This window comes from Sinorhizobium garamanticum (assembly GCF_029892065.1).
Taxonomy (GTDB): Bacteria; Pseudomonadota; Alphaproteobacteria; order Rhizobiales; family Rhizobiaceae; genus Sinorhizobium; species Sinorhizobium garamanticum.
This window is the reverse complement of the sequence record NZ_CP120374.1, coordinates 630,487-745,829: the sequence shown is the minus strand read 5'-3', so window position 1 is coordinate 745,829 and position 115,343 is coordinate 630,487. Positions and strand designations below refer to the sequence as shown.

The 115,343-nt window shown below is 59.2% G+C and carries 91 protein-coding genes and 12 pseudogenes (2 of these 103 only partly in view); 54 read left to right on the top strand and 49 right to left on the bottom strand.

All coding sequences use genetic code 11. The annotated features are described in order from the left end of the window. Positions 1-177: the final stretch of a sulfatase-like hydrolase/transferase gene (locus tag PZN02_RS23465; RefSeq protein ID WP_280663046.1), read on the top strand. The gene continues 1,317 nt to the left of window position 1, outside the view; the window shows 177 of its 1,494 coding nt (coding positions 1,318-1,494); its start codon lies off the left edge, out of view; the stop codon is at positions 175-177. Positions 178-326: 149 nt separating this feature from the next. Further along, positions 327-499: pseudogene (purU, locus tag PZN02_RS23460) on the top strand (formyltetrahydrofolate deformylase); the annotation flags it as partial. 348 nt (positions 500-847) lie between these two features. Here the strand turns inward: purU and PZN02_RS23455 are convergent. Beyond that, on the bottom strand, positions 848-1,621 hold the full coding sequence (locus PZN02_RS23455) for an ABC transporter permease (RefSeq protein WP_280663045.1): 774 nt from the start codon (positions 1,619-1,621) through the stop codon (positions 848-850). A 172-nt stretch (positions 1,622-1,793) separates the two neighbouring features. Between PZN02_RS23455 and PZN02_RS23450 the strand changes: the two are divergent. Continuing rightward, positions 1,794-1,997 (top strand): annotated as a pseudogene (locus PZN02_RS23450) (transposase); the annotation flags it as partial. A gap of 3 nt (positions 1,998-2,000) precedes the next feature. Here PZN02_RS23450 and PZN02_RS23445 read toward each other — a convergent pair. The 15 genes and pseudogenes from PZN02_RS23445 to PZN02_RS23375 form a co-directional block, all read right to left on the bottom strand. Next, the gene (locus PZN02_RS23445) at positions 2,001-2,843 is read right to left on the bottom strand and encodes a hypothetical protein (RefSeq protein WP_280663044.1); all 843 of its coding nucleotides are present in this window, start codon (positions 2,841-2,843) and stop codon (positions 2,001-2,003) included. A 200-nt stretch (positions 2,844-3,043) separates the two neighbouring features. Beyond that, positions 3,044-3,997, bottom strand: coding sequence for a class I SAM-dependent methyltransferase (locus PZN02_RS23440; protein ID WP_280663043.1), 954 nt, complete (start codon positions 3,995-3,997; stop codon positions 3,044-3,046). Between the two features lie 9 nt (positions 3,998-4,006). Beyond that, positions 4,007-4,387, bottom strand: a complete 381-nt coding sequence (locus tag PZN02_RS23435; RefSeq protein WP_280663042.1) for a hypothetical protein — start codon at positions 4,385-4,387, stop codon at positions 4,007-4,009. Positions 4,388-4,593: 206 nt separating this feature from the next. Further along, the gene (locus PZN02_RS23430) at positions 4,594-5,238 is read right to left on the bottom strand and encodes a class I SAM-dependent methyltransferase (protein ID WP_280663041.1); all 645 of its coding nucleotides are present in this window, start codon (positions 5,236-5,238) and stop codon (positions 4,594-4,596) included. Between the two features lie 82 nt (positions 5,239-5,320). Beyond that, a complete protein-coding gene (locus PZN02_RS23425; protein ID WP_280663040.1) occupies positions 5,321-6,046 on the bottom strand; it encodes a DUF6270 domain-containing protein in 726 nt (241 codons plus the stop codon). 1,046 nt (positions 6,047-7,092) lie between these two features. Continuing rightward, entirely contained in the window at positions 7,093-8,169 is a 1,077-nt protein-coding gene (locus tag PZN02_RS23420) for a capsular polysaccharide export protein, LipB/KpsS family (RefSeq protein ID WP_280663038.1), read from the bottom strand. A 77-nt stretch (positions 8,170-8,246) separates the two neighbouring features. Further along, on the bottom strand, positions 8,247-9,242 hold the full coding sequence (locus PZN02_RS23415; RefSeq protein ID WP_280663037.1) for a CgeB family protein: 996 nt from the start codon (positions 9,240-9,242) through the stop codon (positions 8,247-8,249). 122 nt (positions 9,243-9,364) lie between these two features. Further along, complete coding sequence (locus tag PZN02_RS23410; RefSeq protein ID WP_280663036.1) at positions 9,365-13,825, bottom strand: methyltransferase domain-containing protein; 4,461 nt, start codon at positions 13,823-13,825, stop codon at positions 9,365-9,367. 4 nt (positions 13,826-13,829) lie between these two features. After that, positions 13,830-15,107: a UDP-N-acetyl-D-mannosamine dehydrogenase gene (gene wecC / locus PZN02_RS23405; RefSeq protein ID WP_280663035.1), complete on the bottom strand. Its 1,278-nt coding sequence runs from the start codon at positions 15,105-15,107 to the stop codon at positions 13,830-13,832. 12 nt (positions 15,108-15,119) lie between these two features. Next, a complete protein-coding gene (gene wecB / locus PZN02_RS23400) occupies positions 15,120-16,244 on the bottom strand; it encodes a non-hydrolyzing UDP-N-acetylglucosamine 2-epimerase (RefSeq protein ID WP_280663034.1) in 1,125 nt (374 codons plus the stop codon). Positions 16,245-16,564: 320 nt separating this feature from the next. Continuing rightward, positions 16,565-17,899 (bottom strand): KpsE/RkpR family capsule polysaccharide export protein, encoded by a 1,335-nt coding sequence (locus tag PZN02_RS23395; RefSeq protein ID WP_280663033.1) that lies wholly within the window; start codon positions 17,897-17,899, stop codon positions 16,565-16,567. Further along, positions 17,900-18,559 carry an ABC transporter ATP-binding protein gene (locus PZN02_RS23390; protein ID WP_280663032.1) on the bottom strand — a complete coding sequence of 220 codons (660 nt, stop codon included), beginning with the start codon at positions 18,557-18,559 and terminating at the stop codon, positions 17,900-17,902. It abuts the gene before it with no gap. Further along, positions 18,556-18,753: pseudogene (locus PZN02_RS23385) on the bottom strand (ABC transporter permease); the annotation flags it as partial. The gene PZN02_RS23390 and the pseudogene PZN02_RS23385, both read right to left, overlap by 4 nt. A gap of 47 nt (positions 18,754-18,800) precedes the next feature. Then, positions 18,801-20,027, bottom strand: a complete 1,227-nt coding sequence (locus PZN02_RS23380) for a capsular polysaccharide export protein, LipB/KpsS family (RefSeq protein ID WP_280663244.1) — start codon at positions 20,025-20,027, stop codon at positions 18,801-18,803. A 319-nt stretch (positions 20,028-20,346) separates the two neighbouring features. Then, positions 20,347-21,525: a NosD domain-containing protein gene (locus PZN02_RS23375; protein ID WP_280663031.1), complete on the bottom strand. Its 1,179-nt coding sequence runs from the start codon at positions 21,523-21,525 to the stop codon at positions 20,347-20,349. A 556-nt stretch (positions 21,526-22,081) separates the two neighbouring features. Between PZN02_RS23375 and PZN02_RS23370 the strand changes: the two are divergent. Continuing rightward, positions 22,082-22,300, top strand: a pseudogene (locus PZN02_RS23370) (adenylyl-sulfate kinase); the annotation flags it as partial. Beyond that, positions 22,297-22,422, top strand: a pseudogene (locus tag PZN02_RS23365) (3'(2'),5'-bisphosphate nucleotidase CysQ); the annotation flags it as partial. The pseudogenes PZN02_RS23370 and PZN02_RS23365, both read left to right, overlap by 4 nt. Positions 22,423-22,500: 78 nt before the next feature. Here PZN02_RS23365 and PZN02_RS23360 read toward each other — a convergent pair. Continuing rightward, the gene (locus tag PZN02_RS23360; protein ID WP_280663030.1) at positions 22,501-23,412 is read right to left on the bottom strand and encodes a nucleotidyltransferase and HEPN domain-containing protein; all 912 of its coding nucleotides are present in this window, start codon (positions 23,410-23,412) and stop codon (positions 22,501-22,503) included. A gap of 386 nt (positions 23,413-23,798) precedes the next feature. Between PZN02_RS23360 and pyrF the strand changes: the two genes are divergently transcribed. Continuing rightward, a complete protein-coding gene (pyrF, locus tag PZN02_RS23355; RefSeq protein ID WP_280663029.1) occupies positions 23,799-24,695 on the top strand; it encodes an orotidine-5'-phosphate decarboxylase in 897 nt (298 codons plus the stop codon). 370 nt (positions 24,696-25,065) lie between these two features. On the opposite strand, the gene PZN02_RS23350 is transcribed toward pyrF, so the two are convergent. Both PZN02_RS23350 and PZN02_RS23345 read right to left on the bottom strand, forming a co-directional pair. Beyond that, positions 25,066-25,203: a transposase gene (locus PZN02_RS23350; RefSeq protein ID WP_425336361.1), complete on the bottom strand. Its 138-nt coding sequence runs from the start codon at positions 25,201-25,203 to the stop codon at positions 25,066-25,068. A 698-nt stretch (positions 25,204-25,901) separates the two neighbouring features. After that, positions 25,902-26,351, bottom strand: a complete 450-nt coding sequence (locus PZN02_RS23345) for a cyclophilin-like fold protein (RefSeq protein ID WP_280663028.1) — start codon at positions 26,349-26,351, stop codon at positions 25,902-25,904. Between the two features lie 662 nt (positions 26,352-27,013). Between PZN02_RS23345 and PZN02_RS23340 the strand changes: the two genes are divergently transcribed. Beyond that, positions 27,014-28,378 carry an adenylate/guanylate cyclase domain-containing protein gene (locus PZN02_RS23340; protein WP_280663027.1) on the top strand — a complete coding sequence of 455 codons (1,365 nt, stop codon included), beginning with the start codon at positions 27,014-27,016 and terminating at the stop codon, positions 28,376-28,378. Here PZN02_RS23340 and PZN02_RS23335 read toward each other — a convergent pair. After that, a complete protein-coding gene (locus PZN02_RS23335; protein ID WP_280663026.1) occupies positions 28,338-29,234 on the bottom strand; it encodes a LysR family transcriptional regulator in 897 nt (298 codons plus the stop codon). The two genes, PZN02_RS23340 and PZN02_RS23335, sit on opposite strands and share 41 nt — an antisense overlap. Positions 29,235-29,392: 158 nt before the next feature. Here PZN02_RS23335 and PZN02_RS23330 point away from each other — a divergent pair, with 158 nt between their 5' ends. The 8 genes from PZN02_RS23330 to moaA all read left to right on the top strand — a co-directional run bounded on the left by PZN02_RS23330 (position 29,393) and on the right by moaA (position 37,455). Continuing rightward, positions 29,393-29,839: a (2Fe-2S)-binding protein gene (locus PZN02_RS23330; protein WP_280663025.1), complete on the top strand. Its 447-nt coding sequence runs from the start codon at positions 29,393-29,395 to the stop codon at positions 29,837-29,839. Positions 29,840-29,851: 12 nt separating this feature from the next. Beyond that, the gene (locus tag PZN02_RS23325) at positions 29,852-32,098 is read left to right on the top strand and encodes a xanthine dehydrogenase family protein molybdopterin-binding subunit (protein ID WP_280663024.1); all 2,247 of its coding nucleotides are present in this window, start codon (positions 29,852-29,854) and stop codon (positions 32,096-32,098) included. Beyond that, complete coding sequence (locus PZN02_RS23320) at positions 32,095-32,469, top strand: c-type cytochrome (protein ID WP_280663023.1); 375 nt, start codon at positions 32,095-32,097, stop codon at positions 32,467-32,469. The genes PZN02_RS23325 and PZN02_RS23320 overlap by 4 nt, the downstream gene beginning before the upstream one ends. 188 nt (positions 32,470-32,657) lie before the next feature. Next, entirely contained in the window at positions 32,658-33,848 is a 1,191-nt protein-coding gene (locus tag PZN02_RS23315; protein ID WP_280663022.1) for an MFS transporter, read from the top strand. Then, positions 33,845-34,294 (top strand): cyclophilin-like fold protein, encoded by a 450-nt coding sequence (locus PZN02_RS23310; protein ID WP_280663021.1) that lies wholly within the window; start codon positions 33,845-33,847, stop codon positions 34,292-34,294. Before PZN02_RS23315 ends, PZN02_RS23310 begins: the two co-directional genes overlap by 4 nt. 22 nt (positions 34,295-34,316) lie before the next feature. After that, the gene (locus tag PZN02_RS23305) at positions 34,317-35,333 is read left to right on the top strand and encodes a zinc-dependent alcohol dehydrogenase family protein (protein ID WP_280663020.1); all 1,017 of its coding nucleotides are present in this window, start codon (positions 34,317-34,319) and stop codon (positions 35,331-35,333) included. A 135-nt stretch (positions 35,334-35,468) separates the two neighbouring features. After that, entirely contained in the window at positions 35,469-36,398 is a 930-nt protein-coding gene (locus tag PZN02_RS23300) for an XdhC family protein (RefSeq protein ID WP_280663019.1), read from the top strand. Positions 36,399-36,411: 13 nt separating this feature from the next. Continuing rightward, positions 36,412-37,455, top strand: a complete 1,044-nt coding sequence (gene moaA, locus PZN02_RS23295) for a GTP 3',8-cyclase MoaA (protein WP_280663018.1) — start codon at positions 36,412-36,414, stop codon at positions 37,453-37,455. Between the two features lie 59 nt (positions 37,456-37,514). Here moaA and PZN02_RS23290 read toward each other — a convergent pair whose 3' ends face one another. Then, positions 37,515-38,315, bottom strand: a complete 801-nt coding sequence (locus tag PZN02_RS23290) for an MBL fold metallo-hydrolase (protein ID WP_280663017.1) — start codon at positions 38,313-38,315, stop codon at positions 37,515-37,517. Between the two features lie 513 nt (positions 38,316-38,828). Here PZN02_RS23290 and PZN02_RS23285 point away from each other — a divergent pair. From PZN02_RS23285 to PZN02_RS23260, 6 genes are all read left to right on the top strand, one after another. Next, a complete protein-coding gene (locus PZN02_RS23285) occupies positions 38,829-39,584 on the top strand; it encodes an SDR family NAD(P)-dependent oxidoreductase (protein ID WP_280663016.1) in 756 nt (251 codons plus the stop codon). 199 nt (positions 39,585-39,783) lie between these two features. After that, positions 39,784-42,261 carry an ATP-binding cassette domain-containing protein gene (locus tag PZN02_RS23280; protein WP_280663015.1) on the top strand — a complete coding sequence of 826 codons (2,478 nt, stop codon included), beginning with the start codon at positions 39,784-39,786 and terminating at the stop codon, positions 42,259-42,261. Next, positions 42,258-43,262: an ABC transporter permease gene (locus tag PZN02_RS23275; RefSeq protein ID WP_280663014.1), complete on the top strand. Its 1,005-nt coding sequence runs from the start codon at positions 42,258-42,260 to the stop codon at positions 43,260-43,262. Before PZN02_RS23280 ends, PZN02_RS23275 begins: the two co-directional genes overlap by 4 nt. A 37-nt stretch (positions 43,263-43,299) precedes the next feature. Continuing rightward, the gene (locus PZN02_RS23270; protein ID WP_280663013.1) at positions 43,300-44,328 is read left to right on the top strand and encodes a substrate-binding domain-containing protein; all 1,029 of its coding nucleotides are present in this window, start codon (positions 43,300-43,302) and stop codon (positions 44,326-44,328) included. Positions 44,329-44,419: 91 nt separating this feature from the next. Next, positions 44,420-45,328, top strand: coding sequence for an SMP-30/gluconolactonase/LRE family protein (locus tag PZN02_RS23265; RefSeq protein ID WP_280663012.1), 909 nt, complete (start codon positions 44,420-44,422; stop codon positions 45,326-45,328). A gap of 95 nt (positions 45,329-45,423) precedes the next feature. Continuing rightward, on the top strand, positions 45,424-46,404 hold the full coding sequence (locus PZN02_RS23260) for a LysR family transcriptional regulator (RefSeq protein WP_280663011.1): 981 nt from the start codon (positions 45,424-45,426) through the stop codon (positions 46,402-46,404). 67 nt (positions 46,405-46,471) lie between these two features. Here the strand turns inward: PZN02_RS23260 and PZN02_RS23255 are convergent, their stop codons facing one another. The 3 genes from PZN02_RS23255 to PZN02_RS23245 all read right to left on the bottom strand — a co-directional run bounded on the left by PZN02_RS23255 (position 46,472) and on the right by PZN02_RS23245 (position 49,482). Beyond that, positions 46,472-47,458 (bottom strand): Bug family tripartite tricarboxylate transporter substrate binding protein, encoded by a 987-nt coding sequence (locus PZN02_RS23255; protein ID WP_280663010.1) that lies wholly within the window; start codon positions 47,456-47,458, stop codon positions 46,472-46,474. Between the two features lie 292 nt (positions 47,459-47,750). After that, positions 47,751-48,614 (bottom strand): fumarylacetoacetate hydrolase family protein, encoded by an 864-nt coding sequence (locus tag PZN02_RS23250; RefSeq protein WP_280663009.1) that lies wholly within the window; start codon positions 48,612-48,614, stop codon positions 47,751-47,753. 76 nt (positions 48,615-48,690) lie between these two features. Continuing rightward, positions 48,691-49,482: a hypothetical protein gene (locus PZN02_RS23245; protein WP_280663008.1), complete on the bottom strand. Its 792-nt coding sequence runs from the start codon at positions 49,480-49,482 to the stop codon at positions 48,691-48,693. A 313-nt stretch (positions 49,483-49,795) separates the two neighbouring features. Here PZN02_RS23245 and PZN02_RS23240 point away from each other — a divergent pair, with 313 nt between their 5' ends. From PZN02_RS23240 to PZN02_RS23230, 3 genes are read left to right on the top strand one after another with little or no spacing between them, the layout of a single operon-like run. Next, positions 49,796-50,584, top strand: a complete 789-nt coding sequence (locus PZN02_RS23240; RefSeq protein WP_280663007.1) for an HpcH/HpaI aldolase family protein — start codon at positions 49,796-49,798, stop codon at positions 50,582-50,584. Continuing rightward, the gene (locus tag PZN02_RS23235) at positions 50,581-51,456 is read left to right on the top strand and encodes an SDR family NAD(P)-dependent oxidoreductase (protein ID WP_280663006.1); all 876 of its coding nucleotides are present in this window, start codon (positions 50,581-50,583) and stop codon (positions 51,454-51,456) included. The genes PZN02_RS23240 and PZN02_RS23235 overlap by 4 nt, the downstream gene beginning before the upstream one ends. A 13-nt stretch (positions 51,457-51,469) precedes the next feature. Next, entirely contained in the window at positions 51,470-52,921 is a 1,452-nt protein-coding gene (locus PZN02_RS23230; RefSeq protein WP_280663005.1) for an aldehyde dehydrogenase family protein, read from the top strand. Here PZN02_RS23230 and PZN02_RS23225 read toward each other — a convergent pair. Then, complete coding sequence (locus tag PZN02_RS23225; protein ID WP_342394727.1) at positions 52,881-53,891, bottom strand: LysR family transcriptional regulator; 1,011 nt, start codon at positions 53,889-53,891, stop codon at positions 52,881-52,883. The genes PZN02_RS23230 and PZN02_RS23225 overlap by 41 nt on opposite strands. 228 nt (positions 53,892-54,119) lie before the next feature. Here PZN02_RS23225 and PZN02_RS23220 point away from each other — a divergent pair, with 228 nt between their 5' ends. From PZN02_RS23220 to PZN02_RS23200, 5 genes are all read left to right on the top strand, one after another. Continuing rightward, positions 54,120-55,103: a Bug family tripartite tricarboxylate transporter substrate binding protein gene (locus PZN02_RS23220; RefSeq protein ID WP_280663004.1), complete on the top strand. Its 984-nt coding sequence runs from the start codon at positions 54,120-54,122 to the stop codon at positions 55,101-55,103. 93 nt (positions 55,104-55,196) lie between these two features. Further along, positions 55,197-56,678: an aldehyde dehydrogenase gene (locus tag PZN02_RS23215; protein ID WP_280663003.1), complete on the top strand. Its 1,482-nt coding sequence runs from the start codon at positions 55,197-55,199 to the stop codon at positions 56,676-56,678. 56 nt (positions 56,679-56,734) lie between these two features. Beyond that, a complete protein-coding gene (locus PZN02_RS23210) occupies positions 56,735-57,475 on the top strand; it encodes an SDR family NAD(P)-dependent oxidoreductase (RefSeq protein WP_280663002.1) in 741 nt (246 codons plus the stop codon). A gap of 28 nt (positions 57,476-57,503) precedes the next feature. Beyond that, entirely contained in the window at positions 57,504-57,965 is a 462-nt protein-coding gene (locus PZN02_RS23205; RefSeq protein ID WP_280663001.1) for a tripartite tricarboxylate transporter TctB family protein, read from the top strand. Between the two features lie 11 nt (positions 57,966-57,976). Then, on the top strand, positions 57,977-59,470 hold the full coding sequence (locus PZN02_RS23200; RefSeq protein WP_280663000.1) for a tripartite tricarboxylate transporter permease: 1,494 nt from the start codon (positions 57,977-57,979) through the stop codon (positions 59,468-59,470). A gap of 959 nt (positions 59,471-60,429) precedes the next feature. On the opposite strand, the gene PZN02_RS23195 is transcribed toward PZN02_RS23200, so the two are convergent. Together PZN02_RS23195 and PZN02_RS23190 are read right to left on the bottom strand one after the other, a co-directional pair. Further along, positions 60,430-60,729, bottom strand: a complete 300-nt coding sequence (locus PZN02_RS23195) for a YciI family protein (RefSeq protein WP_280662999.1) — start codon at positions 60,727-60,729, stop codon at positions 60,430-60,432. 177 nt (positions 60,730-60,906) lie between these two features. Next, on the bottom strand, positions 60,907-61,191 hold the full coding sequence (locus PZN02_RS23190) for a hypothetical protein (protein WP_280662997.1): 285 nt from the start codon (positions 61,189-61,191) through the stop codon (positions 60,907-60,909). 99 nt (positions 61,192-61,290) lie between these two features. On the opposite strand from PZN02_RS23190, the gene PZN02_RS23185 reads away from it, so the two are divergent. Beyond that, positions 61,291-61,524 carry a DUF6429 family protein gene (locus PZN02_RS23185; protein ID WP_280662996.1) on the top strand — a complete coding sequence of 78 codons (234 nt, stop codon included), beginning with the start codon at positions 61,291-61,293 and terminating at the stop codon, positions 61,522-61,524. On the opposite strand, the pseudogene PZN02_RS23180 reads toward PZN02_RS23185, so the two are convergent. Continuing rightward, positions 61,505-61,948 (bottom strand): annotated as a pseudogene (locus PZN02_RS23180) (IS66 family transposase); the annotation flags it as partial. The gene PZN02_RS23185 and the pseudogene PZN02_RS23180 overlap by 20 nt on opposite strands. Positions 61,949-62,655: 707 nt before the next feature. Between PZN02_RS23180 and PZN02_RS23175 the strand changes: the two are divergent. Together PZN02_RS23175 and PZN02_RS23170 are read left to right on the top strand one after the other, a co-directional pair. Continuing rightward, a pseudogene (locus tag PZN02_RS23175) lies at positions 62,656-64,412 on the top strand (monovalent cation:proton antiporter-2 (CPA2) family protein). Between the two features lie 51 nt (positions 64,413-64,463). Further along, on the top strand, positions 64,464-65,420 hold the full coding sequence (locus PZN02_RS23170; RefSeq protein WP_280662995.1) for a quinone oxidoreductase family protein: 957 nt from the start codon (positions 64,464-64,466) through the stop codon (positions 65,418-65,420). An 86-nt stretch (positions 65,421-65,506) separates the two neighbouring features. Here the strand turns inward: PZN02_RS23170 and PZN02_RS23165 are convergent, their stop codons facing one another. After that, entirely contained in the window at positions 65,507-66,403 is an 897-nt protein-coding gene (locus tag PZN02_RS23165) for a LysR family transcriptional regulator (RefSeq protein WP_194730420.1), read from the bottom strand. Between the two features lie 153 nt (positions 66,404-66,556). Between PZN02_RS23165 and PZN02_RS23160 the strand changes: the two genes are divergently transcribed. The 6 genes from PZN02_RS23160 to PZN02_RS23135 all read left to right on the top strand — a co-directional run bounded on the left by PZN02_RS23160 (position 66,557) and on the right by PZN02_RS23135 (position 72,221). Continuing rightward, positions 66,557-67,216: a hydrolase gene (locus PZN02_RS23160; RefSeq protein ID WP_280662994.1), complete on the top strand. Its 660-nt coding sequence runs from the start codon at positions 66,557-66,559 to the stop codon at positions 67,214-67,216. 177 nt (positions 67,217-67,393) lie between these two features. Further along, complete coding sequence (locus tag PZN02_RS23155) at positions 67,394-68,425, top strand: LLM class flavin-dependent oxidoreductase (protein WP_280662993.1); 1,032 nt, start codon at positions 67,394-67,396, stop codon at positions 68,423-68,425. 40 nt (positions 68,426-68,465) lie between these two features. Then, positions 68,466-69,341 (top strand): LysR family transcriptional regulator, encoded by an 876-nt coding sequence (locus PZN02_RS23150; protein WP_280662992.1) that lies wholly within the window; start codon positions 68,466-68,468, stop codon positions 69,339-69,341. A 166-nt stretch (positions 69,342-69,507) separates the two neighbouring features. Further along, complete coding sequence (locus tag PZN02_RS23145) at positions 69,508-70,443, top strand: pirin family protein (RefSeq protein ID WP_280662991.1); 936 nt, start codon at positions 69,508-69,510, stop codon at positions 70,441-70,443. Between the two features lie 24 nt (positions 70,444-70,467). Next, positions 70,468-71,475 (top strand): AAA family ATPase, encoded by a 1,008-nt coding sequence (locus PZN02_RS23140; protein WP_280662990.1) that lies wholly within the window; start codon positions 70,468-70,470, stop codon positions 71,473-71,475. Beyond that, the gene (locus tag PZN02_RS23135) at positions 71,472-72,221 is read left to right on the top strand and encodes an ATP-dependent metallopeptidase FtsH/Yme1/Tma family protein (protein WP_280662989.1); all 750 of its coding nucleotides are present in this window, start codon (positions 71,472-71,474) and stop codon (positions 72,219-72,221) included. The genes PZN02_RS23140 and PZN02_RS23135 overlap by 4 nt, the downstream gene beginning before the upstream one ends. 506 nt (positions 72,222-72,727) lie before the next feature. Here the strand turns inward: PZN02_RS23135 and PZN02_RS23130 are convergent. The 4 genes from PZN02_RS23130 to PZN02_RS23115 all read right to left on the bottom strand — a co-directional run bounded on the left by PZN02_RS23130 (position 72,728) and on the right by PZN02_RS23115 (position 77,953). Then, on the bottom strand, positions 72,728-73,243 hold the full coding sequence (locus tag PZN02_RS23130) for a CYTH domain-containing protein (RefSeq protein ID WP_280662988.1): 516 nt from the start codon (positions 73,241-73,243) through the stop codon (positions 72,728-72,730). 104 nt (positions 73,244-73,347) lie between these two features. After that, positions 73,348-75,453: a mechanosensitive ion channel family protein gene (locus tag PZN02_RS23125; RefSeq protein ID WP_280662987.1), complete on the bottom strand. Its 2,106-nt coding sequence runs from the start codon at positions 75,451-75,453 to the stop codon at positions 73,348-73,350. A gap of 140 nt (positions 75,454-75,593) precedes the next feature. Continuing rightward, positions 75,594-76,562, bottom strand: a complete 969-nt coding sequence (locus tag PZN02_RS23120) for a DUF2950 domain-containing protein (RefSeq protein ID WP_280662986.1) — start codon at positions 76,560-76,562, stop codon at positions 75,594-75,596. A gap of 17 nt (positions 76,563-76,579) precedes the next feature. Next, a complete protein-coding gene (locus PZN02_RS23115) occupies positions 76,580-77,953 on the bottom strand; it encodes a DUF3300 domain-containing protein (protein ID WP_425336360.1) in 1,374 nt (457 codons plus the stop codon). A gap of 854 nt (positions 77,954-78,807) precedes the next feature. Here PZN02_RS23115 and PZN02_RS23110 point away from each other — a divergent pair. Then, complete coding sequence (locus PZN02_RS23110) at positions 78,808-79,278, top strand: histidine kinase (protein ID WP_280662984.1); 471 nt, start codon at positions 78,808-78,810, stop codon at positions 79,276-79,278. 122 nt (positions 79,279-79,400) lie between these two features. On the opposite strand, the gene ppk2 is transcribed toward PZN02_RS23110, so the two are convergent. The 5 genes from ppk2 to PZN02_RS23085 form a co-directional block, all read right to left on the bottom strand. Further along, complete coding sequence (gene ppk2 / locus PZN02_RS23105) at positions 79,401-80,279, bottom strand: polyphosphate kinase 2 (RefSeq protein WP_280662983.1); 879 nt, start codon at positions 80,277-80,279, stop codon at positions 79,401-79,403. A gap of 63 nt (positions 80,280-80,342) precedes the next feature. Continuing rightward, on the bottom strand, positions 80,343-82,043 hold the full coding sequence (locus tag PZN02_RS23100; protein WP_280662982.1) for a SulP family inorganic anion transporter: 1,701 nt from the start codon (positions 82,041-82,043) through the stop codon (positions 80,343-80,345). Positions 82,044-82,059: 16 nt separating this feature from the next. Next, positions 82,060-83,289, bottom strand: a complete 1,230-nt coding sequence (locus PZN02_RS23095; protein WP_280662981.1) for an HlyD family secretion protein — start codon at positions 83,287-83,289, stop codon at positions 82,060-82,062. Positions 83,290-83,292: 3 nt separating this feature from the next. Beyond that, the gene (locus PZN02_RS23090) at positions 83,293-83,790 is read right to left on the bottom strand and encodes a hypothetical protein (protein ID WP_280662980.1); all 498 of its coding nucleotides are present in this window, start codon (positions 83,788-83,790) and stop codon (positions 83,293-83,295) included. Positions 83,791-84,228: 438 nt separating this feature from the next. Beyond that, positions 84,229-85,980 (bottom strand): hypothetical protein, encoded by a 1,752-nt coding sequence (locus PZN02_RS23085; RefSeq protein ID WP_280662979.1) that lies wholly within the window; start codon positions 85,978-85,980, stop codon positions 84,229-84,231. Positions 85,981-86,125: 145 nt separating this feature from the next. Here PZN02_RS23085 and PZN02_RS23080 point away from each other — a divergent pair, with 145 nt between their 5' ends. From PZN02_RS23080 to PZN02_RS23070, 3 genes are all read left to right on the top strand, one after another. After that, positions 86,126-86,401 (top strand): hypothetical protein, encoded by a 276-nt coding sequence (locus PZN02_RS23080; protein WP_280662978.1) that lies wholly within the window; start codon positions 86,126-86,128, stop codon positions 86,399-86,401. 139 nt (positions 86,402-86,540) lie between these two features. Continuing rightward, a complete protein-coding gene (locus PZN02_RS23075) occupies positions 86,541-87,185 on the top strand; it encodes a helix-turn-helix domain-containing protein (RefSeq protein WP_425336346.1) in 645 nt (214 codons plus the stop codon). A gap of 171 nt (positions 87,186-87,356) precedes the next feature. Continuing rightward, complete coding sequence (locus tag PZN02_RS23070; protein WP_280662975.1) at positions 87,357-87,788, top strand: potassium channel family protein; 432 nt, start codon at positions 87,357-87,359, stop codon at positions 87,786-87,788. 134 nt (positions 87,789-87,922) lie between these two features. Here PZN02_RS23070 and cax read toward each other — a convergent pair whose 3' ends face one another. Both cax and PZN02_RS32275 read right to left on the bottom strand, forming a co-directional pair. After that, positions 87,923-89,071, bottom strand: coding sequence for a calcium/proton exchanger (gene cax / locus PZN02_RS23065; RefSeq protein ID WP_280663241.1), 1,149 nt, complete (start codon positions 89,069-89,071; stop codon positions 87,923-87,925). A 133-nt stretch (positions 89,072-89,204) separates the two neighbouring features. Next, positions 89,205-89,282, bottom strand: a pseudogene (locus PZN02_RS32275) (DUF2950 family protein); the annotation flags it as partial. A 435-nt stretch (positions 89,283-89,717) separates the two neighbouring features. Between PZN02_RS32275 and PZN02_RS23055 the strand changes: the two are divergent. From PZN02_RS23055 to fabI, 4 genes are read left to right on the top strand one after another with little or no spacing between them, the layout of a single operon-like run. Then, positions 89,718-91,922, top strand: a complete 2,205-nt coding sequence (locus tag PZN02_RS23055) for a DUF3141 domain-containing protein (RefSeq protein WP_280662973.1) — start codon at positions 89,718-89,720, stop codon at positions 91,920-91,922. Between the two features lie 20 nt (positions 91,923-91,942). Continuing rightward, a complete protein-coding gene (locus tag PZN02_RS23050; RefSeq protein ID WP_280662972.1) occupies positions 91,943-92,896 on the top strand; it encodes a phosphate acetyltransferase in 954 nt (317 codons plus the stop codon). Positions 92,897-92,899: 3 nt separating this feature from the next. Continuing rightward, a complete protein-coding gene (locus PZN02_RS23045) occupies positions 92,900-94,084 on the top strand; it encodes an acetate/propionate family kinase (protein WP_280662971.1) in 1,185 nt (394 codons plus the stop codon). Positions 94,085-94,102: 18 nt separating this feature from the next. Further along, a complete protein-coding gene (fabI, locus tag PZN02_RS23040) occupies positions 94,103-94,888 on the top strand; it encodes an enoyl-ACP reductase FabI (RefSeq protein ID WP_280662970.1) in 786 nt (261 codons plus the stop codon). Between the two features lie 41 nt (positions 94,889-94,929). On the opposite strand, the gene PZN02_RS23035 is transcribed toward fabI, so the two are convergent. Next, the gene (locus PZN02_RS23035; RefSeq protein ID WP_280662969.1) at positions 94,930-95,514 is read right to left on the bottom strand and encodes a lactate/malate family dehydrogenase; all 585 of its coding nucleotides are present in this window, start codon (positions 95,512-95,514) and stop codon (positions 94,930-94,932) included. Between the two features lie 294 nt (positions 95,515-95,808). Here PZN02_RS23035 and PZN02_RS23030 point away from each other — a divergent pair, with 294 nt between their 5' ends. Both PZN02_RS23030 and PZN02_RS23025 read left to right on the top strand, forming a co-directional pair. Beyond that, positions 95,809-96,477, top strand: coding sequence for a CBS domain-containing protein (locus PZN02_RS23030; protein ID WP_280662968.1), 669 nt, complete (start codon positions 95,809-95,811; stop codon positions 96,475-96,477). 183 nt (positions 96,478-96,660) lie between these two features. Beyond that, on the top strand, positions 96,661-99,171 hold the full coding sequence (locus tag PZN02_RS23025; RefSeq protein WP_280662967.1) for a glycogen/starch/alpha-glucan phosphorylase: 2,511 nt from the start codon (positions 96,661-96,663) through the stop codon (positions 99,169-99,171). Between the two features lie 138 nt (positions 99,172-99,309). Here PZN02_RS23025 and PZN02_RS23020 read toward each other — a convergent pair. The 4 genes and pseudogenes from PZN02_RS23020 to PZN02_RS23005 form a co-directional block, all read right to left on the bottom strand. Then, positions 99,310-99,714 (bottom strand): annotated as a pseudogene (locus PZN02_RS23020) (transposase); the annotation flags it as partial. Beyond that, positions 99,715-100,074: pseudogene (locus PZN02_RS23015) on the bottom strand (ABC transporter ATP-binding protein/permease); the annotation flags it as partial. Between the two features lie 151 nt (positions 100,075-100,225). Then, positions 100,226-101,545, bottom strand: a complete 1,320-nt coding sequence (locus PZN02_RS23010; protein ID WP_280662966.1) for a glucoamylase family protein — start codon at positions 101,543-101,545, stop codon at positions 100,226-100,228. A gap of 104 nt (positions 101,546-101,649) precedes the next feature. Then, the gene (locus tag PZN02_RS23005; protein WP_280662965.1) at positions 101,650-104,115 is read right to left on the bottom strand and encodes a phosphoketolase family protein; all 2,466 of its coding nucleotides are present in this window, start codon (positions 104,113-104,115) and stop codon (positions 101,650-101,652) included. A 446-nt stretch (positions 104,116-104,561) separates the two neighbouring features. On the opposite strand from PZN02_RS23005, the gene PZN02_RS23000 reads away from it, so the two are divergent. The 6 genes and pseudogenes from PZN02_RS23000 to PZN02_RS22975 all read left to right on the top strand — a co-directional run. Continuing rightward, positions 104,562-105,584 (top strand): class I fructose-bisphosphate aldolase, encoded by a 1,023-nt coding sequence (locus PZN02_RS23000; RefSeq protein WP_280662964.1) that lies wholly within the window; start codon positions 104,562-104,564, stop codon positions 105,582-105,584. A 104-nt stretch (positions 105,585-105,688) separates the two neighbouring features. Beyond that, complete coding sequence (locus tag PZN02_RS22995; protein WP_280662963.1) at positions 105,689-106,258, top strand: histidine phosphatase family protein; 570 nt, start codon at positions 105,689-105,691, stop codon at positions 106,256-106,258. Positions 106,259-106,341: 83 nt separating this feature from the next. Then, positions 106,342-110,247 carry a GH36-type glycosyl hydrolase domain-containing protein gene (locus PZN02_RS22990; RefSeq protein ID WP_425336345.1) on the top strand — a complete coding sequence of 1,302 codons (3,906 nt, stop codon included), beginning with the start codon at positions 106,342-106,344 and terminating at the stop codon, positions 110,245-110,247. Between the two features lie 283 nt (positions 110,248-110,530). Further along, positions 110,531-110,764 (top strand): annotated as a pseudogene (locus PZN02_RS22985) (MarC family protein); the annotation flags it as partial. A gap of 91 nt (positions 110,765-110,855) precedes the next feature. Beyond that, a complete protein-coding gene (locus tag PZN02_RS22980; RefSeq protein WP_280663336.1) occupies positions 110,856-111,101 on the top strand; it encodes a hypothetical protein in 246 nt (81 codons plus the stop codon). Between the two features lie 551 nt (positions 111,102-111,652). Further along, positions 111,653-111,888: pseudogene (locus PZN02_RS22975) on the top strand (SMC-Scp complex subunit ScpB); the annotation flags it as partial. Positions 111,889-111,900: 12 nt separating this feature from the next. Here the strand turns inward: PZN02_RS22975 and PZN02_RS22970 are convergent. From PZN02_RS22970 to PZN02_RS22955, 4 genes are all read right to left on the bottom strand, one after another. Further along, on the bottom strand, positions 111,901-113,835 hold the full coding sequence (locus tag PZN02_RS22970) for a DUF3732 domain-containing protein (RefSeq protein WP_280662962.1): 1,935 nt from the start codon (positions 113,833-113,835) through the stop codon (positions 111,901-111,903). Next, positions 113,832-114,341, bottom strand: coding sequence for a three component ABC system middle component (locus PZN02_RS22965; protein ID WP_280662961.1), 510 nt, complete (start codon positions 114,339-114,341; stop codon positions 113,832-113,834). Before PZN02_RS22965 ends, PZN02_RS22970 begins: the two co-directional genes overlap by 4 nt. Continuing rightward, positions 114,328-114,714: an ABC-three component system protein gene (locus PZN02_RS22960; protein ID WP_280662960.1), complete on the bottom strand. Its 387-nt coding sequence runs from the start codon at positions 114,712-114,714 to the stop codon at positions 114,328-114,330. Before PZN02_RS22960 ends, PZN02_RS22965 begins: the two co-directional genes overlap by 14 nt. A gap of 182 nt (positions 114,715-114,896) precedes the next feature. Continuing rightward, a protein-coding gene (locus PZN02_RS22955) for a hypothetical protein (protein ID WP_280662959.1) crosses the window boundary here: on the bottom strand, positions 114,897-115,343 show its 3' portion. The gene runs 228 nt beyond the window's last position; the window shows 447 of its 675 coding nt (coding positions 229-675); the start codon falls outside the window, past its right edge — the gene reads right to left on this strand; it ends in the stop codon at positions 114,897-114,899.

Genomic DNA, 115,343 nt, shown 5'->3' with positions numbered 1-115,343 from the left:
CTCTCACGCATGCGATCCGCATTGATCGACGAGACGGCCAGGTACCTGGACCCGCTCCGCGATTGCGTCGCGAAATTCAATGGCCAATGGCGGACGCATTCGGGCCAGTTCGATGTCACCAGCGCCTATCTGACCGAGGCCGCTCCCCGCGGCGGGCAACGGACCTGCCCGGATTGAGGTGACCAGAGAGATGGCCGGGTACACGCCTTCGCGTTAAGAAAATACCGGCGAGGAAATCCGCACGTCCGGCGGAAACTTCCGTGCAAAACGCTGCCGGAATGGTTCTCATCCCTGCAGACCCGTTCCGCTTGGGCCACGACAAGGCCGGCGCCAACCCTTATAGGCAGGCCTGCGAGCGCGGCGTGAAGCGGATCGCCGCGACGACGCATCATGTTATGTCGCCGCCAATCCCGACGAGGGTCCGATCATCGAGCAGGACATCGCCGGCATCACCCTTGCGGAAACCGCCGAGGACCATGTCTCGAACGGCTGCGACGTCGGAAATGGGCGTGCATGGCGCGGGCCAGCACGTGGTTTTTGAAAATCACAACAAGGCGGCGGGTATCCGGTTTGTTCTTCAACCGCAGAAAGAGATGCGCGCGACCGGCCGGTATGGCAGACACGCCCTCCGGAGTACGCTTCGACAAGAAATCCGCCAGGTGCGCAAAGATAGTGCATGTGCCCCGTTTGGTGACAATTCGCATTTTTCCTTGATGTCCATGCTTACATTCATCCGCGGCAGTTGAGCTGCCTCTATCATTCTAAGGCTGGAGATGGGTGAGACACTCTCGTGACCCACCAGCCACCAAGGGGTCCCAGCCCCTCAACATATTCGACGCGGCCTGCCCTACGTTTCGTTTCGCAGCGTCCTTCGGGAAATCGTGAAGACAGTCATGCCGCCGAAGAAGACCAGGGCAGAGCACACGGCGAGGTAGGGGAGGTCCAGACCTATCGCTCTATACTCTGGGTAGAAGCCAGTGCGGAAAAGCATAATCACGTGGCAAAGGGGATTGCTCAGAAGAACGTCCCTGTACGGATGAGGCATGTCGTCTGGTAGGAAGAACACACCACACAAGAGGAACATTGGTCTCGTGAGAATACCGTATATTTGCTCATAAAGGGCGTATTTTACGAACATGACGCTGTTGAACAATCCGACGCCAAGCGCCAGTGATCCTGCGTATAGTTCAGCTTCGAGCAATCTCGGCCAATTGAGTTCAGGGCTATGCGGTAATGTTAAAAATATCGCGGCAAATACAATTACTGAGACAAGTGTCGTCGTCAGCGTCTGCAAGATGTATCGCGCAGTGATCGCATCGATCGGCGCCACGTTCGGGTAGCTGAGTAGAGGCTTGTTGGCCCGCACGGCTGAGCTCAGATACATGACCTTTGCCTGATACATCTGGTATCCAAGATAGCCTGTAGCGAAGAAAAGAACAAAACTGGTGCCTAGTGCGGGGGTATGCGCAATGGCACCGAAGATGACCGTCATCATCGCGATGTAGCCAATAGGCTCCAGCAGGGCCCAGAGATATCCGCCAGGCTTGCTGCCGAACTTTGTAGACATTTCGCGAACGATCATCGCGGAGACTACGCGAAGATGGGTCTTGGCCACTGTCATCGTCTTTGCACTCCGGATGGTTTCGCGCCTGTTTACCCTTAACATCCCGCTGCGTGCAAGCCTCGGCATTATCCTCGGCAATAAAGGTGATCTATGAACAAAACTGCGTCCGTCGGCGCGGCGGTCCTGCTTCAAATCCGGGCGGAAAGTCGAGCAAGGCGAACTCGTGTCGACGGTCGAACTGCGCATTCCAAAGCTCAGGAAGGGCTCCTACTTCCCGTCGTTCCTGGAGCCGTGGCGGGATGGCCGAGAAGGCGTTGACCGCGGTCATCCAGGAAGCCTACGTGCGGTGCATCTCGACCCGCTCGGCCGACGACCTGGTGAAGGCCATGGGCAGAGCGGTATCCCCAAGAGCCAGGTCAGCCGGCTGTGCGAGGGGCTAAGCAGGCTGTGCCCCGAGACTTTTGCTCATGGCCTCCGAAACTCCCTCAACTCCGTGCGATAGGATGTGGTTCAGGCAGTCGGCAAAGACGGCGGGGGGCATCGGCGCATGTCCTTCGCCCCAACGCCTGAAATAGAAGTCAATGCCGTGATGGCTGGCATCTCGCGGGCCTCCCCATCCGCCTAGCGCCTTCAGAAGCGGGTAGGCGTGCCGCTCAAGGTGGTGGGTGTCGTCGTTGTTCTGGAAGTAGACCGCGCGCCTGAGAGGGTTTATTGCCAAGTGCGGTGGAAGCGACACGATCCGATCGCCGAGGGGCGAGCGCATGTCTTCACCTTCGGACCAGCCGAAGCAGCTTGAAAGATAGGTCTGAACGTGCCGGATGTAGTATCGCAGGACGTCAGTCTGCGGGTTCACCACCATGACCGTGCTCGGGATCACGGAGCCGTAGTAGAGGGCAGCAAATCCGCCAGCGCTGCCACCGGCCAGGACAATGTCTGTAGCGTCTAGCTGCGAGGCTACATGGTTGATGATCTGCGGCATAATTTGCTGCGTGTTGATGTCTCGTGTCCCGACATGCCAGCCTATGCTAACATCCTCGCCGAATTGATGGGCGATATCATCGATCAGCAGAACGTTAGAATTCAGCACATCGGATATTTTGACGCCATGAAAGAATGGTGCGCGCCTATCTGGCGCGCGTGTCGCCGCGGCGCTGAAGATAACGACCAGCCTGTGTGTTTCTGTCTTTCTTTTAACGCGCAGGTAGAGGTTAGCTTCGCCGTAGGGGATGAAGGAAACTCCATCGGGTACGGGTGAGGTCAGGAAGTCTGCAAGGCTCATTCTCCGCCGCTCTCCGGGGCCGTGGTCAAGGTGACCTCAATCCAGTTGTATCCGTCTTCGAATCCATCATGGCTGCGGACTGATATTTGACTGGGGCCATGCTGCTCGATCACCTTGAGGCTGCTTCTTTCGAAATCGCATCGCTCTCGGCGAGGTCGTCAATGAATTCAACGTGCTTGCCATGCCGATTTCTCCAAAGACTATCGTTTCGTGATTATGCCTTCCCAGAAGGTCGTCCGATACTTGCGCTTCAGCGTGGTCCAGTCTGCAGACTTGACGTCCTGTCGAAGCTCGAAGAAATATGCCTGAAGGGCGCGATCGATAAAGAGCGCCTGATGGCCTTCGTACCTCTGCTTCTCTCGTTCTGCCGTTATCTCTCTTATCCCCTGGCCGAGCTTGCGGCGGGTCCAGGCATCATCCACATCTTGGATGGCGTCGAACAACTCGACATTGAACCCGTATTTCTCGAAGAGGGCGGCGAAATACTCCCAGCGTCGGTAGTAGACGTGGAAGGGGGTTTTTACGAAGTGAGACCAGTAGTCCGGCGCCAGAAGGGAGATACCGAAAACCTTCTTGTGGCCCTCTGATAGCACGAAGCGAGGTGCCAAACCGTTCGGCACAGCAAAGAACAGCTTGCCGCCCGGGGCCATCAGGGAGGAGATGTTTTCCAGAAGGCCAGCGGTGTCAAAAATGTGCTCGAACACATCGTTGACGATCACAAGGTCAAACGGGCCGTGTGGCTGGAGACGACTGCGCGCTGCGCGCGTCGAGGCGTCGCAGAGATACAGTGTTGGGGAGCATTCTCCTCTCGCGTTTTCCTCTGCAAGCTTCAGCCACTTTTCGTCAATGTCGATGCCGACAGCCGTAGCGCCGGCATGCATCATCTCGATCGTGTTGCCGCCGTAGGCGCAGCCGACATCGAGAACCTTTGCGCCTTTGATCTTGATGCCGTGGTTTGATAGGCGCTCGACCAAGGATCGGCCGCGTTCCCGGTTGGTGATCGCGAACTTGTACCGCTCTCTATGATCCGCCAGCAGGATTTCCTTGTTTGGCAACCCCACCTTGGCGGCATAACCGTCTAGAAATTGCTCGTAACTCATACGCTCTACCTCCGCAGTGTGTCGGTGTTTAATGAACGACAACTGTGAAGGCAATCCCGCCCATTAAGTGTCTAAGTCAGCAGCCGCCTTGATCGTCGCCAGGCAGAGCGCCGTCGCAGCGTTGAATGCTTTTGCAGGCTCACCGTCTCCAACCTGTGCCTGTGCGTATCCATTATGAAAGCTGAACCCACCAGCGCCGTTGGGGAATGCGATATCAAAAAGAGATTTGGCGGCATCAAGGTTTGATGTGAATGGTGGGACGATCCCGACCGCTTCGCCGTTTCGATCATACCAAGTAACCTTGATTTGCGCCGGCGTTGCGCCTCCAGCCGGGAGCGTTACCGTCTCTCGACGATACTTGAACAACAAGGCAATGGCCTGATCGATAGGCCGACTCGGCTCTTTCAGCGCTGCCAACTCTTCAATGATTTCCTGCCGCGTCATCTATCCTGACCGTTCGTCAATCTCAGGGGCGGCGACCCTAGCCCATCGCAGACTTCAAACACAACAACAAGGTGAAACACATGGTCCAGGAAACTCTTCACATCGCCTTCGAACAATGAAAATTTTGGACGTCGGGGGCCAGCGTTTTCCCAAAGTGATTGACATCGCAGAATACAGGTGACCCGCCCAGTAGCTGTCGCTCCGGCTCATCTGGTGAGCGTGTAAAGTCGATAGAACCGGCCCAAGTTCGACTGCAACGCGTAGGGCTCATCTTCGATTTGCCAACCTGGGAGATGCTGACGGGTGAGTCGATGATAGTCCCATGAATAGGAGTATGGCGTTGTGTCGATCAGTTCGCCAGTGGTGATGTTGACGTTTCGCTCCACTTTGCCTTCTTCGCCGAGCCATGGCTCGAGGAGCAAAAGCTTTCGCCGAGTGATCCGTGCGAGTTCCGTTAGTATCTCGCCTGGCGTGGCCACGTGGTCGATAACAGATACGGTGAAGGTGACGTCGAATGTCAGATCTGGAAAGATCTTCAGCAATCTCTCATCACCCGCTGCCAGTCGCAGCCCAGATTGCTCACCGTGACGTACTGCGGCTGCATTGACGTCTACTCCACAGGCGAACACAGACGAGTTTCTTTCTCGAATGGCAGCAAGATTTTTGCCGGCGTTACAACCGAACTCAAAAACGCTGCTCGGTGAAAAGGAGAGAATGCGGCTCGCCATGAAGGTCGACCAAGGTTTCGGCCGTGCATAACCCGCGAAATTATCAAGGCCCGACCAATAATCGCGCGCAGCTTCTTGCTCCGGCAGCGGATCTTGAACTTTGCTGATCTCGAAATCGGCCACTCATATCTCCTTCATTGGGTCGCAACGCTATGGTTTGCCCGGAATCGGGCGCGCAATACAAATTTCATTCGGCGCTTCTGTCTTAAGCGCATTGTTCCTTGCCTAATTCGACGATCTTTCTGGCGATATATTGATAGTAGGGCGCAGTGTAGTGGAAAGGCGACTCGCCCCATATATGCTTTGGATCTCCTAACAATTGACCGTCATATCGAATGAAATTTTCCTTCGGAAGGAACCTCCTCAAACTGTTGTAATATTGGCTGAGTCGTTCGTTATTCCGGCGGATATTCACTAGGTCGTCGTACAACTTTGTCCCGTCGTCCGCGGCGTGGCGTTCAGCCCAGTATGCTTCATTGACGAGGACTCTGGTTTTCCCTCCACAAAGTCGACCGAGAATAAGTTCAGCACACTGCGAGAAATACTTGCCGAAGTCCTCGTCGCGCCTGAAAAGCCTACCTTTCCGCCTGATCTCGGCCCCCAGGCGTTCCTTGGCGATTCGTGCGGAAAGAGTCACAAGCGTGCCGGAATACTCATAAACTTGGAATCGTTCGTCGATTAGATCGATGACGACAATGTCGGGGTTGCTTTGGATCAGGCTCTCAATACCCGTCTTTTCCAGATCATGCCTGATCATCCGTCGTTCAAACGCTCCGATAGAATCGGGAAGTTCTTCCTCAATCCGATATGGCTTTTTTTGTGCCGCACTTACGACGGAGGAACGAGCGATATACGATACGAGTTCAATTGATGGCGGCAGATGCGCGACAACGTCGCGCGTAACGCAACTTCCAAAAATGGCTAGCTTCAAGGCGGACCTCACAACGCAACAGCGAGCTAATCAAGATGATGCCGGCGTGTTGTCGCCATAGCTCATGCATGCACCTCAGCAATCTGAAGGTGTTTAATCATTGGAAGATTTGGAACGCAATCCTTCGTTCCTCGTGCGTTTCGCCTGATCCACAAAACCCGCCACCGCGGGAATCACGTGTCGGAGCCTATTAGGTGTGGCTGACAGTTGTTATTCGAGGCTGCGCTGACGTCTTGCTCCAGGCTCGACGCTCAGCCGTCACTGTCCTCAGAAGATTGGATTCTTAAGGCTGCAATGCACAGCGCAATGGCTGGGTTGGCGCCAGAGCAATACGGCCCGTCGCCAAGTTTTGCGTAGCCTCCGCTATCGTCCCAACTGACACCGCCAGCATTTCCAGGCGCAGTAGTCTGAGCAAATGAGTGTGCGTCTTCAAGCGAGGCAGTGTACAGTGGTACGCGACCGGGATCTTGGCCACCGGGGAGTAGCCAGAGAACGCGCCTAGTTTGTTCCCCAGAATTTGGGTCCCTGACGTTTTCGACCTTCCGCTTGTAGCCAAGCAAGATCGCCAAAGCTAGGTCTAACGCGCGGCTTGGTTCCTTCGCCTCCTCAAGGTCCTTGATAAGATCGACAATGGCCATCAGTTTTTCTTTTGCAGTTCGGCTTGGCGCTCGCGCTGAGTGGACAGGATGCCAACATAGGCAATTAGCTGCTCGTCCAACAAGAGGGAAAACACATGCCCCAATGATGAAACCGAGCCGGACCACCCAGAGAGGAGAAAACATTCGACACTTGGGAGGACCACTTTCGCCGCGGCTATGCCCCCCAGCAAGGAATTCGAGTACTAAGTCATTCTACTTCAGACGGAATCGGAAAGGTCTTTCACCACGTCACCACGAAACCTCAATGGAGGATGAATATTTGGTCGTCGGGCGCCACGTTCAGGCGAACGACGGTTCAGCAAACAAGTTCTCCTTAGGTTTCGGCTTGCGCCGAAGACGGCGGCGCTGCGGGTAGATCCGGCAGAATCCGCTTTAGCGCATGCTGCCTTAGGCCGCTATTTTCTCCGCGCGCATTCTGGCAAGGACTTCTAACGCGTGCTCGAGCTCGATCGGCTTCTTGGTGACCGGGTCGAGATATTTGGCGTAGAGGATATAGGCTGCCGCAAAGACCTCATCGATGGAGAGCTTCCGGTTGCGGCGTGGGCTCGGCTGGCGATCGTCTGTAAGCCCCCAACCGGAATAGAAAGGGCATCCGACTGTCGTCACTTTGATTCCGCGCAATAGAGCCTCGAAACCCGAGAGCGAGGTGATGGTATAGACGTGATCGACGGTTTCAAGCGAGTCAGCGAGACTGATATCCTGTGTAAGGATCATCGCGATGTCGCGAACAAGCTCGGGGTTGGACTTCGCTTTGGCCGTGCCCCTCAATACTTCTGGATGCGGCTTGTATATGATCTGAGCGTCGGGATTTTCGGACGACGCCAGCCGAACGATATCGTTGTTCGTCACTCTTCTTGCGCAGCCATAGGTGATCGATGCATCGCGCTCCACCTGGCCGATAACGAGCACGCGCTGTCGGGTCTTCTTACCGTAAACCGAGGCGATATCGAGTGAATTACCGGAATTGTACTTGCTGAGCCGGCTCGCGAGCAGCTGCTCCCGGGCAGCCCTTGCTCGGTTCATTAACGCTCGATCGCCCTCGAAATCGTAGGTCTTTAGAATGTCTTCGAGGTCGGTCGGGCCGTTGGCGTTGAAATACATGTCCTGCGCGTCAAAGGCCAGCGAAAGCGGCGGCACCTTCAACGCGCCGAGCGCTATAGATCGGAGAAAGCCGTCCTCGACATAGCCGAAGGGGATGCTGTGGCGGGCGCAGAATTCCTTCAGCCTTGGCGGCCCGTTATATTGCCAGGCCAATACCCCGGCGCGTGGATCGCGAAGGAGCCGACGCTTCCAATAGAGATCGAATTCGAATGGCAAAAGACGGGGACGCGAAGGAATCACGTGCGCATCTGGAAACCAGTCACGTATGTAGGCTTTCCATCGACTGAAGCCGAACAGGAAAAGCGGAGGTCGTTCAGCATTCTGAGCGTAAACGATCCTCGGCTTCCGGTGGTTCAAAGCCATTTCCATGCTCCAATCCCGGGCCTTTCTCAGATCGCTTCCTTCTTGCGCGGATTAACTGTCACAGGATCATCCATTTTCTAAAGCCCAACCACTTTTCTTACGTCGTCCAACCGTTGGGACCAGGTGTGTTCTGCGAGCACATAACGTGCTCCTGCCTCCGCACGCTCCAAGTCCCGGGGCGAGGGGCCTCCCTTCAATCTGGCGAACAAATCTGTGGCCTCGGCAAAATCTCTGACAACGTGGCAGTATTCCGAGAAGTATCGATCGACAGCTACAGTTGGATTTGTCACTGCAATTCCACCACAAGCGAGAATCTCGACCAAGCGGCGTGAATACATTGACGGGGAGTCCTCAATTGTGTTCACGTTAAGTGAAATTAGATGGTCTCTGTATACCTGAGCTGTCTCTGAATGCGGAATTGACGCTCGAACCTCTATTCCTTCAAACTCAGGATATCGATAGTTCGCGGAATTGCGCTCGGAGTTCCGATCATAGACGACGGTCTTAACCCCGGCTGCTGCGCAAGCGGAAAACATTAGGTCCTGCCAATTGCGCCTGGCCTCGTGTATTTTTCGACTGTAGCTTCCGACGAAATTTGCCTTGTTGAATTTGAAGTCAAATCCGCGAAAATAATGGGTAGCTGTCTGTACGGGAAACATTAATGTGTTTACCGTAGTCCCGTTGCGGATTACTTTTTTGTATCTGGCTATGCAGTTCTCATCCACAGTAAATATGTGGTCAAACAATTGTGCGCTATCGATAAATCTATCAAAATGGACGCCATCTTCTTTGTTCCAGAAGACAGTCGGTATTCCGCGATCGCGGGCATACGACACGACCTTCTCTAGCTTTTTGTTGTTACTGTGCCCCCCTGGATACGATGCAACCTTATATTTCCACCGGCGTCTATGTCCCTCCCAAGCGGATTCAACGAACAACAAGTCCGGCTTCTGCAGGCGGAGCACCCATTTATAGTTCAGCGGCGTTAACGTCAGTGTGCGGCACTCCTTTGATAAGCATGCCGCTGTAAGGCTGTCAGAGATTAGCGCAATGGTTAACTCACTTGTTCGCATTCACGGATTCCGATTTCTTACGCATTTCGGACCAGGTGGGCTGACCTGTCGACAAGGTCTGCCCGCCTAGAGGTGCCGGTACGAGGCTGGGGCGAAGCGGGCACTCAAAAGAGTGGAGAGCATTAAACTCTCTGTATCAGCGCAATCTCACGCTTCACAGTCATCTCATAACCCGATTGGGATCGAACGCGAAGCGAAGCCGCATTGGAGAGCTTGGTGAACTCGGCGGGATTCGAGTACAGCCGCTCGATAGCATCGGCCATTGCGACATAGTCTTCCGCTGGTACCACGACCCCGCAGCTTTCATCAACGAACTCTGGGATGCATGCCACATTGGTTGTGATTGGCACCAGGCCTGAGGACATTGCTTCATCGCGTGACACGCCTTGGGCATCCATCCGTGTCGGGGTTAAAAAGATCCCGAAATCCTTGTGAATCTCTGCAATCTCCGCCTGTGTTAGGAATCGGCGCTCGATCCTTACATTTCCGAACGATTTTAGTGGAGCCGTCGTCTGTTCGAACAAGTCGCCGTCGCCATAGAGACAGAAAGTAAGGTTGTCAAATATGTCACGCTTTGAAAGCTCGAGTATGGCAGATACGGTCAGATCATTTGCGTATTTCCTACTCGCATATGGTCTGATTGATAAGATCTTCCCTCTATCGGCCTCATCTTTCTGTTCATATTCGAACATATCTGAGTCGATGAAATTGTGTACGATATGATATCTTGATTTATCCAGCTGCACCCCAATATCTGATTGGACCTCGTTCAGAAAATACTCTGAAACAAACACAAAATTTACATTGTGACTTGATTCGGAAAATACTCGCTGCCACAGCGCTTTGCGCTTGTCGCTCAATCGTTTCTGTCGTGCGACCTCTTGATCATCCATCCGCTCGAATTCGAAGGTCCGCCGCTGCCATACCTGAATTTCGGCGCCGTGGACCCATATGGTGATCTTTATGCGATCAAGGTAGTCTTTCAGAATACTCCACATGTGTTCGTCCAACAAATGTACCAGCACGTGCTTGACCTGCCCTGCCGCCAAAGTGGATCGAAGCAGTCCTGCGTCTCCTGTTGCGACGTCGATACCTTCGAACTCACAATAGCCAAAGGCCTCTTTGCTGATGCGAAATACTTCAGAAACCAACCCGTCTTTTTTGTAAGCGCGAAGGCGGCTGTGGAGGAAGCCGTAGCGATATAGGTCGTCATAGGCAGGATACTGCTTGGACAGGACTAGGTACGGCGAGCGAACGGCAAGTGCTGCAGGCCGTTCTATCTGGTTCCCGAGCACGACCGCCTCGATCTTTGCCTCACCCGCTGCCTGCACCCGCAAGCCAAATCGAACTGCCGTACAATTCTCTGGAATAGCGAGTGAATGGCGACCGCCGGCCTTATTTATCTGATGTGAAATTTTCGCGCCATTTTCGTCCCTAAACTCGAAAACGGTCCTCAAATCGAGATCGCCCCTGAAAACCAGTTCAAACTGGCTGTTCAGCACGAGGTTTAGCTCGTGTCTGTCAAATTCTCGGCCGCAGTAAAGATAGACGTGTTTGTCATTTGCGAGCTTGGAGCGCAAATGGAGTTGGCCGCCTTCCAGTCGCAAGTCTACTCCACTTGTAGCCTTAAGCATGCCATGCAGTTGCACAGCGCTTAGCTGCGGCAGCTCGTTAGATTTTGGTGAAGTTGAACTGCCGGCCACCGACGGATTCTCCGCGATTGGCATTATTTGATCCGCTAATGAGGCGCCCTTGTCGGCAATCGTCAGGTCTTCAACGTCCGACCTGATGGATTCAGGTAAGCGAGCGCCACCTTCAATGTAATGGAATTCATCAGTCGCTAGCATTTCCTGAAGCTGAACCATCGCGCCGCCGGGATCAGCAACCGCTGAACCAATCCAGTCTTCAGTGATGGCGGACGCTCGAACCAGCGCAGATCGAACAAACAATCTGTCTGTCTTACGATATTGGCGTTCGTCTTCGTGAAGGGTCAGGCCGCCATTTTTCGCTTGATAGCGGCTCACTTTCCCAAATGCCTTCGCGGAAGAATATCTTTGAGCTAATTGCAGATCTGTGAGGTATTCAGTGCCATAATAATCTTCAGGATGGAGGAAGCCGACAAGATCATCGCTGTTTGTGGCTTGAATATATTCAATGCAGGCTGCCTCGTTCGTGCATTCGACAACGCCGTCTACGTGGTCCGGCACACCGCCAGAATAGCGCTTCAATAGGACCAAGCGCTTATTGGGGTATCGCTGACGATTGAAGCTCTGCACCAACGATGCATATTCTTCCGGCGTCTCAGCAACTGAGAACAGGACAATCAGTGGTCGCGCCGACGATTGCGTGTCTCCGCTTAGCTTTGACCTTATATAGAACAACCGGTCGGCATATGTGTGCTCGGTCATGACCTTGCGCAGGCCGAGCAAGCGGAACTTGCGGTACCCAACTTCATCTTCGCAGATCGATTCGAGGCGTCGATGGAGTTCGGCGGCATCATCCGACGAAACTACCAGATCGCCGAACAGTAGTCTTACGCCGCGAGAAAAATTGGACGCAACAACAGTATTTGATGCGAGCAGCTCAAAAACACGTCGGGCAAACATGGTTTGCGACTGCTTTATAGTGTTCATATTGATGCCGTATCGATAGCCCTTATAGGCCTTATCAATCTCGGCAAAGGGCAACTTTCCCAATATCATTGGGGCGTATTGCTCAGGGAATGCATAATGTGGATGGGGATTGTCGAAGTTTCTGTCATAGATTTCGACAGGGCGCAGCGACCCGACAGCATCAATCAGGGCTGCGAAATCGCGTTGCCGCTCGGGATATCTTAAATAATAGGAGCCAGCGAAATTAAAAGCGTCTTTGCGATCGTATAACTCTATTGGGTTGTGAATCAAAGGCTGTGCCGCGAACGGAAGCAAATACACTCGTTCATGACCAACAGCCTCTTTGTATTTTGGAATGCAGTCAATGTCCGTTGTGAAGACATAGTCAACGCATTTTGCGATAAATACAAAGGTACTGAAGTGAACTGGATCTTCCTTGTTCCAGAAGAGGGACGGTATTTTTCTTTGTCTGCACCAGTCAATAAGTTCCAGCACCTCAGGGTCGGCGTTACTGATCTTCCCCTGCCAAAGACCATCCAGGCCCTTCCAGGCGGACTCGATGAACAGCAAATCGGCATCAAATTCTGTAAGCTGTTGCCGCCAGTTTTGCGGATCAAGCTGCAGCAGCGTGCATTCCGGCTCGTAGGAATGGACTGTAAATTCATCCATAATGCCGGCAACCCGCAACCTGCGCTTGTTGTCGACATTTAGCTTACAGGGAGGCGTCGCTAGCGCGCTAACTAGAACCCGCTCTTTTTTTTTTGCCCCTGTCTCCACTTCTTTCAACTTGGCCGCACGACGACGTTTTCCCTCTTTGTGAATACGTACAGCCTCCTTCGGAAACTGTACCAAACCCGACCACGAGTTTGTTGCGCGTATTAGGGCTGCGCCAAGTTGGTACGACAGCGTGTTTTTGGAGTTGGTTGCACGGGTCTCTGCAGCCAATCTTTGTTGTTCTGAACGGGTCAACAATTGCTGAGAACGTCGCAGGTCGGCCTCCAACTTGCCGATTCTCTCCTTGTCTGATTTATTTTCGGCAATGGTGCCTCGAAGTCGGGCAAGCTCGTTCGCCAGCTTCTCCTGCTCGGACAAAAGCTCTCGTTCTCGTCCTTCTTTCTTCTTGATGTTCTCTTCAAGCTTCAGCTTTTCAGCGGAGACAATTTTCATTGTCTCCGTGGTCTTCCTGATGCTCTCTTCAAGCTTGAGCTTTTCAGCGGTGACAACTTTCACCGTCTCTGTGGTCTTCTTTACTCTGTCTTCTAAGCGCGACACTTCATCTTTTTTGCCGGCCAATTCGTCACGAATAGCCCGCTCTACAAGAAAGAACGACTGTTCAAGTTGCTTCACCTCCTCGCTTGGAACGGAATCTCGGCCATTCTGAAGCGACCTATTTTCCGGTTTGACTGCAACCAGTCCGATCCAAGTACCAAGAAACTCCAACGCAATAACGTTAAAGTTGCGCGTTAAAAGATCGTGTATTTCCGTGAGATAGAACGTGCGCTTGTGATCGATAAAGTCATTTATCCCGAACGGTACCGTGACAATAATGTGACCGTTTGGCTTGAGGAACTTTGTCGCGGCATCAAGCATATCTTGCGGCCGAACTAAGTGCTCAAGCACCTCTGAAATCACAACCGTATCGAAAGGTTGATGTTCCTTCGGATCGACAGTGAGAAAATCAGCTTCAATAAATTTGACTCTCTCCCGTGTTGTTTCTGATTCGTTTGAGAGGTGTTCTTGAGCTTGTTCGATCACCTTTTTAGAGCTGTCGATACCCAGTACCACTCTTCCTTCTCGCCCGAGAAGGATGGGTACAATTCCGGAGCTGCAACCGATATCAAGGATCCTTTTTCCCTCGACCACACTACAGATCCAATGGATTCTCTTTTGCGTGCTGCGCATGAAATTGCGCCCAAGCTCTCCGTAGTATGCTTCCCACACCCGATCATGAGTAAGATCCTTGATCGACATGCGGTTACCTCCAGATCCCGCGAGTATCAACTAGCAACGCACCATCCCGCAGTACTGGCACTCGTTCTTTGAATCCCTTATGGTCAACAAGCATTACAACAACGTCCGCAATTTCGAGAGCTTCAGTTTGGGTCGAAAGCCGCGCCCCGCGCTTGGCAAGTTCCGCCGGTAGAGCGTCGATATTGGGTTCAACCACGTATATCTGCTCAGGATACTTATCCGCGAGGCGAAGCGCGATTTCGAGTGCGGGACTTTCACGAAGATCGTCGATATCTGGCTTGAACGACAGGCCCATGCACGCGATTTTGACCGAACTGGGGTGACGTCCGGTCTTGGCGACGACGGCGGCCACTGCAGTGTCAACCTTTGCCTCAACCCAATGGGGTTTGCTATCGTTCACTAACCTGGCGGTTCGGATCAGCCGAGATTCCTCGGGCGTCTTATTGACAATGAACCACGGATCCACCGCGATGCAATGACCGCCAACGCCGGGTCCCGGCTGCAGTATGTTTACGCGCGGGTGCCTGTTTGCAAGCTTGATTAGTTCCCAGACGTCAATATCTAATTTGTCGCAAATGAGAGACAGCTCGTTAGCAAACGCTATTGACACGTCGCGCGACGCGTTTTCGGTCAGCTTGCACATTTCCGCTGTGCGCGCGTCGGTCACGATGCATTCGCCTTGGACGAATACTTTATAGAGTGCTACCGCGGCTTCGGAGCATTTTCCTGTAAGGCCGCCAATTACCCGGTCATTTTCAACAAGCTCGCGGAGGACATGGCCGGGCAGGACTCTTTCCGGACAATGGGCGATACGTATATCTGACTCTTCACCCATGTCTTGCGGGAAACTAAGATCGGGCCGCTCCGCGGCCAGCCAAGCCGCCATCTGTTCAGTTGCGCCAACTGGAGAAGTTGACTCCAAAATTACAAGATCCCCCTTTTTCAAGACAGGGGCGATGGATTTAGAAGCGGCTTCGATGAAGCTTAGATCCGGTTCGTGACCGTCCCGAAACGGTGTAGGAACGGCAAGAAGGAAAGCCTCTGCGGGTTCTGGGATTGTTGTTGCCCGTAGGTAGCCTTCGGTGACGGCGGCATGTACCACCATATCCAACTCCGGCTCGACAATGTGGATTTTCCCCTGGTTAATTATGTCGACGGTTTCTTGGTTGACGTCAACGCCAATGACTTTAACGCCTCGTGCGGCAAATGCTGCGGCCGATGGTAACCCAATGTAGCCGAGGCCAATAATGGATATAGTTTTATTGATGAAGTGCTGCGGCATTATATTCCCTCTTTACTTGCAGAACGCGTCCTGAATCGCAGAAAGTATGCGAATGCAGGCCTGCCCATCGCCATAAGGATTGTGAGCAAACGCCATCTGATCGTAGGCCGATTTATCGTTCATCAATTGGCTCACGCCGGCCGCGATTTGAGCCGCGTCGGTTCCTACGAGCTTTACCGTCCCTGCCTTCACTGCTTCCGGACGCTCGGTCGTTTCGCGCATGACAAGTACCGGCTTGCCTAGGGAAGGCGCCTCCTCCTGAATACCCCCGGAATCTGTGAGAATGATGTGCGCTCGCGTCATCAGATACACAAATGGCAGATATTCCAGAGGTTCGATTAAGTGAACATTTGGAAGCCCGTTGAGGATGCGCCCCACTGGCTCACGAACATTTGGATTGAGGTGCACGGGGTATACAAAGTCGTCAGAAGGAAATTCTTTGCTTAGTTGCTGTATGGCAGAACAGATGCGCTCGAAGCCTCCTCCGAAATTCTCGCGGCGATGGCCGGTGATCAGCACAAGTCGGTCGCCGCGTAGGAAAGAGAAACGTTCTGCTAGATCGGATGCCAGTCGCGTGTCGGTCTCCAGCCTGCGTCGAACCTGAAGTAGCGCGTCGATGACCGTATTGCCGGTAACGTGTATTTCGTCGTTGGAAACTCCTTCTCGTAATAGGTTCAAACGCGATTCTTCCGTCGGAGCAAAGTGCAGTTTCGTCAACGCGCCCGTCAATTTCCTATTAGCTTCCTCCGGCCAAGGGGAATAGATATTTCCTGTCCGCAGCCCCGCTTCCACATGGCCCACTGGAATTTGGTGGTAGTAAGAGGCCAAAGTGGTCGCTAGTGTCGTCGATGTGTCCCCGTGGACCAGTACCATATCCGGTGAAAAACCCTTGAGAATTGGCTCAATACGCACCAGAATCTCGCTGGTGATCCCCGAAAGGGTTTGACCAGGCTTCATGATATCCAGATCATAGTTGGGCTCGATCTCGAACAGTTCCAAAACTTGGTCGAGCATCTGGCGGTGTTGAGCGGTCACGCAGACCCGAGCGTCTATTGTGTGCTGTTCCCTCAGCACTCTAACCAAAGGAGCCATTTTGATGGCTTCAGGCCGAGTTCCAAAGACTGTCAAAATTTTCATGCCGGCTATCTCGCAATCACTTCGTTGCTTAAATCGATGATACCCATGAGGGAACGCGTCGGGCGCATCAGTATCCAAATGAATTAGCCTGGGCAACAGCTAGTGGTGCAGAGTCACGGAAATTGAGCTTCTCCGAGGTCCAAGATGTGCCGCCCTTTCACCGAAGGAGGCCGTGGAATAGCCTGCGCAGGGCATCGCAACTCCTACGCGTTTGCAAGACAGAATGCTCGGGCTAAGCGCCGACGCGGCGTTGACATGTCTGCAGCGCGTCCTGACAAAGGCGACAACTAATGGCGAAGCCTAGAGTCGCCGACTGGTCGTCATGCCCGATCTCTGATGTTGTAATAGCTCATCACGCCGATCCCCCAAGCAAAGAGCAATCCAAGGGTCACCAGAAACGCATTCAGCAGACGGCTCGGATATTGCGCCAGTTCTGAAAGCGTCGGCTCGATGAAGAGTGCGAGATAGCGCTGACGGTTGTTTGCCTCGATTCGTGCCTTCTCAAGAGATGCAAGTGCGGCCGTGTAAGCACGCTCGGCGAATTCGCGCTCGGTCTCCAGTTCTTCGAACTGGGCGATGCGGCCGGCGACGTCCGGGGAGTTGTGGTCCCCCGTGGCAGATGTCCTTTCGCCAGTCCCCAGTCTCTGGCGTTCGACGGTGAGCTGCTGCTCAAGGCTTTCTATGCGCGTTTTCAGCACACGAATTCGCGGCGTGTCCTCGCTCATCTGGCTTTTCGCGGTGGCAAGATCGGCGTTAAGTTGCGTCAATTGCTGTTCCAGCGAGCCAATCAGCTGCACTGCGAGCTTCGCCCCTTCTTCCGGGCTGATCTCTTGTGATTTATCGCGATATTCACGGAGCGCCACGCGCGCCTTTGAAAGCCGCGCCTCTCCCGCCAACACCTCGTCCTGTGCGGCGCGCAGCACGTCGTTGCGCGCCGAAAGTGAGAGACTGTTCACGAGACTATCGCTCTGATCGACAATGAACTGAGCGATCTCCTGAGATTGGCGCGGATCGAAAGCCTTGACGGTCACCTCCATGATGCTGGAAGCGTGGTCGAAGTTGACGTTCACCATGCTGCGCCAATAGGCCAGCTTATCTTCGATCGGCAGATCGGAGCCGATGCCATAGAAATAGTCGAGCCCACGGGTGGCATAGACATCCTCGAGCTTGAACTTCCGATCGGCGGCAGCGACCATGCGTTCGCTCAGGATGTAATCCATGAGAATGTAGCTGTCCGAGACTGTACTGCCGCCCGAGGCTTGTGTGAACATGCCGAGAATATCGCTCGAAACACCACCCTCAATGCTGCGCACGGCAAAGGACGTTGAGCTATGATACTGGTCGGCGGCGATGAAGGCCATGTAGAGTGAAGCGAGCGTTGCAGGCAGGGCGACGAGGCCAAGAAAAGAGGCCCCGATAACCGTGTGGCGTAGTGCTCTCTTCTTCAGCCAGCCCGGTTTCCTATCAGGCTCTCCGGCCGGTGCGATTTTATCTTGGCGCTCCCTAAACGGAATGACAGGCGCGCTCTCACGCCCCAACAACCCCTCGAGAATGGCGATCCCCTTTCTTTTCGCATCGCCTTTGGCGGTCGGGGTATTCTCGTCGGCGTGCGCGGTTTTTAGCCTGTTCACCGCCGCGTCCTTGCTGACCGCCATTTAATTCCCTTTCATATTTTGGTCGTGTGCGCGGATCGCGTCCTCGACATCTTCATAATAGGTAAGCTTGCCTTTTTCCAGCACGACGCCGCAATCGCAATAATCGCGGATCGTGCCGGTGCTGTGCGAAACCATAATCAGGTCGGAATCCTGAAGTTTCGTCTGGAAAACAGCCTGGCACTTTTTCTTAAAATTTGAGTCACCAACAGCGGTGATCTCATCCACGAGATAATAATCGAAGTTGACGCCCATGCTCAAGCCGAAGGCGAGTCGCGCCTTCATGCCGGAGGAATAGGTGCCAACCGGCGCCTTGAAGAAGGGGCCGAGTTCGGCGAAATCCTCTACATAGTCGATGAGCTGCTCGGTATCGACGCCATAGATACGCGCGACGAAGCGCACATTCTGCTCGCCAGTCATCGCGCCCTGGAAGCTGCCTGCGAAGCCCAGCGGCCAGGAGATCTTGCCGCGGCGAATGATTCGACCCTTGTCAAGCTTGATGACGCCGGCGATGAGCCGGAGCAGGGTTGATTTTCCGGCGCCATTGCGGCCGAGTAGGCCGACACTCCTGCCCCGGTTGAGGGTCAGCGAGGCGTCCTCGATGATCGGCTTCTTGATGCCCTTCGTGCGGGCATATTTGGTCGCCTGCTCGAACCGGATCATTCGTTTCTCAGCGTCTTTCTAGAAAGGGTGAACACAAGCATTCCGGCAAACAATGTCAGAAATGCGAATCCAGAGAGGTATTCCATATCGAGACCGATTGCTCGGTACTGCAAACAAAAGCCTTGGCGGAAGCCCATGTGCATCAGAGGGTTGAGCAGCACGAGATCATGGTAGGGCGCGGGGATCGAATCAGGCGGGGCGCCGACAACACGCAAGTGGGTGGAAACATAGCTCACGTCAGTCACCCGAGCGGATAAAGAAGGCGGCCGACCATGCGGAGCCTTCGGTCCGACAGGCTCCGGAAGAAACGGATGGGATCGGCCCTAAAATCTTCGACATCGCGGTCATTGCCGACGCGGCGGATGACGGGCGCAATGACAGCGGTCAACAGGTGGCGCCATCCGAGAACGCCATACGGTCCCCAAGGGCGCCATTCCGGGCCCGAGGACGCCATTTCCCCTTCTGCGAGTTCCGCCATGATCGCCGCAACCGTTGTTTCGAATGACGTCTGCTTTCCCGTTTCCGGATCGGAGTAACGAGGATAAATGAGATAGGCGCCGGCGAAAAGCGCCTCGACGCTCAAGGCCCTCCTGCGGCGTGCGTTCGGCTGTCGGTCATCAGTCAGCCCCCAGCCTGAATAGAAGGGGCAGCCGAGCGTGGTGACCTTGATTCCGCGCAACAGCGCCTCGAAGCCGGCAAGCGACGTGATCGTGTAGACATGGTCGACTGTGCGCAGCGCCTCCGCCAGAGGCAGCTTTTCGGTCACGATCTGGCAGAGATGCGCGACTTCGGCCGGGTCGGACTGCGCCGGGCGTACTCGGCTCAAGACGTCCGGGTGCGGCTTGTAAAGGATTTGCGCGTCCGGCTGCTCGCGCGCGGCCACGCGCACGAGGTCGTTGTTGTTGAGACGCGCGAGGCAGCCATAGCGAATCGACGCATCATCCTCGACCTGGCCTACCACGAGCACACGCTTGCGAGTTTTCGTGCCGTAGACCTGCTCGGCGCTCCGCCGCGATCCGTCGTTATATTTGCTGATGCCCCGGTCCAGGAGAAACTGGATGCCTGCCTTGGCGCGCGCCATCAGCGACGCGTCCCCGTCGAAATCATAAGTCTTTAGGATCAGTTCGAGGTCGGAGGCCTGCCGGCAATCGAAATAGGGCGCGCGCCGATCCAAGGCCAGCGAGAACGGCGCGGTTCGGCTAGCGCTTGGGCGGGTCGAACGGATGAAACCGTCCTCGACGAACCACAAGGGAATGTCATGGGCCTTTGCGACATTGATCAGACGGTCGGGCGCGTCCCCCCAGACAAGAAATTCGCAAGCCTTCGTCGCCAAAATGCGTGGCGTCCATACGTGTTCAAAATCCCGATCGCTGACGCTGGGCGGCACAAACTGAAAAAGTCGCTCGGGAAAGTAGCTTCGCAGAATCGGTCGTTTCCACTCGCTAACCTGGAACGCGAACGTCGCGATCCGATGTGCGTTCGACGCGGCGTCGCCCTGCTGCGGGTCCTCGGTGAAGAAAGAGTACGCCAAGTCGTCACACGCCCATTTGGTTAACGGATAGGGACACGTTGTGGTTGACTGAGGCACGACACGCCGTCCCGTTCGGCAGTGCCCCACCGCTTGCTGACGCGGAGCCCCTCAGACCGGCCTCGAGACGTTCTGCAAGGTTTTTGTTCGCGCGTGCAAGCATTGAACGGTTAGGCAAATACATCATTGTCGGCCTAGCGCCAAGCCTCAGTGCACTGGCGGCTGTTCTTAGCCGCGACCGCCTCCGCGCAAATGATCATCATCCGCCCGTCACCGCATTCGCCCCGATATCGTTCGTGAAATCGTCGTTGCGGATGAGGGCTTCAGAGCCGCCCTCGAGCTTGTTGTTGCGGACTATGTTGCGCTGGGCGAAGTCAAGATTGCTGGCGCTGCTGCCGAAGGGGGAAGCCGGCTCGTCGGAGCAGTAGCTGCGGTTGCCGTTGCGGGAGTTCAGCCAGACAGCCGGCTGGGTTAGGAAAGCCGGTCCATAGCGGAATGTGTTGCCGGTGATCTGATTGAACTGGGGTTTCTGATGGCGGATGACACCACCTTCTCCGCAGTTGCGATAGACGAATATTCCGCCGTTTTCGGGGCGTTCGAAAGTGTTGTTGGCAATCCTGTTGTTCGCCGAGCCGTCGATCGCGATCAGTTCCCGGTTTTCGGTGGTGATTGCGAAGACATTGTTGCTGATCGTGTTGTTGGCGGATTCCGCGTCGAGATAAACGGCGACGGACGTCGACTTACCGTCAATTCGTGAGTCGACGAGGGCTGCCCCGGTCACCCCGGGTCCGATGTAGAGGGGTATGCCTTCAGGCGCATTGAAAGTCACATTTTCCAGCCGAACGTTCTTCGGGGCCGAGGCTTGTGCGAAGGCCGTGTGGTTGGCGTTCAGCGACGACGCTTTCATGATCTCGCCATTGGCGTTTTCGCCGAGCCCATAAATGCGGGCGAAGCCGTTGATCCTGCAGTTGCGGATCGTGACGTTGGATGGCGCGGACCAGGCTCCGGAGCCGTTTTTGCTGGACCGGACGGCGACCGCTGTTTTCTGCTTCCGGGATGTGCCTGCGCTGACATCGATGGTCCCTCCACCGCAATCCAGTACCGATCCAGAGGCGGCAGCGCCTTCGAAGACGAGGGGATGCGTGATGACGTCTGCTGATGAAAGGCGGATGCTGCAGTCGAGCGAAACGGCATTCGTGCCGGGGGCCTTCAGCTTGGCATGCACGTCAGCGCCGCAGGCGGGCCTTGGATCCGTCTTATCCGTGGCCGGCGCAGGAGCGGGTGGAACGGCCGGCTGCTCGGAGACGGGCTGCTGCTCGATCGGAGGTCTGGGCGGCTCGCTGAAGGCAGCGTCCGCCACCATCGCCAGATCGCTTTGGCAACTCGCCAGGATGAGGCTTGCCAGGAATAGGCTTATGGTCTTTGTGGGATACATCATCAGCTCCAGTCGTGGGTCCGTGTGAAACGGAATCAGCGTTTTCGCCTGGCCGGTCCGAATCGCGCGATCATGTGTGCCCTTTTCTGCCATCTTCGGAAGACAATTGGCAACGATCCGCGATGAAAGCCAAGGGCGGCCGAGCCGTGATGATGGGGAGGGTTGGGTTCCCGAGCGCGAGATAATCGGCGCTGAGGTGCGCCTAATCGAAACTCAGTGAAGAGGGTAGATCCTGCGATCGCAGGACGACAGAGAGATTGGACACGCGACGCACACGGTTGAATACCGACCTGCACAGGCATTGCCGAGTTCGATGGGCGGGACCTGCTGAGATACTTGTCAACGAGGGTAGGGCGCCGATTGCACTGGGCCTCTAATGAGACTGACCAGGAGGCGAGCCCACTACCTGTGAGAGCGGGCAGGGCGACCGGAAGGAGTCGATCTCAAGCACTAATTCCAGGTGGCGGAGGTAACTCAGCCAAACAATGCAACTGAGCCGGAGGTACTGAGGAATGCGTCGGTGCCTAGCGAATCTGACGCAGCGGCAGGCGGCGGTACGATATTCGTCGATACGCCCCTGGAAGAATGCGCACGCCGCGGTCCGAAAGGCCTTTATGAAAAGGCGCTCGCCGGCAAGATTGCGAATTTCACCGGCATTTCGTCACCCTATGAGGCGCCCGAACATCCCGAACTGCATCTTCACACGGTCGGCCACGAGCCAATCTCGCTGGCGCTCAAGATCGAGGAATATCTCGACCAGATGACGGAGGAGAAATGACGTCCTTGTGCGAGGTGCTTGAACGCATCGCGGTCGATGCCGGCGAGGCGATCCTTGGCGTCTACGACGCCGGTCCCAATGTTTGCTACAAGGACGATCAGTCGCCCGTCACCGAGGCGGACTTCGCAGATCCGCATTTCATCGCTTGGGCGGACATGTCTTCGCTTATCCCGTACTGAGGCAATCGAGGAGCCCAGCGCTTAATTGATCCTGCTCGCCTGCGCTAATTCAGCCAACCGCTCCTTACAGGCCGCCTCAACGGCACGGTGCAGATGTTCGGCGCGCTCTAACAGCCAGACAAGCGCTTCCTCTGTGATCTCGAAGTGCTTGGAGTAGCGCGCTTTCACATACGCCTCGTTGAGGATGTTGTACCAAGCGGTATAGCGGTGCTGATCGCGCGGCCATGCTTCGACCAGCCGGCGGTCCTGGTCTTCGGCGAGTCCGCGCAGGAATTTCAGATTGTGCGATGGCGGGCTGTAGTTGGCAATGGTGAGCAGCAGGCAGGAATAGGCCGTCTCAACCGCTTGGTGTAGCACAAACGCTGCCAGAGGCAGATTAGCCTTGTTCAAATAGAAGCGGCTGCCATCAGCGAAATCCTTCGCATTTGCAAAATGTCTCTCGAAATGCTCACTCGCCACCCGGAGGGCATCGGTGGGAGACAGCCGCTTCGGCTCGGCTAGCGGCCGGTCGTCGAGTTCGTAGAGGATGACGCCTTCGCGCAGGATATCGACGAAGAAATACTGCCCGTCGGCAAGGAAGTTGTTCACTTCCCGGGCGCCATGGACTATCAACCCCACCGGCGTCGAGACGCCCTTGTCCCACATTAGCCGGTCGGTCGCCTTGTCCCAGTATTGCGGTTCGGCAAGCTTCTTCGAATTGACGATGACGAGGATATCGTAGTCCGAGCGATAGCCTTTCATCGTATGCGGCTCGTCGACGAAGGTGCCGCGGGCATAGGAGCCGAACAGGATGATTTTCAGGATCCGTCCGCGCTTCTTGAAGCCCGCTGAGGTTCCTTCGAGCGCATCGGCGAACTCCTCGTGAATGATCTCCACGACGCGGGCAAGTTCGCGCTGCTTTTTCTCCGGTAGATGTTCCAGGCTCGATCTCATGCTCCAACCGATAGGGCAAAGATGACTCGTCGTCTACTGCCGGAGTTCATGGGTTTCGGCATCGATTTCGTTTGCCGCAAGGGCCCGCACTCGGCTCAACAATGCTTTCGATAGGGCGATCGCAGTCCCGAGGGCGAGGAGAGAAGAGGGCACGACAGGAGGCGCAGAGTTTTCCGAGCGGAGCACCTTGCCGGGGGCAGTTCTCTAATTGCGGGGCCTCGATCAACTGGTTTCTTCCAGCGCGCGCTCGCCGCTCGATGCTTCTGAGGTGACATGGCGTCCCTGACACACGGCGAAGTTGATATTCTGGCTGAGGGTCTATTATGCTTGCGCGTCACGGTGATTGCCACCGCTGCAACGATCTTCGCGACAATAGGAATCAAGCAATGTCATCGATTTCATGGGTAGAAATAGTTCAGCACAATACCGCTCATTACAGCGAGCTCGTTGCTGGCATTGATCCTTCGCTGTTGGATATTCCTTCCTTCTTCGAGCAAGACAACGGCATTCCGTGGATTAGCCGCTTCGTCGATTTCGTCTTAGATACCATCGAGGGACAGGTTGGATTCGTAAAGTTTCAAAGCGCTTATTTCGAAGCGTGCGGTCTTTTGGGTCTCACGGCGCTCTCCATGGGTATGAAGCGCGCCAAGGCCGCCGGTATCGGAGTGATCCTGGATGCCAAAAGGGGCGATATCGGAGCAACCGCTGCCGCGTATGCTCACGCCTATCTGACACCGACCTCCGAGGGCGGAAACGGAGACTTCGAAGCGGACTGCCTGACAGTAAACCCGCTAATGGGTCCAGATACGCTCGAACCCTTTGTTTCAACCGCAAAGCGCTACGGCAAAGGCCTTTTTGTTCTCTGCCGGACATCCAATCCCGGCGCAGGCTGGCTTCAGGACAAGATGACGGGGAACCGACTGATCTCCGATCATGTTGCCGATCTCATCGGGGGGCTTGCCCGAGGCGAAGAAGGTTTGAACCCGATTGGGGCCGTTATCGGAGCAACGGTTCCGCACGAAGGAAGACGGCTGCGGATGCTGCTCCCGCGCTCCATCATCCTTGCTCCGGGCCTTGGTGCGCAAGGCGGTGACGCCAGCAGCATACATGCCCTTCGTGGAACACAGCAGGGCGACCTTTTAATTCCGGTCTCGCGCGGTCTCACTCGCGTCGAAGATCGAGGAATTTCTGCCGCAGCCTATCGCGATCTTGTCTTGGAACGGATCTCTGCTTTCAAGGGTGCGATCGCCCATTCCCCGACTTCTCCGGCCGCAGTTGGCTAACAGCGGTCTACCTGCTTCTCACGATCTGCCCCTGCCGGCTTCACTGTTCTCTCCGTGGTCGAGACGGGTGCTCGCCACACCATGGCATCGGATGCTGTGGTTCCCAATGTCGGTCGCGCGGTCCTGTTTCAGAAGGCTCGCAACTGCCCCCGCGGGATTACCACGGCTTCGTCCCGGCAAGGGACAGGGCTACCATAAGGTGACGGATCTGGTGATCGATCGAGACGTCCCTAATGAGACCTGTGCGCGGGTATGTCTTCCAATTGAATTTGCAGTAATTTTCTCCGGATGGAAGGAAAATGTTCGGTTGCGGGCATCGCCACGTCCGCCTTGAGAAGGCGGCCGGTCGGATGACGTGTTGTTTCGCGGCCTATCCGGCGGCAACGATCTTCAAACTTCGGTTCATGTTGTAGGCGATGGCGGTGAGGCGGATCTGCATGGCGGCCTTGGCAAGCCCGCGCCATCGCATGCGTCGAAGACCATAGCTTCGCTTCCAGGTGCCGAAGATCTTCTCGATCCGGCCACGGATGCGATGGATAGGCGGCTTTAATCTGCTGGCGACAATCGCATCAGACGGCCAGTTACTTCGATCGTTGGTTGTTTCGTCACCTATGTCGCCTGCGGAGTGCGCTCGGCGTGACTAGCGTCAATCAAGATAGGTGGCTTGCACGCTTGGATTAGAGCCCGCTATCCGATTGCCGCTATCGTTCTGCTGCATGAATCGAGGCAATGGCTGCACGGCACGACGGGTCAGTGGCTCTCTTCAAAGTGATGATCCGGTTTCTTGCGAGAAGGGTCGAACATTGCGACCAAGGCGACCAAGACGAACCAAAATATTTCGAGGCAGTCTTTGAAACTGTGCAAAGAATCCTCCTAGGTCCAGGTATTCGACCGCATCCCAGTATTGTTGCTCTGACCGATGCTGGCTGCTGGCGTCTCTTAATGCAGTTCATTCGATGCATGATCACGAACGTGGAGCTATCCATCGTCTTTTCCTTCTCTTGGGTCGGCTGCGCTACGTCTGACGCACAGGTTCTTGCCCGGATGTGACGCGGAGGTGATTACGGATCGCAGTTTTTCGGTCGAAGATCCTGAGCCGCGCAGCGAATATCGCACTTGTTGAGCCGACCTCTGATCGAGCCCGCCCTCAGGGCACGCTTCTGCCGGTCCGATCCCTGGGCGCTTCTGGCCTCTACCAATTCAAAATTATTGAAGGATCTCGACGGTAACGGGCTGGTTAGCAAGCTTCTCGAGTGTCCCGAGCGACGCCTTATAGGTCCCGATATGAAGCGTCTGATCTGAGTAGCCGATCCCGGCCGTATTGTAGTAGAAGCCGAGATTTCCCCACGGAACGAAATAGATGAGATCCCCGTCTTCGGGGTCAGATCCGGGCGAGCCCCTGTGCTTGAGTTTTCGGGGAAGATAGCTGATCTTTTCCCGACCGGCGAATTCTTCGAGCTTCAGCGTGAGCGGGAGCATTGAAAGAAAGTCGCGGACTGCTGGGTTGTCTTCGCCCACTGTTACGTCGACCGATGTTGCGCCGCCGGTAAACCTCAACACCGTACCGACGACAGTGGACGTACTCCGATCCCTTGTTTGGGCAAGGGAGACGGGAGCCAAAGCAGCGAAAAAGGCCGCGAATAGGAGCGCAGTCATTTGACGATGGAGGCTCGGCATTCTTTCTTGCTCTCAACTCTTGGTGCCGGGCGTTCTTCCCGGTGCGACGTGTTCGGGCCTCAGCGGGCACTTTGTTTCCTGCTCAAGCCGTTCGATGCCGACCAGTATAGATGGTCGAAAGACATCTGATTACCTCTGATAGTTCGCTTGCCGTCATGGGTCTATTTCATAAGTGCCTTGCGGTAGTGGCCAGAAGGGAAAGCGGGGCCGAGACTACTGCCGTCCGAACCATCCATCCAAACTCCGGCAAGGCTGTTTTGAGGCGCGCCAGTTCGTACGTCGGAGCGGGCGACTGATCGATCCACTCCATAAGCGCATACGCTTTTCCGGCTCTAATCGAGCGATCAAATCGAAGGTAAAGTCTCCTCCAGCTTGGTCGTTGACCGCCAACAACCTCCACCAAACCGCACAATCGCACGAGAGGATCGATGAGAACGCTTTTTGAGCCAGCGCTGCAGCTTCGGAGAACAACGTTGCGAAGTGTGGCACTTCTCTCTGGTCGCGTCCGACGGCACCTGGCAGGTGAAAAGGTCGGCCCTTCTGGCTCATCGGAGGCGCTCGGCGATGCTATCGACCGGGAAGAAAAAGAGGGGCTCGCCTACATGTTCTGGGGCCGGCTGGTTGCGCTCGGAACGCTCGCCGTGGGCGCGCTTCTTGCCGTGCCGCTCGATCGTTCAGGCCTGTATGTGATTGCCATCGTGGCTTTCGGGCTGCTCAATGCACTCTCCTTTGGCCTGGCGCGCAGCAGCCGCTATGCGACAGTGGCGACATGGTTGTTCGTCGTCATCGATGCTGCGGTCTTGACTTACATTTTTGTGACGCCGTCGCCGTTTGCCGTCGAAGGCTGGACCTCCCAGCTCAATCTTCGCCTGCCGAATTTCCTGTATCTCGGGGTGTTCCTCGTGAGCATGGCGCTCAGCTACTCGCCAGCACTGGTTGTTTGGAGCGGAGCGGTCACCATCGTCGTCTGGAACATCGCCTACTGCTGGGTCGCCACGCGGCCCAGTTCGATCGCATATGGAAGCGATCTGCTGAATGGGGGGGTGAGTGACGCAGACATCATTGCGCTGGTGCTCGATCCGCGCTCAGTCAGTCTGATCAATCTCTCCTATCAGACCATGTTCCTGGTGCTCGTCACGGTAATCCTTGCGATTTCCGTTTGGCGCTCGCGCAGGCTGGTGCGCAGGCAGGTTGCAGCAGAAGCGCAGCGCAGTGCCTTGTCACGCTACTTTTCGCCAAACATCGTGCGCGAGCTGTCGAGCGTGTCGAGCGGCTTCGGGGAGCCCTCGCTCCAGACTGCCGCAATCCTGTTTGCCGACATGGTGGACTTCACCAAGATATCGGAGCAGCTTCCACCAGAGGATCTCGTGAAACTGCTGAAGGAGTTCCACGCGCGCCTCGCGACGGTTGCATTCGCCCATGGCGGGACCGTGGACAAATATATCGGCGACGAGATCATGGTGCACTTCGGCACCCCACGTCCCCGGCCGGATGACGCCGCGCGAGCGCTTTCATGCGCCCGCGAGATGCTGGAGCAGATCCGGCTCTGGAACGAGCAGCGCGTCACCACCGGCGAATCTGCGATTGAGGTTGGCATCGGCGTTCACTACGGCGAGGTAATCGTCGGAAACATCGGGGACGAGCGCCGTCTGGAATACACGGTGTTGGGCGACACCGTGAACGTTGCAAGCCGGCTCGAACGGCTGACGCGCAAGATCGGCACGTCACTCGCAGTCAGCGAAGATCTGCTCGCCGCGGCACGAGCTCAAAGCTCGAACCCTGCGTCCGTTGTCGAGGGACTGCAGCCAGATCAGGTACGCTGGGTGCGCGGGCGCCGCCGCCCGATCGCCGTCTGGTATCTTCCTCGGACCGAGCAGCAGGCAAGGCGAAAGGGGACGAAGCGGCGTCAGCCCCCAGTCCCTGGCAAGATGGAGCAAGTGGGTCGAAACACACTTGTGACCGCAACTACGATCTTTGATGTCGCAATGCGTCCACCACCACCTTGAATGCCGGCGAGTTCTGATGCCGGCTTGGATAGTAGATATAGTAACCAGGAAACGGCGGAGACCAGTCAGAAAGAAGCGCGACCAGACGTCCGGCCTCGATATGCTCGGAAGCCAGATCTTCCGGCAAATAGGCTATGCCGTGACCTGCCAGGGCGGCGTCTACCATGGGATAAGAAGTGTTGAACGTGAGTTGCCCGTCCACCCTGACGCGAAGTTCCTGCCCGTTCTTCTCAAATTCCCAGGTATAGAGCCCCCCGCCGGTTGCCTGGCGCATATTGATGCAGTCGTGCTGCATTAAATCTTGCGGATGCTGGGGAGCCGACCGACCGGCAAGATACTCTCGCGAGGCCACCGCCAACATTCGCCAGTCTGGTCCAATTCTGACCGCGATCATGTCTTTCTCGATGCTCTCGCCCAGCCGAACGCCGGCGTCGAAGCCATCCTCGACGATGTTGCGCAGGCCATTGTCCCGGCTCAGCTCGATCTTGATGTCGGGATATTTCGACAGTATCGGCTTTAGCTTAGGCCAAACGATGGTTTCCAAAGCATGATCAGACAGCGTGATCCTGATTGTGCCCGACGGCATGTCCCGCAAGGCCGTAAGCGCTGCCAGATCGCTCCTGATGGCGGATATCCTCGGCGACAACGAATGAAACACGCGATCACCGGCTTCGGTCAGCGCAACGCTTCGAGTGGTCCGCGTCAGCAGTCTCAGCCCCATTCGGGTTTCGAGCCGCTTGATCGTGTGACTTAGCGTCGACTGGGTTATACCAAGTTTGGCGGCCGCTTTCGTGAAGTTGCGCTCCTCGGCAACTGCGAGGAACCATAAGAGGTCGTTGAAGTCTTCTCTGGCCATCGATGCTCACTTGGTCCGCATTAGCTGATTTATGGTTTACATCGATAAATGTAAGTGAAACACGGCAACTAATCCATAGCCGTGTCCTTTGGTAGCGTGTGCGGTGAGACAGTTCGGCTCTGTTTTGAGGCCGTCACGCGCAACCCGAGGAGACCACTATGGAACTCACCATCAATGGGACAAAACATCAGGTCGACATCGAGCCCGATACGCCGCTGCTTTGGGTTCTCCGAGACGAGCTCGGAATGACGGGCACGAAATATGGTTGCGGGCTCGCCCAATGCGGCGCCTGCACGGTGCTTGTCGATGGGCAGGCGACGCGGTCTTGCGTCACACCTGTAGAAAGCGTCGCCGGCACCGAGATCATGACGATCGAAGCAGTTGCCGATGATCCGGTCGGTCAAAAGGTCGTCGAGGCCTGGGTCTCCAACCAGGTTGCCCAATGCGGCTACTGCCAGTCCGGCCAGGTCATGGCGGCAACCGCTCTCCTGAAGCAAACGCCCAAACCCAATGACGAGGACATTGCAGGCGCGATGGTCAACCTCTGTCGCTGTGGCACCTACAATTCGATCGCCGCGGCCGTCCGCGACGCCGCTCAAGCTTAATCGGAGTGCACCGTGAACGACATGACACCAATTGCTCCCGAAGTTTTGGCCAGCGAGAACGGCAAGCCTTTCAAGGTATCCCGTCGCGGCTTTCTTGGCGCATCGCTGGGCGCGCTTGTTCTTGGGGTTACGCTTCCGGCGGGCCGGACCCGCGCGCTAGCGGCCGCCCCAGAATCTGTCACACCAGGCTCCCGCGTTGCCGCATTCCTGGAGATCCGGCCCGATAGCAGCGTTTTTTTCCGCAGTGCCTTCATCGAAGGGGGGCAGGGGATCTTTACTGCCATGGCGCAGATCGTCGGCGAGGAGCTTGACGTTGATCCTACGAATTTCGTCGTGGAGGGAGCGCCTCCCGGTCCCGATTATCTCCTGACCGGGGGTGGACGTTTCACGGGCGGCAGCATGTCCGTCCGCATGAGCTACGACACAATGCGTAAGCTCGGTGCTTCCGCACGTCATATGCTGCTGCAGGCGGCGGCGGAAAAGTTTGGCGTGCCAGTATCCGAGCTTTCGACCGAACCGGGTAAAGTCATCCACGCGGCCTCAAGTCGCACTATCCCTTACGGCGAGATAGCCGACGCCGCCGCCGGACTGCCATTGCCCGCGGATGTCCCCCTGCGTGATCGGGCGAACTTCCGATGGATCGGCAAGCCGTTCGCACGGCTTGACGCGCGTGACAAATCGACGGGCAAAGCGAAATACTCGATCGATCAGAAGATCGACGGGATGCTCTACGCAGCCGTCCAGCACAGCCCGCGGCTTGGCGGCGAGCCAGAGTCAATGCAGAACGAAGCTGACGTACGTGGCATGCCCGGCTTCCACTCCATCCACAGACTTCCGGGCGCAGTTGCCGTGGTCGCGACCAGTTGGTGGCGCGCTCGACGCGCTGTCGAGACCTTGCAGGTCACCTGGACCGACACCGCTTCCACGGCTTCGCACCCGATGCCGGCCGATTTCTCGTCAGAAGCCCATATGGCAAAGTTGAAGGCCACGTCGGGCGACGGTGTAGCCTTTGAAACAGAAGGAGATGCGACCGGCGCACTTGCAGGTGCAACGCGTGTGGTCGAGGCGGTCTACGATGCCCCCTATCTGGTGCACGGACAGCTCGAACCGCCATCGGCGCTCGCACGCTGGAACGAGGATGAGTCACTCGAGCTCTGGCTTCCCAACCAGGCTCCGGAGATGTTCCAGGGCGATGCCGCGAAGGTCGCAGGCATTCCTCCGGAAAAAGTCATCATTCACTCGCCGATGCTGGGGGGCTTCTTCGGGCGGCATTTTCTCTATCAGACAGCGAATCCGTATCCGCAGGCTATCCAGCTTGCGAAGGCGGTAGGGCGTCCGATCAAGCTCCTTTGGAGCCGTGAGGAGGAATTCCTGCGTGACGCGCTTAGGCCGATGGCGGCGGTCCGTTTCCGTGGCGGACTTGATGCCAGCGGCACGCCGGTGGCACTCTCAGCGGTCGCGGTCGGAGAAGGACCCACGGGCCGCTGGTTTGGTCGCCAGCCCGATAAAGTCGACAGCTCCGCCGTCGAGGGTATCGCCGGCAAAGTCTATGCGATCCCGAACCGGCGTGTCGGCCAGATCCACGTGGATGATCCCGCCATCATCGGCTTCTGGCGTTCCGTCGGTCACTCGATGAACGACTTCTTCTACGAGACGTTCCTCGATGAGTTGGCAGATGCAGGCCAGCAGGACCCTTACGAGTTGCGCCATCGTCTCCTGGCCGGCAGTCCGCGTCACAGGACGCTTCTGGAGGCTGTCGCCGATCTCGCCGGCGGGTGGAAGCGCGGCCCGTTTGTTGCCGAAGACGGCACCCGGCGGGCGAGAGGGGTTGCCATGGCTTCACCCTTTGGCAGCGAGGTTGCGACGATCGCCGAAGTATCGCTGCGGGAAGGTGACATTGCCGTTCACGATGTGTGGGTGGCGATCGATCCGGGCAGCATCGTCAATCCCGCAATCATCGAAGCTCAGATGAATTCGGCCGTCGCTCTCGGGCTTTCGTCGGCCCTCCTTGAGGAAGTGGTCTACGTCGACGGCATGCCGCAAGCGCGTAACTACGACGGCTATCAGATCCTGACGCCGGATCGCATGCCGCGTGTCCATGTCCGGATCGTAGAAAGCGGTGCGCCCATGGGCGGTATCGGCGAACCGGGCCTGCCCGGTGTTCCACCGGCGGTGGCCAACGCTCTGTCCGTGCTCGCCGGCAAGCGCATCCGCAGCCTGCCCCTGTCCAAACTCGAACTCAAGGAAGTCGACGGTTGAAGACGCTCATCCTTGCCTCATTGGCTTCTCTCATAGTGACAGCCATCGCTGCGCCTGCCCATTCCCAAGCAACGGATGCCGCGCCAGGCGAGCGGCTATTTCAGCAGCGCTGCGGCGCCTGCCATCAACTTGCCACCACTCGAAACGGCGTTGGACCTCATCTGCAGGGTGTGATCGGCCGGTCGGCAGGAAGTATCGAGGGCTTCAAGTATTCTCCCGCCCTCAAAGGAGCCGGCGTGACCTGGACGCCGGAAACCTTGGAGACGTTCCTGACAAGCCCGGGCGCGATGGTGCGCGGAACGCGCATGACGCAGCGCTTCAACAACGCGGAGGAGCGGCGCGCGATTATCGAGTTCCTCGGCTCGCACTAGGGCTTGGAAAACGAACTGGCGTGGTGGCGACGTCGTTGCGCGATGTCGCCACCTGCCGACTTCGATCTGTCTCAGATTTATGCGCCACTTCGATTAATGCAAGCGAACCGCGGCGGGTAATTCGATTGCCTCCAGAGTGCTAGTCAGTTGGGACGGGAGAAAACCCCCTGAGCTGAAGGGCGAACATCATGACACAGGTGACCTACGAGAAAAGTTTGACGAGCCCGGTCGCTGCCTGGGGTGCCGTTTTTTCGATGGCGCTGTGCGTCGCGGTTCTAATCGCCTCCGAGTTCATGCCGGTCAGCCTTCTGACGCCGATCGCACGCGATCTGGTAATGACCGAGGGTCAGGCCGGACAGGCAATTTCGATCTCGGGACTGTTCGCCGTGACAACGAGCCTGTTCATCGCAGGGATCACACGGAGCGTTGATCGCAAGATTGTCCTTTCATCGTTTTCGTTTCTGCTGGTCGCCTCGGGCCTGATCGTAGCGTTTGCCCCCAACTACACGATCCTGATGATCGGTCGTGCGCTGCTTGGTGTCGCGATTGGGGGCTTCTGGTCGATGTCTACCGCAATTGTCATGCGCCTCCTGCCGCAAAGCGCCGTGCCGAAGGGCCTTGCGATGCTGAATGCCGGAAACGCGATTGCGGCGACAATATCCGCGCCGCTGGGCAGCTTTCTGGGTGACTACATCGGATGGCGCGGCGCGTTCTTTTTCGTGGTGCCTTTGGCGCTGATAGCGCTTGTCTGGCAATGGCTGAGCATGCCCTCGCTACCGCCGCGCCAGAGAACCGCATCCGGCAATGTTTTCCGCCTGCTCAAGCGCAGGCAGGTCGCAATGGGCATGACCGCAATCCTGTTGCTGTTCATGGGGCAGTTCGCCCTCTTCACCTATCTCAGACCCTTTCTCGAGTCTGTCTCAGGCTACTCGGTTTCCGCCTTGTCGATGGTGCTTCTCCTGATGGGGCTCGCCGGTGTCGCCGGGACTTGGACCATCAGTTCACTGCTTGCCACGCGTCTTTACTCGATCGTGGTTGTCATTCCCCTTGTCATGGCGGCGATAGCTGCAGTGCTCGTGGCATTCGCTTCGACGAAGATCGCCGTCGCTGGCCTTCTAATAGCATGGGGCTTTTTTGGCACGGCCGCGCCTGTCGGATGGAGAACCTGGCTGAGCAGAGTTCTGCACGATGACGCAGAAGCGGGCGGGGGCCTCCAGGTGGCTGTCATCCAGTTTGCCATTACCGCTGGAGCGGCGGCTGGTGGTTTCTTGTTCGACTGGAGCGGGTGGTGGAGCTCGTTCGCCTTGGCCGCCGTTCTTCTGGTCGGATCGTCGGCGGCCGCCTGGACGGCGTGGATTGATTGGCACCGTTCGAAATGAAGCGGCCGGCCCCCTCGATTACGCGCCGAACTTTGCTCGACGGAAGCGTCGTCGCCGCAGCTCTGCCGGTTCTCGCGTGGGCCAATAAGGAGACGAGTATGAAGGTACGCCTCGGTTTCGCCGGTCACAACGTGACGGCCACACTCTATGACAATCCGTCTGCCCGCGACTTCGCCTCGATGCTGCCACTGGATCTGACGTTCTCGGACTTCCCGAACGAAAAGATTGCTTACTTGCCGCGCAAGCTCAATCTGGAAGCAAGAGGGCCGTTTCCCAACGAGGCCCCAGGCGACCTCTGCTACTACATCCCATGGGGCAATCTCGCCTTCTTCTACGGAAATTACGTCTCCACCAGAGACCTCATTCGGCTCGGTCGCATTGATGGCGGCGTCGAGCCGCTGCTGACGCGCGGCGAATTTCCGCTTCACATAGAGCGTCTGTCCTGACACCATCGAAAGGGAGTGAAACATGCTGGCTACGGTTCTGCACGGCAAAGGCGATATCCGTTGCGAGGAGGTCGCCGAACCAAGAATTCAAAAACCCACCGACGCCATCATCAAGTTGGCGGCGTCTTGCGTTTGCGGCTCCGATCTCTGGCCCTACCGTGGGCTCCAGCCGATGAGTGGGCCGGCCCATATGGGGCATGAGTATTGCGGCGTCGTCGTCGAAGTCGGCGACGAGGTCAAGACTGTGAAACCTGGCCAGTTCGTCGTGGGATCATTCTGCATCTCCGACAATACCTGCCCGCATTGCCGCTTCGGTTTCCCGTCTTCCTGCGAACAGCGGGAGTTTATGTCCGGTGCGCAGGCGCCGTTTGCCCGAATTCCACTTGCTGACGGTACTCTGGTCGCAACTCCGGAGATGCCGTCCGATGACCTCATTCCGAGCCTTCTGGCCGTTTCGGATGTCCTTGGTACCGGCTGGTATGCGGCTGATGCGGCACGAGTCCAGCCTGGCTCGACGGCGGTCGTCGTCGGTGACGGTGCGGTCGGCCTGATGGGCGTGCTTTCCGCCAAGCAAATGGGAGCCGAGAAGATCATCGCCATGAGCCGCCACAAAAGCCGCCAGGATCTCGCGCTTGAATTCGGAGCCACACATATCGTCTCGGAACGAGGCGACGAAGGCGTGGCCCGGATCAAGGAACTGACGGGCGGAGTGGGCGCCGAATCCGTTCTTGAATGCGTAGGAACGCAAGAAGCCATGACGCAGGCGATGAACTGCGCTCGTCCCGGCGGGCATATCGGCTTTGTCGGGGTTCCGCATGGCGTTCAGATCGACGGACAGAACTTGTTCTTTGCCCAGAAGAGCCTGATGGGCGGACCAGCTCCCGTCCGCCGCTACCTCCCCTACCTCATGGATCTGGTGCTGAACCGTGAGATCAATCCGGGAAAGGTCTTCGATCTCGAGGTTCCCCTCGCTGACGTCGCCGAAGGTTATCGCGCGATGGACGAGCGCCGCGCGATCAAGACACTGCTGAGGGTTTAATGTCGTCTAGCGATGCGCGGTGGCCTCGTTGCCGCGTATCGCCTTAGCCGGCCCGATCCAGAGCGGCGGAACCCAGAGACGTCCAATGAGGCAATCGCGTGAACGACCGCGACAGCAACAATCAGGGGATTGGCCTTGAAGAATGAGTTTGGACTCGAAGTCTTGCCCGCTCCAACAAGGGCGTTTGACGCCGATGACCCGGCGGAACTCCTTGCATTCGCTGTCGAGAGCTTCAGGCGTGGCCCTGTGGCCATCGGGACACTTGTCGGCATCCGGGGCGGGGCAGCACGCGCGCTCGGCTCACACGTCATCATCGCGGACGACGGCCGCTTCGCTGGCTATGTATCCGGAGGGTGCGTTGAAGCAGCGGTGGCCTTTGAAGCTCTGCAGGCGATGAGGGAAGGACGCGACCGCACCGTCAGCTTTGGCGACGGGTCGCCATTCATGGATATCGTTTTGCCCTGCGGGGGTGGGATAACCGTCGCCATTCACATTCTGCGGGAGATCGACAACCTCGAACTGGTGCTCGATCACCTGAAACGACGCCAGCGAGCGGCTCTGCGCTATTCGCCGAGTAAGCAATCCTTGGTTCCTGTGGTGGCTCCTCGACGGGCGGGCTGGCTCGGAGAAGACTTCATATCGGTTTATCGACCGCAAACCCGGGTAGTCATTTCGGGACAGACCCTTGAGGCGCAAAGCGTCGCCAGACTGGCAGAAGTTGCCGGCTATGACGTCGTGCTCTTGCCGATCAATAGGGCAGACAGGATCGCCAGACAGGAGATAGACGCGTTTTCAGCCGTCGTCGTATTGCATCACGACCTTGAGAAGGAAATGCTGGTTCTGCCAATCGCCATGGAGAGCCCGGCTTTCTACATAGGCGCGCTCGGAAGCACCAGAACTCACGGTAGACGGATCGAACGATTGGCGGCGCTCGGTCACCGAGTGACCGGCTTTTCTCGGCTCAAGGCGCCGATCGGCATGTTTGGCCCCGCGCGGGATTCCTCCTCGCTGGCGCTTTCGGTCCTTGCCGACATTGCGGCGACACGCCTGGCAACGTTTGAATGAGACGGAAATCTCGATGAATGATCGTTTGAACGGCCAGCAGAGTAGTTACGTCAAGGATGCCAGGCCCACACCCTTGGTAGACCCGTTTGGTCGGCCAGTTACCTACTTGCGAGTGTCGGTCACGGATCGATGCGATTTCCGCTGCACCTACTGCATGGCGGAAAACATGACCTTTCTGCCGAAGAAGGATCTGCTGACCCTTGAGGCACTCGCCCGTCTTTGCTCGGCTTTCATTGCGAAGGGTGTGACAAAAATTCGCCTGACCGGTGGGGAGCCGCTGGTACGCAAGAACATCATGTCGCTCGTGCGAGAACTCGGGAAGCAGGTGGGAACCGGGCTCGAAGAACTGACCCTGACGACGAATGGCTCTCAGCTTGTCCGCTTTGCCTCCGAACTCTATGAGTGCGGCGTTCGTCGCATCAATGTTTCTCTCGATACCCTCGATCCGGACACGTTTCGCAGGATTACGCGCTGGGGCGACTACTCCAGGGTAATGGAGGGGCTCGACGCCGCACAAGAGGCAGGCCTGAAGGTCAAGCTGAACACGGTCGCGCTAAAGGGCGTGAACGATCTTGAGATCCCCGATATCCTCCGGTTCGCCCATGGTCGAGGCATGGATCTGACGCTGATAGAGACGATGCCGCTGGGCGACATCGATGAGGATCGTACTGATCGCTATCTGCCGCTGACACAAGTCCGTGCCGCGCTGGAAAATCAATTTACACTGAGGGACATCCCGTACGAAACGGGCGGACCGGCGCGCTACATCGAAGTCGCCGAAACCAAAGGCCGTCTGGGTCTGATTACCCCGCTGACCCACAATTTCTGCGAAAGCTGCAACCGCGTGCGAGTTACGTGTACCGGCACGCTGTACATGTGCCTCGGACAGAACGATGCCGCCGAGTTGGGTGCGGTTCTCCGTGCCGAGGACGACGCGATCCTCAATGCTGCGATCGACGACGCGATCGCACGCAAACCGAAGGGACATGACTTCGTCATTGATCGCAGTCGCAGTGTGCTGACGGTTCCCCGCCACATGAATGTCACGGGCGGTTGACGGTTCTTCGCAGGAAGGCTGGCAGCAGACTGGCGTTCTGATCGCGCGCCCGTCAGCCTTCAGCCCCATTTGCGATCTGACAGCGGAGAAAAGCGATAGCCATCACCGACGCGTTCGACATAGCCGAGACCTGGAAACGGGAAGTGGTAGAAGAATGCCGGCATTGAGCGCAACGCTAGATACTCCAGCATTCTAACGCGCGTTTCGACGCCCGCGTCAGGATCCGTATCGAATAGCATTTTCATGCGAGGGTGGGCGAGCTGACACTGGTGATGAACGATATCGCCAACGACAAAGAGAAAGTCATTACCAGAACCAATCACAAAGCTCGTATGTCCAACCGTGTGGCCCGGTGTGTGCATTGCAGTGACGTTTGGAAACGTCTCCTGGTCGTCGACGTGAAACTCCAATCGATCGAGGTTGGGCACGAGATTGCGACGAGCCACCAGTGCCGAATGCTCCCCGCGCGTGCCAAGCCGTTCGTCGGCAAGCCAAAATTCAACGTCGGACGCATGAAGATGAATTGCGGCATTGCGGAAGTTTCTGTGCCCGGCCGGGGCCATTATTCCCCCAACATGATCGAGATGAGCATGCGTAGGAATAATTGCGTCGATCCGATCCAGCTCAAAACCCGCGGAAACGAGCCCCGCATGCAGCGGATTCGAACCGGTATCTCGAAACGGCGCGCCGGTTTCAAAAATGGCGACCCGGCCTTGGCTCCTTACCGCGAGAACGTTCTGTTCGACGACAATCCTGCCCTCGCTGCTGAGTTCGTAAACCTCTCCATGATCGCAATGCGCCGCGTCAAAAGCCTTATCCGGCTCACCGATGTCGAGCGGACCGGCCGAAACGACATACAATTCCACGTCTCCAACCTTGCCGGTGTCCCGCGACACCATGAGGGGAGGGGGCATCTCAGTCGCAGTCTGCCGATGACGCACTTGACCTCCTGTTCAAGTTCGAGAATCCCACAAACTTCCATGCTCCCAGAAGAAGTGCTCGAAAACCATGCTCGAGGCAAATCGAGCATATAAGCTCGTCTTATCGCCTGATGTCGGCGCACACAGGAAAGGCGACCGGCGCTGAATGCGCGCACCCGGATATAATATTATGCTATATAGTTGGAATGGCAGAAACTTTTACACAAGCGCTTGATAAGTAACAGTCTTTTCCGCGGCACAATTTTCATTCTCATTGCACATGCCGGCGACCACTCGAAACCCTGCGTTGACAAAGGCTGGCCTCAACCGAATACCCTTCGTCCTGGCGAGCGCATCGGGAGACGCTCCGCAAGAAAGATCGCCGGCCGATTTGGTCGGTCATACACGGAGCCGACCCCAAGCGACGCTCCAGCATGCAGTGGAGGAAATGGAATGAAACGATTTGAAGGCCGTACTGTGATCGTGACCGGTGCAGGCAGCGGTATCGGTGCTGCATGTGTTCGGCGTCTGCACGTCGAGGGGGCAGACGTGGTGGCAGTCGACGTCACCCAGGAAGCGGTCGACAAGATCGTGTCTGAATTTGGCGGCAGCGATCGCATCTCAGGTGCCGTGCTCGATGTCCGCGATCAGGCTGCAGCCCAAACTCTGGCAACCGACACGCGCGCGCGGCTCGGCAGGCTGAATGGGTTGATCAATTGTGCCGGGATCACTGGCGTTGCGAGCGTACTGGATGTCGAGCCGGAGAAGCTCGAACGCGTCATGGCGGTCAACCTGGGAGGCACCGTCAACATGTGCCAAGCCTTCGTACGTGCCGTGCGCGACGACACCGGCCCGCGCGCCATCGTAAACATTTCGTCCGGGGCGGGCGTGATGGGGGTCCCCAATCGCCTGCCATATGTGGCTTCCAAGTTTGCCGTTTCGGGTATCACGAAGTCGATGTCGCCAGAACTGGGGCCGCTCGGCATTCGGGTCAACGCAGTGGCGCCGGGAATGACCAAGACGCCTCTGGTCGAGTACATGTTGCAGGACCCGGCGGCCGTGGCGCGTATCAACGCAGCACATCCGATCGGCCGCATGGGCGAGCCGGAGGAGATTGCAGCGGTGATCGTGTTCCTCCTGACCGACGATGCCAGTTTCATGACCGGCGCCGTCGTTTCGGTGGACGGCGGCCAGACGGCCTGCCTGTAGTAGACAAACGCAGCTTTGCCGGTTGGGTGCCAGGCACATCCATCCGGCAGCGGGCCAGGATCTGATCCTGGCCAGATAGCCTCAATCCACATCGAGCAATGCCCTGCGGGCACGGCTGTCCGGTGAACGACATCGGACCGGCTGATGCTGTCCGTGCGCCCGGTCTTTCGGCACTGCAATGTCTTCCGAGGAGGAGACGATGGAAGAGAAACGAGCGAACGAAAGCGTCCGGGAACACGCAGCGCCGCCGCTTATCTCAGCACGTGACCTGTCGAAGAGTTTCGGCAATCACCGGGTACTGCGTGATGTCAGCGTTGATATCCACGCAGGCGAAATTGTGGTTCTGCTCGGCCCCAACGGGGCAGGCAAGTCGACCTTCCTGAACGTCATCGGCGGTACCCTGCAGCCAAGTTCCGGAACAATGGCTGTCGATGGAAATCCCATCGACTTCGAAAAGTACGTTGGAGCGAGCGCGCGAAGTCGGGGGATTCAACGTGTGTTCCAGGAACTCTCGACCTTTTCCAATCTCACTGTCGCTGAAAACCTAGCTCTTACCTCTGGCGGCGGCAGCCAAGGATCGCGACGCGACATGGCCAGACGGGCACGGGAGCGGCTGCAGGTTTTCCCGGGGAATAGGATCGACGTTGGCGCCGAGGTCGCGGGATTGTCGATTGCCGAACGCCAGATGATCGAGATCGCGCGGGCGATGACTGAGCCGGGCACGCGTCTTGTCATCCTCGATGAACCGACCTCTGCGCTTTCGTCCCGCGAGGCGGATCAACTGGCAGATCTTGTCACCCGCAAGGCGGCAGAGGGCGTATCGATCATCTACGTCACCCACAAGCTGGAGGAAGCGATACGCCTGGCGCACCGCGTCGTTGTCCTGCGTGACGGAAAGCTGCACTTCGACGGCGACGGTCGAAACCTGACCCATGACGAGTTGCTGTCGATGCTGGGTGCGACGGTGGAGCAGGGCGTGCCGGTCTGCCGGCGGTCGAGCGACGCGAACTCGCAAGACCTTCTGGCCGTCCGAGCACTGACGTCATCCCGTCTCCATGATGTCGCCATAAGGGTAGGCGCCGGCGAGATTGTCGGGATTGCCGGCCTGGAAGGTGCCGGCCAGCGAGAGCTGTTGCAGGCGATTTTCTCCGCTCGCAAACGAAATACGGGTGCCATCTCTTCGAGCACCGACATCGCTTATGTCAGCGGCGACCGGAAGCGTGAAGGGTTGCTTCCATTATGGACCGTGCAGGACAACGTCGCCATCTCCGCCGCCCCAAGGCTGTCTTCTGCTGGATTGGTCGACTTTGCGGCACTGAAAACGGCTGCTCAAACATGGCTGTCTGAACTCGGACTGGCGCACCGTGCGCAGTCTCCGATTACAAGCCTCAGCGGCGGCAACCAACAGCGAGCGCTTCTCGGACGAGCGCTCGTGAGCGAGGCGCCGCTTCTGCTTTTGGACGATCCCACCCGCGGCGTCGACGCAAGCGCAAAGGCTTCCATCTATGAAATCCTCGACAAGCTCAAGGAGAAGGGTCGAAGCGCCATCCTCTATTCGACAGAGGTCGCCGAGTTCCAAAAATGCGACCGTGTCTATGTCATGGCGCGCGGCCATATCGTGGCTGAGTTCGACGGGACGGAAGCGACCGAGGAACGTATCGTCCAAGCCTCGTTTCTCCGCCCCGGCGCCCATCCGTCAGCGAACTCGGCCACGGGGGGCGCCGAACCCGACGACCCTCCCGCCAAGGCATCTCTGGCGCAGCTCCTCGCGTGGCGCTCGCTTCCCGCGGCCATTTTGATGCTCACGATGTTTGCCCTCGCCATCTGGCAGCAGCCGAACGCTTTCAGCACATTCGGGCTGGAGCTTCTCCTTCAGGCGTCGCTGCCGCTGGCTTTCGCGGTCATGGCGCAGATGCTGTTTCTTCTTGGCGGCGACATCGATCTCGGTTTGGGTTTCGCCATCGGCCTCGTTAATGTTCTCGCAGCGACCTATTTGGTGGATGCGCCGGCGATCGGCGTCTGTGCGCTTGGGTTGGTTATCGGCGGATATGTGACGTTGGCACTGATCGTCGAGCTTCTTGGCGTGTCGTCAGTGGTTGCCACCCTGGGCGCTTCGTTCGTATGGCTCGGCACTGGCCTCATTATCCGTGAAACCCCAGGTGGCCAATCGCCTGCGTGGTTGACCGCGCTTGCAAACACTAAGCTGTGGCCGCTTCCGCTGGGCTGTTACGTGTTGGTTGCTGTCGCATTGATTGGCCTCTGGATTTGCCGGGGGTGGGGGTACAGCATCCGACTTCGCGCACTCGGCCACAATCGGCGCATCTTTGTCTCATTGGGTTTCTCGGCGTTGGCTGGACGCATCACGATCTATGCGTTGGCGGGCATGTTTGCGGTGCTTTCGGGTCTTCTGCTGACGGCAACGACCGGTGCTGGAAACGTCCATGTTGCATCAAGCTTCACCTTGGCGACCGTCGCAGCAGTGGTTGTCGGCGGCGCAAGTTTCTCCGGCGGGATCGTCTCTCCGATCGGTGCGGTGATGGCCGTCATCGGTATTTCGCTAGTCGCAACCAATCTGACCTTTCTCGGGATTAGCTCCGAATACTCCACCGCCATCGGTGGTCTGATCTTGATCCTTGCCCTCAGTTTCCGTTCGCTCACGAGGTCGATCGAGCCATGACCACACAAACGACGTCTTCCAGTACCGAAACGCCCATTTCGAAAGCCAGCGCCTCGCAGGGGAACTGGCGCAATGTCCTCAATCGCTCGTGGATCGGAGCGCTGATCGCAGCCTTCATCCTTTGGCTGGTCGCCGGCTATGCCACGGGAACGCTATCCCTTTCGTTCCTTCTCGCGAACGCGACGATTGCGGGCTTCCTGGCGCTCGCAGGCACAGCCCAAATGATCGTTATTGCAAGCGGCCCGGGGAATTTCGACCTTTCGCTGCCGTTCGTCATCACCTTTGGCGCCTACGTCATGTCGGCCGGCATCGCCGGAGACGATAACATTGTCGGCTCCTTGGCACTTACGCTGCTGGTTGGAGCTCTGGCGGGAGCGGTCAACGCGGCCTTGATCGTCCGACTACGCATTCCCGCGATCGTTGCGACACTCGCTTCCGGCTACATCATCTACAGCTTCATCGTCGCGATCCAGAGTGGGGGCTTCAGCCGCATAGGAGGGCTTTTCGAAGCTTCACTACGAATGCGTGTCTGGGGGATTTCCGGAGCGCTGGCGGTTTCGATCGTCACGCTGCTCGTGGTGACAATCCTACTTTCGCGCACGGTGTTTGGCCTCCAGCTTCACGCGCTTGGACAGAATGGGGAGGCGGCACGCTTGGCGGGCGTCAGGAGGGGCTGGCTGGTCCTGGGCGCGTTTGTTTTATCAGGTGTGCTGGCGGCTTGGCTGGGGGTTTTGCTGACGACGTACCAAGGTGGCGTCTCTGCAGACGTTGGCCGCAGCTACTTGCTGGGATCGGTCGCAGCAGTTGTCGTCGGAGGAACCCGGATCACCGGCGGAGTGACATCTGTGCTGGGGACAGCCATCGGGGCACTGGTGCTCACACTCGCCCAATCCGACCTGATCCTTCTGCAATTCAGCATCGGTGCGCAATACGTCATCCAAGGCCTGATCGTCCTGGTGACGGTGTGCCTCGTGGCCATTCGTTCGCCCGAGCGCAGGTAATTCGAAGATCAACCAAATAGTCATTGAGGAGGAGAAGATGACGAAGAATGTTATGAAAAAGCGGTCCGTTCTGGCCGGGGGAGTGCTGCTTGTGGCCACGCTTGCCGGAGCAACGGCGCAGGCCGAAGACAAATTCACCATCGGTGTCGCAATGCCGTTCCAGGGCAATAGCTGGCAAAAGGGATTTCTCGCCGCGGCCCAGTGGGCGGCGGACGAGCTCAGCGCAAAGGGGAAGAAAGTCGAGCTCGCGGTCGTGGATGCCGCCGGCGACCCGCAGACGCAGATTCAACAGATCAACAACATGACGCTTCAAGGCGTCGACTTCATCATTCTCGAGCCCCTGTCCGATACAGCCTTGAACGGAGCGATCGACAATGCGGTCAGCGCGGGGATACCCGTTCTCACGACGGCTCTCGGCTCGGTCACGAATGCGAAGGCGATAGATCTTCAGTTCGACTACAATGAACTTGGTCAGAAATATGTCAGCTACATCGCTGAGCGGACGGGAGGCAAGGGCAACGCCTTGAACATCCGCGGACTTGCGGGAAACGCCGCGGAACAGGCAATCCAGGACGCATATGTTCGCGCACTGGCCAAATACCCGGACATCAAGATTGTTTCAGAAGTCTACGGCGACTGGAACCAGTCGGTCGCACAGCAACGCGTTGCGGCCATTCTCCCAACCCTGCCGAAGGTCGACATCATCTTTTCTCAAGGCGTTGCAGCATTTGGCGCTGGGCAGGCGTTCCTGGCGGACGGTCGCGACGTGCCGTTGCAGGTTTATGGCTTTGACGGAACGGACGTAAACCTCCTGATCGACCTCAATGCAAAGACCGGCTACGAATCCGTGGCCATCAACGTCGATCCCGGCATTGGCAGCCTGGCCGTGAACGTTGCCTATGCCAAGTTGAGCGGAGTCGACGTCCCGATGAAAATGGTCGCACCCATCCCCACCATTGATCTGCAGGAGCTCAAGACGAGCTACAAGGGGATGGCCGACAGTGACATCGTGTGGGTGAAGTATGCCTACGACTGGACCTTGAAGAACGTTGTCGGTGCCAAGTAGCCCACGGTGGCCCGACTGCGGTCGGGCCACATCATCTTCCAAGCGTTAGCGCGACCGATGCGTATCCACCCGTGAGAATTGGAAAGCAGGAATGTCCGAGCATTACGAAATCGTGGAGAAAGTCTTTGGCGAGATGGTCGCACCGATCTGTCCGCCCGAAGAGTTGTTCAGCCAGGGCCTTTTCACCGAGGGGCCAGCCTACTTCCCCGCCGGACGATACCTGTTATTCACCGACATTCCGAACGACCGCATCTTGCGACTGGACGAAACGGACGGATCGATCAGCGTTTTCCGCCAGGATTGCGGTCATCCCAACGGCCAGACGATCGATCTTCAGGGCCGCCTGCTGAGTTGCGAGCACCGCTATCGGCGAATAAGCCGAACGGAGCATGACGGCACGATCACAACGATTGCCGACCGCTGGCGTGGAAAAAAACTGAACTCGCCAAATGACGCGGTCGTCACTTCTGATGGCGCCGTTTGGTTCACGGACCCGACTTACGGGATCCTTCACGACCTCGACGGCATCAAGGCGGATCCCGAAATCGGCGGCTGTCATGTCTATCGCGTCGATCCGGCGACAGGTGAGGTCGAGGCAAAGATCACCGACATGGTGATGCCCAACGGTCTGGCCTTCTCGAAAGACGGAAAAACGCTCTACGTTGTCGACAGCGGCAAAAGCCATTTCGAAGACGGTCCGGCGCATCTGCGCACATTCAAAGTCGGCGCGGACAACCGCCTCAGCGGCGGCGAAGTTCTTACCGACTGCCCAGTCGGCATTTTCGACGGCTTGCGACTTGATAGCGACGACAATATCTGGATCACCGCGGGAGACGGTGTCCATTGCTACAACAACAGCGGAGCCTTGCTCGGTAAAATCAAGCTCGGAAAGATTGCGGCAAACCTCACCTTCGCAGGGCCGCGCCGCAATCTCATGTACATCTGCGCCATGAATGGGCTCTATCGTGTCCGATTGAAGGTCAATGGCCGTCCGCGATAAAGGCGGGCGCTGGTGGCCGAGAGAGCGCATGGCGCCAACCGCAATCGGACCTGCAGGAAGGATGGGGCCCACAAACCAGAACGGGGACGATGCCGATGCAAGACCTTATGCTCAAGATCGACCCCAAAAAGCTGCTCTATCTTGCGACGATCATCGAACACGGAAGTCTCAAAAGAGCCGCCCGTGCCTTGAACGTTACCCAGCCGGCGCTCTCCGGCTCGATGAGCCGGCTCGAAAGCGAGCTTGGCATTCGCGCTTTTGAACGAACCCCCAAGGGTGTCTTCCCTACGGCGCTGGGCGAGATCCTCTATTGCCACGCACGCCTCATTCGCGATGAAATCGGATTGGCGGAGCGTGCCCTGCTCAACGCTTGGGGAGGAGCCCCTGCCGCTGTCCGATTGGGAAGCCTGCCGAGCCTGGCAACCGCAGTCATGCCGCTCGCGCTGCAAAAATGGGGACAAGCTCATCCTGACCGTGAACTGCAGATCGTGGAAAGCCCGCAGATCGATCTGCTGGTCGGCCTTTTGCGACGGGAGTTCGACTTCGTGATTGGCTTCACGGAATGCTACGACCTCGAGGAGGGCTTGCGTCAACGTGTGCTGTTTCGCGATAAGCTCCTGGTCATCGCGCGAAAAGGGCACCCGCTTGAAGGAAAACCGGATGTCGATTGGCCTACTCTTGTCAGCTTTCCGTGGGTGTTTCCCACCGCGCGCCGCCCGCACGCCGTTCTCGGCGCGGCGTTGAAAGCCGAAAACATACCGCCGCCGGAAAACATAACAGTGTGCGGCTCCGTTATCCTATTGAAGGCCGTAGTTGCGAACAGCGATCACTTGGCGGTGCTGCCGGTGCATGCGGTCAATGAGGAGCTTGTCGAAGGTCGGTTGTGCAATATTCCGATAGATGCGGCAGCGCTGGACCGAAACATCGCCCTCTATTTCAGGGAAGGGCATCAGATGGACGAAGCCAGCCGGGACTTGATCGCGATCATCGAGAAGGTCGGGCAGGAGATCTGTCAGAGAGGCTTGGCCACACCGTCCTCCGACCTCAGCGCCGCAGAAATACCAGGCAACCGGTAGCGGGTGTCGAAACCGTTGCGTTGGCGCGCCACGAAATATGGGCTGCCCGACCGGGCAGCCCATATTGTTATTCGCCGAGCATGATTCCGAGATCACGGATCAGCGGTTGCCAAACAGCCTTGTCGTCATGCCAGCGCTTTTCAAAGGACTCGGGATCGCTTGCCGGCATGCCCAAGCCCAGTTGCTCGTAACGCGATTTCACAGCGGGATCCTGAAGCGCGATTGTGAGCGCGTCGCTCAGGCGAGTGACGGCCTCGTCAGGGGTGTCATGCGGCACAACCAGTGCCTGCCAAGCGACAGCCGAGAAACCGGGAAGAGCCTTTTCCCCGAAAGTCGGCACATCGGGAAGTGCGGAGAGGCGAGATGCGGAGAAAATTGCAAGTGGGCGCAGGTCCCCTGAACGGATCATCTCACGTGCGGTTGTGTAATCGATGACGATGCTTGGAACGACGCCGGCGAGTGCATCGTTCAACGCAGGCGCCATGCCGCGGTAGGCAACATGCTCGAGCTTCACGCCGGCTTCGCGTGCCATCCTCTCCATTGCAAGATGGAGGGGTGTTCCAATCCCCGGGCTCGCGTAAGCGATTGGGTTTGACGCGGTCTTGGCCTGGCTCAGGAATTCCTCGACGGTCTTGTACGGCTGATCCTTCCCGACCGCGAGCAGGAAGTTCACTTCAGCGTAGACGCCAACCGGCCGAAAATCCTTATCCGGATCATATTGTAGCGTGCGATAGGCTACTGGATTGATCACGAGCGTGCCGTTGTCGACCGACATGACTGTCAGACCGTCCGGTTTCGATTTGGCCAGGGCGGCCGCTGCGATGGAGCTGCCGGCGCCCGGACGGTTGTCAACGATAATCGTCTGCTCGAGCTTTTTGGAAATTGGTGCCGCAAGAAGACGCGCAATGGCATCCGTCGAGCCGCCAGGCGGATACCCGACAAGCCAGCGAATCTGTCCGTCCGCCGCGAAGCTTTGTGAACTGGTTAGCGCGATCGCCCCAAGGGCCACCGCCGCTGCGAGCAGTCGTCGTCTTGTGATCTGTGGTAAGTTCATTTGTTCCTCCCTGAGAACAGTCGTTGACGGAAGATCCGCCAGAGACGTCCTTGAGCTCCTCTTCTCACCCAAGGACGATAGATGGTTGCTACCGCGAGACAAGGTCGCCGGGGCGGCCTATATAACTTCACGTTATATGGCAGGGTCGCAATGCGACCGGTTTGCGTCCTGCAATTACTCGCACCCTTGCGGGGCACGAGCGCTCGTACGAGCGGGCCGGTTGGTCCGCTCGTTAAGTTGCCAAGTAAGCAACGTGATCCTGCGTTTCGGCGAATTGCTGAAGAACTCGACGCTATGCGAAGGCGTTGCTCAGTGATCCGATGCCGGAGATCGTTATCTCGACGCGATCGCCGGCTTTAAGGAACCGGGGTGGCGTAAATCCAATCCCGACGCCCGCCGGCGTGCCGGTGGCGATGACATCGCCAGGCTGCAAAGTCAGGCCCGCGGAGATAGCCGCAATCAATTGGGGGATCTTGAAGATCAGATTGCTGGTGTTTGCCTTCTGCCGGAGTTCACCGTTCACCTTGCACTCGATGTCGAGGTTCGCGCCGTCGATTTCATCGGCGGTAACGATCCATGGGCCCATCGGACAAAACGTGTCGAGACCTTTACCGGCAAGCCACTGTTTATGGTTGCGCTGACGGTCGCGGGCGGTGACATCGTTTACGATCGTGTATCCCCAGACGTGCTGCATCGCGTCAGCTTCCGCGATGTTGCGACCGGGCTGGCCGATAACGATGGCCAGTTCCGCCTCATAGTCGACGGCTTGCGTTGCTTCCGGGTGCATTTCGACGACATCATCCGGACCGGTAACGGTGCTGGGCGGCTTCGAGAAAATGGCGGGATATGCATCGATCTCCTGCCCCTTGACGGCGCCCGCCTCGAAGCCGCTGCCCGCAAACTCCTTTGCATGTTCGTAGTAATTCTTGCCCACGCAGAAGATATTCCGCTCAGGCACAATCGGAGCCATGAGCTTGACGTCGGAAAGAGGCAGCCCCGGCCTTGATCCTGTTTTAAAGGTAGATCCCGACGCGCTAAAGCGGATCAGATCCGCCATGCTAGTCAAGTGGGAATCGAGCGGGTGAATGGTACCGGAAGCGTCGTCCACGACGCCGAGCAGTATCTTTCCGTTCTTGGAGAATCTGGCGACTTTCATTTCAGGCCCTTTTTAAGACGATAGGCTCAATGCCGACCTGAATGTCTCAGGACGGCATTCGGAGCGTATTTGGGTTTCAGAACTGCGGAAGGCGAATGGCCAGGAGCAGCGCGTCTTCCGTTGCGGTGATCTCAGCGGGTGCGTCGGTCGGCAGGAGCTCGATGCCGGTCTGCGGGCCGTAGCTCTTTCTGTCCACGGTGATCTGACCTTCACTGAGGAACAGAACCTCGATCGCCGTCCGGGTTCCCGTGTTGAATGTCGCGCCCGCTTCAATCTTGATGAAGCCAAGCCGCATTTCACGTTCGGTGAAAACGCCCAGTGTCTTTGTCGAGACTCCTGGAGTTTCCGACTTCGCCCACGGGCTCGCTTCCGGGTACATCATCACGACGTCGTCGTAGCGAGGCTCGGCGAACTCGAGCTTCTTGCCTGTGGCCTCTTCAACGCACGCGGCCGAACCGTCCTTGTTGTGCTTGTTTCCGTGTTCGTCATACCAAGTGAACACGCCGTTCTTGAACTCGCCCTTTTTTTTGAGCGCTTCATTGGCCGCTTCGCGCCGGGCGACACTGAGAAAGCCTTCGCCACTGGCGCCGCCGAATTGAATGACCATCATTTCAAGCCCTTCGGGCCGATCCTGAGGGCCATAGTGCACGCTTTCCGGGAAGTAGGCCACGGTGCCCTCCTTCATGACCTTGTGAGGCGAAACCGGGTAGCTGCCCTTCAGGACGTACCGGACCTGGTCGAAGTTGTGACGATGGCGCGGCGTCCCCCAGCCCCCCGAGCCGGTGCGCCCGACGTTCAACAGGTAGTTGTTCGGAGAGTCGTCATCGCCCATCAGCAGAAACTTCTGGTCCAGCTTGCCGTCCCGCATGCTGCCGACGCTTCCGCCCTCGGCCTTGGCTGCTTCTGAGATGCGCATATCATCCTCCTCGGTTCGCGAAATCAGGTTCCTCTAGTTTTAAGAGACGCGGCCCGCGGCGGGAATATGCCGATTTCCGAGGGTATAACTTAACTTATCACCCTGCGGCGCCAGCCATTTATGCTGGTTGATTCCACATCCCGGCCGTTTCAAATTTAGTCGGCATCGAAAAGATGATCGCGCTGCTCTGTAGCGCTTGGGAACATCTTAAAATTGCAATGAACGGCGGATGGGAGGCATTCGGCGTTAGAACGGAGATCCCTCAATGTCAGAGCCAAGTGAAAGCTCCGCAAACCCGCTGCTTGCCAAAATGGCGGCCGGAAATCTCACAGTTGGTATGATCGTGCGTCTCATACGAGGCGTGGAAATAGTAGCCATCGCCAAGACAGCAGGGTTCGACTGCCTATTTTTGGATCAGGAGCACAACAGCTTTTCGCTGGAGACAATCGGCCAAATCTGCATCGCGAGCAATCTGGCGGGTATCACGCCGCTCGTACGCGTCGTCGATATCGGTCACGCGTCGATCGCCCGAGCCCTCGAATGCGGCGCCATGGGCGTTATCGTGCCCCAGGTTGAATCCGCCAAAGATGCGGCCGCCGTGATTCAGGCGGCCAAGTTCCCCCCGCTCGGCCATCGCTCGATCGCGCCGTGCCTGCCGTTGCTGGAATTCCGCCCGACGCCGGCAATCGAAGCCATGCGACGCATCAATGCAGCCACCATGGTCGTGATCATGGTGGAGTCTTTGGCCGCGTTGGATGCGATCGACGAGATCGCCGCGGTCGACGGTGTCGATATGCTTCTCGTGGGCGCCAACGATCTGTGCAACGCGCTCGGCCTGCCGGGACAGATCGAACATCCGACAGTTCGCGCCGCTTTCGCGCGTGTCGCAGATGCCTGCAAGGCAAACGGAATCTTCCTCGGTGTCGGCGGGCTTGGCGCAAATCCCGAGCTTGCCAAGGAAATGATCTCACTAGGTGCCCGCTACGCGACGGCGGGAGCCGACGTAACCTTCTTCACCAATGCGGCCATCGCGCACGCAAGGAAATTCCAATGACCAAAATCACTGACGAGCTTGAACCACAAGCCGCTCTCGCCTTCACCCAAACCGACGACGCTTTCGTTCACACGCCTCAGGACTCCGGAGTTCCCGGTTGGGCTCGTGATTTCAGCGTCGCCAATCGCGTCGTCCTCATTACCGGTGCGGGGCAGGGGATCGGGCGAGAACTCGCCCGGCAGTTCGCGGCCGCCGGTGCCACGCCCGTCGTCGCAGATCTCAATCTCGCAAATGCCCAGCAAGTCCGAGACGAGATCATTGCAAGCGGAGGAAATGCCAGTGCCCTGCAAGTTGATATCGCGGACGCTGCGTCCGTCGAGGCCCTCGTGAAGTCTGTCATGGCCGAACATGGTCGGATCGACGTCTTGATCAACAACGCCGCAGTGTTCGCCACGCTCGAAAAGCGCCACTTCGAAATGATCCCGTTGGACGAATGGGACCGCGTCATCCGTGTCAACGTGACCGGCCCCTTCTTGTGCGCTCGCGCGGTAGCCCCATTGATGCGAGCGGCCGGCTGGGGAAGGATCATCAATGTTTCATCCGACGCGGTTCCAAAGGGTGTCCGGAACTACCTGCACTACGTAACCTCGAAATCCGCAATCATCGGAATGACCAATGCGATGGCGCGTGAGTTGGGTCCGGACGGCATAAATGTCAACTGCATTCGGCCGGGCCCTGTTGCTACCGAAGTCGAGCGCGCCGTCAATCCGACCCTTGACCTCAGGCGTCTGCAATTGTCGCAGCAATGTATTCAAAGAGGGATGGTTCACACCGACCTCGTCGGCTTGATGATTTTCCTAGCAACTCCTGCCGCCGGGTTCATCACCGGTCAGACGATTGCCTGCGATGGCGGCTACACCCACAGCAGCTAAGGACACACAGACCATGCGCGAATACACCAGGCTTTTCATCGACGGAGAGTGGGTTCAGCCCTCTATATCAAGGACGGTGGAACTGTCGGATCCCACGACCAACACTCCTTTCGCGAGGGTCGCGATGGGTGGAGCGGAGGACGTGGACCGAGCCGTCGCGGCTGCACGACGCGCCTTCGCAACTTATTCCGAGACGTCGATTGCCGACCGCCTCGACCTGTTTGACCGGATCATTGCTGCATACGAACCGAGAATAGACGAACTCTCCGCCGTTATCGCAGAAGAGATGGGTTGTCCGGTCAGTGCCCGTGTTCAGGTCATGGGTCCGCTCATGCACTTCCGGCAGGCGCGCAAGGTTCTCCAGGAGTACCATTTTGAATCCCGGATCGGCGACACGATTATTCGGCGTGAGCCGATCGGTGTCTGTGGCCTCGTTTCGCCTTGGAACTGGCCAATCCAGACGTTGACCGTGAAGATCGCATACGCCCTCGCGGCCGGCTGCACGGTGGTTTGCAAGCCGAGCCAAGTCACGCCGATAAGCGCCATTTTGCTGACGGAGATTCTAGAAGCGGCAAAAGTGCCGAAGGGCGTCGTCAATCTCGTCATAGGGGAGGGGGCGACGGTTGGCGAGGCTATTGCCGCCCACCCGGAGGTCGATTTGATTTCGTTCACCGGCTCGACGGGAGCCGGCGCGCGGGTCGGCGCCGTCGCGGCACAAACGATCAAGCGGGTATCGTTGGAACTCGGCGGAAAGTCCGCAAACATCGTTCTGCCAGATGCGGACATCGCGGCCGCTTCGCGGTGGAATGTCCAGCGATGCTTTTTCAACACCGGCCAATCCTGCCATGCGCCAAGCCGCCTTTTCATTCCCCGCAACAAGCTTGACGAAGCCGTCGCGGCGATGTGCGACGAGGTCAGCAAGATCCGGATCGGTGATCCCCGCGATCCGGCGACGACCATGGGGCCTATGGTAAACCGCGCTCAATTCAACAGCGTTCAGCGGTACATCGAGATCGGCATCGAAGAGGGCGCCACCGTTGTTTGCGGAGGCCCCGGACTGCCTGCGGGCGTCAACCGGGGTGCGTTCGTGCGACCCACGATCTTCACGGACGTGACACCCGCGATGACAATTGCAAGGGAAGAGATTTTCGGGCCGGTTCTCGCAGTCATCGCCTACGATGACGAAGAGGAGGCCATTGCGATCGCCAATAATGGTCCGTTCGGATTGGCCGGATACGTCTTCTCCGGGGACCCTGACAAAGGCTACACGGTTGGAAACCGACTGCGCGCGGGGCGCGTTTTCTATAACGGCGCAGCAGGCGACCCAGCTTCGCCGATGGGAGGATACAAGCAGTCCGGCAATGGTCGGGAAATGGGCATTTTCGGGCTGGAGGAATATCTCGAGATAAAGGCGGTTTTTGGTTTCAAGGAGCGGGCAGAAGGTTTGCTGCCTCTGGCTTCGTAACTTCATTTTCCGGCGGCGCATTGTTCTCGATCGCCGCCCTTTCCCGCTCTCGATTGGACAACTCCTGGCCAACGGAACCAACGAGCGAGACGAGTTCGCGGCTCGGCTCGTCGAGCTGGTATCCCTCGCGGAAAAAGACAGCAATGTTTCGATCGAGTGCGGAGTCGCTCACATCCAGTCGGCAGAGGCGTCCCTCATCCAGATCGACGCGCACCGCATGGGCCGGGAGCACCGCCAAATGGTCGCCATTGACCACGAGGGATTTCAGTAGCGTGACCGAGCCGCAGACGGTCATTTGTTCGGGTGGTGCGACGTTGGCCTTTTTTAGTGCCGCGTCAAGGATCACATGCGATCGCCTAGCGGTCGGGCAGACCCACGGGTAGGTTACGAGGACCTCCCACTGCAGATTACGTTCGCTGGCCAACGGGTGCCCCGCACGCGCAATGACACAGAGCTTGTCGCGGAAAAGCACGCGTTGGCGAAGCCCGTTTTCGAGGTCATAGCACTCGGTAAAACCAAAGACGAAATCGAATTCCCTACGCAGTAGACCGGTAAGCAAGTCGATTTGCGGAACCTCGACAACCTCAAGCTCCCGCTCCCGATAGATATCGCGCCATCGACTAAGAGCGATAGGCATAACAGAGCTGGCCAGGCTGGGAAGGCTGCCCACTCGAATGATCGCCGGATTTCCACCTTGCGCGCTTAGCAATGCACGAGCGGCAAGACCTATCTCATCCCGGATCAAGCGCGCATGGCAATAGAGGACCTCGCCGGTGGCTGTCGGTACAACACCTGTCGGGCCCCGTTCGAGCACTCGCATTCCAAGTTCTTCTTCAAGCCGGTTCATGGACGTGGTGAGAGCAGGCTGCGACATGTCCAGTGCTTTGGCAGCACTTTTGAGGCTGCCGTGCTCGATGATCGTCGCCAGATAGAGAATTTTCTTGGGATCGATCCTCATAGCGCTCGTCAATCGCGCCTCCTCAATTTCAGTTGGAGCAGACTTCTACCGCAGTCTCGATGAACTCGCCGAGTGTAGTGTCATCTTACGCGCAAAGCCATCATGCAGGAAGTTGGTATAAGACGATGTTATACCATTTGTCTGTTGGCCGCGGTCTTATGTGGCGCCAGGCCGGCGCGTCGAATAGACTTTGATCAATAAATGCCGTGTGGAGGCGGCGCTTGTCAAAGGGAGGATATCGTGATCATCAACCGTAGAAACTTTCTCATCGCTGCCTCGGCGGGAGCGGCGTCGAGCTTACCGGTCGCGCGATCGGTGTTCGCGCAGGACCCTTATCCGAGCCGCCCCGTCAGCTTCATCATCGGGAATCCGCCGGGTGGCGATGATGACACGCTGAGCCGCTTTATAGCAGACCAGATCCGCGCGGACCTGGGCCAGACGATCATCGTCGACAACCGCGGCGGCGGCGCAACGACCGTAGCAGGCAACCTCGTTGCCTCGTCCGACCCTGATGGTTATCGAATTCTTTGCCTGACGACATCGGGTATCGTACAGACGGTGCTACGCGACAATCTCCCTTATAATCTCGAAAGTTTCGCCCCGATCGTTGGCATCGGTGGCTATCCCATGGCGCTGGTCGTCTCCGGACAGTCGGACATTAAGACCATGGACGACTTGATCAAGGTTGCGAAATCTCCCGACGGGATCACGTTCGGTAGCGCTGGTGCCGGAACCCTTGCGCACCTCACGGCCGTGCGCTTCCTGAAGGAGATCGGCGGCAATGGCGTCCACGTATCCTACAGAAACAACCCGGAAGGCCTGCAGGCGCTGGGCGGCGGCTTCATTCAGATGATGTTCCCCTCGGCACGCGAAGCGGCGACGCTTTCGGCAAACGGTCTGCTCCGCGTCCTGGCCGTAACGTCTCCAGAGCGTACGTCAAACCTCCCGGACACTGCGACCATGCGCGAGCTCGGTCACCCCGATATCGACAGCATGCTTTGGTATGGCTACATGGCCCCGAAAGGCACCTCGGACGCGGTCGTTAAGCGTTTGTCAGACGCTATCGCAAGGGGCGTCCAAAGCGATGCGTTTCACCAAAAATTCGGGCCGCTCGCGTTCCAGGAGCAACTGCTAACAGGCGGGGAGCTGCGCGACTTCATGGCGACGCAGGCCCAGCGTTGGCAAACTGTGATCACAGAAAACAACGTCAAGTTCACCGACTGACCTCATCAACGTCGGGCCTTCGGATAAGCGCCGCGCATGCCCGCGGGTCCGACACTTAATGGCTTGAGTGCGAAAGCCTCAGAAGGATGTTCAATGAGACACTACCAAATGTTTGTCGCCGGCGACTTTGTCGATCCGGCGGACGGCGAATTTTTGGAAACAGTTGATCCCTATCGAGGGGAAGTGTGGGCAAGAATTCCCCGCGCGAAATCTCTCGATGTCGACGGAGCCGTGCGTAGTGCTCAAGAAACAATGACGACAGGGCCCTGGTCGTCGTTTACTGCGACTCAACGTGGCAAGTGCCTAAACGCGATTGCGGACCTGGTGGAGAAGAATCGGGATCGCCTGGCGGAGATCGAGACCCGTGACAACGGGAAGCTTCTGCGCGAAACACGGGGTCAACTCGGTGCCATTGCGGAATGCTGGCGCTATTATGGAGGTCTGGCCGACAAGATCGAAGGGCACTCAATTCCGATCGAGAAGCCCGACGCGCTCGCCTTTACGACCCGTGAGCCCATTGGCGTGGTGGCGGCCCTGACGGCGTGGAACTCTCCTTTGTGGTTTGCAGCCATCAAGTGTGCGCCGGCGATGGCCGCGGGATGCGCCGTGGTGGTCAAGCCCTCGGAATTTGCTTCGGCAAGTACGCTGGAGTTTGCCGCCTTGGTAAAAGAGGCAGGTTTGCCCCCAGGGGTTTTCAACGTGGTCACCGGGCTTGGGCAGGAAGCGGGATCCGCTTTGGTCGAGCACCCTCACGTGGCGAAAATCACCTTCACCGGCTCCGATGTAACTGGCGCAAAGGTTTATGAGACGGCAGCGCGAACGATGAAGCGCGTCTCGCTTGAACTTGGCGGCAAGTCGCCCAACATCGTGTTTGCCGACGCGAACATGGAGCTTGCCGCCGCTGGCGCCGTGTCGGGAATCTTTGGCGCCTCCGGTCAAATGTGCACCGCAGGCTCCCGCTTGCTGGTGCAGAGATCCATCCTTGAGGAATTTACCGGTCGCCTGCTGGAACTCGCGCGCAACATCCGTCTAGGCGATCCTATGGATCCTGAGACGGATGTAGGACCGATTGCAACCCCTCCCCAGTTTCAAAAGGTCTTGGACTACTTGGATATCGCGCGAGCCGATGGCGCGCGGTGCATCTTGGGAGGAAAATCGGCGCAAGGGCCCGGTCTTATCGGTGGCCAGTTCGTGGAGCCTACGGTTCTCGCTGACGTCACGAACCAGATGCGCATCGCACAGGAGGAGGTGTTCGGACCAATCCTCTCGATTATCGCATTCGACACTGAAGAAGAGGCGATCCGGATAGCCAACGAAGTCGACTACGGCCTGGTCGCCGGCGTTTGGACTACCAACATGGGTCGGGCAGTTCGAATGTCGAAGGCGCTGCATGTCGGGACTGTATGGGTCAACACTTACCGTGCCTACAGCTACATGGTGCCGTTCGGCGGTATGAAACGATCTGGCCTCGGCCGGGAAAGCGGCATCGAGGCCGTAAACGAGTATCTCGAAACCAAGAGCGTGATTATCTCGGTCGCGGAGGAGGCGCCCGGCAATCCGTTCATCATGCGATAGATGGAGTGGCCGACCAAACGCTTCTTTCGAATGCCCGACGGCAGGGAGGCCGTATTATGACTGAACCAAACTCGGCCGGCGTAGTTCGGCGGCTAACGGGCCGCCGGATCATCGTCACAGGCGCCGCCTCAGGCATCGGCAGAGCGACTGCGGAGCTATTCGCGGCAGAGGGTGCGGTTGTCGCATGCCTGGATCGCGATGCTGCTGCGGCTGAAGTTGCAAACGCGATCGGCGGCTATCCCGTTGCGGCAGACATCACCGACGAAGGTGACGTCGCAAGGGCGACCAACCTCATTCAAGACCGCCTCAAGGGTATAGACGGCCTCGTGAATGCTGCAGGCATCATGGCGACTGGTTCTGTAGAGGACATGCCGGTCGCACTCTGGCGCAAGATCATTGACGTCAACCTGATCGGGACATACCTCGTCACGAAGAGCTGTGTGCCCTTGCTGCGGCGAAACGAGAGCAGCACGATCGTCAACATCGCCTCGGCGCAGGGCCTGTTGCCAAATGTCGCGGACCACACTGCGTACGCTGCGTCGAAAGGCGGGGTGGTAAACCTCAGCCGCGCTCTCGCTGCCGAGCTTTCCCCACAAATCAGAGTGAATGCTGTCTGTCCCGGGATGGTCGACACACCGATGGCGGTCGGCAACGGAGGAAAGGCAGCAAATTACGCGATGAAACGCGTCGCTCGGCCTGACGAGATCGCAAGCGCTATTCTGTTCCTTACGAGTGAGGACTCTTCGTATGTCACCGGAGCTGCCCTTGCGGTCGATGGCGGGCGATCTTTTCACTGAGCTGACAGCCGACAGGTGAGGCAAGACAATGAGCAAACAAGTCAACGCCAAAGATATCGCGAGCGGAGCTATCCTACTGCTGCTGACCGCGATCGGCATGTACATCAATCTTGACTATCCGCTGGGTACCGCCAGCCGAATGGGACCCGGCTACATGCCGTTTGTCGTGCTTGTGGCACTTGGCGTGTTGGGCATGGGCGTCCTTCTTGCTGGTCTTTATGGCACCCCGCAACGACTGGAAAAATGGGCTTGGCGCGAAGTGGGTTTGATCCTGGCGGCGCTATCGATCTTTGGAGGGATGCTCGAGGGTATCGGTCTGGCCGCGTCAACCGTGGCGCTGGTCGTGATCAGCGGATTGGCTGACCGCACCCAGACACCGAAGGGTATAGCGGCGCTGGCGATCGTTCTCGTCGCAATCTGCTGGCTAGTCTTTACCTGGGGACTGCAGATCAGCGTGCCCTTCCTTCCTCCGTTTCTGACCAATTCCTGAGGCCCGGACACATGTTTGACAATCTCGCGCTCGGGCTCTCAGTAGCCTTCACCTTCCAAAACTTGGCGTTCTCTTTCGTCGGTTGCATCATCGGCACGGCGATTGGCGTTCTGCCTGGGGTCGGACCAGTGGCGACAATCTCATTGCTGCTTCCGCTGACATTTGGGCTCGATCCGATCACTGCGATGATCATGCTTGCCGGTATCTACTATGGCGCGCAGTACGGCGGATCGACATCGGCGATCCTGTTGAACCTGCCCGGTGAGGTAACCGCGGTAGTCACAACGCTCGAGGGACACAAGATGGCCCGCGCGGGTAGAGCTGGAGCAGCTCTCACGGTGGCCGCGCTCGGATCCTTCTTTGCAGGAACCGTGGCCACTCTGGTCGTTGCGGGCGCAGGCCCGCTCCTGACGTCCGTCGCCATGGCTTTCGGCCCTGCCGAATACTTTTCACTCATCTTGCTCGGACTGATTGCCGCGACCGTCCTGGCTCACGGCAATATTCTCAAATCCCTCGCGATGATCGTTCTGGGCGTCCTGTTCGGGCTTGTGGGAACTGACCTGCAAAGTGGCCAGATCCGTTTCACTCTCGGCTTTCCGCAACTGTTCGAAGGTGTTGGTTTCGTGCCGTTGGCAATGGGTCTCTTCGGCATTGCCGAAATCATCCGAAACCTCGAGTGTCCGGAAAACCGTTCCGGAACGGTATCGCGCGTTGGTAAACTCTGGCTGACGAAAAAAGAGTTCTCCCGGTCTGTGCCTTCCGTTCTACGCGGCACTGCGTTGGGGTCTTTGCTCGGTGTTCTGCCAGGAGGCGGTCTCGCGCTCTCAACCTTCGCATCGTACATGCTGGAGCGCAAAGTCGCGAAACATCGGGAGGAGTTCGGCAGCGGCGCGATCGAAGGTGTGGCTGGCCCTGAAAGCGCCAACAACGCGGCGTCCCAAACGTCATTCATTCCTATGCTCACACTCGGGATACCGGCAAATGCGGTCATGGCATTGATGATCGGCGCGCTCATGATTCAGGGGATCCAGCCCGGCCCGCGGATGATCGACGAGCAACCGACGCTCTTCTGGGGACTGATCGCGAGCATGTGGATTGGCAACCTAATGTTGCTGATAATCAACCTTCCCCTGGTCGGCGTTTGGGTCTCTTTGCTGAAGGTACCTTACAAGTACCTCTACCCCGCGATCCTGGTCTTCTGCGGTATCGGGGCGTATTCCGTCAACAACTCGGCCTTCGATATCTATCAAACAGTGATTTTCGGCCTGATCGGCTATGCTCTCATCAAGCTTGAGTTCGAACCGGCTCCGTTATTGATCGGCTTCGTTCTGGGGCCGATGCTGGAAGAATACCTCAAGCGAGCAATGGTCCTTTCGCGCGGTGACGTCAGCGTCTTCGTCGAACGCCCCGTAAGCGCTGTGTTTCTTGCGCTCGGAACGCTCGCGCTGGCCGCGATGATCGTGCCAAACATCCGGCGGCGAAAGGAAGAGGCCATCGTGGAGTGACAGTGCCACGAGCCTGCAACATGCCAGAGCCGCTAGAGCCCGAACAAGCTCGTGCATGTTCGGGCTCTGGCTTTCGTCCCTCCCCTCGTTGTTTCCCCCGCTGAGGAGCAACGGTTGCCGACGTCCCCCTCGGGGCGTGCGGATGCAATGCAAGTTGAAAGCAATGTTCCCCTACTGGCGGGGCTATTAGGATCAGAGAGAATCTTTGCCGGAGCAGTTGAACCAGCCCCTGGTCGAGGACTGCAATCTCTGCCGACGAAATGAAAATTCCGCAGAGTGCTTTGCCTCTCTCCAGCCCAGTGACACCAGTGCCTTGCTGCCGCACGCACCGGCTGAGGCGGTGCGATTCTGCATTGCCTGGGAAGGTTAATCGCAGCGGGCCGCTCCAAACTTTGATCTTGATACCGACTACATCGACTCTCGGTGAGCTCTACTCGTCGAGGCCCCGCGGTACATCCGGTGCCTGGCAAGGATAATCGCTTTCTTGGCGGCGCGGCAAAAGCAGCAAATTTGCGGGCCGAGGTGTCCGACCGCAAGAACCGCCTGTACGGGGCACTTGATCGTAGGAAGATTGCAGGACGAAGGTTCGGCGCGAGAAGTGAGTAGTTGCCGACGACAATAGGGAATGCACGCAATGAACGTTGCGAGTCGCTCAGCTTTACGGGTCGCCGCCGGTTGAGAGGCTCCCATTCCCACGGAAGGAACTTTTCAAGCCTGGTGTACAGCGTGTCGGCAAATGCGGGCGAGAACATCGGCAGTCCAAGCCTGCGGATTGTGGATTATCACTACAGCCTCGGTTGCCACGCCTCAGCGATGGTGGCGCCGAGAGGATTGACGCTGGGACGTCGATCATGGGGCAAGGCCGGGCACAGGGCTGCCTTACTCGAGGTGTGTGAAACCTCGACGTCCCTGAACCACGCCGCCTCTTCGAAGCGGCATGGGCAGCTTTGCCCTCTGGCTCAGGCGGAGACGGGCTGGTGATCGAAAATGAACTTGCGCCACCGATCGATTGTATATTTCGTGAAGATCCCGTTGAGGAAGAATGGGTCATTTTCGATATAGTCGACCGCATCCTGTCGTTCGTCGGAATCGAGGATAATCAGACCTCCGCTCGGAAAGTCATCGTCATCCGGAAAGAGACCGCCGCTCGCGATGATGCGAGGTGCGTTGCTCTTCACGTAATCGATATGCACCGCGCGTAGTTCCCTTTTTCGTTCGAGGACACCCGGATCGTCGTGGAACATAATAACGTAAGGCATGTGTTCTTTTCTCGCAGCAGTGTCAGAAGGATCTCAACTGACTGCATCGTCGTTTACCTTCCTAACGATTGTGGGGCAATCATCAGACACATTTGATTATAACATAGTGTTATATCCAAAAATGCAGATGTAATGGTGGTTCTTCGCGCCGGCGCAGACCTCTTAAGCTATCACGTTTCAAAGCGTCGGCTTGGCAATACCCCTTGTCGCCGATCCAAGATCGCCGTCGGCGCGACTGTGGAATTTGTGGGGTGAGCAGATTGCCATGACACCTTTTCCTTTCGGAAATTCCAACAGCTCGGCCAGGAGCTTTGTCAATTGGCCCTTGTTGCGGTGCTTTTCTTCCAGAAAAATCCAGTCGAGCTGGAACGGATACTTGCCTGGAATCCTCTCACTTCCGGCGCGTGTGAAGCCCTCGGCTCTCTCAGCGATGGGTGGCTTCGTCAGGATTGCCGAGCCCACAAGGCCATGCCCAAAAGATCGCACAATGTATCGTCTTGAAGAGTATCCATACGAGCAGGACCGCAGGATTTTGGGCGCCGCGCGTGGTAACGTCGGTTCATGGATATCGATGAGGACAAGATCGACGATGCCGTTTTGGCGCTGTTATGGCTGACGCTGCATAACGAGCGTTGTGCCTGGAAGGGTTTCGACTGGGCAACGACGGATCGGCTTCACAAGAAGGGCATGATCGGCGACCCAGTCAACAAGTCGAAGTCATTGATCCTGACCGATGAAGGCTTGGAGCGTTCGGAAGCGTTGTTCCGGGAGCTGTTTACGCGGCCGCCGCAATAGCCGTCCCTTTGTGTGTCTTCCATTGCCAAGGCAGCAGTTCGTGCAGGCGGGAGACAGGAAGATCGGCGATGCGGGCGAACACATCGGCGAGCCACGCTTTTGGGTCGACGTCGTTGAGACGGCAAGTCGTGATGACGGAGAGCATAATGGCGGCTCGATCGGCCCCACGCTGGGAACCGGCGAAGGTCCAGTTGCGGCGCCCGAGTGCAATTCCTCTCAGAGCGCGCTCGGCCGCATTGTTCGTGAGACAAATCCGGCCATCTTCCAGGAAACGGGCAAAACCATCCCAGCGCTTCAGCATGTAATCGATCGGCTCGATCACCTCGGACGATTTGCTGGCCTCACTGTCCGACAGCATGGCCTGCGCATTGGCGGCTTGCGCCACCGCAATGTCCCGCTCGGCGACGACGGTGTCGCGCTCGGCATCGCGGCGGCTGAGCGGCAGGCCGGGGGTTGAGGTTGGAGGCATGGAGACGTTCCGTGGGTTAATCAAAATGTGGCGGTTGGGATCATGCGTGACGGTCCGGCCGTTGTCTGAAGACTTGATGGCATCCCGGGAACCCAATGTGATAGTCCACCATCGCGTGAAGCTGTGTCGCCAAACGCGGAACACCGAATGGACTTGGCCCTCGCGCCTTCAGATCGGCAGATCATGCAGCCGGATCGCCGACATCGCGGTTCATTTGTCTGCGCACGGATCGAGCTGAGGCACCAGAAGTTCACCTCTGCGTCCAGGTCGGCACCCTGATGATGTTCTTCAACCTGTCTACTTTGCAGAGCTTCTGCGCTTAGAGGCGTACGTGCCCCGCAACTGTTCTGAGCGTTGAAGCTGATAAATACGGAAGAAACGCTGTGATCTGCATCGCGGATGGTGGCTGGCGTAAGTCAACGCAAGAGAGCGGCAGGCTATCCGAGGCAGGATTCAGCGTTGCAGGTCAGCCACGGGCGAGCTGTATCGCTGAAGCCAGGGACTTGCGTTCCACTTCTTGCGACACGGTTTTGCGAATGTGGGGACTACTCAGCCTAAAACTGCAACGATACCAAACGCGGTGGAGAAACTGAATGGCGGGGCGTGGTCGTTCTTTGGCCGGCGCCGGTTGCTCAAGCATGTGAGATCGGAAGGGCGAATGCATGGCTGAAGCGAGCCTGGGGCAGACGATCGGACCTGCGATCGTCCTGATGGGGGCGGCCGTTGTCGCGGTGCCCTTGTTTCGGCGGCTCGGCCTCGGTTCGGTTCTGGGCTATTTCGCTGCCGGCGTGCTTGTCGGTCCGTCGATCTTCGGGCTCTTCGCAGATGCCCTGTCCATCCTGCATTTCTCGGAGCTCGGCGTGGTGATGTTCCTGTTCGTCATCGGACTGGAGTTGCGCCCATACAAGCTGTGGGCCATGCGTGGCCAGATCTTCGGACTGGGCCTCGTGCGGCTGCAACCGCAGCCCTTACGCTGACGGGCATGCTGGTCTTTGGCCTTTCCGGCCCTGTGGCCTTCATCGCCGGGGCAGGTTTCGTCCTTTCCTCGACGGCCGTCATCATGTCGGTCCTGCAGGAGCGCGGCGAGATTTCGAGTGCCGAGGGCCAGAAATCGGTCTCCATCCTCCTCTTCGAGGATCTGATGATCGTGCCGCTTCTGGCGGTGGTCGCCTTCCTGTCGCCTCTGTCCCAACGACAGTCGGGGTGGATCGAGGTTTTGCTGGCGCTTGGCGCGTTACTGGTTCTTTTGGGCGTATCAAGATGGGGCCTGAACCCATTTTTCGCCTTGCTGGCGCGTGCGCGAACGCGCGAAGTGATGACGGCGGGCGCGCTGCTGGTGGTACTTGGAGCAGCACTGCTGATGGCCGGCGCTGGTCTTTCCATGGCGATGGGCGCATTCCTCGCCGGGGTGATGCTGTCGAGCTCCAGCTACCGGCACCAGATCGAGGGCGATATCGAGCCGTTTCGTGGCCTGCTGATGGGCCTGTTCTTCATGGCCGTCGGCATGTCGCTCGACCTTTCCGTCGTTGCCGCGGAATGGTGGCTTCTACTGTCCATGCTGGTCGCATTCACCGTCGCAAAAGGCGCCGTGGTCTATACGGTTGCACGTTCATTTGGCAGTTCCGGTCATCAAGCATTGCACCGCACCTCGATGTTCCTGCAGGGCGGCGAATTCGCCTTTGTGCTCTACGCCGCCGCGTCTACAGGCGGCGTGATTGATGCGCGCGAGAACGCACTGTTCACCACCGTCGTGATCTTCTCCATGGCTCTGACGCCTCTTCTCATGATCGTGGCAGACCGGCTGCTGCGAAGCGAGGCATCCATGGAGGGCGTTGAGGCGGCCCGGGATCTCAATGGAAGGGTGCTCATCATCGGTTTCGGCCGCTTCGGACAGATCGCTTCGCAACTGCTGCTTTCCAAGGGAGTCAGGCTCTCCGTGATTGATATGAGTCCCGATCGGATCCGTGAAGCGGGACGGTTCGGGTTCAAGGTCTTTTTCGGCGACGGCACCCGGCTCGATACTCTGCGCCATTCCGGCGCGGGTTCCGCCGAAGCACTGATGATCTGCATCGACGACCCGAAGGCCGCAATGCAGATCGTGGAGCTGGCGCAGCATGAATTCCCGCAGGCAAAGATTCTCGTGCGCAGCTATGATCGCGGCCATGCGGTCGACCTGATCCGCGCCGGCGTGCACTATCAGATTCGCGAGACGGTCGAATCCGCCTACATGATGGGAGCGGAGGGCCTGCGCGCATTGGGTTACGCCGAGCTTGACGTGGAGGAAGCCGCCGAAGATGTCCGTCAACGGGACAACGAGCGACTGTCCGAGCAGGTGCAGGGAGACGCCATGTCCGGCAGCGACCGCCTGCACGTCCGGCACGTTCCTGAGCCGTTGAGCGGAGTAGCAGTGTCGAAATAGACAGCGGCAGGTACTCCATCGCAAGCTTCCCTCATCAAAAAGGAAAAGCACATGAAAGCCGCAGTCTACGACAACCCCGGTCCTCCGGCAGTCTTGAGATATGCCGATGTGCCCGATCCGACTTGCGGGCCAGAGGATGTTCTGATTGCCGTCGAGGCGATTTCGATCGAGGGCGGCGATCTGATCAACCGCCGGTCGACGCCACAGCAAACCCCTTGGATCGTCGGCTACGCGGCTGCCGGGACCGTAATATCGGTTGGTGAAAATGTCCGCGACCGGGCAGTCGGTGAAAAAGTGACTGCCTTCGATATGCATGGGTCACATGCGGAACTCTGGTCCGTTCCCGCCTCACGGACATGGCTTGTCCCGGACGGCGTGGACATATCACAGGCCGCCGCGCTGCCGATTTCCTTCGGCACGGTCTATCACTGTCTGATCACCAAAGGCGGCTTGCATGAAACCGAGACGGTCCTGATTCAGGCTGCCGCCGGCGGAGTTGGTCTGGCGGCCATCCAACTGGCCCGCGACATCGGTGCGACCGTCATCGCCGTGGCCAGCGGCAGTGAGAGACAGGCAGGCCTGAGCGGCCTCGGCGCACCACATGTCATCGATCGCCTGGAGAAGGATGTCGTGGAGGAGGTTCTTCGGCTGACCGGCCGCAAGGGTGCCGACCTCGTCATCGATCCTGTCGGTTCGACCTTGCAGGCCTCGCTATCCGCACTCGCGCCCGAGGGTCGCCTCGTATTCGTCGGGAATGCAGGTGGCGGAAGCCTCAATGTCGACCTCTGGCAACCGATGCAGAACAATCAAACGCTTCACGGCGTCTTCATGGGGCCGCTTTTCGAGAGGCCGGCCGTATACAGGACCGTCAGCCAACTTCTCGAGGCCGTGGCCGAGGGACGCATGGAGGTTGTGATCGATCGCGTGTTTCCGTTGCATGAAGCATCAAAGGCGCATGAGTATGCGCAGACAGCCAAGCCGTTGGGGCGCGTTGTGATGGTGCCCTGATTTCCGAATGATCTGACGATCTCAAGATGCCGTTGCTGATCGCCAGCCGAGGCATCGCGGACGTCGTTGGGAAGAGTGCCGCGATACTACGGGTAAGCTGTTTTCGGCAATGCCGGGCCATGGTCGAAGCACTCGATCAGCATTTCGGTCAGGACCCGGACTTTTCTTGCAGGATGCTGCCCGGGCGGTCTGACGACATATATCCCGATCGGGGTTGGTGGATGGCGTTTCATGACCGGAACCAACTCGCCTGAGGCCAGATAATCTTTTATAAGCTCGTCAGGGAGCGCGGCGATACCCAAACCGGCTACTGCGGCGACAGCGAGAGCAACCCCGTTGTCGGCCTTGAAGCGTCCCTGTGGGCGAACGGTTATCACCTTGTCTCCATCCATCACTTGCCAGGTTTCCGTTCCCTGCATGAGAGCCTGATGGGCGACAAGCTCGTCCGGTGTCTCCGGAGAGCCATGGGCTTTGATATAGTCCGGGCTTGCAACGAAACTCCCATAGAGGGGACCGACGCGTCTTGCGATCAGGCTGGAGTCCTGAAGTGTGCCAACGCGGATCGCACAATCATAGCCTTCCGCGATCAGATCCACGAAGCGATCACTGTAACAGGTCTGGATCTGAAGATGAGGATGGCGGCGTGCCATTTGCGCAATCACCGCTGCGAAATGCGTCGGACCGAAGGAAAGCGGCGCGGCAACCCTGAGGCGGCCGCGGAGCTCACCGGCGGGCACAATTGTTTCCCTGGCCACATCGATCTCGGCGGAAACCCTGGCTGCATAGTCCCGGAACGTTGCGCCGGCCTCGGTCAGGGAAGCCCCGCGGGTGGATCGGGCAAGGAGCTGGACACCAAGCTCCGCTTCGAGCCGCATGAGCCGTCGGCTGACCATCGACTTGGAGATGCCAAGTCGCAGCGCGGCAGCTGAAACGCCTCCGGCATCCGCTACTTCAACAAAAGTCCGCAAGTCCTCAATGTCCACTTTGGCGTTCCCCGTTTTGCGACACAGCTCATCAGGAACGAGCACTACCGCATCACAAACAGGAATGACAAGTTTCGTCCCGCGGTAGCGCCTCGAGGGCGCATGTCTTTTGAGCAAACGCGCTTCAATAAACCGCTAACATAGGATGAAACCATGACCTTTCGTAACGGCCTTGACTCACTTCTCCGCCCCGAAGATTCCGTCCTCGTTCTGATCGATCATCAGCCTTACCAGCTGGCGAACCTGAACAGCCATGATCCTCATATGGTGGTCAACAACACGACCGCGCTGGCGAAGCTGGCAAAAGCCTTCAATGTTCCGACCATTCTCACCAGCGTGATCGCGGCGCGCGGTGGACTTCTCTTTAAGCAGATCACCGACGTGTTCCCTGGCCAGGAAGTCATCGATCGCACCTGGGTGAACACCTGGCAGGACGAGAATGTGGTGAACGTCGTCAAGGCGACCGGCCGCAAGCAGCTGATCATCGCCGGCCTGTGGACCGAGGTCTGCGTCGCCATGCCTGTCATCCAGGCCGCCGGCGAAGGCTGGGACGTGACCGTGATCACCGACGCGTCGGGCGGGATTTCGAAGGAGTCTCACGAAGTTGCCATCCAGCGAATGATCGCGGCCGGCGCAAACGTGATGACCGTGATGGCGCTGGCGGGCGAATGGCAACGCGATTGGGCGCGCACCGAGCATGTCGAGGAGCTGACCGAGATTCTCATCCAGCACTTCGGCGGCAGCGGCATCGCGTATCTTTGGGAGCAGCAGCTTCTCAACACGCCGGTGCCGACCACCCAAAGTGGGCACTAGAACCTAACGGGGATGACGGGGTTCTCGATGAACGTATCGCAAGTGCCCGGACGGTGCGTTGAACCTCGTCGTCCCTTTTTCATGACAGCTCGAAGTATCTGCACCGGCTTGATTGTGCGCATGATGAATTTCCAGCGTCAGTCGCCGGCTTAGGCTGACAAATATTCAAGGACCAAAATGGAAATCGGTATCGACAGTTTTGCAGCCATCCTCTCGGATCCGACCACAGGCAGGCTTCCTTCGGCGACCGAGCGTATGGCCGAACTCGTTGAGGAGGTCGTCGTCGCGGACCGCGTCGGGCTCGATGTCTTCGGCATAGGCGAGCATCATCGCAGGGAGTTTCTCGACTCCGCACCGACTGTCATTCTGGCTGCGGCAGCGGCCCGGACCGGCCGGATCAGATTGACGAGTGCGGTGACGGTTCTGAGTGCCGCCGACCCGGTGCGGGTTTTTCAGGAGTTCGCAACTCTCGATCTGATTTCCAAAGGCCGTGCGGAAGTCGTTGTCGGCCGAGGTTCCTTCGTGGAAGCCTATCCGCTATTCGGTCTGGACACACGCGACTATGACGACCTTTTTGCGGAGAAGCTAGACCTGTTTCTCAAGCTTGGCGAGACGACCAATATTACATGGGAAGGTCGCTTCCGTCCGGCCCTCAAAGGGCAAGGTGTTTTTCCGCGTCCCCATCAACCACAGCTACCATTATGGATCGGGGTCGGCGGCACGCCGCAATCCTTCGCTCGTGCCGGTTCGCTTGGCCTTCCGCTGATGATCGCAATCATCGGCGGGAGCTTCGAGCGCTTCCGCCCGCTTGTCGATCTCTATCGCGAAGCTGGCAAGCGTGCAGGGCACAGCACCGAGACGCTCAAGGTCGGCGTGCATGCAATGGGCTTCGTCGGCGAAACCAGTACGGCAGCGAAGGATGCCTTCTTCCCCGGATGGGCGCATCTGACGACGAAGATCGGTCGCGAACGCGGCTGGTCGCCGCCGACGCGCCAGCAGTTCGAAGGCATGACAGGTCCGCAGGGCGCATTCCTGGTCGGTGACCCGAAGACGGTCGCAGCCAAGATGCTGCAGGCCAGTGAGACGCTTGGCGGCGTTTCGCGCATCACCTTCCAGATGAGCACAGCCTCTCTCGACACGGCAGCGATGAAGACATCGATCGAACTTCTCGGCACTGAAGTCGCACCAATCGTGAGGGCAGCGCGATAGGCATGAACGCCAGGCTGTATTGCAAAGCGGGGAACGCCAATTGGACATCGACGATCTGCGGACATTTGTCGAAGTTGCCGATGCCGGGGGCGTTTCTCCCGCGGCACGTCGACTGGGGATCTCCAAGTCAATGGTCAGTCGGCGCCTCATCCGGCTTGAGGAAGCGCTCGGTATCCAGCTTCTTGCACGAACGACCCGTGGTGCCGGGCTGACGGAAGCCGGGGGCACGTTTCGCGATTATGCAGCAAGGATCTGCGCCGAGATCGACATCGCACGGGAAACGATATTGCCCGACGGTGACCTTCGCGGGCGCCTGCGGGTGGCCGTCCCTCTCACATCAGGCCCGCTGTATTTTGCGCCCGTGCTGGCAGAGATGGCGCGCCACCACCCGCAGCTTCAGATCCATGCCGAGTATAGCGATCGGTTCGTCGATCTGATTGCGAACGGGTTCGATTGCGCAATCCGGGTCGGCGCCCTGCGCGACTCGAACCTGATTGCAAGGCGCGTTGGTCAGATCTACGGCAAGCTGGTGGCGAGCCCGGACTATATCAGGACGCATGGTTCGCCTGAAAAGCCGGACGAAATCGCCGCTCATCAAGCCCTGGTCGGTGCCGAGGCGTGGCGGTTTATGGATGGCGACAAGGTCGTCACTGTGCAGCCGCAGGGTCGCTTCAGTTCCGACAACGGCGCGGCGCTCGCCAGCGCGGCCGCAGCAGGGCTTGGTATAGCGTGGCTTCCCGATTGTGTTACCCATGAATATCTTGCGTCCGGCGCGCTCGTTCCAGTCATGACCCGTTTTCCGCTACCGGTCGGTGGGGTCTACGTCGTGCGGCCACCCAGCCCGCACCCCGCGCGAAAAGTGCGCATCCTCTCCGAGTTCCTGATCGAATCATTCGAAAGAAATCCGCATTTGTAGGATCTGCGTGTTGACACATCGACTGCGCGTTCCGCTTTTTGCGACACAGCTCACCGCGCCGCGCAACTAGTCTTGGGGGCGCTCACCCGTTAGTCACTTGGAGCCATGCAGCGACCCCTGCGCTCTACGCAGGCAGGAGATCGCCAAAGGGATGAGGTGAAGGCGCATGAGTTGGAACCCTGCAATCGAACCGGGCTGTCCTGACGAGGTCGGCATCGACGCGATCGAGACCCTAATCGTTCCTCGGGCCCGTGACCTTGGTGGCTTCGAGGTTCGGCGCGCCCTGCCGGCGCCGAAGCGGCAGATGGTGGGACCGTTCATTTTCTTCGACCAGGCTGGCCCGGCCGAGCTGTTGACCGGCCAGGGCATCGATGTTCGGCCGCACCCCCATATCGGTCTTGGCACGGTCACCTATCTGTATCGCGGTGACTTTCACCACCGTGACAGCACCGGGGCTGACCAGATCATCCGTCCCGGTGAGTTGAACTGGATGGTCGCGGGGCGAGGTGTTTCTCATTCCGAGCGGACATCCGCAGCGGCGCGGACAGGGCCGAACGGCTTGTTCGGGGTACAGACCTGGCTGGCTTTGCCGGAAAGCCACGAAGAAATGGCGCCGATGTTCGAACACCACGGCAAGGAGACGCTGCCGATGATCGAGGATCATGGTGTGTCGGTGAGGCTCATTCTCGGGAACGCCTATGGCAAGTTCGCTCCCGCGACCATGTTTTCCGAAACATTCTATGCCGATGTTAAGCTTGAAGCAGGCGCTCGCCTGCCGATGCCGGACAATCATGAGGACCGGGGCATCTACATTGTCGAAGGCTCGATCTCGATCGCCGGCCGGGAGTTCGAAGCACCCCAGATGATGGTGTTTCGTCCTGGCGACAGGATCACGGTCGCAGCCGGGGAAAAAGGCGCGCGGCTGATGATCTTAGGCGGGGCGACACTTTCCGGCCCACGCTACATCTGGTGGAACTTCGTCGCCTCATCTAGGGAGCGTATCGAGGAAGCCAAGGTTGAATGGCGGGCACAGAACTGGGGCGAGGGGCGCTTCGATCTTCCGGTCGACGACCGGGATGAGCACATTCCGCTTCCAGAGTGATGGGGAGTGCAGAATTAGGATGCCATGTTTACGCAGCGCTGCGAAAAAGGCCGATGCGGTTCTCGGCAATCAGGAGACGATGAAAAGCCCGCCAAAAGCCCGGTATCGCGCAAGACCGTATCGCAAAGCCAGTCACAGAAGGACAAGGATAGCGGCGGATCGGACGGCAAGAAGCCGTCGGATTCCGACGACACGTCCTCCGGCTGGCGGAAGAAACCGAAACCTTCCGGTGCCGAGATCATCCAGCCGCAGCCCCCGTCTTCCGCAAGCGGCGGCGGCGGCAAACCGTCGCTGACCGTCGAGACCCTGTCCGGCTACGGCAAGGCCCGCGACTGGGCGCTCGATCTCAAGGCCGATCTTGCCGACTACAATGCCGGGACTCTTAACTGGTCCGACATGAGCACGAAGCTGCTGCTGTTCGGTCGGCCCGGAACGGGCAAGACCACTTTTGCAAGGGCGCTCTGCAACAACTTGCAGATCCCGCTGGTGGTGACCTCCGTCTCGACCTGGCTGCAGGGCGGGCATCTGAACGACGTGGTCGACAAGATGGTCAAAACTTTCGCGGAAGCCCGGGCGATCGCGCCCTGCATTCTGTTCATCGACGAGATCGACGGGATCGGCAAGCGCCAGCCCGCCGAGCGGGAATATGCGGACTACTGGAACACCATCGTCAACAAGTGCCTTGAGCTGCTGGACGGGGCGGTGAAGAGCGAGGGCGTGATCGTCATCGGCGCGACCAATCGTCCGGACGACATCGACAAGGCCATCAAACGATCAGGCCGTCTGGAGACGCATATCGAGATCCCGAAGCCGGATGTGCCGACCCTTGCCGAGATCCTCGCCCATCATCTCGGTTCCGATCTTGCCACCCTTGTCGCAGATACCCGGCGAAACGGAACAGGCGTAGCGGAACAGACGGATGACGATGCGCCGACTGCGGCGGCTGATGGCGAGCGGCAGGATGAGTGGTCTCCAAATCTCCCGGCAGAACGAGATGGTGAACAAACTGAAAGGAAAGGGGGGCGCTCATGAGCGATGTAGCCAGGACACCGAACGCGTCCGGAGCCGAAGCTGCCGTGTTGCGGCGCCTGGCGACACGGGCCATGGGGCTGACCGGGGCCGATATCGAGCGCATTGTCCGCGAGGCGAGATTGAAGGCGCGCCGCGGCAAGCGGGCCATGCGCTATCAGGATATCGAGGACGGCATCCGCAGCAATCGTCCGCCCGTGCCTATCGACCTCCGCTGGCGGTTTGCGATCCACGAAGCCGGACATGCGGTCGTTCACCATGCTCTCGACCTCGGGCCGATCCGCGGCCTCAATATCGACACCGGACAGGGCGGCTACAATCTGCTCGGCTTCCATCCATCGGGAAACGACACCCCGGAGTGGCACGCAAACATGCTCGCCATGCTGATGGCCGGACGGGCCGCCGAGGCGCTTGTCCTCAAACGCATCTCCGGCGGCTCCGGCGGCACGGACGACAGCGATCTGGCGCGGGCGACCAGAATGGCGTTTGACATCGAGCGGACGCTGGGCTTCGGCGCCGAGCATCCGCTGCTTTATCGGCCGCATCGCAGCCCGGGCGACGTGCTCGACCGCAATCCCGAGTTGGCCGCCCGTGTCCATGACCGGCTGGAGACGGCGTTGAACCAGGCGACAGCGATCCTTAGCGAACGCAAGAGTGCTTTCAACGGCCTGATCAAGGCGCTGTCCGACGCTCAGGCGCTCGACGGCGCGGTCGTCATGCGCATCCTCGATGGCGACGACCGCGAATAGGAACAGTGGCAGAAACCCGCCCAAATGCCCAGGTCGGGACGATGCGTAACACGTCGTCCCGATCGCATCTCAACGTGCAGGCACGTTGAGACAAATTGCGATCATTCGATTCCCCCTTCAACATTTTTGATTCAGAAAGTCTGTCCAAACGAACGGCGTTCGCACCTGAAAGAGTCGATTCAACTTGCCCCGAAGTGCCTGCAAGTCAAAATAAATCGCGCTCATTCGATTCCGAAATCGGCGCCACCGATTTCAAACTCGATAAATCCGATTCAGCCGAAGACGGCTTGCGCCGACGGGTCGGTACCCTGACCATTTTGAGAGAGGATCAAAGGCGGAGGAAGAAGCGATGCCAAGAAATCGGAAACGCAGCGCAGGGGCACTCAGCCTATCAATGAGGCCAGAGGCGGCGACTACCACTGCCGCTGTCGCGTCATTAAGCGCGGCCGCGTCGGCAGGTGGGAAGCGATTGGCGACGCCGGCCAATTCGAAAACGTCGTAGGCAGTCAGTCTGTAGTCGAGTCCGATCGTCCAACCGGCGACGGCGAGGGCGACATTTCAGTTGAGGTGCGACTTCTCATTGCCAGTGCGCGATTTGAGTACAGCGGATTCTCTGTGATCTCAGGACCGAGCCATTTCGGATGCGGGGGATCATCCCAACAGTTGCGCAATTCTATTTCAGCGACGACCAGGCCACTATTTGCCCCGGAATAGACGTCGATATGCCAGAGATGATCAGCATAGCGAACCTGGTATCGAGTCTTCTCGACGATGCCCAACGCGAACTCGAACATCTGCAGCGCGTCGGAATACGGTATTGCATATTCATACTCCTCGCGTCGCATACGGTCTCTGCGGAACTTGGCTGTCAAAGTCGCGCGCTCGGCGTCAATTGTCCTCACGCGCAGCGTACGGTTTTTTGTTGCAATGAGGTAGGCTTGCCGAAGTGCGGAGCCCGCCGAGGCGCTCTTCCGCCAACGATCATCCAAGACCTGAAACTTACGTTCGATCTCTATTGCCATTATTTTGCCTATGCGTGCGCCGCGTCGCGAACCATATTCTGCCTTGCGCAAACGTGCTCTTCATTCATCCGGGACAAGGGGCGTCCTTTTTGACATTTTGTCAGCTATTCCGCCGCAGCCTCGCCTCCCTGGTTTAAGACCGCATTCTTCTTGGCGATTGCATCGCGGGTTGCGGCGGCCGCAGCCGTCGTCGATTGCGTATCGTCGCCCGCGACCTGCACCGTCGGGGAGGCAAACGAGATGCCATTCGTCTTGAAGGCTTCCTTGATCAGGGCCTGCGCCCGCCGCCGGATCTGGGTCTGGTTTCCCGGCTTGGTCTTCATCGCGAAGCTCAACGTCACGCCATAATCGCCGAACTGCTCGACGCCCTTCATCTTCACCGTTTCAATGATCAGCGGCCCCAACTCCGGATCCTCGAGCAGCGTCGCGCCGACACCCTTCACCACCTTCTTCACCTTGGCGACATCGGTGTCGTAGGAAACGTTGATCTTGAACTTGTCGATCACCCAGTCGCGGCTCATGTTCTGCACGGCGCCGAGCGAGCCGAACGGCACGGTGAACACAGGACCGCGGTGGTGGCGCAGCTTGACGGAGCGGATGCTGAAGGATTCGACAGTCCCCATATAGCTGCCGCTCTGGATATATTCGCCGACGCGGAAGGCATCGTCCATCATATAGAAGATGCCGCTGATGACGTCCTTGACCAGCGTCTGCGAGCCGAAGCCGATTGCGACGCCGAAGACGCCCGCACCGGCGATCAGGGGACCGATCGCGATACCAAGGCCGGAAAGAACCATCAGCACCGCGACTATGGCAATGAAGGCGGCCAGGAAGTTTCGCAGGATCGGCAGCAGCGTACGCAGGCGCATATCACGCGCGAGCTGCGCCGGGTCCGCGACGTCAACGCTCGCCTGCTTCAGACGCTGATTGATGAGCTCCTTTGCCAGTTGCCAGATGAGATCTGCCGCGAGCAGGATGACGATGCCCGCAAGCACGCCACGGAAGATGCGGTTGAAGGCATCGTCCTGCATCATCGAACTGCCGTTGAAGCGGAAGACGACAGCGAGCCAGGCAGCCGCGAGCCCAATGATCACCAGCCGGGCGCCCCGCTCGATCACCACATGGCGCAGCACGCGCATGCCGTCGGTCGCCGAGGTGTCGAGCATCGTCCTCGTCGTCGCGCTGGTAAAGCGCAAGAGCGGCGGCAAGCCGAGAACATAGATACCGATCCAGAACAGCACCTTCATGCCCGCAACCCAAAGGAGCCACAGCAGTGCCACGAAGGCGATAATCATCGCATTGCGGAGCATCCGGCGCGCGGCCGTCACCGACTGGCCAGGCCGGCGAAGCACCGTGTCGATCGCCAGACCGAGAATGACGAGCCCGAGAACGGCCGTGACGAGGTCATGAACGTCTACCGGAAATGAAAGTGCCTGCATCAGATCGCCAACGGCCCACACAACGGCGAATGCACAGATGAACAACACGGATCGATTGAACCAGAACTTGGCGTCGTCCGGGGCAAGCGTGGCATGCTCCCCCGCCTGCGGCGTCGCGGCCAACTCGGCTGTCGGCTTGAACACAGCGGACACGACAGCAATCAGCAGGCGGGCGACGATCCAGGCAATGAGCAGCGGCGCGATCGCGGCCTCGAGGCGGGGCGGCCAATCGGAAAGCACGAAAGTGGCAATTGCGGCGATCGCGAAGGCGACAAGCGGTGCGATGTGGATGAAGGCGCCAAGACCGCCTCCGTACTGGGCAGCATTGCGCTCGGCATTACGCCGCAGGAAATAGCGTAGCAAGTATTCGGCGCCATAGCCGACGAGCAACAGGAAGGCGAACCCCCGCAGAATGGGCATCGTTCCCTGGCTCTGCATATCGCTGGCGATGCGATCCTTCGCGGCCCGCCATTCGGGAACCATCCGTGGAACCGCATCCCGCATCCCGCCCAAGTGCTTCCTGATTTCCGCGACCCATTGGGAGGCAAGCCCGGTTGGCGGCGCCGGTGCCGCCGGCGCAGCCGTCTGCTTGGACACCAGCCATTGGCGAACCTCTGGATCGTCGAGCAACTCGATCAGTTGCTGCACCTTGGCCGGAGGCGGCGCGGCCGTCAGTTCTTGGGCGGCCACAGGAGCGGCGAAGCCAAAAACGAGCCGCAGAAGCAAAAGGAGCGAGGCGAGCAATGCGCCACCGTGAACACGCTTGAGCATCGCAATAACCCCGTTATCTTTTCTTTGCACCAGCGCAGGCGATCGGTTCGCTGGGGCCGTGCTTGCCCGGGCGAGAAGAGGGTATGGGCAAAGCGTCCGTAAACCGTCCGAATGGCACCGCGCCGCTCACAGGTCAGCACTCAGTCAGCCACCACGCTCCACTTGTCGTCGGGATCGAAGCGGTCGATGAACGGCACGATCGCCTCGGTGCTCGGACCGAGATCTGCCTCGTAAACGATACCCTGCTGGTTGACGACGAAGGTCTTGACGCCGGTCTCGGCATATTTGACCGGCCAGGCGATCAGGCCGAATCCGGCGATCATATTGCCGTTGATGACATAGTCGTATCTGCCGCCGGCGATGTTGTCGCCTTGCGACGTCAGGATGCGGAAGCGGTAGCCAAAATAGCCCTCACCCGCCTTCGCCTTCTCCAGCGCCGCCTCGCTGATCGCGTCGCCCACCGGGCTCTCGCCATCGCCCTGCTCGGCCGGCCAGTAGAGGCCGTCGGTCTGGCCGGGGGTGCTGATCAGCTTCTGGGCATGTTCGAGGACACCGTCGGCGTCGCGGTCCTGCGAAGCGTAATCCTTCTGCGCCTGGACATAGGCGCGCGCCGCCTCGATCGCCTCGAGCTCGTTCTCGCCGACACGACGGTTGACGATCTCCTCCAGCCCGACATAGGTGTCGAAGGCCCATTTGCCGTCCTCACCTTTGGTGAGCGGAAACGGCAGCGGCCAGAGGCGGTCGCCGATCTCGAGGATCTTGCGTTCGTCAAGGTCGCGCACCACAACGTTGCGGGCCGCCCCCTCGCGAATGAGCGCGAAGGTTTCCATCGCCCCTTCGCCGGTCTTCGCCTTTGCCGCATCGAGGCCTAGCAGCTTTGCCAGCCCGTCGAAGTCGTTGGCGGCCAGCCTCGCCTTGAAGGCCTCCACCGCTTTGGCCGGATCGTCGAAGGCCGGCGGATCTTCGGCCGCGGCGTAGTCGTCGATGCCCGGCGGTTGCTGCGCCTGCTCTGGCTGCTGCGCCTGCGCGACGGCGGCGTCGATACTTGCAAGGCCGCCCGCAAGCGAGAGCGCCGATCCGAGGAGAAGGGTGTGCAAAAGTTTGGTCATGGCCGTTCTCCCTCCGCTCAGCGCCTGCGTCCACCACCGCCACGGCCCCCGCCGCCACGGTGCATCGGCGGCCTGCCGCCGCCGCGACTCATCTGGGGCCGCCCACCGCCGCGATGACCGCCACCCATGCTGTGGCCACCGCGCCGCGAGGAGGCAACCTCGCGCCGGCCGGAATTGACATTGCCGAGGCCCGACGGCTTCTTCGGCCGGTTCTGCGCCTTGGAGGCCATCTTCTTCTTGCCGGCCGGCCGGTTCACCTGCGAGGACTTCTGGCCCTTGGGGCGATTGACGCTCGGCTTTCCGCCTCCAGATTTCGTTTTGGCCACCGCCTGTCCGCCGCCAGGCCGTGCGGCCGGCCGCGCCGCGGCATCCCGTCTCGGTTGGGCCTTCAACCCCTCGAGGGTGCTCTTGCGCACGTCCTTGAGCTGGCCGGCGCCGCCCGGGCGTGCCTGCGGGCGGTCGCGATTGATCGCGGCGGCGCGGTTGCGCAGGTTGTTGTTGCCGTTGGCCTTGAGGTTGTTCTTGATGTTGGTGCGGTCGAACTTCTGGAGCTGGTCGCGGTCGAAGCTGATCTTGCTGCGGTCGACATTCTTCCAGTCGATGTCGTTCCAGTTGACCTTGCCGTCGAAGTCGATGTTGTTGAAGCACTTGTTGCAGTCGACATCGATGTCGCCGTCCCAGCGGCCGCCCCAGACGCCCCAGTCGTCCCAGTCGACAATGGCACCGAAGATCGCGCCGGTGACCGCACCGGCGAAGAAGGCTGCGCCCGGATACCAATAGGCGGGATAGGGCTCTTCGTAATAGCTGATCGGCGCAGGCACGTAGTCCGGCTCGTAGAGCATTTCAGGCGGATATTGCGGCACGTAGATCGTCTCGGGGCTCGCCGACTGGATGACGATATTGTCGCCCTCCTCGACCACCTTGATCTTGTCGTCCGTCTTGATGATGTCCTTGGCGACCGCCTCGTCACGCAATTGCTGGATGGCGATCAGCACGTCCTTCTGCTGATTGGCGATCGCCTCCCCGAAACTCTGCGTCCATTCGAGATCCTCGCTCATCATCTTGACGATCTCGGGATAGTTCAGGAGCGAGATCACGCTGCCGTCCCAGTCATCCTTCGGCTTCAGCTCGGACTTTTTCTTGCGGGCCTCGAGGAACCGCTCGGCCTCGACGATCTGCAGCGGATAAAGCGAGGCGGCCGAGATGAGCGCCACCAGCTCGTCCGGATAGAGTGCAATCCGGGCGACCAGGACTTCGAGCTCGTCGTCGCTGAGCGGCTCGGGTGCGGCCTCAGCCGGCGCAGGCGGTGGAGGTATTTCCTTTTGCTGGGCCAACGCGAGACTACAAGGTGTAAGGAGCGCCAGCGCAACTGCCGCGGCGCGGCAAAGCATGAGGATCTGGTTTTTGTCCATTTTCCTCCCCCGGAAGAGCCTTGCGGCCAAATTCTGGTGCGCGACGCGACGGTCATCGCACCATCGCGCCGGATGGGCTCATGGTTGAACGATGGTCGCGGGCTTCCTGGCGGGTCGCTGTGCTGGGTCAATGCCCTCGTAATAGTCGAATTCCGCAGAAGCTGGTGCCGAGGCGCCCAGTATCGCAAAGAGTGCAATCGCCGCCGTGCGAATTCTCGAGAATTTGCTCATTACTCGAATCCTTCCTTCTCCCTTTTATTACGTGACCGAGGCTGAAGTCGTTGATCGCAGTCAACATGTGAAAAAATCCTCCGCGCCCTTGTGGCGCAGGTGCCTTCAAGGTGAGGCGACAGCCACTCAACCAGTATTTCCTGAACGCCGGTGGGCCGTGCTCCTCGTGGGTTGCTGCGCCCGCCGGGCATGCAGGCCGCGAGCACCTTAGGTCCACTACCCGGTCGGACGCGTCAGCGTGCCGGGAGCTCCAAGGAGGACCAGGCGGCGAAATCGCATTTGTCTCAAATCAATGACATGCCGTCTGCTCATTTCTAAAGTTGCCGATGTAGAGCGGGCGCGTCCCACCGAACGCGCAACACCGTCCACCGCAATGCTGTGCCCGACGAGCTGAAACGCGTGAATGCAACAACTGCATGCGATTTGGAGGGGACATGACGATCGCGCACGAGGGCACCTTCAACCGAGGTGCATTCCGACAGGCTTACCCTCCTGCCCCTCACTGCTCTTGTCGTGGGGTCATCCGTCAGGCATGGCTCGCGCCTCTTATGTACGTCCCTATGAGCAGCCATTCGTCCTCTTGACTTGAAGTGGAGCACGTGATGCCGGAAAACAAAGACCTCGATCCAGGTGCAGCACCGCTCAGCGCCGAGCAGCTTCGCATGCAGATGCTCGAGCGGGAGATGGAGGAGATGGACAAGGAGCGGAAGCTGCGCTCGATGCAGGAGCAGAAGCTCGCCGATTTTGCCGCCGATTTCCTCGAGAAACACGTCTCGGAGCAGGAAATTGCCGTTGTTCGCCGCCTCGTCCAGAACGCGGTCAAGGACGGCAAATTCGAAGCCATGGTCTATAGCTTCCCGTCCTCGCTCTGCACCGACAGCGGCCGTGCGATCAACAGCGCCGATCGCGACTGGCCGCAAACGCTGCAGGGCAAGGCCAAGGAGTTCTACGAGCGCTACCAGACCTTCGGCAAGCCGCAGGGCTACAAGCTGAAGGCGATGATCATCAATTTCCCGGGCGGCATGCCCGGTGATGTCGGCTTCTTCCTCGACTGGTCGCCGGACAAGGCCTGAGGCGCGGCGCGCCGCCGCCGGGTGAGAGCGCTTGCGGCCTGCAGGGTGCCGCAACCGCCTCCCTGCAGGCGACGCGTCAGGCGGTTCGCCAGCAGGGAAATACGACAAGCAGGTATTGCCGTTCAGAAAACGTCCGGCACTATCCGGCGGGTATGGGTATCCACAGCGTAGTCTTCGGGCCGCTTCTGGCGCCTGCCAAGTTCGGGTTCGGCGAACTTCACCCGTTCGTAGGGTATCGAGGCAAGCATGTGCGAGATGCAGTTGATGCGCGCGCGCTTCTTGTCGTTGGACGGCACGATCCACCAAGGGGCAAAGTCGGTGTCCGTCATGCGGATCATCTCATCATAGGCGCGCGTATAGTCCCACCAGCGGCGATAGGATTCAACGTCCATCGGGCTTAGTTTCCACTGGCGCAGCGGGTCGTCGATGCGCTGGCGGAAGCGCTTTTCCTGTTCCTCTTCGCTGACGTCGAGGAAATATTTGAGCAGGAGGATGCCGCTTTCGATCATCGCCGCCTCGAAACGGGGCGCAAGCTCAAGGAAACGCCGCGCTTTCTCCTCGGTGCAGAAGCCCATCACGCGCTCGACGCCGGGCCGATTGTACCAGGAGCGGTCGAATATCACGATCTCGCCGGCCGCCGGCAACTGCTGGATATAGCGCTGCATGTAGATCTGGGTCTTCTCCCGGTCGGTCGGCGCCGGCAGGGCGACGACGCGGAAGACGCGTGGGCTGACGCGCTCGGTGATGCGCTTGATCACGCCGCCCTTGCCGGCCGCGTCGCGCCCCTCGAAGACGATGACGATCCTCGCCCCGCTCTTCTTCACCCAGGCTTGCAGGTGGGCGATCTCCACCTGCAATCGGGCGAGTTCCTTGGCATAGTTGCCGTTCGAGTTGGTCACCGTCTCCTGCAACTCGGCGACTTTCCTGTTCTTTTCCTTGTTCTTGTCCTTGTTTTTATTCTTTGCCTTATCCTTTTTGCCGTTCTTGCCGTTCTTGACCATGCTGCTCTCCCATCTGGCTGCTTCTTTTCAACCGTTGCGATATCGGCGCCGCGGAGGACGGCACTACGGCGCGGCTGTTTCCGCAGCGCTTTTCTCGAAGGCGTCCAGCGCGTCATCGAGATCCTCGAAGATCATCGTGGGGCCGATCTTCGCGATCACGCCGGCTCGTTCGAGGATTTCGCGCGCTTCGAAATGCAGCTCGGCGATCGCAAGCGCGATGCCGCGCCTGCCGAGATCGTCGTGAACCTCATCGAGCATGGCGGCTGCGGAACTGTCGATCTGGGCGATGGCGCTCGCGTCCATGACAAACCAGCGGGTATCGGCGGGCAGCGCGTCGGTGACGGCGCGCAGGCGTTGGCGGACATAGTCGGTGTTGAAGAACAGCAGGCTGCCCTGGACCATGAAGACGGCAAGGCCGGGCACCGGCCGCGCCGCCGGGTTGCGGTGGAGCTTGTAGAAGCCGTCACGGCCGACGAGCCGGCCGAGCAGGGCGTCGCGCGGAAACATGGTCTTGTGCAATACGTAGACCAGCGTTGCGGCGATTGCTGTGACCACGCCTTCCAGAACGCCGAAGCTGATCGGCCCGGACATCGCGATCAGCGCGAAGACGAATTCGATGCGGCTGATACGCCAGATCTCCTTGAGTGCGGAAATATCGATGAGGCTGAGCGCGGTTGCGACCAGCACCGCGCCGAGCGTCGGGATCGGCAGGATGCGCAGCACATCGCCGAAGTACAGGAGAACCGCCATCAGGGCCGCGGCCGCCACGATGCTCGCGATCTGCGACCGGCCGCCGACGCTGAAGTTCACTGCCGTGCGCGAGTCTGAAGCAGTGACGGGAAAAGTCCCGAACAGCCCGGCAGCGATGTTCGCCGCGCCGAAGCCTTCGAGTTCGCGGTTGGGATCGACCAGGTAGCCGCCCTTGGCCCCGAAGCTGCGGGCGGCGATGATGCCGGAGCCGAAGCTCACCAGAAAGATGGCGCCGGCGCCGAGCAGGAGCGACTGGAAGGGGAGGCCCGCGATCGACGGCAGCGTCAACGACGGCAGGCCATCGGGGATGTCGCCGACGACGGCGATGCCGTGCCCTTCGAAATCGAAAAGGGCGGACAAGAGCACGGACAGCGCGACAACCAGTACCGGCCCGGGTATGGGCGATTGCATGATGCGCGCTGCCTGCAGCAGCGCGAATGACGCGGCCGCCAATGCGAGCGACGGCCAGTGGATCGCGGCCGCCTTGGCGATAAGTTCGAGGATTGGAGCGATTAGGCCATCAGCCTCGATGTCGATGCCGGTGACCCGATCTATCTGACCGATCAGGATCGAAAGCGAGATGCCGGCGAAGAAGCCGATCAGGATCGGCCGCGACAGAAAGGTCGCGAGCACGCCGAGCCGCACCGCGCGGGCGATCAGACACAGCGCGCCGACTGCGAGCGCCAGCAACGCCGCCACCGTGACCCGATCCGCGGTGACGCCAGGCACCGCATAGACCGTGGCAAGCACCGCAGCCAGCACGGTCATGGTCGCGGCGTCCGGCCCGACGATCAGGCGTTGCGAGGGACCGACGAGGGCATAGGCGATCAAGGGTGTGATGCTGGCGTAAAGGCCAGTCTCCGGCGGCAGGCCGGCGATGGCCGGATAGGCGATGGCGCTCGGCAAGCCGACCGCGGCGATCGCGAGCCCGGCGGAGACATCGCTGCGCAGCCAACTCGCCCGGTAGCCGGCAAGGTTCGCAAGCAGCGGTAGGCGAGGAAGGGTCAGCCCCATGCCGGTTGCCTCCGGATCAGTGACCTGTAAGGACGAGCGTCTGGACGGGCAAGAGCAGCGCCTGCAGCCGGAGGATCGCCGCGTGCACCAGCCCGACGGCGTCGATGACATGTAGGTACAGCCAGCGTGGCGTGCTGATGCCGGGTTCATGGAGCGCGTCATGATTGCTGGTATAGGCGTTGGCGATGCAACTGCTTCCCGGCGGAATGCCGCTGAACTGACTCTGATAGAGCGGCTCCAGATAAGCCGTCAGTGTGCCGGGGCGTGCCAGTTGCTGGGCGTCGACGAGCAGGTCCGTTGGCCGATACTGGCCAGCGGCGATGACGTCCTGCACCTCGGTAACGACCATCGGGATGATGGTGAAGGGCTTGCCGATGCAGGTCGCCTCGGCGATCATTCCGGCCTTCATCACCTGCGCCTCGATCTGGCCGAAGCCGGCGATCAGTCCGATGCGGCGCTGATCGGGCACGAGGATGCCGGCGGTGCGGATCATCGGATTGACGATGTCGCCAGGCCGAAGGGTAAATTGCTGCACGGTGCCGGCAACGCCGGCACGCACCGTCGTCTTGTCCAAGTCGACCTGAGCCTGGGCGAGTGCCGCCTCGGCGCTAGCCTTCTGCGCCGGCAGCAGCGAGGCGATCTTCGTCTCCAGCGTCTGCTTGTTCGAAACGGCGGCATCGAGCGCGCCTTTGCGACCGTCGGCGGCGACCTGCAGCCGCTCGATTTCCCGCTTCGCGACAATGTTGGGGTTGCGCTGGTTCAATTCGACCTGCGTCTCAAGCTCGTTCAGCGCCTGGAGGTAAGCGCCCTCCGCCTGTGCGATGAGGCCGTCGGCAGACGCGAGCTCCGTGTGGGCGACGGTCGTCTCGGCGTCGATTTCGGCCACGCGCCGGCGGGCAGTCTCGAGCGCGGCCTGCTGCTCTGTGTTGTCGAGGCGGAAGAGCGGGGTGCCGGCCGCAACCTTCTCGTTGAGGTCGACATAGACCTCGGCCACGCGGCCATTCGCCTCGGGCAAAATCGTGACGGTACGGAACACGGCGGTGACGTTGGTGGTCGAGGGGTGGAAGTAGAAGATCATCGTGATCAGCGACACGGTGAGGATCACGCAGGCGGTGATACCGTAGCGCAGCTCGAACCACATTGAATAGAGATTGATTTCGCGACCGATGCGCTTGCCCTGGACATAGCGGCGGAACAGGTAGTCAGGAAAGATGGTAAGCAGCGAGCAGATCAGGAATTCCAGCATGGTTCAGCCCCTCCGCTCCACCTTTTCGTGCCCCGTGGCGGGCGTCATCTCGATCGGCGCCCATTGCGGCGGGTCCGGTGGCGGCTTGCTTGGTTGGGGATCGAGTGGCCTCGCCGCTGGTTCGATCGCATTTGTTCCTGCCTCGTCCGTCTCCTCGTCGCGACCGGCAATCTTCGACAGCGAACGGGCCATCGATCTGACCGGGGATGAAAAATCCGGGAATTCGATCATGGCGAGCAGCAGGGCGGCGATCCAGAACAGATGATTGTGGGTGAAGAGCGCGATCAGCGCCAAAGCGCCGACAATCTGCAACTGCACTTTGCTGGCGCCATGTGCCATGTGTTCGGGCAGCGCGTGCAGCCGCAGGTACAGGATACCGATCAGGAAGATTAGCAACAGGACGAAGACGATCATCACGTTGAACAGGACGTCCGTCTGCCCCGGCGCGGTGATGAAAGGTGGCAAATGGTCAACTGCGGCCGGATGCAACGACTCTTCCATCTCTGCGCTCCTCTTTGCTGAAGGCCGGCCGTGAACTCAATTGCTAGACGAAAGCGCTGAATTCCAAAGTAGAAAAAGAGAGAGCTCGGGACAGATCATCTTGATTATTCAAATATAATGATACGCGAAATGTGCCCCGCTGGCATTGATCGCAGTCAATGTCGACACGTGACACGGTCGCTCGATTACCTCGATGGTGAACTGCCTCGATGGCATCTGTAAGAGGAGACGCACGGATGGTGAACGTCGAATGACGTATGCTACGGTATGTTACTGCAACGTGGCCGCAGGCGGCGTACCATCTGCAAGAGTGCGTTGCATGAGGCGCACTTGCCGCCACGCTCGAGGCGGAGCATGCGGGAGACGGCGTCCTTCAGTTCAATGGCCGCCGAAACTGCACCTGAGCGACGCGGCGTTGCGGCAGAGGCTTGTTCAGACTCAATTTTCGGGGACCGATATGCCCGCCTCGCGCAAACCTTCGATGAAGTGCTGCTGGTCCTCTGGACGACGAATTCGCAAAGCGACCTCCTTTCGGATGTTCTCGAGGAAGCCTGGTGCGTTCGTTTCCAGCCATTTCTGTTCTTCGTGTGCCTGGTCCGACTTGCCGAGCTTCCCAAGAATGGCAAGCAATATGACGCGATAAATCGGATTGGCGCGAAGGTCGGCCAAGTGCGCCCATCGCTCAGCGGCCACGTAATCGCCTCTGATATAGGCGCAGACCGCCAAGGCCGCCTCGAAATATCCTACCGGGCCTGGGTTCCGCGCGACGGTTTCCGATAAGAGCTCGCAACCGGGACGCCATTGACCCGACAGGGCAAGCCGGAAACCATATTCGCCGGCGAGTTCAGTGTCGTTAGGATTGATGGCAAACGCGCGCGCCCCCACCGCCAAGGCAGCATCAACTTCGCCCCGGAAGAAAAGAGTGAGCATCTGTGCTTGCAGGGCGCGCACGTCCTGGGGATCCAGTTCCACAGCGCGTACCGCTGCCTCGATCGCCCGCTCCAACGACACCGGGGACGACTGATCAAGGCGATACCGGAAACGGAGCTCGTCGATATAGGTCATTGACAGAAGCGCCCAAGCCGTAGCGTAGTTCGGAAATTGGCGGGTCGCATGCTGAAGGCATTCCTGAACGGACGCATGCGTTTGCGGGTTCAAATCGCTGCGATAACCATAGTAGGCCAAGGTGCACGCATATGCTTCCCAATCGTCCGGAATTGACTGCGTGAACTGCGTGGCATTCGCCTGGAAAACAACGCCATAGGGTTGTGCCACAGCGGTCGCCACGGCGGCGGCGGCCTTCTCTTGCAGTTCGATGATTTTATGCGTTGCTAAGCTCTCGTCATAGTTGTTTGTCCACATCACCGACCCGTCGGACAGTAGTACAAGTCTTATCCCAAGCCGAAGCCTTTCGCCATCGATCCGGACCCGCCCCTCCAGCGCATAGGCCGGTCCGTCGTCGGTGTCCGACGAGTCATCGGGGTTTTCGCGGGTGACGACGATGATCTCCTTGAACCTGGCGATTTTGCTGACAACCTCGTCAGCGAGTCCCCGCGTTATCATCGCCGATTGCGATGTTCCGGAGAGGTCCTCAAACGGAGCGACAACCAGCTTCGGGATGTTGGGCCGAACGCGGCCGGTATTCGTGCCGCTCTCTGCAGTGACATCATGGCGAAGAAGAGCACTTGCTGCCAGGCCGCCAAGGGCTAAAGCAAGCGCCGCAATTCCGAACCAAATCCGTCGTCGAAAATGTTGAACGGAAGGATCCGATCTGGCGCTTACAGAGGGGCCGAGGTCAGCCGCGCTCTGCGTGTCGACGCGCCTTTCGAACGTTGGCACGTAGGCGCCTTTCGGTATCCTGATCATGATCGGGTCGTTGCGGCCCGACACGAGATAGTAGCGTTCGAGCGCGCGACGAATACGGCCCGCTTCAATCCGCACGGCTGGATCAGTTTGAGCGTCGAAAGAGGAGTCTCTACCGAAGACCTCGGTTGCTATCGAATACGCCTTTATACGGTCGGCCCGACCTGCAACGGTCTCCTCAATCACGTAGGCCAGGAACTTGCGGGCACGGTCCGGCGCATCGAACTCGGTGCTGAACCGAATTCGATCGAGTTGTGCAAGGATTTCCGCGTCGGTGGGTAGAGCAGTTGTCGGTTCGACCCGGACGCCCCCCTGGTCTGCTACCATGTCCGCCCCCATCAACACAACGCAAGCTTGTGTCCAGCGGTACTGTAAGCTCCCGTATCTTACGTCCCCACCCGGGCAAAGCGCAATATATATTACAGAGATCAATTATAGTTGTATTTCATTTCGAATTCGGAGGCGGAGCGAAATGAACGCGCGATCAGGGAGTGACGAGGAACACGGCCTGGCAGCGGCCTTGCGGCGGTTTCCGGCACGCACGTTGCAGATCAGGGAGTTGTCGATCCGCGACGAGAGCTTCAGGGGGATGTGTGAGGACTTCGCAGCCGCTGAAAACGCGCTTGCTCACGCCGATCAGCTTCCTTTTCATGTACGCGAGGAGCGCCGCGCGGAGTTCAGGAGCTTGGTAGACAGTCTGGCGGCAGAGATTGAGCAAGCGCTCGGGCCGGCGAAAGGTCTCATCTAACTAGAAAGTTTGGCGCTTTGCCTGGACGTCGGAGCCGACGCCCGAACGGTCTGCTCGCTGTTCAGCCCGCAGAATACAAGGAAGGTCCACTGGATCAGGATCCTTGTAAGGCAAGGGGCACAGTCTTGGGAGTCGAATAATGCATACGTCAATATTGGCTTCTCCGGGGAGGTTCATAGGTGCCGTCCCCATGGGGCCGCTCACGCAGGGGCAAGTCGAGTCGATGCCGATCAGCAGCTTCGTCAACGGACAATGCATTTACTCTTCCGGGGAAAGGGCCGGTCAGGCCTACCGGGTAGAATTCGGGGCTGTTCGCGTGTACCGCGTGCTTGCGAACGGCCGACGACAAATTCTTGCATTCCATTTCGGAGGAAACTGGTTCGGTCTGCAAAATGAGGACCTGCACCGCTCCAACGCAGAAGCGATAGGTGTCACTGGTGTAAAGAGCGTCAGCCTCCACGAGGATCCGCTTATCTGGCAGGGTTTGTTGCCGGCGGTGTTGGAGAACTTCTTGTCTGCTCAGGAACACCAATTGGTCATTGGCCGCCAAAGCGCCGTCGAAAGAGTCGCGGCATTCCTACTCGAAATGTCCGATCGTTCGGGTCATTCGTATAGGCTCGAACTATCCATGCCCCGCGTCGATGTCGCCGACTATCTCGGGTTGACGATCGAGACCGTTTCGCGTTCGCTTACGAAGCTGAAGAACAAGCGCATTATCAACTTGCTCGGTGCTCGCGGCATCGAGATCCTTGAGTATCGCGCGCTTCAGAACTTGTGTCTTTAGTGATGCCCAATATCGATCTTTGTGCTGCAGGGGCGGAAGGCACTTTTTGGCAACGGGCCAGGCGGAACTTAGCGCCCCCTGACGACACTATTCACCGATCAGGCAGTCTTTGCTACATTGCCGGTGGCGGCAATAGCGCGTTCTGGTCGATCCGCCGTGGTGGAGGCGTGGGTGCTATTTCGGCTGGCCATAGCGTGTGGTCTCATTGCGGCAACAGTCGCCGTTCAAGCATCTTTCATGTCCGCCGGACTTGGTGTTTTTCGCAGGTTGGAAAAAGAACGCCGAGACTTGCTGCTGCGCTACCCGATGCTGGTGACCGTCGTCTGGATAATCTACCTGATCGCTCCAATCGCGCTTGATGTCGTGCTCTGGGCAACCTTCTACTATCTTGCGCAGGCGCTGCCAAACTTTGAAGAGGCGCTCTACTTCTCGACCGTCACCTTCACGACGGTTGGCTATGGCGACATCGTTCTCGGCAGAGACTGGCGCCAGGTTGCCACTTTCGAGGCCGTCAATGGCTGGATCATCTTCGGATGGGCAACGGCTCTGATGATGGCCGTGATCCAGCGTTTGTACTTCACGAGGACACCCGGGCAGGACTAATGCATGTCGCCCAAAAGTGCGCAGCGGTTTTGGATGACGACATGAAAACAAAGACATAAAGCGCGGTGCGTGAAATACATTTGAACGCGAAGCGCTTTAGGGGCCAAGACCGTGAGTGGCGGATGCCTGCGAACTCACGCCGATGGCGGCAAGAGAAACAGCGTGAGCCCGAAAATGGCATAGACCGCCAACGCCATGACGCCGGCATACCAAGCTGCGCGCCCACCGTTAGACAAGAGCGTTGCGGCCATCGTTGCGATCAGCATCATTGCGACCGCTCCGGGCCAGAACTGCAGGGACATCGGCTCCGGACCAACAAAGTAGCTGACGAGCACTAGGACCGGGGCGACGAAAAGCGCGATCTGCGCGGCGCTGCCCAATGCGATGCCGACGCTGAGATCGAGGCGATTGGCGCGCGCCGCCGAGAAAGCGGTTGTCATTTCCGCAGCTCCGCCCACTAAGGCTACGACGATGAACCCGACGAAGGCAGGCGTCATCCCGAGACGTTGAGCAGCGACCTGTACTGAGCCGACGAAGATCTCACTGACCATCGCGACGAAGAGCGTGACGCCAACCAACACAACGATCCCGACCGCAAGCGGCCACGGTTTCTCATCCTCGTCGACATGGCCGCCGCTGGCGAAAAGCTCCCGGTGCGTCTTCAGGGAGAACAGCATGCCAAGGCCATAGACGGCGATGAGGAGCAGCGAGAGACCCAAGCTCAGTTGCTGTGAGAAGGTGCCGGCAGGGACGCGGTCCACTTCGCTGATCAGGGAGGGGACCAGAATGGCGATCGTGGCAAGGAACAACAGGCTAGCCTGAAAGCGTGCGCTAACCCTGTTGAACTCCTGCAGGTGATGCTTGAGACCGCCGACGAGAAACGCGCCGCCAAGCATGAACAGCGTATTGGTGACAATCGCGCCCGCAATCGACGCCTTGACCAATAGATGTTGGCCCGCATGCAGGGCCGCGAGCGAAATCACGAGTTCGGTCAGATTGCCGAGCGTGGCGTTGAGCAAGGCGCCGAGGGTGTCGCCCAATTTCGCCGCGACGGCCTCGGTCGCGCGGCTCAGCAGTGCCGCGAGCGGCACGATCGCTGCGACCGACAGGAAGAACAGCAAGGTGTGCGCCTCGGGCGACACTTGCTCCAGGAGAATGACGGCGGGAACGAAGAGGATAAGCACAAGGAGAGGGGTTCGCCGAAGCTCACTCAGAGCGGCCCTTGCAGCGTTGGCCGCGGATGGCGGCGGCACAATGGAGCGTCTATCGTGGAAATCGCGAATCGGATCGTCCTCCGGTCTCAGGCGCACGCCGCAGAATGCGCCCATGAAACTGCGGCTACACTGCTTGCAGCGCATTGATGCGCGTCAACTCAAGGCGAATGCGCCCCTCATCCTCCTCTAATCGGCGACCACGCTCGTCGTCCGGATCGAAGCGGTCGATGAACGGCACGATCGCCTCGGTGCTCGGGCCGAGATCGCGTTCGTAGGCGATGCAGGACAGGACAAAGACGTTCATCACATTGAAAAGGATGTCCGTCTGCCCCGGTGCGGTGATGAACGGCGGCAATTGGTTGACCGCAGCACAATTGTTCCATCTCTGCGCTCCCCCTTCTAAAGGCCGGGCGAGAATTCAATTGCCGCGGCGAAAACGCTTAATTCCCAAGCAAGCAGGAAAGGTCACGACTGATTGTTCAAATAGGATGATACGCAAAAACATGCGGCTGGCATTGATCACAATCAAAGGACACGGGACGGCCACAAGCCCCCATGTGAGCCAGTTTATTAGCCACGCATTTCGAGGCCCTCCGGTTGCCGTTCAGTCCGATTCGGTTGCTTTTGATGGAGATCAATGCTCGGCAGGCAGCATTGCTTTATATGCGATCAGAGATTGGGACCGAACTTCGGTCAAGCCGAGGAGTAGATTTTTATGCCTCAGCCCACCATCCCGACATTCGCAGACGTCTTCGCCTATTCGATCGATGCCTGGCAGCGTTCGGTCCTGTTTCTCGACATCATGCGGCAGCGTGCGGAACAGTACGAGGAACACACCGCGCGCGTCGCGCCCCACGTGCTCAACTACGAGGCAGAACTCCTTCTGGACGGCCGCACGCTCGCCCGGCCGGTGAATTACGCGCTCGTGCGCATCGTTCCGCCCAAAGGCATCGTGGTCGACCCGTTGAAGCGGCCCTTTGTCGTTGTCGATCCGCGCGCGGGTCATGGACCGGGCATCGGCGGGTTCAAGGCCGACAGCGAAATCGGCGTTGCACTGAAGGCCGGCCACCCTTGCTATTTCATCGGGTTTCTTCCCGAGCCGGTCCCAGGCCAGACGATCGAGGATATCGCCCGTGCCGAAGCAGTGTTCCTCGAAACCGTGATTACCCGCCATCCCGGCGCCGACGGCAAGCCATGCGTGATCGGCAATTGTCAGGCGGGTTGGGCTGTGATGATGCTTGCTGCGCTCCGCCCGGAACTCTTCGGCCCGATCATCATTGCAGGCTCCCCTCTTTCCTACTGGGCCGGCGTGAAGGGGCAGTATCCGATGCGCTATTCGGGAGGCCTGCTGGGCGGCAGTTGGCTCACGGCGCTCGCCAGCGATCTCGGCGCCGGCATATTCGACGGTGCCTGGCTGGTGCAGAACTTCGAGAACCAGAATCCCGCCAACACGCTCTGGACCAAGCAGTACAATCTCTATTCGAAGATTGACACGGAGGCGGATCGCTATCTCGGCTTCGAACGCTGGTGGGGAGGGCATGTGACGCTCAACGCCGAGGAGATGCAGTTCATCGTCGACGAACTCTTCATTGGCAACAAGCTCGCCACAGGCGAGATACGCACCTCCGACGGCACCGCCGTCGATCTGCGCAACATCCGCTCGCCGATCGTCGTATTCTGCTCCAAGGGTGACAATATCACCCCACCGCAACAGGCGCTCGACTGGATTCTGGATCTTTACGACAGCGTTGACGAAATCCGCGCACACGGCCAGACCATCGTCTACACCGTTCACGAGAAGATCGGGCACCTCGGTATCTTCGTTTCGGCCGGCGTCGCCCGGAAGGAGCACGACGAGTTTGCCTCCAACATCGACCTGATCGATGTGCTGCCGCCCGGCCTTTACGAGGCGGTGCTGAAGCCGGCCAGCGATGTTGCCGAGGGGCGGGACCTCGTGGCTGGCGAATGGGTCATGCGTTGCGAGGCGCGCACGCTTGACGATATCCGCGCGCTCGGCGGCAACGATTTGGAGGACGAGCGCCGCTTCGCTGCCGCGGCGAAGGTCTCGGAGATCAACCTGGCGCTTTACCGCACCTATCTGCAGCCCGCGATCAGGGCTATGGCGACACTGCCGATGGCCGAGGCGATGCGACGCATGCATCCGCTGCGTCTCCAGTATGAACTGTTCGGCTCCAGCAACCCCTTCATGGCGTGGATAGATGCCGGCGCAGAGCATGTCCGTGAAAACCGTAAGCCGACCGCCTCGGACAACCCGTTCCTGGCGCTGCAGGGAACCGCGTCTCGTCAGATCGTCGACGGTCTGGAGGCCTGGCGTCGGGCGGCCGAGCATCTTTCGGAGCAGACCTTCCAGACGATCTACGGAGCCTCCGCCCTCCAGGCTGCGCTCGGCATCGATACGAAATCCTCCCGGCCGCCGCGCAAGGCCGCGAAAAGCCTGCTTCATCAGGCGCTCGTGGATACGCGGATCGCTGAGCTCAAGGCCGCGATGCCCGAGGGTGGCCTTCGCGAGGCTCTCGCCAGGGCGCTCCTTTTCGTCGGTATGGCGCGCGGCGGTGCCGACGAGCGCGGCTTCGAGGCGGTCCGTCGGCTCCGGCGCTCCCATCCCGCAGCCAAGCAATTGACACTTGCCGAGTTCAAGGCGCTGATGCGCGCGCAATACTTCATGCTGTTGATCGACGAGGAGGCCGCGCTCGCGGCGCTTCCTAAGCTGCTGCCGGAAGGAAGCAAGGAACGCCGGGCGGCCTTCGCCGCGCTTCGGCAAGTGCTGGAGGCGCCCGGTCCCCTGACGGGCGTCGCCGCCGAGAGACTGCAACGCGTTGCGGCCCTTTTCGGTCTCGACAGCGAACCACCGGTGCCGATCGTCGCGCGCAAGGCCGCTCGCGATCACGGCGCATCGTGATCGAGGAAGGAGTTTTCGACGTGTCCGAAGTGACTGCACTGACGCCCCAGCCGTCCAAATATGACCGCCTGATCGCCGCCGCTCAAGCGGAGGCGCCTGCAGTTACCATCGTGGCGCATCCCTGTGACGAGACCTCGCTGCGCGGTGCCCTCGAAGCCGCGGATGCGGGACTCATCACACCGATACTCGTCGGCCCGGAGGCCAAGATCCGCAACGTCGCAGCGGAACACCGGCTCGATCTTGGTCGGCGGGAGATCATCGACGTACCCCATAGCCATGCGGCGGCGGCGAAGGCGGTGGAAATGATCCGTGAGGGCAGGGGCGAGCTCCTGATGAAGGGCAGTCTCCATACCGACGAACTGATGCATGAGGTCGCCGCTTCCGCTACCGGTCTCAGGACCGCGCGGCGGATCAGCCACGTCTTCATCATGGATGTCCCGGGGCACGCCGACACGCTCTTCATCACCGACGCCGCGATCAACATCTTCCCGGAACTCGAGGCCAAGCGCGACATCGTGCAGAATGCGATCGATCTATGGGTGACGATCGGTCTCGGCGAACCCCGTGTTGCCATTCTCTCGGCGGTCGAGACGGTGACGACGAAGATTCCTTCGACGATCGAAGCCGCCGCGCTTTGCAAGATGGCCGAGCGCGGTCAGATTACCGGCGGCCTGCTCGACGGCCCGCTCGCCTTCGACAATGCGATTGACCCGGAAGCGGCACGGATCAAGGGTATCAAGTCGCCCGTAGCCGGCCACGCCCAGATCCTGGTGGTGCCGGACCTCGAGGCCGGGAACATGCTGGCAAAGAACCTGACCTTCCTCGCCCACGCCGACGCCGCCGGCATCGTCCTCGGCGCGCGGGTGCCGATCGTGCTCACCTCGCGAGCGGACTCGGTTCGCACCCGTCTCGCTTCGTGCGCCGTAGCCGCACTCTACGCGGCGCGGCGGCGAGCACCGCAAGTGGCGGTCTGAGCCATGGAGGCGCTCCTTGTCGTCAATGCCGGCTCGTCAAGCCTGAAGTTCCAGGTGTTCGGGATCGCTGGCGCGGACCTCAAGCGCGAGGTGCGGGGGCAGATCGGCGGTATCGGCAACCGGCCACATCTGCTGGCAAAGGCGGGCGACGGCGCGCCCCTTATCGACCGAAGCTATGCCGCGGATGCCGTTCGCGACCTTCCGGCGGCAATCGCGGCGGCGCGCGAATGGCTGCGGACGCTCGACGGCTTCGAGCTTCACGCGATCGGTCACCGGGTGGTGCATGGCGGCCCCGATTATGCGCAGCCCGTGCTGATCGATGCCACGGTGCTTGATCGCCTTGCCAGCTACCAGGATCTCGCACCCCTGCATCAGCCCAACAATCTGGCGCCGATCCGTCTTGCAATGGAGATCAACGCGGACGTGCCGCAGGTCGCCTGCTTTGACACGGCCTTCCACCGCGGCCACGCCAAGCATACGGATTGCTACGCCCTGCCGCGCGCCTTCTATGACCAGGGCGTGCGGCGCTACGGTTTCCACGGCCTCTCCTATGAATACGTCGCCGAGCGGCTGCGCGACGTGGCACCGCAAGTGGCCCGGGGCCGGGTGATCGTCGCCCATCTCGGCAGCGGGGCTTCGATGTGCGCCCTGCGTGACGGCCTGAGCATCGAAAGCACGATGGGCTTCACGGCACTCGACGGCCTGCCGATGGGCACACGGCCGGGCCAGCTCGATCCCGGCGTCGTCCTCTACCTGATCATCCAGAAAGGCATGAGTGCAGAAGCCGTCTCGGACCTCCTCTACCACGACGCCGGGCTCAAGGGGCTCTCCGGCCTCTCGAACGACATGCGCGATCTTCTCGCGAGCGACGATCCGCATGCGGCACTCGCCATCGACCATTTCGTTTATCGATGCGGGCTCAACGCAGGGATGCTCGCGGCCGCACTCGGCGGGATCGATGCCTTCGTCTTCACGGCGGGAGTGGGCGAGAACTCCGCTCCGATCCGCGCCCGCATCGTGGAAGGTCTCGCCTGGCTCGGCGCCGAACTCGACCCGGCGGCGAACGAGGCCGGCGCCATGCTGATCTCCACGCCTAAGAGCCGCGTCGCGCTCCATGTCCTGCCAACCGACGAGGAATTGATGATCGCACGCCATACGCTGGCGCTCATTCGTACCCCTGCAGATTGATCCACCGGAGGCGAGCTCATGTCCATTCCCGCCGTGAAGGCCAAGATCCTCGAAGGCCGCAAGGGCCTCATCGTCGGCATTGCCAACGACCGTTCGATCGCCTGGGGCTGCGCCCGTGCATTTCGCGCCTTCGGCGCGGAGGTCGCGGTCACCTATCTCAACGACAAGGCGAAGCCCTATGTGGAGCCGCTGGCACGCGAGCTCGAAGCGCCGATCTTCCTGCCGCTCGACGTCGCCGTTCCCGGCCAGATCGAGGCGGTCTTCGAGCGCATCGGCGAGACCTGGGGAGAGCTCGATTTCCTTGTCCACTCGATCGCCTTTTCGCCGAAGGATACGCTCGGCGGGCGCGTGACCGACGTTCCGCGCGAGGGGTTCCTAACGACGATGGAGATATCCTGTTGGTCCTTCATTCGGATGGCTCATCTCGCCGAACCGCTGATGAAGAATGGCGGCACGCTTTTCACCATGACCTACTACGGCTCACAGGTGGTCGTGGAGAACTACAACATCATGGGCGTCGCCAAGGCCGCGCTCGAAAGCGCCGTGCGCTACATCGCCGCCGAACTCGGCCCCAAGGGTATCCGCGTGCAGGCTATCTCGCCCGGGGCTCTTGCGACCCGCGCCGCTTCGGGTATCCCCGAATTCGATGCGCTGCTCGAAAAGACGAAAATCAAGTCGCCGACGCGCGAGCTCGTCGACATCGATGATGTCGGCGTGGCAACCGCCTTTCTCGCCCACGACGCGGCGCGGCTCATAACCGGTCAGGTGCTCTACGTCGATGGCGGCTATCACATCATCGACTGATGCCCCCGGTTGCGACCCGCGGTTCCCAGACGCGTCCTGCCCTAGGTTCGGGTATCGCAGCGACGGCTGCGCTCCTGTTCTCGATCTGCAAGTCCCTGCTCCACGGCAGCCGTTTCGACCGGCTTCGCGAGGAGTTGCGCTGGAGGGTACCGGTCCAAAAGCAGTCCGAGCAGGCTGCGAAACCGCGCGGTATCGAGGATCGTACCCGAACCGATTACCCGATGGGTCGGCAGCCCCGAATAAACAGTGGCGATTTGGGTCATGATGTCGACCGGATTGGATGCGACAAGCAGAATTGCATTGGGGCAAAAGCGAATAATCTCGCCGACCACGGTGCGGAAGACAGCGGCGTTGCGACCCAGCAGGTCGGTCCGCGTCTCGCCGGGTCGCTGGCCGACCCCCGCGGCGATGATGACGACACCGGCATCTCGGAGGCGATCGTAGTCTCCGTGAGCGATCGGCGTCGCCGACGCAAATGGCATCGCATGTGCGATATCAAGGGCATGTGCCTCGGCGAGAGCTGGATCGAGATCAACCATCACAATCTCGCTTGCCACGCCCCGCAGGCCGAGAGCGTAGGCAGTCGCACTGCCCACCATGCCGGTTCCGACAATACCGACTTTCATCCCGTATCCCACCTTTGAATGGAGACCAGATGTCTATTTTAGCTGACCCTTCGATCAGACCCCAGTCATCGCTGTCAGGGGCCCGTTCCACGCTTGCGTTCCGCCACGACGCGGCGAGGGCTCTTGGCCAGCGGAAATTTAACCTCGCAGCCACGAGAGGCACCTGCGAAGACTGGTTAGGCCCAAGAGAAGCTTACGCAACCCGCCGAGTGCCTGAGTTGTCTAAGCGTTGCCGGAGAGCTATTTTGTGGAAGGCAAGGCTGTGGCCCTATTCTACTTGGGAGTTGGCGCGCGATGCTGGTCAGAGACGTGATGAAGATAAGAGTTATCAAGGTCTCGCCGGACAACAGCGTCAAGCAGGCCGCAGAAGTGATGCTCGCCAATCATATCAGTGGTATCCCGGTCATCGACGATGAAGGGCAACTCGTTGGCCTCATCACCGAGGGTGACCTGTTGCGAAGGACTGAGTTAGGGCATCGAGCCATCGCGACACTCGTCGACGAGTCCTTATCTCCGGAGGAGAGGGCCAACCTATACATCAAGAGCAACGCGTGGAAAGTCGCCGATGTGATGAGCCGTAATCCGGTTTCTGTCGACGAGGACACGTCACTGGCGCGCGTCGCTTACCTGATGGAGGAGCACGGCATCAAGCGCCTTCCGGTGATGAGAGCTGGTGCCGTGGTCGGCATTGTGAGCCGCGCGGATCTTCTCGAGGCGATCATCTCCGCCAAGCCAGATGGAACGGCGCCCGGTGACGAAGCCATCCGTCGCAGCGTTATGATCCGCCTAAGCGAGAACACCGGTCTCGAAGGGCAGGATGTAACGGTGACGGTAGCAAGCGGCGTGGTACATTTGTGGGGGAATGTCTCGACGGAGGAATGCAGGAAGGCGGCGCGCGTTGCAGCCGAAAGCGTCCGCGGCGTCGTTGGCGTCGTGGATCATTTTCCAAAGCACGAGTCGTAGAGGACCGAAGGGCGGTCACGGATCTCCGGGATCCGCGCACTTACCCTTTCCTCAGAAGGCTGTGGGCTGGGCGCTGCCTTCCTGACGAGCGCGCCACCATCGTCGTGATACCGAAAGCAATTCCAATCACTTGAGGCCGCCGGGGCCGAAGGTCCCGCTACAGACGGTTAAGGGGGCATCTCTATGAGCAACGAGAAAGCAGAGGCCCGGCCGCAAAACTCCAAGTCTCCCACCTCGCACGAGTTGCCCACATACTATGGCTGCGGGCCGATCAAATTCAGGGGAAGCCACGACGGGCTCTATGAGCGTCATTTACTCTTCGACAACGTTATCGCCCCGGAGGACGCAGGCAGCCGCGAGCGTTACGAGGCGATTGCCCGATCGGTCAGAGATGTGCTCTCGCAGCGCTGGCAACGTACGGAGCACACCTACGGCAGAGAGAAACCCAAGTGGGTCTATTATCTGTCCATGGAGTTCCTGATCGGGCGATCACTCAGCAACAACATTCTCAATCTCGGTCTCGGCCCCCTCGCCAGGCGGCTGTTCGAACAGAAGCATATAGACGAATTGGCCATACTCGCCGAGGAGCCCGACGCCGGTCTGGGCAATGGCGGTCTTGGCCGGCTCGCGGCCTGTTTCCTGGACTCGATGGCGACCATGCAACTGCCGGCGATGGGCTACGGGCTGCGCTACGAATATGGGATTTTCAAGCAGACGATTGTCGATGGCTGGCAGCGCGAGCAGCCGGACAACTGGTTGCGCCGGCCGGATCCTTGGGAGGTCGCCCGACCGCAGGATGCGGTGGAGATCAGGCTTGGCTGCTCCTTCGAGGTTCGCGGCGGGAATTTGCGGGCGTATGTCGGTATGCCGTCCCACCTGCTCGGCATACCGCACGACCGGCCGATCGTGGGTTTTGGCGGCAGCACTATTAACACGCTGCGGCTTTGGGCCGCCGCAACGCCGGAAAGCTTCGACTTCCAGGCCTTCAGCGCCGGTGAGTTCGTCAGCGCGCTGGCGCAGAGGCTGACGGCCGAGACCGTCACGCGGGTCCTTTACCCCGACGATTCGACCAGCATGGGACAGGGCCTTCGTTTCGTTCAGGAATATTTCCTGGTCGCATGTTCGCTGGCCGACCTCATCCGGCGCTTTCGCTTGAATAACTCCGATTGGCATCTGCTGCCCGACAAGGTAGCCATCCAGCTCAACGACACGCATCCGAGCCTCGCGGTTGCGGAGCTGATGCGCATCTTGCTCGATGAAGCGGACTTGGGCTGGGATGACGCCTGGGATCTCACGCGGCGTTGTCTCGCCTACACCAACCACACGCTTCTGCCCGAGGCGCTGGAGAAATGGCCGCTGCGCTGGTTTGAATTGATGCTGCCGCGCCACCTAGAGATCATTCTCGAGATCGACCGGCGGCTACGGGACGAGATCCTCGCCCGTTTCCCCGGGGACCAGGGCCGCGTCGACCGGGCGAGCCTGATCGAGCCAGGTGGCGAGCGCCTGGTTCGCATGGCCAATCTTGCCATTGTCGGCTCGCACAGCACCAACGGGGTTGCCAAGATCCATTCGAGGCTGCTGCGCGAAACAACCGTCAAAGACCTCGCGGAGATATTCCCCGGCCGGTTCAACAACAAGACGAATGGCGTGACGCCACGACGTTGGCTTCTGATGTCGAATCCTGACCTTGCCCATTGCATAAGCGAATGCATCGGCGATGGATGGATCACAAATCTTGCGGAACTCGAAAAAATGAAGCCGCTCGTCGACGACAGCGGTTTTCTCGATGCCGCGCGCGAGGCCAAGCGGATGGCGAAGCGCAGCTTTGCCGATTGGCTGAGAGCAAGCGCCGGGATCATTGTCGATCCCGAGGCGATCTTCGACAGCCAGGTCAAACGCATACATGAATACAAGCGGCAATTACTGAACGCGCTGAGGATCGTGGCGTTCTACAACCGCATCCGCGAAGATCCCGGCGTCGATATAGCGCCGCGCACCTTCTTCTTCTCGGGAAAGGCGGCGCCCGCTTACCATGTGGCGAAGATCATAATCAAATTCCTCAACAATCTCGCCGCCACGATAGACGCCGACCCCGTGGTGCGCGGGCGTCTCAAGGTCGTCTTCCTGCCGGATTACTGTGTATCGCTGGCGGAGCGTCTCATCCCCGCCAGCGACGTCTCCAACCAGATTTCGACGGCTGGATATGAAGCGAGTGGCACCAGCAACATGAAGTTCATGATGAATGGCGCACTGACGATCGGTACCCGCGATGGAGCGACGATCGAAATGGCCGAGGCGGCGGGCGAGGAGAATTTCTTCCTGTTCGGGCTGACGGCGGACGAGGTCGCGGGGAGCCGCGGCTGGTACAATCCGCGTTGGCACTACGACAACGAACCCGAAACCCGCGCGGTGCTGGACCTGATCCTGTCCGGGCATTTTTGCCGTTATGATCCCGATGTCGTCGATGCGCTCCGCAATGTCCTTCTGACGAGCGGCGACGTCTTCAGGCATTTGGCGGACCTCACCTCGTATCTGGAAGCGGACCAGCGGTTGCAGTCGCTTTATGGCGATTCTCGAGCATGGACCCGGAAAGCGCTGCTCAATGTCGCGAATTCGGGAAGGTTCTCAAGCGACCGCACGATCGCCGAATATGCGGCCGAAATCTGGGACGCGAGACCTTGCCCCATACCTTGACTTCACTACACAGCCGCGCGTCCCTTTAGAACGCACACGGCTCGCTGTAGCACTTTGAAATGCTGCTGTCGCGGGCAGTTAATCGTAAGAATGCGGCCGCTTCGGATTTCAATCCGACGCTCTAAGGCCCGTGGGGATTCATCGTGAATTGATGACGGCGGCTGCGAGATAGATTATTGCGGAGAAGCTCTGGTCGGTTTTGTCGGCTCTCATGGCGATGCGCTTGAACTCCTTGAGCCTACAGAAGAAGTTTTCGATGAGATACCGCCATTTGTAGAGTTCGCGATCGAGCGGCAGTGGTCTCGCGCGTCTTGGGTGTTGAGAGATGACGATCTTGGCACCGCGCGTTGAGATCGGCGATGATGGCATCGCTGTCGAATGCCTTGTCGGCGATGAGGCCACCGAAATCGATGCCTTCGATCAGCGGCTCGACGCCGACCGTGTCGAAGCGATGGCCGGCAGGAGTTCGAAGCGCACAAGATTGCCGAGCGCGTCGCTCAACGCGAGGATCTTGGTGGTCATGCCACCCTTCGAGCGGCCAATGCGCCGGGTAAGGAATTCGCGCCAAAGCAATGCCAGTCGTTCTTCGGCAAAACGGGCGAAGACACCGACGACCGTGAGAGCCGCGAAAACAGCGACGTAAAGGATCGCCTGCCGGATGAATTCAGCCATCTGGCGATCGGCAATCGCAGTCATGAAGTTTCGGCCGACGTAGTTGTTTACGACGTTAAGGGCATTCAGCCCGCAAAGCAGCGCTATCAGTGCGGCAAACAGGAGCTTTGCTTTGAGTCCGACCTCGGAACTCGCAAAAATCCTGACAGTGCGCACAAAGCGAGCTGCGGTTACCTTGAGCGGAATTTGCTGTTGTTCGTTGTTCCATGTCGGTCGCTTCCGACGACTCAAGCAGTCTGCGCTCTACAGCCCCGCGCGTGTTATCCGAGATGCAAAAGGCGGCAGTAGCGGCCGGGCAGTTCGAGGACGGGTTACGAAAGGGAGGCGAGCGCGAAGAGGTAACTCGAGCGGCAGACCTTCCGCCCTTCCATGAGCATGCGTGTCACAGCCAGCCCCCGGTGAACCCGGCCTTGCGCAGCCCCGTCACAATGGGTTCGCATCGGCGCATAATGTCCCAGAGCAAGCCCGTCCGGTAGTTTTCAACCATTAGCACAACCGGTCCTTGGTCGATGCCAAAGTGGTACGGAGTGACCCACCATCCGGTGGGACTGTCTTCCACCACAAATGACTGATTGAAAGACGGTTTGAAACCGTACAGTCGCGTCATGCCGAGGTTCATTCGGGCAAAGTTGCGGGCTGTCGGAATGACGATTTCAGGAGCGAATGGCAGCGAAGCGATAACAACCCATGGCGAAACCGTCCCGTCATCAGGCCCGAATGGCGCGCCGCGCGCGATGTAATCAAAGAACTCCCGCTTGACGCCGTTGACCACTCGCGTGACCCAACCAGGCCCGTCACTTGCGGTGAACCCCCAGCAGTGCGCGCCGTAACCGACGAAATCCATCGGATTGCGAATCGCATATTCCTGCTGCACGAACGTCGCCTGTCGGCTGTTTTGGAAGTAGTCGCTATCGTGCTCGCGCATGAAGGCGTCGCGGATGCCGCGAAAATCAACCCACATATGGGAAAGCTGGTGCGTAAAGAGTGGGCCCGAATAGAGCAGCTCGCGGCCGAACATATTCCTCCATTCGTAGCTTTCCGTATAGGCGGTGTAGGATTCTGCGGGCAAGGGATAGGTCGGCGACCCCAAGCCGAGGATATAGAGAAGCATTCCCTCATCATATCCGCGCCACCGGTAAGGAATGAACCCACTTTCCGGCCGCCAGCCGTGAGTGAGGGTGGGGCCGTGATCGCGAGCCCAGTTCCAGTCGGCGCGCTCGTAAAGCGCCGTGGCAAGTTGCCGAATCTCCGCTTCGTCGGCCGTGTCCTGGTCGAAATAGGTGGCAACGGTCAGTGCGCCGGCGAAGAGGAAGGCCGAATCGATGGTCGATAATTCGGATTGCCAGACCCGGCCGCCGGTCTCGATGTCGAGGAAATGGTAGAAGAAGCCTTTGTAGCCAGAAGCGTCCGGCTCTGGTCCCTGTGGAAGCTCGATCAAGAACCGCAATCGCTTGCGAGTGATCTTGGCCGCGAATTCGCGGATGATGACGCCGCGTTCCACGACAACGGGAATTGTGGCCAGCGCCATGCCGATTGCCGCGATGCTTGCCGGGGCCCTCGGGTCCGTTTTGTCACGAACCAGGCCGTTGTCCGGATTGGTGACTTGCAGGTAGTAGAGCAATGTCGTGAACTGTAGTCGCCCAAGGTTCTCCTCGGTCGGCTGCCCGTGGAGATCGGCGTCGGTCGAGAGCATCTCGGGCATGGCTTCTGCTCCGTCAGGCGGTCTCCTGAGGACAATGCGGTCGATGTCCATGGAAGACTAAACTATCGGTACTATCACTCGTGAATCTCGGACACGAGTTGTCCTTAAACATTGTCCCCTTCAGTAGACGTTCCCTGAAATTTGCCGGCTTCACTCTTCGGGCCCCATTTCCATCCGATGATCGCAGGCATGTCGTCGCCATATTTTTCGATATATTCGCGATGCTCGATCAGTTTCGCGTGAATTGCCTGCTTGAAATAGGCCGCGCGCGCACCGAGTTGCGGCAGCCGGTCGATGACGTCCTCGACGAGGTGGAACCGGTCGAGCTCGTTCAGCACCACCATGTCGAACGGGGTCGTGGTCGTGCCTTCCTCCTTGTAGCCGCGCACATGAAGGTTGGGGTGGTTCTTTCTGCGATAGGTGAGCCGGTGGATCAGCCACGGGTAGCCGTGGAAGGCGAAGATGATCGGCTTGTCCCTCGTGAACAGGCCGTCGAAATCGCGGTCCGACAGCCCATGCGGATGCTCTTCCGCCGGCTGCAGCTTCATCAGGTTGACGACATTGATGACGCGGACCTTCAACTCCGGCAGATGCTCGCGGAGCAATTGCACCGCCGCCAGCGTTTCAAGCGTCGGAACGTCGCCGCAGCAGGCCATGACGACATCCGGTTCGCTGCCCTTGTCGCTGCTCGCCCAATCCCAGATGCTGACGCCCATGGCGCAGTGGCGGACGGCCTCCGACATCGTCAGCCATTGCGGTGCCGGCTGCTTGCCGGCGACGACCAAGTTGACGTAGTCGCGGCTGCGCAGGCAGTGGTCCGTCACGCACAGCAGCGTGTTGGCATCCGGCGGCAGGTAGACGCGGATCACGTCCGCCTTCTTGTTGACGACGTGGTCGATGAAGCCCGGATCCTGATGGCTGAAGCCGTTGTGGTCCTGCCGCCAGACATGGGAACTCAAGAAATAGTTCAGCGATCCGATGGGTCTGCGCCACGGGATCTCGTTGCACACCTTCAGCCACTTGGCGTGCTGGTTGAACATCGAGTCGATGATGTGGATGAAGGCTTCGTAGCAGGAGAAGAAGCCGTGGCGGCCGGTGAGCAGGTAGCCTTCCAGCCATCCCTGGCACTGGTGCTCGCTGAGCACCTCCATGACACGGCCATCCGGCGAGAGATGGTCGTCTTCCGGATAGATCTCCGCCATGTAGCAGCGGTTGGTCACCTCAAGCACATCCTGCCAGCGATTGGAGTTGTTCTCGTCCGGGCTGAACAGCCGGAAGTTCTTGCTCTCCATGTTCGCCTTCATCACGTCGCGCAGGAACTTGCCCATCGCGCGGGCCGACTCGGCCATAGTCGCGCCATGGCTGGTGACCTCCACGGCGTAATCCCTGAAGTCCGGCATCTTCAGATCACGCAAAACGAGCCCGCCATTGGCATGCGGATTGTCGCTCATTCGGCGATGGCCCTCAGGAGCGAGGGACGCGATTTCGGACTTGAGCCGGCCAGTCTCGTCGAAAAGGTCCTCGGGCCGGTAGCTTTTCATCCATTGTTCGAGAATGCGGATATGCTCCGGCTTGTCCATCTCGCCCATGGGCACCTGATGCGATCGCCAGTAGTCCTCGCATTTCTTGCCATCGATCTCCGGCGGGCATGTCCAGCCCTTTGGCGTCCGGAAGACAATCATCGGCCATGCCGGGCGCTTGAGATTGCCGTTCGTGCGGGCATTGGCCCAGATTTCCTTGATTTCGCCGACCACGGTGTCGAGCACGCCTGCGAGCTTCTGGTGGACGTCCTCGGGATCACGGCCTTCGACGAAATAGGGCCTGTAACCCATGCCCTCGAAGAACTTGCGCAATTCTTCCTCGGGAATGCGGGCGAGGAAGCAGGGGTTGGCGATCTTGTAGCCGTTCAGGTGCAGGATCGGCAGCACGCAGCCGTCGCGGGCCGGGTTGAGGAACTTGTTGCCCTGCCATCCGGTGGCAAGCGGCCCGGTCTCGGCTTCCCCGTCGCCGACGACGCAGGCGACGATCAGGTCGGGGTTATCGAATGCCGCGCCATAGGCATGGCTGAGCGCATATCCGAGCTCGCCGCCCTCGTGGATGCTGCCGGGTGTCTCGGGCGCGACGTGGCTCGGTATGCCGCCGGGGAAGCTGAACTGCTTGAAAAGCCGCTTCATGCCCGCCACATCCTGGCTGATATTCGGATAGACCTCGCTGTAGGTGCCTTCGAGGTAGGCGTGAGCGACGAGTGACGGCCCGCCGTGGCCGGGGCCTATGACGTAGATCATGTTGAGGTCGTCGCGCTTGATGACCCGGTTGAGGTGCACATAGAGCATGTTGAGGCCGGGGGAAGTCCCCCAATGGCCGAGCAATCGCGGCTTGATGTGCTCGCGCTTCAGCGGCTCTCTGAGCAGCGGGTTGTCGAGCAGGTAGATCTGGCCAACAGAGAGGTAGTTGGAAGCCCGCCAGTAAGCATCGATCAGATGCAGTTCCTCAGTCGACAGAGGACGAGTCGCCGCTGAATTCTCGACAGTGCCGTGATCCTTGCCGGTTGCAGTCTTGGTGGAAGACATGGGTCGCTCCTCCTGAGATAAGCGTGCGCCGTTCCATGCTGCGGCTGGGCAGCCATGGAGCGAATAGAGAATGTTACTTCAATTTCATCGACTGGGCACTGCGTTGAATCAATTCGGCTGTCCAGTTCGGACATAAATGGCACCACGACTCGGACCGCGAAATGCAGCGTTGCAGATGCCTTTGGGGCACGAAGATTTGGTCGACGCAGCACAGCGAAGCACGCATCCTGAAGCCAGATCCATTCACCCGCCGATACAACGGCAGAGCTACCGACTTCGAACGTAAACGCCGCATCGTCTTGCTCATTGTCCCAACAGACGAAGTACTGATCGTCGCGGCATGCGTTGGAGCTGGCCACGCGAAGTTCAATTTCGCGCCCTCTTGATCGAAGTCATAGCCAGTTCTGATCTCGACTGATATTGTCTAAAAGACCAGAGGATGCACGATGAATCACGATCTGGGGAGCATCGCGACGGCGCTAGTCGCAAAGGGGAAGGGCATTCTGGCGGCGGATGAAACCGTCCCCACTTTGACCAAGCGGTTCGACGCGCTTGGAATCCAATCCACCGAGGAAAGCCGACGCACCTACCGTGAAATGCTCTTCTTGGGCGCGGCAGAGTTCATCAGCGGAGTCATCATGTACGACGAGACTATCCGCCAAAAGAGCTCGGGTGGAGTACCGCTCGCCCAGCTCCTTTCCGACCAGGGAATCCTTCCTGGCATCAAGGTCGATACCGGCGCAAAGCATCTCGCCGGCTCCTCCGACGAGAAGATCACCGAAGGGCTCGACGGACTCCGGGACCGCCTTTCCGAGTACCGCGGTATGGGGGCATGCTTCGCGAAGTGGCGGGCAGTCATTCGTATTGCGGACGGCCTGCCGAGCACCGCATGCGTGAGTGCCAATGCACACGCCCTGGGCCGATACGCTGCGCTCTGTCAGGAGCAGCATCTCGTGCCGATCGTCGAACCGGAAGTGTTGATGGACGGATCGCACACAATCGAGCGCTGCGAAGAGGTCACTGGCGTGGTCCTTCACGCCGTGTTCCAGGCCCTCTTCGAGCAGCGTGTCGTGCTGGAGCACATGCTGCTCAAGCCCAACATGGTGATCGCGGGCGAGGCGTGCTCTCGTCCGGCTAAGGTGCAGGAGGTTGCAGTCGCCACACTCCGCTGTTTGCGTCGGCACGTCCCCGCGGCGGTCCCCGGCATCGTGTTCCTGTCGGGCGGCCAGGACGACCGGACTGCCACCGCTCACCTCAACGCGATCAACCGACTGCCCGGCCCCAAGCCCTGGAACATTAGTTTTTCCTATGGGCGCGCACTCCAGGATCCGGCGTTGACGGCGTGGCATGGGCGCGACGAGAACCTGAAGCTGGGTCAGCAGGCTCTTTACCACCGGGCTCGCTGCAACGGGGCGGCCAGTCTCGGGACGTACACCGATCAGATGGAGGCGATATCAGCCGGCGGGTAGTGCACCGGTATCACGGCCAGTCGTGCGACCAGTGATTCCGCTGGCGGCGCATGCTGGCGCCGGCTGGTCGGCACCCTGCAACGTCTGAGCCAGGAGGGCTGGACGTGAACGTATTCGTGATCAGGCATGGGGAGACTGAGTGGAGCCTAAGCGGACAGCACACCGGCACAACAGACGTCGCCTTGACCGATAACGGACGACGACAGGCGGAAAGGATGCGGCCAGTGCTGTCTAGGCAGACGTTTGCGCTCGTTCTCGTAAGCCCGCTGCAGCGCGCCCGGGAGACTTGTGACTTGGCGGGCCTCGGCGAGAGGGCCATCGTCGATCCAGGCTTGAAGGAATGGAATTACGGCGAATACGAGGGCCTGACGCCTCTTCAAATCGAGGCCAAAAGAGCGGACTGGTTGATTTTCCGGGATGGATGCCCGGGCGGCGAGACACCGTCGCAAGTTGGTGCTCGTGTGGATCAGGTCGTGGCCCGGGCGCGAGCTGCTGACGGCGATGTTGCCCTCTTCGCACATGGGCACGTGCTGCGCGTGCTCGCGGCGAGATGGATTGGGTTGTCACCGCGTGCAGGACAGCATTTTCTCCTGAATACGGGCACGTTGAGCGTTCTCGCCTACTACCACGAGATACCCGCAGTGAGGATCTGGAATGGACACCTCGCTGGCTAGCATCCTGCGGAGCGCTGGGGTGGCATCGCCCTTGCGCAGGCTGAGTCGGCGATCCGACTTGTCGTTAAGGTAGGAAAACGTTGATGGCAAAATCGGTCGACGGCCATGACGTGTCTACGGCGAGACGCAGTAGCGCTCCCGAGGTGATGGATTCCGGGCATGCGATCGCATTGCTCTCCAACGGTCGCTACAGCGTTATGGTCACTGCCGCAGGTGCCGGTTGCGGCACGTGGGGGGATCTTGACGTTACTCGATGGCGGGAGGACGTCACACGAGATTGCTGGGGGCAGTTTTGCTTCGTTCGAGACCTGGCAAACAACACGCTGTGGTCCATCGGAAAGCAACCAGTCTTCCGACCTGCGAACATCTACGAGCACGCTTTTCATGGAGACAGGGCCGAGTTCCGCTGTGGTGCCGAAGACATCGATATTTCCTGGAAAGTCTGCATCGCACCAGATGCCGACGCAGAAGTGCGGGCGCTTACGGTCGTCAACCATGGCAAGAGGAAACGAAGCCTCGAATTCACCAGCTATTCTGAGGTCTGCCTGAACAATCGCCGCGCGGACAGGGCGCACCCGGCGTTTGCCAAGCTCTTCGTGGAAACAGACTACGACGATGTTACGGGCGCCCTGTTTGCGCGTCGCAGGCCGCGCCATGCAGAAGAAAGACCAGTCTGGGCAATTCATGTTTCCTCATCTAGTCAGCAGGTCGGCGAGGTGCTCGAGTATGAGACCGATAGACTGAGATTCCTCGGACGCGGCCGCACGCCGGAAAATCCCGCGGCATTTGACGCAGGCACAACGCTTTCCAGGACGACAGGCCCCGTACTCGATGCGGTCTTCTGTCTCCGACGGAAAGTCAATCTGGAGCCAGGCGCCATCGCGCGCGTAGCTTTCGTGACGGGAGCCGCCGACAACCAACTGGCAGTCCGGGCAATCGCCGAGCGATACTCGAGTATCGATGCGGTCGATGAGACATTCTCTGACGCGCTGGAGAATTATCAAACCGAACGTCGCGACTTGAAGCTGACTGCAAACAAGGTCTCCCGATTTAACCGCCTGGCGGGCAGTATCGCGTTTGCTAATCCGACCACGCGGCGGACGGTTCTCTTCAAGAAAAGTCGATTGGACCGAGCGACCCTGTGGTCTCATGGAATTTCCGGCGATCTTCCGATCGTGTTGGTTCGCATCGATAGCGACAGCAACGAGGCCCTTGTTCGTGAGGTCACGATTGCGCACGACTTCTGCCGCCGCCGAGCTCTGCCATTTGACCTTGTCTTGTTTGATGAGCGTGGCGCCAGCAGCACGAGGCGACTGATCAGGAAACTGCAAGCCGGCTCGGAAGCCGAAATGCTGGGCAAGCGTGGAGGAATCTTTGTCTTGCCAGCGGCCACCGCCTCCGACGATCATGTGGAAACGGTCGCCGCCGCCGCGCGCGTCGTCTTGTCGAGTAAATCGGGCTCACTCGCCATTCAGCTTGATCGGCAATCCTCGGTCGCATGGCCTTCCTCAAAGATGACGGCATCTCGAGCAAGCCAGGTACTCGCGGAACCCACTGCCGCCCCGGACAAGGATTTGCTGTTTTGGAATGGATTCGGAGGCTTCACCGCTGACGGACGTGAATACGTCGTTGCAGTAGACGGGGTCAAATCGCAACCGCCGGCGCTGCCCCCGGCACCCTGGAGCAACGTCATCGCAAACCCGAGGCTTGGCTGCCTGACGACCGAAGCCGGGCTTGGCTATACATGGTCCGTCAACAGCCAGATGAACCGGCTGACGCCTTGGTCGAACGACCCGGTTTCAGACACGCCTGGCGAGGTCGTTTACTTGCGGGACGAAGAGACCGGAGAGGTCTGGACGCCAACGCCCTTGCCGCTCGGACATCGGGCGTTCGTGACTGTTCATCATGGCCAGGGCTACAGCCGCTATGAAAGTGACAGCCGAAAGCTCCAGCAGACGTTGACCGTGCATGTCCCGCCGAACGGCGAGATCAAGCTCGTTCGTCTCGGGTTGACCAACAATGACTCCCAAAGTCGGCATCTGTCGGCAACGTATTACGTCGAGTGGGTTCTGGGGACACATCGTGAAGACGCTGCGATGCAGGTCGTCTGCGAACGCGATGCCCATTCGGGAGCCATCGTGGCGCGGAACCCATGGGCCGCCGACTTTGCTGGAAATCTGGCGTTTGTGGCCGCCAGCCCAGCCGCGAATTCCGCCACGGCAGATCGCACAGAGTTTCTGGGCAGATACGGTTCCGTTTTTCGGCCGGCGGCCTTGGAGCGAACCAGCCTGGGGGAAAGTTTCGGTCCCCTGCAAGATCCCTGCGGAGCACTGATGGTAGGTATTTCGTTGGCACCCGGCGAGAGCAAGGAGATTATCTTTGTTCTTGGACAGGCAGCAGGGCTCGACGAGGTCCGCCGGCTTGTTGGCGACCACGCCGACGTCGGCCGTGCTCGTGAAAGCTTCGCCGCCACATCTCGCCAGTGGGACGACATTCTCAATGCCGTGCAGGTTTCAACGCCGGACATCGGCTTGAACTTGATGATGAATCGGTGGCTGTTGTACCAGGTGCTCGCTTGTCGAGTCTGGGCGCGCTCCGCGTTCTATCAGTCCGGAGGCGCGTTCGGCTTCAGGGATCAGCTCCAGGATGTGATGGCATTGGTCCACAGTGCGCCGAATGAGACTCGTTCGCAGATTCTGCGGGCGGCCGGCCGCCAATTCACGGAGGGCGACGTCCAACACTGGTGGCATCCTCCGTCCGGCGTCGGGGTGCGCACGCGCATGACCGATGACCTGTATTTTCTGCCTTTCGTGGTTCACCACTATGTTTCGACCACTGGCGATGTCCGCCTGCTCGATGAGCGGGTGCCATTCATCACATCGCCGGCGCTGAAGGAGGACCAGGAAGAGCACTTCGGCATTCCCGAACGCAGCGACGAGGCCGCTACGGTCTACGAGCACTGCGTCCGGGCGTTGGAACACGGGTTCCGGCTCGGCCGCCACGGCTTGCCGCTGATGGGAACGGGCGACTGGAACGACGGCATGAACAAGGTCGGAGCCGGGGGGAGAGGCGAAAGCGTCTGGAACGGCTGGTTCTTCTTGACCGTACTGAAGTCATTTGCGACGACCGCGTCTTCGCACGGCGACGAAGGCCGTGCCAGTTGGTGCCTCGAACGGGCCGAGGAACTGCGCGCTGCCCTGGAAGCAAACGCCTGGGACGGGGCTTGGTATCGCCGCGCCTATTTTGACGACGGCACGCCTCTCGGTTCATCCGCCAACGACGAGTGCCAGATCGATGCCATTCCACAGGCTTGGGCCGTCATCTCCGGCAGTGCCGACAGCGAGCGCGCGTCGAGGGCGATGGGCGCCGTCCATGAAAGGCTCGTGCGCCGGCGGGACAAACTGATCCAGTTGTTCGACCCGCCGTTCGACAAGGGATCCCTGCAGCCGGGCTATATCAAGGGCTATGTCCCCGGCATAAGGGAAAATGGCGGACAGTATACCCATGCAGCCACGTGGGTCGCGCTCGCTTCCGCACTCCAGGGAGACGGCGATCGGGCGCTCGAGCTTTGGAACCTGCTCAATCCGATCAATCACGCTTCGACGAAGCGGGATGCCGAGCATTACATGGTCGAGCCCTATGTCGTCAGCGCCGACGTCTATGGCGCACCGCCCCATACCGGACGTGGTGGCTGGACATGGTACACCGGATCAGCCGCCTGGTTGTATCGAGTGGCGCTGGAAGCCACCCTTGGACTGCGCCGACAAGACCAGACCCTCCGGTTTGAGCCCTGTGTTCCGGCAAGTTGGTCAGGTTACGAGTTGAGCTACAAGCATGGATCGGCGACATACCGCATCCGTTTCGACAACTCAAAGAAAGCCAGCCGGGGAGTGCGTTCCGTTACATTGGACGGAACCGTTCTTGCCGACGGAATCATTCCACTTAGTGACGACGGGCTGACGCACGACGTTCGTGTCGCGATTGGCTAGCGAACACGATACCGAGTGCTCTCTACTGGCTTTTCCGCTTGTGACGGCGTCCGTCCACCCGGACAGTAGGTGCGTGGATTCTGGTGAAAGCAATGGCGATTGCCACCTGCTACTGCAACGGTGATCCAAAAGTTTTCGTGCCGCGACGGTTCGGCCGAAACCGCCTGACGTCACTTTGCCTGATGGCGGCGCTCTCGGTGCTCCTCGCGATGCCCGCATTCGCGCAAGTGCCATCCGGAACGGCCCCGGGGGACCGGAATTTGGTGCACGCAAAATTTTTCTCATGCTGTTCCTGATGCTTGGCCCGATCAAGATTCTGGTTCCGTTCGTGGGCAAGACGCAGGGAAGAGCGATTCTGTTTTCCGCAGCCGCGCTTGCCCTTGCCGGTCTGCTCGGACGCAGCATGCTCGAGAATTTCGAGATCTCATTGCCGGTGCTCGCCCTGACCGGCGGCGTGATTCTGTTTCTTGTGGCTCTGCAAACAGTGCTGCAGCAATCTGCCAGCACCGCAAATCCCCCGAAACCGGTCAGCCAACCGCCCGATCTCAAACTGGCCTTCACGCCGCTGGCGTTCCCCGACGATAGTCACGCCCTATGGGGTTGCAGCGGTGATCGTGTTCGCAACGCTGGCCGGGAATCGATACGACGCCGAGTTGACCGTAGGCGGCACTGTGCTGCGAATCCTAGCATTGGACTGGACGGCGATGCTGTTTGCCGAAACCATCCTGAAATTTGGTGGAACGGCGCTTCAGGTATTTGCCGTTGTTCTTGGCGTTACTCAGGTCGCTCTCGGCTTGCAAGTGATCCTACACAGCCTGGCAATGATCGGCGTCTTCGCGGAACGCCCGATTTAGAGATTATGGTCCGGACGGAAGACATGCCGGCGAGCCGGGCGCTGGCATATAAGCCGGAATGTCGAGCCGCAACAGGAGACCGGTAACTTCTCCGGAGTTGAGCAAGACGCGTGTGTCTCGTTCACGGGGTCCTGAACGCAATCTCTTGGCTTGCGCCCGCGTTCTCAGGAAGGTGGCGCCAGTCGAGATTGGCAAATGAAGGGCCGCTCCGGGGTCAAGACCGGAGATTCCGGGTGCTCTCGGCGAATGACAGCCTTGGGTCGAGACGCGTCGATCGCAGCTTCCGAGGTAAGGTCTGGAAGGGACGCTAAGCGGACATTGTCGCCGTAAAGCCGGTTTGAGGCGGAAAAATTTACAAGTCTCCGTGCAGTCAGGCCCCCGCAACCATTTACTACTCCATACTATCCACCATAGCCGAAAACCACGATCCAGTACGCCAAAGCGCTACGATCAAATGCTAAATCCTCGCCGCAAAACACAAACTTCAAAATCGACAGGTGCAAAGCGGGGGCTGATCGCCAGCGCTGGGTAGCCGCCGCCTCAAGAATCGTGCCGGCGACTGGCAACACCGCACTCGGCCAAGGTTCGCCGAGAGATCATTCGCTCGTCTTCGACGCCGACGCGAGGAGAGGCCGGGCGCTGTCGGAGTTCGAGGCAATAGTGCTGATGGCGGTGGGATATTTCCAGCCGGTCTCCCACGGTGAGCTGTCAAAAATTTTTGGCAAGGAGGTTAGCCGGAACACCATCGCCGCGCTCTGGGGACGGGTTCCTGTCGTTGGGACCACGCCTCTCATTGCGACTATCGTTCCTGCCAGTGGTATGGCACGAGCGCTCTATCTCCCCGCCATTCCCTTACGATAGCGTCTTCGAACCAGTCATCGGTGAGATGAGCATGATCGAGAACGATCAGCTGGAAGGCAGGCCTGATCTCCTGGCACGCGTGAGCCATCAGCTTGAACAAGGCTTTCACAGCGGCCCGATCGGCATCCTTTTCAATCTGCTCGAGTCCGCCTTCCGAGATATCCGGTGGATAGTAGGCTTGTGTGGGCTGATCGAAAATGAGGAAGCCAGGTACGGGGCGGTCCCGTTCGCGAAGCCACCAGTGGATCGCAAGGTGGCTGAGCACGTGATAGCCCACCCAGTTTTCGCCACTTCCCATGCGGTTCAGCGGGATCGGCCCATCGAAGGTATTGGCGACCACCGTGAGCTTCTTGACGTCCAACCGCAGCGAGCTTCCACTGTGTTCCAGGTCGAGCAGGCCGGAATAGTCTGTCATCTTCTGGCTGATGAAGCTCAGGATCGTCTGCAGTCGTGACTCAATATCGTCGCTGTTGATGCGGGAGCGAACCGCAGCAATCAAGCCTTTGACCTGCTCGATCTCTGCTGCAAGCTCCACGTCGTCCCGATCCGGCGCCATCGATTCAAGAAATTCCGCGAGCCGGCCCAGGAAGCGGCCGCGCGACACGATCAGGTCCTGACGGGCCTTGGCTGCCTCATCATCGAGGACAGCGCGCTGTAGCTCCCTTTGAACCAGCTTCAGATTGTCGGTGGCTTCGCCAATCTTGCTTTCGAGATCCGCGATATGCCGTTGGATATGTGGGTTGTCGCGGTAGAGGCCATCAAGCTGGGTGCTGACCCGCCGCAACGAGTCCCGGACCTGCGTAACGCGTGGAATAGGGGATTCCAGTTGCGAATCGCAGAACGGGCATTGGTCCGGCGATTCAATGTCGGTCTTGAAGAGCTCGATGCTCTTTAGGCGGGATCGCTGTTCGCTGACCTCGCGGGAATATTCGGTCTGGTCGGAGAAAAAGGCTCGCGCGGCTCGAACGTCCTGATTGAGGTCTCCCAGACGCTCCTGCAGCGTGCTCTGCTCCCCACGGAGGCGCGCAATGGTCTCCCCGAAATCGGATGTGAGGTCGGGTTGATCGATAGCGCTCTCCCCGATCCTTGCCAGGAAGGCGAAAACACTATCGTCCACAGCCTGATAGTCCTGTCGGATCAGTCCGACCTTCTTTCCTTCGTTCAGGATCCTCGTCAATCGCGACCGGCTGACATCGACTGCCTGCACATGCTTGGCCTGCTGAGCTTCCAGAAGCCGCAACTTCTTTTGGAGTTCGTCCAACTCCGCGAAAAGCCGGAAATGATCTTCATCGACGGCCCCGAGAAAGTAGGGGAGGGTGTCTTTCATCGCTTGAGGCAGGAACTGCTCGTTCATCCGATGGAAGAGCTGGTCCTGGCTGGCGATGGTGTTCTGCTTCTGGAAGCAAAGGCAAAGCGCGTGTCCGATATCTGCTTCCAATGGCGGGCGGGTGCCTGAAGTTGGTCGGTGCTCGTTCTCCTGGATCCCCGCAAATCGCGTCACGAACTCCTTGAGGCTCTCCTCGGTGGTGTTTTTCGTTATCTCATCGAGGGAGGGATAGGCGAGGTTTCGACCGCGGCAGAAAAACACCATGGAACCCGTGCCGGCGCCCGGACCTGGGTTGTCACGGGCGATGAATACCTCGTCCTCGCCCTTGGCAATGTGCAGACCGAACCATGACACCTTCTTGCGGATCGTTCCCTCGGCGACATTGTAGCTGCCGCGACCAAGGCAGTAGTCGACGATATCAATGATCGCCGATTTGCCGGTCTTGGATTTGCCCGTGATGATATTCAGACCGGTTTCACGAAAAGGCACGATCTGCTGTTCGCCGGCGTGGCTATAGATAACGATTGCCTTGATGATGAAACTCATGGGCGTACTCCCAACGCCGCTGCGACGGAGGTTTCAGATCCGGATTTTGCAAGCCATCTACCCATGAACTTCGATCTATCTATGATTTCTTTGGTTTCTGCGGTGGTGTCGTCCATGAACGACTTTGGAAAGGTTGCACGGCGCTCTCCTGGCCGAAGGTTTCCCGCGCCATCAACAGCGATCGTCTTTGTCGCGAGCCCGAACAGCACGGCCTCCTTCAAATAGGGCGTGAGGTTCTGGGCTCTCGACGCAAATCCGATGAGCAGATCCTCGTTATCCTGCACCCAGGCATAGAGCGATGTGACCGTCGAATAGGGCAGCCGCTCCCGGCTGCTTCGGTGCAAGGCGGTCGAAAGCGCGAGGATCAGCAAGAAGAGCGACGCGCCATCGCGGCCGTCCTTGGTGAAGTCGCGCAAAAATTCGTGCGAAAGCGCGCAGAGAAACGAAGGGCCAAAGAGGTTCGCTTCTTCAGGCGGGCGCCGGGTCCAGGGATCAAGCCGCGGCATTATCAGCTCCGACCGAAAGATGATCTAAGTAGTTCGGATGCCAGCCCACCTTCACCCGATCCGCCAACCCGTGAAACGACCCTGCCGTGATCCAGGTCTCGATCACATTGCGGAATTCGATTTGCTGCTGGCTCGCCCAGTAAAAAACCTTTCGCCCCATTGCGTTCTTTGAAGCGTCATCGGCTGTGTGGGCGTCGCCGCACTCTTCGTCGAATTTGCGTCCCCAGGAATCCTGAAGCTTTGCCTCAAATCGCGCGACGTCGCCATCGAGTAGAAGGTTCTCTCGTGCCCATTTCGCTCGTTGAGTATTCGACCGGTAGAAATCTTGAATTCCGCGTTTTATCGCCGTCTCCGGCAACTGGATCAGACGCATCTGCTTGACGTAGGTCTCGTCTTCATCTTGGATCGAGTAGGGCCGCTCGCCAAATTCACTGGGATCGCTGACAGGCAGACCAACCGGACAGTAAAGTGCGGCAAATTCCTGTGCCTTGATTGCAATGTGCTGTACCGGAATATCCGTTGTCTCGACGCCAACGAGGCGTTTCGCAACCGCCCCTAGCCACCAGCCTTCAAGTGATTGCGCAACCTTATCGGCGGAACTGGCCGATAGGATGCGAAGCTCGCCTTCGACTTCGTCAAGAGCAGATCTGGCGCGCCATCCACCACGGTAATTGAAGCGAGCAATACGTCGGCTTCCTCGTCGGTCAGCGCCAGGAAGTCGTTACGGCCGCCTCGGATGACTTGTTGGCCGATGTGCGCGCCACCGCCGCCAGCCGCTCTTGCTGTCTTGCGTTCCGCGGGCCCACAGTTAGCGCGCAGCATGGCGAGGACTCCATCGTCAGGCGTCGTCGCGGTAGTGATCAGAAACCGTCGCGTGTCGGCATTCGAGAAGGAGCCTGTCCTCAGTTGCGAAATCCAGATGCGAAGGGTTTTCCAGACATCGACACTGTTATCGGTGACGTCCTTCGGACCGATATGATGCTTGGCTTGGACGACGCAATG

What these genes read in the sequence shown, in the direction of transcription:
- PZN02_RS23215 (WP_280663003.1), top strand. Translation starts at nt 55,197, where the DNA reads ATGAGACACTACCAAATGTTTGTCGCCGGCGACTTTGTCGATCCGGCG.
- PZN02_RS23135 (WP_280662989.1), top strand. Translation starts at nt 71,472, where the DNA reads ATGAGCGATGTAGCCAGGACACCGAACGCGTCCGGAGCCGAAGCTGCC.
- PZN02_RS23275 (WP_280663014.1), top strand. Translation starts at nt 42,258, where the DNA reads ATGACCACACAAACGACGTCTTCCAGTACCGAAACGCCCATTTCGAAA.
- PZN02_RS23045 (WP_280662971.1), top strand. Translation starts at nt 92,900, where the DNA reads ATGGAGGCGCTCCTTGTCGTCAATGCCGGCTCGTCAAGCCTGAAGTTC.
- PZN02_RS23415 (WP_280663037.1), bottom strand. Translation starts at nt 9,242, where the DNA reads ATGCGAACAAGTGAGTTAACCATTGCGCTAATCTCTGACAGCCTTACA.
- PZN02_RS23255 (WP_280663010.1), bottom strand. Translation starts at nt 47,458, where the DNA reads ATGAACTTACCACAGATCACAAGACGACGACTGCTCGCAGCGGCGGTG.
- PZN02_RS23445 (WP_280663044.1), bottom strand. Translation starts at nt 2,843, where the DNA reads ATGAGCCTTGCAGACTTCCTGACCTCACCCGTACCCGATGGAGTTTCC.
- PZN02_RS23210 (WP_280663002.1), top strand. Translation starts at nt 56,735, where the DNA reads ATGACTGAACCAAACTCGGCCGGCGTAGTTCGGCGGCTAACGGGCCGC.
- ppk2 (WP_280662983.1), bottom strand. Translation starts at nt 80,279, where the DNA reads ATGGTCAAGAACGGCAAGAACGGCAAAAAGGATAAGGCAAAGAATAAA.
- PZN02_RS23120 (WP_280662986.1), bottom strand. Translation starts at nt 76,562, where the DNA reads ATGACCAAACTTTTGCACACCCTTCTCCTCGGATCGGCGCTCTCGCTT.
- PZN02_RS22960 (WP_280662960.1), bottom strand. Translation starts at nt 114,714, where the DNA reads ATGCGTCTGATCCAGTTGCCGGAGACGGCGATAAAACGCGGAATTCAA.
- PZN02_RS23200 (WP_280663000.1), top strand. Translation starts at nt 57,977, where the DNA reads ATGTTTGACAATCTCGCGCTCGGGCTCTCAGTAGCCTTCACCTTCCAA.
- PZN02_RS23130 (WP_280662988.1), bottom strand. Translation starts at nt 73,243, where the DNA reads ATGGCAATAGAGATCGAACGTAAGTTTCAGGTCTTGGATGATCGTTGG.
- PZN02_RS23195 (WP_280662999.1), bottom strand. Translation starts at nt 60,729, where the DNA reads ATGCCTTACGTTATTATGTTCCACGACGATCCGGGTGTCCTCGAACGA.
- PZN02_RS23090 (WP_280662980.1), bottom strand. Translation starts at nt 83,790, where the DNA reads ATGGAAGAGTCGTTGCATCCGGCCGCAGTTGACCATTTGCCACCTTTC.
- pyrF (WP_280663029.1), top strand. Translation starts at nt 23,799, where the DNA reads ATGTCATCGATTTCATGGGTAGAAATAGTTCAGCACAATACCGCTCAT.
- PZN02_RS23315 (WP_280663022.1), top strand. Translation starts at nt 32,658, where the DNA reads ATGACACAGGTGACCTACGAGAAAAGTTTGACGAGCCCGGTCGCTGCC.
- PZN02_RS23280 (WP_280663015.1), top strand. Translation starts at nt 39,784, where the DNA reads ATGGAAGAGAAACGAGCGAACGAAAGCGTCCGGGAACACGCAGCGCCG.
- PZN02_RS23075 (WP_425336346.1), top strand. Translation starts at nt 86,541, where the DNA reads ATGCATACGTCAATATTGGCTTCTCCGGGGAGGTTCATAGGTGCCGTC.
- PZN02_RS23285 (WP_280663016.1), top strand. Translation starts at nt 38,829, where the DNA reads ATGAAACGATTTGAAGGCCGTACTGTGATCGTGACCGGTGCAGGCAGC.
- PZN02_RS23230 (WP_280663005.1), top strand. Translation starts at nt 51,470, where the DNA reads ATGCGCGAATACACCAGGCTTTTCATCGACGGAGAGTGGGTTCAGCCC.
- PZN02_RS23125 (WP_280662987.1), bottom strand. Translation starts at nt 75,453, where the DNA reads ATGCTCAAGCGTGTTCACGGTGGCGCATTGCTCGCCTCGCTCCTTTTG.
- PZN02_RS23025 (WP_280662967.1), top strand. Translation starts at nt 96,661, where the DNA reads ATGAGCAACGAGAAAGCAGAGGCCCGGCCGCAAAACTCCAAGTCTCCC.
- PZN02_RS23265 (WP_280663012.1), top strand. Translation starts at nt 44,420, where the DNA reads ATGTCCGAGCATTACGAAATCGTGGAGAAAGTCTTTGGCGAGATGGTC.
- PZN02_RS23345 (WP_280663028.1), bottom strand. Translation starts at nt 26,351, where the DNA reads ATGACTGCGCTCCTATTCGCGGCCTTTTTCGCTGCTTTGGCTCCCGTC.
- PZN02_RS23235 (WP_280663006.1), top strand. Translation starts at nt 50,581, where the DNA reads ATGACCAAAATCACTGACGAGCTTGAACCACAAGCCGCTCTCGCCTTC.
- PZN02_RS23030 (WP_280662968.1), top strand. Translation starts at nt 95,809, where the DNA reads ATGCTGGTCAGAGACGTGATGAAGATAAGAGTTATCAAGGTCTCGCCG.
- PZN02_RS23260 (WP_280663011.1), top strand. Translation starts at nt 45,424, where the DNA reads ATGCAAGACCTTATGCTCAAGATCGACCCCAAAAAGCTGCTCTATCTT.
- PZN02_RS23240 (WP_280663007.1), top strand. Translation starts at nt 49,796, where the DNA reads ATGTCAGAGCCAAGTGAAAGCTCCGCAAACCCGCTGCTTGCCAAAATG.
- moaA (WP_280663018.1), top strand. Translation starts at nt 36,412, where the DNA reads ATGAATGATCGTTTGAACGGCCAGCAGAGTAGTTACGTCAAGGATGCC.
- PZN02_RS23390 (WP_280663032.1), bottom strand. Translation starts at nt 18,559, where the DNA reads ATGATCCGGTTCGAGCAGGCGACCAAATATGCCCGCACGAAGGGCATC.
- PZN02_RS23035 (WP_280662969.1), bottom strand. Translation starts at nt 95,514, where the DNA reads ATGAAAGTCGGTATTGTCGGAACCGGCATGGTGGGCAGTGCGACTGCC.
- PZN02_RS23000 (WP_280662964.1), top strand. Translation starts at nt 104,562, where the DNA reads ATGAATCACGATCTGGGGAGCATCGCGACGGCGCTAGTCGCAAAGGGG.
- PZN02_RS23160 (WP_280662994.1), top strand. Translation starts at nt 66,557, where the DNA reads ATGACCTTTCGTAACGGCCTTGACTCACTTCTCCGCCCCGAAGATTCC.
- PZN02_RS23185 (WP_280662996.1), top strand. Translation starts at nt 61,291, where the DNA reads ATGGATATCGATGAGGACAAGATCGACGATGCCGTTTTGGCGCTGTTA.
- PZN02_RS23310 (WP_280663021.1), top strand. Translation starts at nt 33,845, where the DNA reads ATGAAGCGGCCGGCCCCCTCGATTACGCGCCGAACTTTGCTCGACGGA.
- PZN02_RS23170 (WP_280662995.1), top strand. Translation starts at nt 64,464, where the DNA reads ATGAAAGCCGCAGTCTACGACAACCCCGGTCCTCCGGCAGTCTTGAGA.
- PZN02_RS23305 (WP_280663020.1), top strand. Translation starts at nt 34,317, where the DNA reads ATGCTGGCTACGGTTCTGCACGGCAAAGGCGATATCCGTTGCGAGGAG.
- PZN02_RS23420 (WP_280663038.1), bottom strand. Translation starts at nt 8,169, where the DNA reads ATGGCTTTGAACCACCGGAAGCCGAGGATCGTTTACGCTCAGAATGCT.
- PZN02_RS23360 (WP_280663030.1), bottom strand. Translation starts at nt 23,412, where the DNA reads ATGAGATCGAGCCTGGAACATCTACCGGAGAAAAAGCAGCGCGAACTT.
- PZN02_RS23100 (WP_280662982.1), bottom strand. Translation starts at nt 82,043, where the DNA reads ATGGGGCTGACCCTTCCTCGCCTACCGCTGCTTGCGAACCTTGCCGGC.
- PZN02_RS23115 (WP_425336360.1), bottom strand. Translation starts at nt 77,953, where the DNA reads ATGCTTTGCCGCGCCGCGGCAGTTGCGCTGGCGCTCCTTACACCTTGT.
- PZN02_RS23435 (WP_280663042.1), bottom strand. Translation starts at nt 4,387, where the DNA reads ATGACGCGGCAGGAAATCATTGAAGAGTTGGCAGCGCTGAAAGAGCCG.
- PZN02_RS23095 (WP_280662981.1), bottom strand. Translation starts at nt 83,289, where the DNA reads ATGCTGGAATTCCTGATCTGCTCGCTGCTTACCATCTTTCCTGACTAC.
- PZN02_RS22970 (WP_280662962.1), bottom strand. Translation starts at nt 113,835, where the DNA reads ATGAGTTTCATCATCAAGGCAATCGTTATCTATAGCCACGCCGGCGAA.
- PZN02_RS23395 (WP_280663033.1), bottom strand. Translation starts at nt 17,899, where the DNA reads ATGGCGGTCAGCAAGGACGCGGCGGTGAACAGGCTAAAAACCGCGCAC.
- PZN02_RS23245 (WP_280663008.1), bottom strand. Translation starts at nt 49,482, where the DNA reads ATGCGGGACGGCAAGCTGGACCAGAAGTTTCTGCTGATGGGCGATGAC.
- PZN02_RS23205 (WP_280663001.1), top strand. Translation starts at nt 57,504, where the DNA reads ATGAGCAAACAAGTCAACGCCAAAGATATCGCGAGCGGAGCTATCCTA.
- PZN02_RS23010 (WP_280662966.1), bottom strand. Translation starts at nt 101,545, where the DNA reads ATGCCCGAGATGCTCTCGACCGACGCCGATCTCCACGGGCAGCCGACC.
- PZN02_RS23330 (WP_280663025.1), top strand. Translation starts at nt 29,393, where the DNA reads ATGGAACTCACCATCAATGGGACAAAACATCAGGTCGACATCGAGCCC.
- PZN02_RS23410 (WP_280663036.1), bottom strand. Translation starts at nt 13,825, where the DNA reads ATGTCGATCAAGGATCTTACTCATGATCGGGTGTGGGAAGCATACTAC.
- PZN02_RS23155 (WP_280662993.1), top strand. Translation starts at nt 67,394, where the DNA reads ATGGAAATCGGTATCGACAGTTTTGCAGCCATCCTCTCGGATCCGACC.
- PZN02_RS23250 (WP_280663009.1), bottom strand. Translation starts at nt 48,614, where the DNA reads ATGAAAGTCGCCAGATTCTCCAAGAACGGAAAGATACTGCTCGGCGTC.
- wecC (WP_280663035.1), bottom strand. Translation starts at nt 15,107, where the DNA reads ATGCCGCAGCACTTCATCAATAAAACTATATCCATTATTGGCCTCGGC.
- PZN02_RS23270 (WP_280663013.1), top strand. Translation starts at nt 43,300, where the DNA reads ATGACGAAGAATGTTATGAAAAAGCGGTCCGTTCTGGCCGGGGGAGTG.
- PZN02_RS23005 (WP_280662965.1), bottom strand. Translation starts at nt 104,115, where the DNA reads ATGTCTTCCACCAAGACTGCAACCGGCAAGGATCACGGCACTGTCGAG.
- PZN02_RS23455 (WP_280663045.1), bottom strand. Translation starts at nt 1,621, where the DNA reads ATGACAGTGGCCAAGACCCATCTTCGCGTAGTCTCCGCGATGATCGTT.
- fabI (WP_280662970.1), top strand. Translation starts at nt 94,103, where the DNA reads ATGTCCATTCCCGCCGTGAAGGCCAAGATCCTCGAAGGCCGCAAGGGC.
- PZN02_RS23375 (WP_280663031.1), bottom strand. Translation starts at nt 21,525, where the DNA reads ATGATGTATCCCACAAAGACCATAAGCCTATTCCTGGCAAGCCTCATC.
- PZN02_RS23140 (WP_280662990.1), top strand. Translation starts at nt 70,468, where the DNA reads ATGTTTACGCAGCGCTGCGAAAAAGGCCGATGCGGTTCTCGGCAATCA.
- PZN02_RS22990 (WP_425336345.1), top strand. Translation starts at nt 106,342, where the DNA reads ATGGCAAAATCGGTCGACGGCCATGACGTGTCTACGGCGAGACGCAGT.
- PZN02_RS23080 (WP_280662978.1), top strand. Translation starts at nt 86,126, where the DNA reads ATGAACGCGCGATCAGGGAGTGACGAGGAACACGGCCTGGCAGCGGCC.
- PZN02_RS23055 (WP_280662973.1), top strand. Translation starts at nt 89,718, where the DNA reads ATGCCTCAGCCCACCATCCCGACATTCGCAGACGTCTTCGCCTATTCG.
- PZN02_RS23145 (WP_280662991.1), top strand. Translation starts at nt 69,508, where the DNA reads ATGAGTTGGAACCCTGCAATCGAACCGGGCTGTCCTGACGAGGTCGGC.
- PZN02_RS23085 (WP_280662979.1), bottom strand. Translation starts at nt 85,980, where the DNA reads ATGGTAGCAGACCAGGGGGGCGTCCGGGTCGAACCGACAACTGCTCTA.
- wecB (WP_280663034.1), bottom strand. Translation starts at nt 16,244, where the DNA reads ATGAAAATTTTGACAGTCTTTGGAACTCGGCCTGAAGCCATCAAAATG.
- PZN02_RS23335 (WP_280663026.1), bottom strand. Translation starts at nt 29,234, where the DNA reads ATGGCCAGAGAAGACTTCAACGACCTCTTATGGTTCCTCGCAGTTGCC.
- PZN02_RS23110 (WP_280662984.1), top strand. Translation starts at nt 78,808, where the DNA reads ATGCCGGAAAACAAAGACCTCGATCCAGGTGCAGCACCGCTCAGCGCC.
- PZN02_RS22965 (WP_280662961.1), bottom strand. Translation starts at nt 114,341, where the DNA reads ATGCCGCGGCTTGATCCCTGGACCCGGCGCCCGCCTGAAGAAGCGAAC.